This is a genomic window from Mycobacteroides salmoniphilum, assembly GCF_004924335.1.
GTDB classification, from domain to species: Bacteria; Actinomycetota; Actinomycetes; order Mycobacteriales; family Mycobacteriaceae; genus Mycobacterium; species Mycobacterium salmoniphilum.
In genome coordinates, this window is sequence record NZ_CP024633.1 from 394,879 (window position 1) to 508,857 (window position 113,979).

Genomic DNA, 113,979 nt, shown 5'->3' on the forward strand with positions numbered 1-113,979 from the left:
CGTCTTCAGGCGCGACGAGATGAGTGGCGACTCCGGCCTCTTCATGACACGCTCGCCGATATGTTTCCGGGGTTGTTCCCGCCCGTGGAATCGCGAATTCGATCCTCGGACTTAGTGTTCGAATGGACGACGCATGTCCAGGACGGTCTCACCCTGTTGGCGCAGAGTCGTCGGGTGCCGTTGACAGCCGACTTGCCACCACCAAAAGGCAGCGCAGAACGGACTCAGGATGTAGCGAATTGGCTTGTAGGTGAATCAGTTCCAGAATTCAGTTGCGAATGGCTGCGTCCGCCCGAAGGTGTGGGTGAAGGGCCATGGGTGTTCGCGATCGCCGACGCCTACCGGGACCGTCAGGAACGCTTGGCGGCGCCGGCTTCCTTGTCGGGTATGCCCTCGACTTTGCGTAGATGATCGACCATGTCGGCGATTGCTTGCCGACTGTTCTCGGAGAGCGCGTAGCTGCGCTGCGCGATCTCACGCACCTTCGAGTCACGCAGCTGCACAAGCCAATCCAGATCGCGATTGACCGACGCGGCGTAGTCGGCGTCATAGAAGTAGGCAGGGCTCACTTGGAAGAACTCCGCCAGCGCCGTGACAATATCCGGCGCAGGGTTTGATCGTTCGCCCTTGCGCAGCAGTGACAGATAGGGCGAGGACACCTCCACGCCGCGCTGACCCAGCGCGGCGACCACCTCGTTGAGGGAATAAGGTCCGCGCCCGGCCGGATGCACAGTAGCAAACAAATGACTCAAGCGCTGCGAAAAGTCCGGCACAGCACCCCCTCACATACTTTCACTTTGCAGCCCAACGATACACGCACATGCTGTGCTGCTCACCGCACGTCTGCGGGTGTCCGAGCGATATGCAACTTATCGGAAGGGTAAGTGATTGACAAGGACTATTTACTGACAGTAATGTCCGGAGTGTTCGTTCGGCTAACCCAGGTCGATCGCTCTCGGCTGGTCAGTCGCTGTGCTCATCGTGGGGTTGAGCACAGCGGGTGGTCAGCCGATTTTTGTATGAACCCTGCCGCTGCTCAGCGGAGCCCCAGCGCGCTGTGATGCACCAGCGCACTGACGATGAGGACGCCCCCCAAGCCCAGGAAAATCACTCGAATCGCGGTGGGCGCGTATCGCGTCACCGTCCGCACCAGCGCACGCTGCGCACGCCGCGCGCCGGGAGATCGTCGTGTCGACAGCACGAGAATCAGCAGACTCGGGAGAACGGCGACCAACCCATAGCCCACCAGCAGCAGCGGCCACATCGACGGCAGCGGGTGACGTGAGGCGAGCATCGCCAATGCGCTCAGGTACGGAACAGATGTGGGAGCCTCCGCATAACCCAGCGCAAGCCCCACGAGTGCGAGAAGCCACGGATGGCGGCGCGCAATAGTGCGAATCCACGGCGGCGTCACCGGCTCGGTGAACCAGGTCAACGCCGCAACGGCGATCAACAGAATGCCGATGACCAGTTGGGCCCAATACCGGGTAGACGGGGTGATGTCCGAACCACCGGCCACGTCGGTCAGTGAGCGCACCCCGAGCACGGTCGCCAGTCCAAAGGTAAATAGTGCGACAAACAATCCGGTGACGAAGCTGAGGCCGCCCGGAAACGCTGATCGGCGTTCCAGTCGGGTCACGTAGACGATGGTGGTGGCGATACCGATGTTGAGCACGTTGAGGGCGTCCAGACAGGCGAATCCCGCGAATGCCAGCAACAGGGTGAGCACGATTCCAGAACTTACGTGAGGGTGGATGGTGTTCCGGCTAACGCGGCGTTGTGGGCACTGCCACAGTCGGCCCCGCGCCGAGGTGCGGGACGGTAGCCACGACTGGATCACACTCTGACCTGGGCCAACGAGACCGCCGGTACTCTGGACCGGATGCCTACTCAGACCTCGGCTGCTGCTGAGCCCCTGCATGGATTGCGGGACGTGCGCACCTACATCGACATTGCCGTCGTGGTCGCTGTTCTCATCGCCACCAATCTGATCGCGCACTTCACCACGCCGTGGGCCAACATTGTTGTTGTCCCGGCGGCGGCGATCGGGCTACTGGCCCTGATCCGCTACCGCGGCCACTCCTGGGCTGAGCTGGGATTGGGCCGCCCCCATTGGCGTTCCGGTGCCAAGTACGCGGCCGTCGCGGTCGTCATCGTCGGCGCGGTGATCGGCATTGGCCTGCTGCTCCCGATGACCCGCCCGATGTTCCTCAACAGCAGTTATGCGACGACGGTTTCGGGCGCACTGCTGGCCTCTTTCGTCCTGATCCCGCTGCAGACCGTGATTCCCGAGGAGCTCGCCTTCCGCGGGGTTCTGCACGGGACGATGGCCCGAGCCTGGGGCTTCCGGGGAGTCGCGGCCGTCGGGTCTCTGCTGTTCGGCTTTTGGCATATCGCCACGTCGCTGGGTCTGACGACCGGCAACGTCGGTCTGACGAGGCTGCTCGGGGTGGGCCTGTGGGCGCAGATCGCCGGTGTCGCCGGGGCGGTGGTAGCCACCGCCATTGCCGGATTTGTCTTCACCTGGTTGCGTCGCCGCAGCGGTAGTCTCCTGGCGCCCATCGCGTTGCATTGGTCACTCAATGGGATGGGAGTGCTGGCCGCGGTCCTGGTCTGGCACCTGGTCTAGCCCCATACGACGAACGCGGTCGCCGCGAGAAACAGCAGCTGTTCGGCGGTGCGCCAACCCAGGGGAGTCGAAAGTGGGTTGGACCGCTGGCTCGCGGCATAGACATTGGCCGGAAACATCACCACCAGCAGCACTCCCAGGCAGGCGGCGGCCACCACCCTCGTCGAGGGAACCAGCACGCCGATCGCGCCGAGCAGTTCGAGCACGCCGGTCAGCGCCACCAGGAACCCGGCCGCCGGAATCCACGGCGGCACGATCGCGATCATCGCCTCGCGCATCTTCGGGACGAAATGCGCGACGCCGGTCAGCGTGAACATCACAGCGAGACCGACCGCTACCGCGGATGGCCACGAATTGACGGGTGTGAATCCCTGGGCGCCGACCAGGCGTGCCAGCAGGGTCCCGAGGACCAGGGCGACAAGTGGCGCCATAACGATCTCCAATCTTGACAGTGACTAGATAGACGATACCCGCGAACTAGTCACTGTCAAGATTTGAGTTATGCTGGTGCGATGTCGTATCACCATGGCGATCTGCGGGCGGCGATACTGGCCAGCGCGGCCGATATGGTGACCCGGCGCGGCGCCGGCGAGCTGTCACTGCGAGGACTGGCCCGCGAAGCGGGCGTCTCGCACGCCGCTCCCGCGCACCACTTCGGGGATCGTCGCGGTCTGTTCACCGCGTTGGCCGCCGACGGATTCACCAAACTCGCCGAGGCCCTCGATGGCGCGCGCCCTGACTTCCATGCCGCGGCCCTGGCCTATGTGGACTTCGCCCTGGCCCATCCGGGCCACTATTCGGTGATGTTCGAACCCGCGCTACTGGATTCCACCGACGCACGACTCATCGCGGCACGAGACCGTGCCGGCGCTGCCCTGGATGCCGGGATCGCGACACTGACGCTCCGGCAGACATCGGCCGACAAGGTCACCGCAGCCCGCGCGGCGTGGTCCTTGGTGCACGGGTTTGTCTCGCTGTGGTCCACTGGGGCGCTTGCTGATGCACGCGATGATGCCGATCCCAGGGCGATTGCCTCGCGGATCGCGTACGCACTGTTCCCGCCAACCGACTAGCCGAGCAGGACCTTGGCGCCCTTGGACTTGTAGTCGGTATGTAGGTCGATCTCCTTGGGTACGGTGCCAGGCGGGACGTCGTAGACGAGCACCGACCGCTTCTGCGTGCCGGGCCCGAGTTCTGCGCCGGGCTCGAGCTGTTCGGCGTTGCGCGCCAAGATATTTGCCATGCTATCGGGGGTGTATTCCGTACCCGTTGCGTCCTTGAGCTTTTGTTCGTCCCCGAGGAAGGAGTGCGTCGCCTGTCCGAGGTTCAGAACCTCGACGTGCACGACGACAAAGGTGCCGGTCGCCGTCGCCTGCAGGGCCGGATTCGCCTGGTCGCCGACGGTCCCGGCATCGTTTACCCGTGTGACAACAAAAGCGAGGTCACCATCGCGTACCTGCTGTCCGAGACTGCCGGGCTTGCCTTCCTCCGCCGTGACCACTTTGGTCTCGGGGCCGCCGCCGCTAGGCCCGACGTGGATGAGGGTTGGCCGACTTTCTGACGCTTGACCGCCCCCGCACGCGGTCAGAAGTACGCCGATAAACCCAAGGGCGCCTAGGTATTTCACGATCATGAAGTGCGCATCACCGGAAGCGTCACGGAAGAGGGGCGTTCCTCGTCGTGGTGGACCTCGAAGTGGATCGGGACGATGCGGCTGGCGGTTGCCAGCGGTTCACCGGAACCGGTGTTGCGGGCGTGGTTCGGAAACGCGCCGCCGCTAACCTGAATTCGCAGCCGGTGTCCCCGAGTGAAACGGTAGCCGGTGGGATGCATGGTCACGTCAACCGGCGAACCCGTCGCGCCGTTCAACCGTACGATGCCATCGGAAACGTTGCGGGATACTCCCTTTCGGTCGACATCGCAGAGTCGAACGAATAGGTCGCCCTGGCCGCTGTCGGTGGTCGCGTAGATGGACGCCGAGACGGGGCCGATGAGGTCCAGATCGCTCGTCAGCGGATCGCTGGTGTAAACCAGTACATCGGACCGCTTCTCGGTCGCGGAGTTGTCTCGCTGACCGGACGCTCGTGTGTCCAGTAGCGGTCCACCCGCCACCGGGGTGGGATCCGCCGGATCGTAGGTAAACGTGTCGGCGGCGTTATCGCCTTGTGGCGCCTGCCAATCCAGTACATGAGCGGACCGCAGATACAGCGGGGTGGGAGTTGACTTCTGGGGTGGCCAGTGGTCGAAGTCGAGCCATTGGCCGGCCTTCTGTAGGTAGATCCGAACCGGCGAGCGGTGCGTCGAGGAGACGTCACCCCGCAGATGCGCGGCCAGCCACGAGAAGCTGTCAGAGACCACCGGCTTGAGTGACTTCATATGGTCCCACGGGCCAATGGTGATTCGCCGTGGGCAGTCGGCCTTCTGTAACTCGTCGTAGTCGCGCAGCTGACCGACGAGCAGAAGATCCCACCATCCGGTCACCATGCTCACCGGTGTGCTGAGTTGCGCGAGACGTGGAGTGTGGTCGATTTCGTCCCAGTAGTCGTCGTCGGTGTGGTCGGTCACGGTGCGCCAGAACGGTTCTGGCTTGCCTATGGCGATATTGTCGGCGTTGCCCAGGGGCAGGTGATCCATGGCGCGCCGTACCTGCTTCTCGAGGGCGTGCATCCCGAGTAGACGCTTGATCTGGGACCTGCCGTGCGAGCCGATGGAGGCCGACCAGCTCAGCAAGTTGTGCAGATTGAACGCTCCGCCCGGGTAGAAGAGCTCGGTGAAATTGCTGGTGGTGATCGCCGGGCACATGGCCGCCAAGGGCGGCTCGACGTAGGGCGCCACCGCCCACTGGGTGTGCCCGAGATACGACGGCCCGGCAGTCGCCAGTGTGCCGTCGCACCACGGCTGCTCCCGGACCCAGGCTGCGGTGGCCAAACCGTCCGCACGTTCCTGCCGAAAGGCGTCGAACTTTCCCTCGGAACCGAACTGGCCACGAGTGTCCTGCAGGACTACCTGAAATCCTTGACGTGCCAACAGTGTTGCCCACATCTGGCTGATCGCGCCGTGCCTGCCGTATGGCGTGCGGAAGATGACGGCGGGTAGCGGGTCTTGCCCGGGCGGCCGGAAGTGGTCGGTGGCGAGCTTGACGCCGTCGGGCATCGCCACCTTGATGCCCCGACGTGCCTGCACCTCGGCGGTGACAGGTTCGGGCAGGTCGAGCAGCTTTTCAAGGAAAGGGGCAGAAAGTCGTCCCGTCCAGGTGAAAGCCAGTTCTCCGAGCATGGCGCCCAATCTACCGGGGCGCGAGCGCTCCCACCGGTCCGACGGCGACGCACAGCGACAACGACTGGGTAATCGGTTGCAGGGTAAGCGAATTCCCTGAACCTGGGAGTCTGATGAACACTCGGTTGAGCCCGGGGCGAACCGGAACCTTGACGCTGGGCCCGTTGGTGAACGATGCCCACACCGCGCCCTCGGTGTTGGCCAGGTAGTTCAGTTCGACGATCCAGTCCGCCGGAAGCAGCGGCCCGCTCAGTGGCATGGTCTGCATGGACTGCACCAGGTACCCGCATCCTGGGACCGGCCCCTCGGTCAGGGCGCGCACCCACGTCACCTGGGCGTCCAGCAGGTGGCCGTAGCGGTCGAGCATGCGTAACTGCGTTGTGGTGGAACCGATCTCTGGCCGGGGACGGACCAGGGCGAACATATGACTTAACAGGTTCTCCGGCCGCACCACATTCTGTAGTACCAGTGGGTCGACTTCCTGATCAAGAACCGCAGGCCCGTCCGCGACCGCCGCCAACGATTGCTTCACCGTGGCGATGTACGGCGAGGCCGGGTTGTTGCGCCAGCTGCGCAGATAGTTGGCCGTCGAGACGAGGCTGCTTCCCACGAACAATGCCAACGCGAACGCGACCACTGCGGTGCGTCGGGGTGAGCTGTCCAGGTAACCGCTGACCGGACGGTTCGGGGCGGTGAGCCCCACCGCGGCCAGTAGCGTCGCGACCACCACCAAATCCGGCAGATATCGCAAGGTCTGCGCGAGCAGCAGCGCCGTGAACGCCGATGAGCGCATGAGATAGATCGGTACCTCACTGGCGGCCAGGTACGCCAGCAGGGTCAGCCAGACGGGTGCGAGTCGCCGCTTACGAAAACACGTCAGCACGACCGTCGCGCCCAGCGCGAGCGCTCCCAACCAGATCACCAACGACGACGGCTCGGCCCACGGTGAGCTGGGTACCCAGCGATCCCAGCGCCATGGCCCGCCCACCAACCCGGGGAGCACCCCGTGTGTGAAGGAGCGCTGGAGCAGCGACCACGTCATCGACAGGTCCGTGCTCCACCGCTTTTGATCCACCACCACCAGGTACAGGGCGATCCATGCCGCGGTGAGTGCCCCGGCCGGAATCCAGAGCATCGCGCCGCGTCGCCATGTCCGTGTCAGCGCCGACCACCCGTCGCCGCGTAGCGAGGCCAGCAGTGCCACCACGGCGAACGCCACGAACGGAATGACCACCGACTTCTCGAAGAACAGCAGCCCGCCGAGGAAGGCGCCCATCGCCGTCGCTACGTACCTGCGGTTTCCGGTGCGATCCAGCAGCACCGCATCGGCCACGAACCAACACATTGCGGTCAGCATCGGCAGAGAATTCAGCGCGGCGGCCCACCAGGTGAAGCCGGGTATCGCCAGCGGCGTGAACAGCGCGAACGTGAGCGGAACAAGCAGCACCGGCCGCCAACCCAGAATCACCCACAGCGCCCGCAACAGTGCCAGGGACGCCAATGCCTGCAGAATCACCAGGCTCAGCGCGGGCCAGAACCAGCTCAACGGTGCGAGCTTGGTGAGGATGCCCGCCAGTAAGAAGGCCGCGGGCATGAGGTGCCCGTCGTGGTCGTCGAATAGATACGACGGGGAGAACAAGCCCTGTGTGCCCGCGCGACCGACCAGGATCAGGTCATCCCAATAGAAGTCGCCCCCGAACGCCAGCACGCCGCGAACCACGAGGTGCACCACGAGGAGAGCCGCTGCGGCCACGGCAACGCGGTTGGTTCTGGCGAAAGGCATCAGGGCCCGAGAGTAGCGATGAACGCTTGCGTGAAGAACATCAGGCACGGTCGGTAGGGTGGGGCCGAATGCCGTGAGCTATGCGAACAAAGAGGGAGTCCCCACGTGCGGGCAATGGTTACCGGAGCCGCAGGATTTATCGGATCGACTCTGGTCGATCGCCTGTTGGCGGACGGGCACGAGGTAACGGGTCTGGATAATCTGGCTACCGGCAAGGTGACGAATCTGGAGGCTGCCGAGACGCAGCCCGCCTTCACCTTCGTCAAGGACGACATCGTCGAGGCGGATCTGAACGCCGTCGTGGCCGAGTTCTCGCCCGAGGTGATCTTCCATCTGGCCGCGCAGATCGATGTGCGCCACTCGGTGGCCGACCCGCAGTTTGATTCGTCGGTCAACGTCGTCGGCACCGTCCGGCTGGCCGAGGCCGCGCGCAAGGCGGGCGTGCGCAAGATCGTGCACACCTCGTCGGGCGGATCGATCTACGGCACCCCGGAGCAGATACCCACCAGCGAGTCCGTCCCCACCGATCCGCATTCGCCGTATGCGGCGGGCAAGGTGGCCGGAGAGATCTACCTCAACACCTTCCGGCATCTGTACGGACTGGAGTGCTCGCATATCGCACCGGCCAATGTCTATGGGCCACGCCAGGATCCGCACGGCGAGGCGGGCGTCGTCGCCATTTTCGCCCAGGCACTGCTATCCGGCCGTTCCACCAAGGTGTTCGGTGACGGCGGCAACACCCGGGACTACGTATTCGTCGACGATGTGGTGGAGGCCTTCGTGCGCGCCTCCGGTCCCGCCGGCGGCGGACAGCGTTTCAATGTCGGCACCGGTGTGGAAACCAGTGACCGGCAGCTGCATTCGCTGGTGGCTGCGGCAGCCGGAGCGTCGGATGATCCGGAGTTCCACCCGCCGCGACTGGGCGACCTGCGTCAGTCCTGCCTGAACGTCGGCCTGGCCAAGAGTGTGCTGGGGTGGGAGCCTCAGGTGGCGCTAACGGACGGAATCTGCCGGACTGTCGATTTCTTCCGGCGGCTCGGCACCGCGTAGCGCGACGGCCCGCGCGAGCCGCGAGTAGCGCAGTTCCAGATCCTTGAAACGCAGGTAGGTACTGAGCGTCGTGAACGCGAACGCGATGATCAGCGCGTAGAGCATGAGGTCGGTGCCTCGGCCCAGGCCGAGCCAATGCGCCAGCGTGGTGGTGTCATTGGGCCGCAGGATGGCGTAGATACCCGCGACCACGAAGACGACGAACCCGAGTTTCACCCATGCCTTGGCCTGCGCGGTGCTGCGCGAACGCAGCAGATACACCAGCAACAGCAGGACCGCGACGATCAGCAGCGGCTGTATCCAGGTGATCACGGCAACCTCCGGCGGAACGCGGTGTCGAACATGATGTTGACTCCGTTGATCAGTGACTGGCCCTTGGCCATCGAGTACTCGGTGTACAGGATGTCGACGGGTTGCTCTGCTACCCGCCAATGGTTTTCGGCGATCATCGCGATGAACTCGCTGGCGTGGCCCATGCCGTTCATCGTGATGGTGAGACCGGTGGCGACAGTGCGATTGAACACGCGCAGCCCGTTGTGGGCGTCGGTCAGGTTGAGGCGGCGGGTGCGGGGGCTCAGCAGCACAACGGTTTTCAGGACGAAACGCTTGATCAGGGGAACATGGCTCGGCGCGGACCCCGCACCGAAACGGGTGCCGACGATGATGTCGAGCGGCTCGAGTCGCAGCCTGTCCACCATGGCCACCACATCCTTCACCTGATGCTGGCCGTCGGCGTCGAAGGTGACGAAGATCTGAGCACCGGGCTGCGCGCGGGCGTACTCGACACCGGTTTGTATCGCTGCGCCTTGCCCCAGATTGACGGGATGCCGGACTAGATGCGCCCCGGCGCCGTGCGCCAGCGCGGCGGTGCGGTCCCTGCTGCCATCGTCCACGCAGACGATGTTGGGGAACGTACCGAGCGCCGCGGCGATGACGTCGGCGATGACTGGCCCCTCGTTATAGGCGGGGATGACCAGCCAGACGTCGCCATTACCGGTGTTGCTCACTGGGATCAAGGTAGCACCGGCTACCCGCGAGCGGACGTCGGCTCTGCCCGGCCACGACAAGTCCTGCGATTCCGGCAGAAGGGAACGTTGGCGGCACTAATGTTTCGGCCATGCAGCGGCTGTCTGGGGTAGATGCGGCGTTCTGGCACGCCGAAACGGCGGGTTGGCATATGCACATCGGGGGACTGTCGATCTATGACCCCACCGATGCACCGGACTACAGCTTTGAGCGGGTTCGCAGCCTCATCGTGGAGAGGCTTCCGTCGATGCCGCAGCTGCGCTGGCGAGTCACCGACGTCCCACTGGGATTGGACCGGCCCTGGTTCGTCGAAGACGAGGAACTGGATCCCGACTTTCATATTCGCCGCATCGGCGTGCCCGCGCCCGGCGGCCGCAAGGAGCTGGAGGAGCTGGCGGGCCGGCTGATGTCCTACAAGCTCGACCGATCGCGCCCGTTATGGGAGCTGTGGGTCATCGAGGGTGTCGAGGGCGGACGTGTCGCCACGCTGACCAAGATGCATCACGCCATCGTCGACGGGGTTTCGGGCGCGGGCCTGGGCGAGATTCTGTTCGATATCGCACCCGAGCCGCGGCCGGCGCCGGACGACACCGTCGGGTCGCTGGTGGGCCTCGGGTTACCCAGCCGCGAGCGCATCTTGTTGAGCGCGTTGGTCAACCTGGGCGTCAAAACGCCCTATCGGGTCGTTCGGTTGGTGCAGCAGACGGTTCGCCAGCAGCTGGCGGTATTCGGCATGGAACGGAAATCACCCGGATACTTCGAGGCCCCGCACACCCGATTCAACGCGCCGGTGTCACCGCACCGTCGGATATCCGGCGCGCGTCTTGAACTGGCGCGGGTCAAGGCGCTCAAGGACGCGTTTGGCGTCAAGGTCAACGACGTGGTGCTGGCCATAGTGTCCGGGGCTGTCCGGGACTATCTGGCCAAGCGCGATGAGCTGCCGGAGAAACCGCTGATCGTGCAGATTCCGGTCTCGGTGCGCACCGAGGACACCGATGGTGAGGTGGGCAATCAGATCAGCTCGATGACAGTCTCGCTGGCGACGGATATCGAGGACCCGGCCGAGCGGATCAGGGCGATCTATGCGGGAACGCAGGGTGCCAAGGAAATGGCACGCGCGATGTCGGCGCATCAGATCATGGGGTTGACGGATACGACGCCGCCGGGGCTGCTGCAGTTGGCGGCGCGCGCCTACACCGCCAGCGGGTTGTCCCGGAATCTGGCGCCGATCAACCTGGTGTTGTCCAATGTCCCGGGTCCGTCCTTCCCGCTGTACATGGCCGGTGCCCAGCTGGAATCGATGATTCCGCTGGGGCCGCCCGTCTTGGACGTGGCACTGAACATCACGTGCTTTTCCTATATGGAGCACATGGACTTCGGTTTCGTGACGACCCCCGAGGTCGCCGCGGATATCGATGAGATGGCCGATGGTCTCGAGGCAGCGCTGGGGGAGCTGGAGCACGCGGCGGGGATCTGACCGTATTGGGCTGCCCGCCTCAGTCGATGATGCCTTCGGTGGTCTCCGGGTCGCGCCAGAAGGCGAGTGCGGCCACATGCACGACGATTCCGACGACGGGCCCGCCTATCAACGCGATTACCGTCCGCTCCTCCAGTCCGAGAGGCAAGAGCAGCAGCAGCGCCGAGACCACGGTAGCCCCAACCCATCCCGCCGAGTAGGCGAGGTGCCGGGCATGGGCCACGGTGGCCGCCCCGGTGAGCGTCAACAAGGCGATCATCACCGCACCGGCGGTCAACCAGCCCAGCAGTGGGCCGCCCGCCTGGTATGCCGGATCGAACACCGTCCGCAGCAACCAGGGGCCAACGGTCGTGGCGAGCGCGATGCCTACCGCTCCGACGCCGGTGATGATGGCGGCCGGGGTGATGAGCGCACTGAGGCGCCGATCCCGCTCATCGACGAAATGGGCTATCAGGTTGCCCTGCAGCGCTGTCAGCGGCACCAGGAGCGGCGCACGGGTTAATGTGACGGCCAGGATCACCACGCCGCCGGTGGTGCCCAGATCGCCCGTCGTTGACTGCAACAGCACCGGGAACCCCATCACCAGTACCGCGCTGGCCGCGGCCGCGGCGATCGAATGCCGGGCGCCGCGCAGGAATTCCATGGTGTCAACGAGTGCGGGTACCGTGAGCGCCTCGCGGGTAGGTTTGGAGACCACGGTGAGTAGTAACCAGGACATCGATCCGGCCACTGTTGCCCACAGATACCCGACGAGCCCGATGGTGGCCACGAAGGTGACAACCGCCACCACCAAACGGATTCCCGCATCGGTCACCATGAGAACGCCGTACTGAGTCCATCGGCTCGACCCGGCCAGGGCGCCCAGGGTGGTCGCGTGCATACAGAACCCGGCGAGCCCGCCGGCCAGCAATGCCACGCTGAGCCAACGAAACTCGGTGAACACATGCGATGCCCACAGCGGTGCGGTACCGACGATCCCGACGGCAGAGGCGATGGCGAAGGCGACGGCGATCCTGATCGGCAGAGTGGTGGACAGCGGAGACCGCTCACGCTGCGCCAGCGAGAGCCGCACTTCGCGAGTGGTCTCTTGTAGTAGCCCATTGGCCGCGCCGGTCACCAAACCGAATGCGCCCCAGAAGACTCCGAACACCGAGAACAAAGCAGGACCCAGTTCGCGGGCCGCCAAGTACAGCACGGTGTAACCACAGATCGCGCTGATGGCGGTGGCAACACCGATTCGTGCGAAGCTGGAGCGGGCCGATGAGCCGCTCGGATGGAGAGGCTCAAACTCGGTGGGGCCGGCGTCGGTCACTTCCGGTCCAGGGGCGGGAGCTGTTTCTCGTATAGCCACGCGGTCCACAGCGGCCGCAGCGATTCGTCGGAGTAGCCGGCCGCCAGGCCCGTGAAGTCGTCGGTGATGACGGTGCTGTGTCGGTACCGCGTGGTCCAATCCTGCAGCAGCGCGAAGAATTTCGTGTCGCCGAGCCGTAATCGCAAGGCGTGCAATGTCAATGCTCCGCGCTTGTACACGCGATCGTCGAACATCAGTTGTGGGCCAGGGTCGGCCAGGATCAGATCTTGGGGGAGGTCTTTGAGTTTTTGATGATAGTGGCGGGAGCGGGCATCTGCCGATGGTCCACCGGACTCCTCGGACCACAGCCATTCGGCGTAACAGGCAAACCCTTCGTGGAGCCAGATGTCGCGCCAGCGGCGCGCGGTGACGCTGTTACCGAACCACTGGTGCGCCAGCTCATGCGCCACCAGTCGCTCGGAATGCCGTTCCCCGTCGCAATGGTTCGCACCGAACACCGAAATGCCCTGTGCCTCCAGGGGAATATCGAGTTCGTCATCGGTGACCACCACGGTGTACCCGGCGGCGAATGGGTACGGGCCGAACTGTTTGATGAACAGCTTCATCATCTGCGGCTGCCTGCCGAAGTCGTGGGTGAACCGCTCATACAGCCGCGACGGGAGCGCGGCGTTCATCGAGATCGGGTTCTTGGCGAGCTTGACGGTCTGGTAGTCCCCGATCTGCAGCGTCGCCAGATAGGGCGCCATCGGCTCGGGCTGCTCATACGTCCAGGTCGTGTGCGCGGCCCGGACCCGCCGTGATACCAACTCCCCGTTGGAGACAACGCAGTACGGGCTGTCGCTGCTGATGACAAACCGATAGCTTGCCTTGGAACTGGGGTGATCGTCGCACGGGAACCAGGACGCCGCGCCGTTCGGCTGCCCGGCCACCAGCACGCCGTTGGATAGCTCCTCGAACCCGACGTCTCCCCACATGCTGTTGATGGGGCGGGGTGATCCGCCGTATCGGATGACGATGGTCATGGCGGCTCCGGCGGGGATGCCGGTGGCCAGCTTGATGGTGATCTTTCCGCCACGATGCCCGAAATGTGTTGGACGCCTGCCATTCACGGTCACCTTCGAGACGCCGAGAGCGTCGGCGAGGTCGAGGGTGAACTCCTTGAGGGTGGCGAGGGTGACGGCGGTGATCGTTGCGGTACCGGTCAGCCGGTTGATGGCCACCTTGTATTCCAGGTCCAGCTCGTAGCGTGACACCCGATACCCGTAATTGCCGTTTTGTGGCAGATAGGGATCGATGATCGGAGGCCGTGGGGGGAGCCTTTTGGCCGCCTTTTTGCCTGGTTTGGTCATGCGGCCTTAGGCCCCTTGCCGCCCTTGGGCTTCTTCGGTGCCATGGGATCCAGCTTGCCCCATGGAGAAATGGGGTTGCCCTGCCACCGGGTGGACGGCGGTACAACGTCACCGCGGACCACGAGCGAGGCGGGACCGACGGTGGCGCCGGCCCCCAGTTCGGCGGCGGGCAGCGCGACGCAATGCGGTCCGAGGGTGGCACCCTCGCCCAGGACCACGGTGTCCATCCGCATGATCCGGTCGTGGAACAGATGTGTCTGCACCACGCAGCCACGGTTCACGGTTGCGCCCCTGCCCAGGGTCACCAGATCGGCCTCGGGGAGCCAGTACGTTTCGCACCACACTCCGCGGCCGATCTTTGCGCCCAGGCCACGCAGCCACCAGTTCTGCATCACCGTTCCCGACGCTGCACGCGCAAACCACACGGCAGCAACGGTTTCCACGAAGGTGTCGGCAACCTCGTTACGCCAGACGAACGAGGACCAGAGGGGTTTCTCCACAGCTTTGGTGCGCCCGACCACCACCCACTTGGCGACTACGCTCACCACGCCAGCCACGGCGCCGGCGATCAGCAGCACCACGCCACTGAGTGCGCCTGCGGCCCAGAAATTGAACCGGATGGCGATGGTCTGCAAGGCCAGAAGTACCCCGACTCCGATCCCGAACGTCACGATGATCGGGATGATGCGGCACGTCTCCACGATCCCCCGCATGACCTTGAGCCGGAACGGCGGCTCGAATGTCAGCGCGGAATCTGCGCCGTCAGCCTTGCGGCGTAGTCGCTTTGGTGGGCTACCGATCCACGAAGAACCCGACTTGGCCTTGTGGGGAGTCGCAGAGAGGACGGCGACCAGCGCGTCGTTGGGTACCTTGCGGCCCGGCTGGGTAATCCCCGAGTTCCCCAGAAATGCGCGCTTGCCGATTCGGGCCTTGGCGATGTGGATCCAACCGCCGCCCAACTCATAGGACGCGACCATGGTGTCGTCGGCAAGGAACGCGCCGTCGTCGACCTCGGTGAACTTCGGTATCAGCAGGGCTGTCGAAATCTCGGTGTCCTTGCCGATTTTCGCGCCCAGGATGCGCAGCCACCATGGGGTCAGTTGGCTGGCGTAGATGGGGAACAAGTAGTTACGGGCTGCGTCCATCAGGCGTTCGGTGGCCCACAGTTGCCATCCCTGCCGACTGCGGACGGGGTGATAGCCCTCGTGCACGCCGATCGACATCAGTCGCACCAGTGCAACGGTGATGGCGGCGTACACGATCACGCTGACCAGCGCCGCGCCGGGCGTCCAGATGAGCGCGGGCACCACGGCTTCACAAATCGTCGCAGTGTTTCGGATGCCAAAGGCCACCACGCCCAGCCCGGCGGCCAGCGCGAGCAAGGGCAGTCCGCCCAGCAGGATCGATGTCACCCCGTAGATCGGTACCCATTGCCCGGCTCGGGGCGGACGATAATCCGGCCATGGATGGCGGGCCTTGCCCGACTTCACGGCCGGTGAGCCCTTCCAGTACTGGCCGTTCTTGACTCTGCCGACGACACCGGAACCCGGTGCGACATCGGCGTTCTTGCCGATGACCGCTCCCGGTAGCAAGGTGGTGCGGGCTCCGACGGTGGCATCCTCGCCGATGACGATGGGGCCGACATGAAACTTGTCCCCGTCAACCCAATGCCCGGACAAGTCAACTTCAGGTTCGATGGAACTGCGGTTGCCAAGCTCGAGCCAACCCGTCACGGGCGGAGATGAATGCAGGTCGACACCATTACCCACACGTGCACCCAACGCCCTGGCGTAATACACCATCCACGGTGCGCCGGAAAGGTTCTCGGCGCCGCTGGCGGTGGCCAGCCGGTCGGCGATCCACACCCGCAGATGCACACTTCCGCCGCGCTCGTATATCCCGGGCTTGACCCCTGACAGCAGCAGTCGCGCCCCGACCACGGTGATACTCATGCGGCCCAGGGGGGTGATGAAGAGGACGAAGGCCGCCAGCAGCACCCACCAGTTGACCGTTACCAGCCATGGCACATCGCTGAACATTGCGAATACGTTGTTGGCCAAAGCGAGCCAGGTCGCCCATTGCAGACCCGTGAGGGTGGTCAGCGGAAGCGTTGCTACCACCTGCGCCAGCTCGGTCAGCCGCGGTACCGGCTTCACGATGCGGGGTTCGACCTCGACGGAAGGTGCCAGCTCATCCAGATAGGTGGCCAGCGATCCGAGCCGCGGCTGGTCGTACAGGTTCGCGACGGTCACCTGCGGGTAGCGCTGCCGCAACGCCGCGACCAGCTGCGCCGCGGAGAGCGATCCGCCACCGAGAGCGAAGAAGTCGGCCTCGGGCCCGTCGATCGTGGCCGCCAGGATGTCGCGCCACAATCCGGCGAGCCAGCCCATGGTGCCGCCCAGTTCGGCGGCGGCGTCATCGGTATCGGCTCCCGGCGGCGGCCACGGCAGCGCGTTGCGATCGACCTTTCCCGATGTGCGGGTGGGCAGTTCGTCAAGCTTCACGAGCCGCGGTACCAGTGCGGCGGGAAGCGACTCGGCCAGGCTCGCACGTGCTGCCGCGATGTCGAAGTTGGGGTCGGCGCTGGCGATGTAGCCGACCAGCAGCGGGGTGCCGCTTGCGGTCTTGCGCACCGCGGCCGCGCCGCCACTCACGCCGGGCAGGTTGACCAGCGCCGCATCCACCTCGCCGAGCTCGATACGGCGGCCACCGACCTTCACCTGGTCATCGGCGCGACCCTGGAAGTACAACCCGTCGGCTTCCAGGCGTACCAGGTCACCACTGCGGTAGGCCCGGGACCATCCCAAAGTGTGTAACGCAGCGTACTTTTCGGCGTCCTTTTCGGGATCGAGGTACTTGGCCAGGCCGATCCCGCCGATGACCAGCTCGCCGACCTCGCCGTAGCCGACCTGGTTGCCCTGCGCATCCACCACTGCCAGATCCCAGCCCGGAAGCGGTAACCCGATACTGACGGGGCTGACCCCGTCGAGCTGCGCGGCGCACGCGACCACGGTCGCCTCGGTGGGGCCGTAGGTGTTCCACACCTCGCGGGCGGCACCGTCTTCACCGGTGGCCAACCGTTCAGCCAGATCCGGAGGGCAGGCCTCACCGCCGAAAATCAGCAGCCGCACCGCCTCCAGCGCTTCTGCCGGCCACAGTGCGGCAAGGGTGGGCACCGTCGACACCACGGTGACATCTCGGGACACCAGCCACGGACCCAAATCCATGCCGCTGCGCACCAGGGATCGCGGCGCGGGCACCAGGCAGGCGCCGTAGCGCCACGCGAGCCACATCTCCTCGCAGGAGGCGTCGAAGGCCACGGAGAGTCCGGCGAGCACTCGGTCGTCGGGGCCAATCGGGTTGTCCTGTAGGAACATCTGTGCTTCGGCGTCGACAAAGGCGGCTGCGTTGCGATGTGTCACCGCGACGCCTTTGGGGGTGCCGGTGGAACCCGAGGTGAAAATGATCCACGCGTCATCGCGCGGTGTCGGTTTGGTGGCGCGCCAGCCTCGCGACGAACCGGGTCCACGAACGAGGCCGTCGGGGGTGATCACGGCGGCCACCTGCGCCTCACCGAACACCAGCGCCGCGCGTTCCTCGGGATCGTCGGCGTCGACGGGAACGTACGCGGCTCCCGCGGCCAGGGTCGCCAGGATCGCCACATAGAGCGAGTAACTGCCCGAGGGCATCCGGATGCCGACGCGATCACCGCGCCCGATTCCCCGAGTGCCGAGCCATTCGACACTTGCCTCGACGTCGACGAGGAGCTCGGAGTACGTGAGCTGGATGGTGCCGTCATCGATGGCGGGCGCGTCGGGGTGCTCCGCCGCGGTCGAGTAGAGGATGTCGATCAGCGTCCGGGCCGGAGGGGCTGACCTGCCGAGCAGGTACTGCGGAGGCACCGGGTGGGCCGGGGTGTCATGGGCGACGGGCTCGGAGGCCTCTTCGTGCGCGCGGTTGGTGGGTGACTCGTCGGGGCCGGTCACGCTGCTCCTCGTTAGTTTCCGCGTCGGTTTCTGTGGGCCTGGAGGGGTACCGCAGCGAGCCTATCGGTCCGGCTGCGGCTGGGCTCGCCGCCGCGCGGAAGTGGTCCGCCGGGCACGCTGACCCCATGTCCGCCAAGTTTGCCACGACGGGCCACGGACGATCCCTTCGGCGTGGAGCCCTAGGCCTCTTTGGCGGTGCGCCTGGTCTTGTACAGGCTGGCGACGGTGGTGATGAGCAGTGTCACGATGATCACCGCAAGGCTTGCCAACGTGGGGATCTCGGGCACATGCACCGGTTCGCCGCCGTTGAGGAAGGGCAGTTCGTTCTCGTGCAGCGCATGCAGGATCAGCTTGACGCCGATGAAGAACAGAATGAAGGCCAGCCCCTGCGACAGGTACACCAGACGCTTGAGCATGTCGCCGAGCAGGAAATACAGCTGGCGCAGACCCATGAGGGCGAACACGTTGGCGGTGAACACCAGGTAGGGCTCTTTGGTGAGCCCGTAGATCGCGGGGATTGAGTCGAGTGCGAAGAGAAGGTCGGTGGTGCCCAGCGCGACGATCACCAGGAACATCGGCGTCATCAGTCGAGTGCCGTTTTCCCGGACCCACAGGCGCAGGCCGTCCCACGTGTCGGTGGTCCGCAGGTGCTTGCGGGCGAACTGCACCACGGCGTTGTCGGCGTCGTCGTCATGCTCGGTGTCGCGTGCCAAGTTGACGGCGGTGTACACCAGGAACGCACCGAACAGGTAGAAGATCCAGGAGAACTGGTTGATGGCCACCGCGCCGAGGGCGATGAAGATGCCGCGGAAGATCAGCGCCAGGATGATGCCGATCAACAGCGCCTCTTGCTGATAGATCCGGGGCACCTTGAAGCTGGCCATGATGATCAAAAAGATGAACAGGTTGTCCACCGAGAGGCTGTACTCGGTGAGCCAGCCCGCGAAGAACTCCAGCCCGAACTGGCTGCCGTGGAAGAACCACACCCACAGACCGAATGCCACCGCAAGCCCGATGTAGATGCTGAGGGCGGTGGCGGTCTCGCGGACGGAGGGTTCATGGGGCCGCCTGCCGATCACCACGACGTCGACGAGCAAGATCGCGACCGTGACGGCCAGGGTGATGATCCATTCGAGCTGCGATATCTGCATGAAGTAACCTCCGGTCGCCAAAACGCCGGAGGTCTCTTCCGCCGGCAGGTGACCGGCCTGCGGCACCGACCGGTCCGACAATGGCCGATGTGATGACGACACCGCAGCGAAGGAATACTCCCCTCCACTAGCCAGTCTGCCCTATGGCGCGGGGATCGGAAAGTCGGGGCCGGACGCACGAGCTGACACCGCGGATTTGAAATCACCCTGCGTAATGCGCTTGACGGCGGCTGCGGCTGGCGAGCAGGCTACGCACAGGTCATGAGTACCAGCGATAAGCCCTGGCTAGCTGGTCGGCAACCCTCCTCCATGCTGTTTGTCTTCGCGCAAGCGGCTCATCCACGGCGGGGTGCTCCAGGTGACGACCTGGCCGCGCTCAACCGGGCGTGGCAAGCGTGGACTCGCCGGGCGGGTCCGGTGAGATGGGATGTCACATGTCAGTGTTCACACAGTCTGGGTCCGAGCAACCGGCTGCACGTGTTGTCGGAGCCGATACCAAAGTTCCTCTGGCTCAAGGTGGCTGGATCAGATACGCCAATTTTGACTACGCTGCCAGTGCACCCGCACTCTGCGATGTCGCGGATCGCGTCACCGAGCTGCTGCCGTACTACGCCAGTGTGCATCGTGGCGCCGGATACGCCTCACGCGTGTGCACGACCCTCTACGAGGGTGCCCGTGAGAAGGTGGGACGCTTCGTCGGTGCCGCCGCCGACCACCATGTGATCTTCACCCGCAACACCACCGACTCGCTGAATCTGCTCGCCTCGGCGGTGCCGGGTGAGGTGGTGGTTCTCGACATCGAGCACCACGCAAACCTGTTGACCTGGCAGCGATATGAGGCCCGAGTGGTCGAGCATCGAGCCACCGTCGCGGACACCGTCACCGCGCTGGCCGACGAGCTCGCCCGGCGGCCTGCCGCACTGCTGGCCGTCACCGGCGCTTCGAATGTCACCGGCGAGGTGCTGCCGTTGGCCGAACTCGCGGCCGTCGCGCACCGGTACGGAGCGAGAATCGCCGTCGACGGGGCACAGTTGGTTCCGCACCGCCGAATCGACTTGGCGGCAACCGGAATCGACTATCTCGCGTTCTCCGGGCACAAGCTGTATGCACCGTTCGGTACCGGAGTTCTTGTGGGGCAAAGTGACTGGCTCGACGCCGCGAGGCCCTATCTTGCGGGTGGTGGGGCGGTTCGCAATGTTGGTATCGACGGGGCCGAGTGGCTCGCGGGACCCCAGCGGCATGAGGCGGGCACGCCCAATGTGGTCGGCGTTGCCGCCGTGGCGGCTGCGTGCGAGGCATTGGCCGCGCTGGGGGACATAGGCCACGTCGAGGATGTGCTCACCGCTCAACTTCGGGAAGGGCTCGCCGCGATTGAAGGTGTTGACACCCTGAGCATTTGGAACAGTGGCCGTGACGTGCTGGGCATTGTGTCCTTCACTGTCACCGGATACACACCGTCGGTCGCTGCGGCCTATCTGTCGGCCGAACACGGAATCGGGCTGCGCGACGGCAGATTCTGCGCGCACCCGCTGCTGGCCAGGCTGGGCACCCCAGGGGGTGCGCTGCGCGCGAGTATCGGGCTGGGAACCACCGCGAGTGACATCACGCGCCTCGTCGATGCGATCGGTGAGCTCGTCCGCCACGGACCGGCGCTGACCTATACCGAGCGCGACGGGCAAGTCGGGCCGGTTGACGACAAGAGACCGCTCCCGGATTTCCTGGTGGCGTAGACACCGACACAGTATTCGTAACTCGTAATACGTGATACTTTCAGTTCGACACATCACAGGGTCGGACTGACAAGGACGTCGAATGACTAGTACACGTGTGCGGGGTAGTGAAGTCAACGGTGGGGAACGGGCTGTTCCCGACCATGAGGTCGTGATCATCGGAGCGGGCTTCGGCGGCATCGGCGCGGGTGTCGAGCTGACCAAAAGGGGTGTCCACGACTTCGTCATCCTGGAGAAGTGGGGTGCCGCCGGAGGCACCTGGCATGCCAACAAGTACCCAGGTGTGGCCGTGGACATCCCCACCTTTATCTACAGCTTCTCTTACGACCAGAAGACCACCTGGTCCAAGTTCTTCACGCCCGGTGACGAGCTTGAGGGGTACGCCAACGAACTCGTGGACAAGCATGAACTGCGCCGCAAGATCCGATTCAACACACGCGTGGTGCGTCAGGAATTTGATGAGGCGCACAACATGTGGACTCTTACTCTGGACGACGACAGTGCGATCACTGCCCGGCACGTGATCGCCGCGACAGGTGGCCTCGAGCAACCCAAGCTGCCCGAGATAGAAGGTATCGACTCCTATCAGGGGGTACTGATGCACACCGCGTTGTGGGACAAGGATATTCAGCTGGCCGGAAAACGAGTGGCTGTCATCGGCACCGGCGCCACCTCGCTGCAGCTGGTTCCAGAGATTGCCCCGGAGGTCGGCCATCTCACCGTCTTTCAGCGCACCCCCATCTACGTGGGGCCCAAGCCCGATCTGAAGTACAACGCGTTCTGGCGGGCGCTGTTCGGGTTCCCCGGTGTTGCCAAGGGTATTCGGCACGCCATCAACCTCAGTACCGCATACATTCCGGACGCGGTCTTCAAGCTCGACTCCAAATACGTCGAATCCGCCTCGATGGCCCTGGCGAACCGGATGCGCGGCTGGATGCGTACGCAGGTCGACGACCCGGTTACCCGAGAGAAGCTGCTGCCGTACTACGGGTTTGGCTGTAAGCGTCCCTCGTTCTCCAATACCTACCTCAAGACGTTCAACCGCCCCAACGTCGCCTTGGTGACCGAACCCATTCAACGAATCACCGAGAAGGGCCTGCTGACCGCGGATGGGGTCGAGCACGAAGTGGATGTGTTGATCTGCGCCACCGGGTTCGCGATCTGGGATCACATGCCGGCCTTCCCGACCGCCGGTCGGCGCGGCAAGGATCTGAAGCAGTTCTTCCAGGAGAACCGTTATCAGGCATACCAGGGTGTTTCGGTCCCGGATTACCCCAACTTCTTCCTTGTCCTCGGACCCTACGGATACGTCTTCGGGCCCTATCACATGCTGATCGAGTCGACCACCGCGCACGCGGCCCGGGTGATTGCGGAGACGAAGAAGCGTGGTGCTACCACCGCCGAGGTCAAGCAGGATGTGCACCAGGCCTACTTCGACAAGATGCACGCGCGCAATGAGAATCACCTGTGGCTCTCGCCGGCATGCTCGACGGCCAATACGTACTACATCGACAACCATGGTGATTCCCCCTTCCGCCCAGGCGGTTTCGGTGAAATGTACTTTCACAACAAGTACTTCCGGCTGGACAACTATCGGTACGGCACCGAGACGGTGGCGCCGGTAGTGGAGGCGGCGTCGAGGCGCAAGCGCAACAAGGAGGTTGTGGGATGAGACTGTTGCCGGGGCGCAAACCAGAACTTGTCGTCGTAACCGGAGCAGGGAGCGGCATCGGGCGAGCCATCGCTATCCAATTCGCACGGGGCGGTGCGGAGGTGGTGGCCTCCGATGTGGATCTGACGACCGCCCAGGAAACGGCGGCGATCATCCACCGGAAGGGGCATCGGGCGGTGGCTTTTCAGCTCGATGTCACCGATCCGGCGGCCTGGGAGCGGTTCGCTGATCAGGTGCGGGCCGAATACGGTGTCCCCGATGTGCTGGTGAACAACGCGGGCATCATGGTCGGCGGGCGCTTCTTCGATCTTGAGCAGGAGCACTGGGAAAAGCAGTTCCGGGTCAACGTATTCGGTGTCGCCTATGGCGGACGGGTCTTTGGCAAGCAGATGGCCGAACGTGGCCGCGGCGGTCAGATCGTCAATATCGCCTCGGCGGGGGCCATCACCCCGACGCCGATCTTCCCCGCCTATTCGGCCTCCAAGGCGGCGGTGAAGATGCTGAGCGAGTGTATGCGGATGGAGTTGGGTCCCAAGGGAATTGGCGTATCCGCGGTGTGTCCTGGCTTCATCAACACCAACATCGGGGTAAACGCCACCGTCGCCGGTCTGGACCTTCGCGATGATGTGCGTGAGCGTGCGAACAGCGCCATGAGGGCGTTCCAGTCCTCTGCCCCGATGCGGGTGCTGGACCAGCTGATCGGTCCCCCGCAGGTTGCGCGTGCCACGGTCCGCGCTGCCCGCTACAACTTTGCGGTGGCTCCGGTGCGTCCCGAGGCGTGGCTGGGCTACTTCTTGAGCAGGCTCCTGCCCGGTCTCAATCGACATTTCATGTATCCGATCCCGTACTGGCTCGGATTGGATATCGACACGCTCATGCCCAAGGTGCAACGTGTCATCGACAACCTGACCGAACGCAGCCCGTCGGCGCCGCTCACCGAGCAGCCGGCGGTGTGATCGGGGCTTATCGGCTCACCCGGAATTCAACGATGGCCATGCCCGGACCTCGTCGGTACCGTGGCGGCTGTGGCGACACAACATCAGACGTTTCGGGTTTTCACCGACGATGCTGCCGGCTGGCGTGAACTGACCAATGGAACGGGTGTTACCGCACGCGTCAACGCCCCTGATCTCAAACAGGCACAGCGGGCCCGGCATTCTCTGCGCACCGCGCGCAAGGACGCACCCGCGGTCATCCTGGATGTCTACGTGCACATCGAGACGGACTCGCGATCGGCGCGTAAGCATTTCGCGAGTCTGCGAGTTCCGTCGGCGGTCTCGTATGCGGGTACCCCGGAAGGGCTGGCGGGTTTGATCGCCGATATCTACCTGGCCGGCGTGGCCGACGGGGTAACGCTGATTCCGGCGTCGCCCACCACGGACATCGGTTGTGCCGCACACCGCGTATTCGCGTTGCTGCCCCAGCGGATACCGCTGGCGGCGTAGCGCTCACCAGTTGTCGTAACCGCCCTCGGGGCCGAGCATGCGCTCCAGCCGGGTGCGGTTGATCTTCGCGAGCTCGTTGCGCGTCACCTTGCGCTCGGTATCTACGTCGTGGTGCATGCGGTCGGAGATCGCGCGCAGCACCGAGGAGCCGTCCTGTCCGCACAGGTGCATGACGAAGCGATGACCGAAGTGGTGCTCGTATCGATGCGCTGCGGCCCGCAACGCGGCCATCATCCCTGGAGTCTCGTCGCGGATCGCGCACTGCTCGGCATGAGATCGTGCACTTCCCGGCCGTTTTCCCAACGCCGGATAGGCGATCAGCACCTCGTCCAGCGACTCCTCGGAGAGCGCGAACAACTCGTTGTCGGCGAGTCGGAACAGGGCATCATGGTCGGCGAACGGCCGCGCCGCGGCGATCTTCCGTGCCCAGGTCACGCTGCCACCACACTCGTACAGCGCGTGGACGGCTTTGGTATCGGGCATCTGGTTGAACGTGTCGCGGCCGATGCCCTGATGCATCAACATAGGACCATGATTCGGCGGGTCGCCGCTGTTCGCTAGAGGGGGACCGTGCATTTTGCAGGAGCTTAACGCGACGTAACATTGCACCCAGTAGGAGTGGGGGACAGTGACGGATCCAGCCTGGCAGCAGTACCCGCAGGAGCCGTGGCCGCCCGGCGGGCCGATTCCCTATCCCGAGGATCCGAAGCCCCCGAAATGGCCATGGACAGTCGCCGGAGTAAGCGTTCTGGCGGTGCTGGCGATAGCTCTGACAGCGATCTTGGTCATTACCCGCCGAACTGAGGTGGCAGCCCCGACGACGGTCACCGTCACCCCGTCGACCACGTGGACGGGGCCCAACGATGTCCCGTTGCCGTCGACAACCACGACCGAGCCGCCTCCGCCCTCACCACCCCCGCCGAACCCCAGCGCCGGTGTCGAGACCACACCAACGACCACCGAAGCGCCTCCGGTGCCCACCACGACCGAGGCGCCCAAGCCGGTGCCCACGACGGGTCAAGGTCCCAGGGGTTCCGGGACCGGCGGCAAGAGCGTCACCTACAGCGTGGGTGGTCAGGGCAGCGGGGTCAATGTCGCCTATATGACGGACAACGACTATGTGCGTGTGTCGAATATTTCGCAGCCGTGGGCGGTCTCGGTGACGGTTACACCTCGGGACGTTCCGCTGACCATGAATGTCACCATGGTCGGCGAGGGCACCATCAGCTGTTCCATCACCGTCGACGGAGTGACCGTCGCCCAAAGCAGCACCGACGTGTTCGCCGTCGTATGCCAGGCGCCTAGGCCGGGCTAGTGCCCCTGGGTCTTGAGGCGCTCGAACGACGCGATGACCTCGGCCTCGGCCTCGGTGCGGCCCACCCAGTCGGCAGCCTTGACGAACTTACCGGGCTCCAGGTCCTTGTAGTGGACGAAGAAGTGCTTGATGGCGTCCAGCTCGAAGGTCGACACATCGCCGATTTCCTGGATGTGATCCCACCGCGGGTCGCCTGCGGGCACACACAGCACCTTGTCGTCACCGCCGCCGTCGTCGACCATCTTGAACATGCCGACGGGCCGAGCCTCGACGATCACACCGGGGAAGACGGATTCGGGTAGCAGTACCAGCGCGTCCAGCGGATCGCCGTCCTCGCCGAGGGTGTTCTCGATGAAGCCGTAGTCGGCGGGGTAGGCCATCGGGGTGTAGAGGTAACGGTCCAGGCGTACGCGTCCGGTCTCGTGATCGACCTCGTACTTGTTGCGCTGCCCCTTGGGGATCTCGATGGTGACGTCGAACTCCACACCCGCTCCTTGAATGTCGGTGGTACTCAGTCGGTCGGTCTTCGCGCAAGCGCTCATCCATGTCCGCAGGCCTTCGGGCAAGCGCTCGTCCAGCGCGCACCAGGATAGCGATACCCTGCAGAGCATGGTCACCGCCAGGGCACTTGATCCGCGTCGCTGGCGGCGCTCTACCCACGGCCTGCTCGCCGTCGCCGTCGTGTTGGCGATTGCCGCGCTCGTTCTCGTGGCGTCGCTGACCACGGGAGCCTCCACCTCCGGCCAGTCGCAGAACGCCGATCCCGAACCGACGCTTGTCACCCCGAAACCGGGTGTCATGCCGGTTTCGGATTCGGCTCCGGTTCCGACGGCAGATGGTTTGGCACAAGCACTGGACAAGGCGCTGGCCGATCCGGCGCTGGCCATGTTCACCGGCCGGGTAACCGATGCACTGTCCGGCCGCGAGCTGTGGCAGCAGGGCTCCACCGTGCCGATGGTGCCCGCATCCACCAACAAGGTGCTGACCGCTGCGGCGGCGCTACTCACTCTTGATCGGGCCGCGAAAGTCACCACCTCGGTCGTGGCGGATACCGCGGGACAGCGGGGACTGGTGACATTGGTCGGCGGCGGCGACCCGATTCTGAGCGCGGCGCCGGCGGACGCCGACACCTGGTACCGCGACGCCGCGCGCATCAGTGATCTGGCCGACCAGGTACGTAAGTCGGGAGTCACGGTCACGTCGATCACGGTCGACATCAGCCGGTTTGGTGGGCCATCCATGGCGCCCGGATGGGACCCGGCCGATATCGACGGCGGCGACGTTGCGCCCATCCAGGCTGTGATGCTCGACGCCGGACGTACGCAACCGACTGACTACGACTCGCGTCGTTCCACCACCCCGGCACTCGACGCAGGCCGTGCACTCGCCGCGGCGCTCGGCGTCGATCCGGACATGGTGCGGCTGGACTCGGCGCCGCCGTCGGCGAAATCCATTGCCTCCGTTCAGTCAGCACCGCTGATGGAGCGGCTGCGGGAGATGATGAATGCCTCCGACAACGTCATGGCGGAGACCATTGGCCGCGAGGTGGCGCTGGCCTCGGGCCGGCCGCAGACCTTCTCCGGAACCGTCGATGCGGTCACGAGCCAATTGCGCAGCACAGGAATCGATCTCACGGGCCTGACGCTGCGTGATTCCAGCGGGTTGTCGGTGGACGACAGGGTCACCGCGCGCACCCTCAACGAGGTCATCGGTGCTGCCGCCGGCCCTGAACAGCCGAAGCTGCGCCCGCTGCTGGATGTGCTGCCCATCGCCGGTGGCAGTGGCACGTTGTCCGAACGCTTTGTCATCCAAAACCAAGCCGCGGCGGGATGGTTACGTGCCAAGACGGGATCGCTCACGGGCGTGAACACCCTGGCCGGCGTGGTCACCGACGTCAGCGGGCGGGTGCTGACTTTCACGCTGATGCAGAACCAGGCGACCGCGCCGACCGCGCGCAACGCGGTGGATAACACCGCAGCGGTACTGCGGTCATGCGGATGTAGCTGATGGCTGTGCCGGATCGCGTCGCGAAGGGCGGAGCCGGAGCCGAGCGCCGTGAACTGACGGTTGGCCGCATGGTCAACTGGGAGTTCGCCGCGACAGTGGGCGCCAAGCTCGCGCGGCCTGCGCCGCCCACCACCGAATACACCCGTCAGCAGGCCATCGCCGAGCTGTCGAATGCGGCGCGGCGTGCGGAGGCCCCGGTGCGTGAGCTCACCGGCCTGGCGGACGGTCTGGCGGTACCGGAGGCGCGAATCATCGATCGCCCCCGTTGGATCGCGGCGGCAGCCGAGTCCATGCGCGTGATGGCCGGGGGTGACGGCGGCTCCCCGGGGTTCCTGTCGGGCCGTGTCACCGGGGCGCAAACCGGCGCGGTACTGGCATTCGTGTCGTCGGGCATTCTCGGGCAGTACGACCCGTTCACCGCGGACGGTGCGGGTGCGTTGCTGCTGGTGTATCCCAACGTCATCGCAGTGGAACGCCAACTTCGGGTGCTGCCAAGCGATTTCCGGATGTGGGTGTGTCTGCACGAGGTAACGCATCGCGTGCAGTTCTCGGCTAATCCGTGGCTGGCGGACTACATGTCGGGCACCTTGGCGACTCTCGCGTATGAGCAAGAGGAGGACGTGGCCGGCATGCTTGGCAGGCTGGCCGAGTTTGTCCGCTCGCCGAAGGACCAGGGCGAGAACGGGATCGTCGATCTGCTGCGCGCCATGCAATCCGAAAGTGGCAGGGATGCACTAGATCGCCTGCTGGTGTTGGGCACACTGCTCGAAGGACATGCCGACCACGTCATGGACGCGGTGGGTCCGGCTGTTGTCCCATCGGTGTCCAGCATCAGATCCCGCTTCGAAGCACGACGTTCACGTAAACAGCCACCGTTGCAGCGGATTATCCGCGCCCTCATCGGCATGGACGCCAAGATGCGTCAGTACACCCGTGGTAAGAAGTTCGTCGACCACGTGGTGGGAAAGGTCGGGATGGAGCGCTTCAACACCATCTGGCGAGACGCCGAGACATTGCCCAAGCCCTCCGAGATCGATAATCCGGACCAATGGATCACCCGAGTTCTCTAGCGCTGCGTCGGGCCGTCAGAGTATTTGGTACTCAGCATCTTCCGGATGTGAAGCGCGTGGCCGTAGCAGTTTCGGGCGGCGCGGATTCACTGGCGCTCGCGGCGGCCACCGTCGCGCAGGGCTGGGTGGTGACCGCACTCATTGTCGATCACGGGCTGCAGCCGGGCTCCGTCGAGGTTGCGGCGCAAGCGCGGAGACAGGCACTGGCTCTGGGATGTGATCACGCATCGGTCCTTTCGGTGACCGTCGACGGCGCGGGTGGTCTGGAAGCGGCGGCGCGCGATGCCCGGTACGCCGCGCTGCACGGGGCCAGGGAGGGCCTGCCGGTACTGCTTGCCCATACTCTTGACGATCAAGCCGAAACGGTGCTGCTGGGACTGGGGCGAGGTTCCGGCGGGCGTTCCATTGCGGGAATGCGCCCCTGGGATGATCCGTGGGGGCGTCCACTTCTGGACATCCGCCGAACCGAGACACGCGCCACCTGTGCCGAATTGGGTGTGACCCCTTGGGAAGACCCCCACAATGTCGACTCCCGCTTCGTCCGGGTGCGGCTGCGTCACGAAGTACTGCCGCTGCTGGAGCAGGTTCTTGGCGGTGGCGTCGCCGAGGCACTTGCCCGAACCGCGGCGTCATTGCGTGACGACGGCGATGCGCTCGACGAGCAGGCGCGGGCAACCTTCCCCGGTGCGGGGTCCCTGGCGATCTCGGGTCTGCGTGACGTGACTCCCGCAGTGCGCCGACGGGTGATCAGGCTCTGGCTACTAGCCGGCGGCGCACAGGATTTGAATGACAGCCAGATTCGTGCGGTGGACGCGCTCATCGTGCAGTGGCGTGGGCAAGGCGGGGTTGCGGTGGGCGCCGACCTGCCGTACCAGCGCCTGGTGGCGTCCAGATCAGGTGACCATCTGGCGCTGTCGATTCACGATGTCTAACGAACCGGTCTAGGTGATGGCGAAGTCCTCGCGGATCGGCGAGGTGAGTGTGCGGCGATAGTCCACGGGAGGCCAGGGCCATAGCTCGGGTACTCCGTCGGCCCCCAAATACCAGCTGTCGCATCCGGTGGACCACACGGTGTTGGGCATCGCCCGGCGCACTTCGGCATTGAAGGTCTCCGCGGCGTGCGACGTGGGCGCCACCGATTGGACTCGGCCGGAACGGATCTCGTCGATCCAATGCATCGCGAATTTCACCTGTGTTTCGGCGATCGAGATGAGCGAGTTGTTACCGATCGGGCTGTTCGGGCCGATCAAGAGGAAGAAGTTCGGAAATCCGGCGAGGCCCACGGCCCGGTATGCGCGCGGTCCGTCACGCCATGCCTCGCTGAGCTTGATCCCGTCGCGCCCAATCACCTCCATGGGGCGCAAGTACGAGTGCGCGTCAAAACCTGTGGCGCACACCAAGATGTCAAGTTCATGCAGAACCCCATCCCTGGTGATGACGCCCTGCGGCACAATGCGTTCAATCCCCTCGGTGAGTACCGAGACATTGCGGCGTTGCACCGCTTTGAAGAACGGCACCGACATCACCAATCGGCGGCACAACGGCTCGTAGTCGGGATGCAGCTTCTCCCGCAGCGCCGGGTCGCGGATGAGCAGCCGATGCGATGCCCGCACGAATCCCTGGATGAGCCGCCGCCGGATTCCGGGGTTGACCACCGATCCGCCCACGCCGCGTTCAAAATAAAAGCGCCACAGGCGATAGGAAAACCTGTTCAGAATTGGCACGCGGGACCATATCGACTTCGACATCGCCGAATAGGTGAAGTTGGGAACCGGTGCGACCCATTGGGCCGACCGCTGGAACACCGCGAGACTCTGCACCTCTTCGGCGAGAGCGCTGATGATCTGGACTCCGGAGGATCCGGTACCGATGAGTCCGACCCGTTTCCCCGCGTACGGCACCGAGTGATCCCACCGCGCCGAGTGAAAACACGGACCGGCGAAGGTTCGCAGCCCGTCGATATCGGGGAGGCGTGGGAGATGCAGCACCCCGGTGGCGCTCACCACGACGTCGGCGGTGTCGCGGCTCCCATCGGAAAGCTCCAGTTCCCAGTGGGAATGGCCGGGCTCATCAACCCATTCGGCTCGGCTCACGGCCGCCCCGAAGCGTATGTTCCGGCGCAAACTCTGCTCGTCGGCGAATCTGACGAAGTACTGGTGGATCTCCGGGCCAGGCGAGAAGCCTTTGCTCCAATCGGGATTGGGGGCGAAGGAGTACGAGTAGTAGCGCGACGGTACATCGCACTGCAGACCCGGGTAGGTGTTGTCGCGCCAGGTTCCGCCGACCTCGTCCGCCTTCTCGTAGACGGTGAAGTTGGTGATACCCCGGTGCCGGAGGGTGGAGGCCATGCACAGACCGGACATGCCGGCCCCGATCACGACCACCCGGATATCGCGGGACGGCAGCTTTTCGCTTGCCCCGTAAGCGCCATTGCTCACGTTTCCATAGTGGCCTATTTCGTAAACAAAGTCACTAGCCAGTGTCTCCGGCTTGGAGAGCTAACGCCCTCCATGGCACGCTGTCGGTCGTGACCTGCGAACAGGATCAGGCATGTGGCGAGCAATATTGCGGCGACGTGAAGTCGGTGCTCCTCACTGAGGAGCAGATTCGCGTCAAGACTCAGGAGCTTGGCGCCGCTATCGGCGAGAAGTATCGCGACATTGAGGGTGACCTGCTGCTGGTGACCGTGCTCAAGGGCGCCGTCATGTTCGTGTCGGATTTGGCCCGTGCCATCCCGATCCCGACCCAGATGGAGTTCATGGCCGTCAGCTCCTATGGTTCGGCAACCTCGTCCTCCGGCGTGGTGCGCATTCTGAAAGACCTGGACCGGGACATCCAGGACCTGGACGTCCTGATTGTTGAGGACATCATCGATTCGGGTCTCACCCTGAGCTGGCTGATGCGCAACCTCGCCTCACGCGGGCCGCGCTCGCTCAACGTGGTCTCGTTACTGCGTAAGCCGGAGGCCAAGAAGGTCGATGTCGACGTGGCCCTTGTCGGCTTCGAAATCCCCAACGAGTTCGTGGTGGGTTACGGGCTGGACTACGGCGAGCGCTATCGCGACCTGCCCTTCATCGGCACGCTGCACCCGCGCGTCTACACCGACTAACTGTCTCTGCCGGTCTTCGCGCGGGCGCTCATCGCCTGCCGGTCTTCGCGCGGGCGCTCATCCCAGCTCCCACGTGACGGTGATCTCGGCGCTGACGGTCTGCTGGCCCGCCTCTGCCGGTGGTCCACCCGCCGCCCGCAACATCGCGAACTCGGCACGCGGGGAAGGGCTCGAGTGGCCGCCGGTCTCGTCGATACGCAGGACCTTCCCGAGCGTGCCACCGGAGAGGGTGGCGTACTGCTCGGCCCGGGCCTTCGCATCGGCGAACGCCCGCTCGCGCGCCTGTGTGGACAGACCGCTGCTGTCCTGCAGATCGAAGCTGACCCCGGAGAGCTGTGCGGCTTCACCTCCCGCCGTGACCGCCTTGTCCAGAACGTCGGACACCTTCGACAGTTCGCGGACGGTGATCCGTACCGAGTTGTCGGCGGCGTACCCGGTGATCCGGTTGCCGTCGAACTGCGGGTGCACCGACATCCAGGCGGTCCGGACATCCTCGGCCGCCACCCCCGAGTCGAGCACCGCATCGATCACCGCACGGGCCTTCGCCTTCACCTCGGCCATCACCCCGGCGATGCGGCGCGAGCGCACCGAAACGCCGACGGTGGCCATGAACACGTCGGGACTCCCGCTGGCCTCTCCGTGGCCGACAACCGTGATGTCACCCATGGTCTAAGTCAGCTCCCAGATGACGCTTACCTCGAATGTCACCGTCTGCTGCCCGGGTTCCAGCGGTGGCGCGAACGAGGCGTCTGCCGGCATGGGGGCCCGCTTGCCCATCATCGGCGCCGGGGGAGGCACCGAACCATGGGACTCATCGATCCGCAGCACCTTGCCCAGCGTGGAGCCAGACAGCCCGGCGTACTGCTCGGCACGGGCCTTGGCGTCGTTGAAGGCGCGCTCCCGCGCACCCTTGACCAGGTCGGCGTCGTTGTCGAGATCGAAGCTGACCCCGGAGAGGCGTGCCGCGTCGCCACCGGCTTGCACGGCCTTATCCAGCACTTCAGAGGCCTTCTTGAGATCGCGGACGTTGATGCGTACGGAGTTGGTGGCGTTGTACCCGGTGATACGCGCGGGACCACCCTGCGGGTACGTCTGTTCCGGCTGGATGGACAGCTCGTTGGTCTGTACGTCCTCCCGGGCCACTCCGGTCCCGACCACGGCGTCGATGACGGCTTGGGCCTTCTCGCTGGCCTGAGACAGTGCACCGGATACGTCCTTGGCGGTCACCGATACGCCCACGTCGGCGCGCAGGACATCAGGTGCGCCCTTGACCTCGCCCTTCCCGACGACCGTGACGTTACGAGTGGACTCGGGGCTGCCGGTGGAATCGTCACCGCAGCCGGCGAGGAGCACGGCCATCGCCGCGGCGCCAGCCACCGCCGTTGTCCGGGTCAGTGCTTTCCGTCTTAGTACCCGCATGTCACTTCCTGCCTCCCCAACCTTTACGGCACCACCAAGATCTTGCAGTGGTGCCCCGGATTACCGAGATCGGCAAATGCCGACCCGACATCTTCCAGACCTACCTCACCCGTGACGAGGTGCGCAACATCGATCTCGCCGTGCGCGATTCGCCGCAGCGTTTCGGCGAACTCTGCCGGGTCGTAGGCGAGCACGAATTGGAGCGCAACTTCCTTGGCGATCCCGAAGTATGGCGTGATGGCATCGGGTTCCATACAGACGCCGACCACCACCACCCGCGAGCTGTGCGGTGCGTCCCGCAGCACGGCGTTGAGGATGCCCGGTACCCCGACGGCCTCGAAGATCACCGGTGCGCCCTTGCCGACCCGGGACCACGCCTCGAAGGTGGGCTCGGCGCTGGGGTCGACGACCTCATGTGCCCCCATGAGTCGGGCCAGATCGCGCCGGGCCGGGGAGAAGTCGGCGGCGACGATCGGCTCGATGCCCACGTTATGCAGGGCGGCTATCACCGCTATTCCGACCGGGCCGCATCCGATGACGATCGCTCCGGTGCCCGGCTGGATGCTCGATTTGTTGACGGCGTGCAGACCGACCGCCATCGGTTCAGTCAGCGCCGCGTGCCTGGGGTCAAGGCCGTTGGGTATGGGCAGCAGCAACGGCGCGCTCAGCAGCATCTGCTCGGCGTAGCCCCCGAGCGTGCTGTTGCTATAGACGATGGGTTCGATTCCCCTGGCGGACAGCAAAATCGGAATCGAAGTGACTGCGGTCCCGGGGGTGGGAGCTTGGGTCCCCGGTCCGGCCTCGATCACTTCCGCCGCGAACTCGTGCCCCATGAACACGTCGGCCGCAAGGTCGACGCCATCGGTCAGGCTGGGCATGCCCGCCATTTGCCCCGACAGTTCGATGGCCTGGGCCCCGTGTTTTGCGAAATGCAGATCGGATCCGCAGATTCCGCAAGCGGAGACCTTGACGAGCACCTGGCCTTCTCCGGGCACCGGGTCGGCCACGTCGTCCCGGTAGATCATCGCGCCGTTGCGCAGTACTGATGCGCGCATTAGATCGAATCCTTCACTGAGTCATCTGCTTTTCGCGCAGGCCGCCCATCGTTGACGTGCTCGCCGATGGCCTTGGCGACGGCCTCGCCGGCGCGCCCCAGCAGCTCGCCCCGCTTGGCCTGTGCCCAATCGTGCGAGACCCTGGCGGCGGCGAGTTGGCCGGTGAAATGTGGAATCACCTTGCGGGAAAACAGCTCATAGGATTTGAACGTTGCTTCCGGCGAGGCCCAGTCGTGGCCGAGCATCAGGAAGGTGCCGAATCCGCCCGATGTGTCGAGCAGGCCCTGGATGTAGTCGATGGCATCGTCGGGTGTCCCGATGCAGCAGTTTCCTTCTTCCACATAGGCCTTGACGAATTCATGTGGGTCCTGATGCGCACCGTCAACGTCGTTCGCGAGGGGCAGCACCCCCACCGCTCCGAAATAGTGCGCGTAGTCCGGCAGACCATAGGTGCAATCCTCGATGGCCTGCTCACGGGTTTCGGCCAGGTGCATGATGCCGAGCACCCGCCACGTCGAACGGTCCGGTTCGGGATGGCCGTGGGCCGCCGCCTGCTCGCGTACCACCTCCCACGCGTTTTCCAGCGCCGCGAATCCGCCTGGGATGGACGCCGACAACGACAGCAGCCCCGCGCCGAGTTTCCCGGCCAGTCGGGGACCCGACGGGGAAAACATCGCTGCAGTAAGGATTTCCGGGTAAGGGTGGGTGTAGGGCCGCAGTTGCAGCTGCGCGTCCCGCAGGGTGAACCAGGATGTTTGGCGGCTTATGCGTTCTTCCGGTGCCGCGCGCAGCAGCGCCATGATCGCTTCCAGCGACTCTTCCTGCATCTGTCGCTGATCCACCGGGTCGATGCCCATCATGTACGCGTCGGTCGGCAGCGCGCCCGGTCCGGTGCCGAAGATGACGCGGCCTCGAGTGATGTGGTCCAACAGAATCCAGCGATCCAGCACCATCAACGGATGGTGATAGGGCAGCGAAACCACTCCCGTGCCCAGTCTGATGTGCTTGGTGCGCTCGGCAGCGGTGGCGATGAAGACCTCGGGGCAGGAGATCAATTCGTAGCCGCCGGAGTGATGCTCACCGAACCATGCCTCGTCATAGCCCAGGCGGTCCAGAGCTACCACTCGGTCTAGGTCGTACTCCAGTGCGGTGGTGGGATTTTGGCCGACTGGGTGAAACGGTGTGATGAAGGCACCAAATCGCAGCGGGGGGCTCATCGGGCAACCTCGTGCAGGAATTCCAACAGTGCGGCATTGACCTCGTCCGGACGCTCCTGCTGAATCCAGTGTCCGGCGCCTTCGATCAGGATGTCACCCCGGTTGTCGATCCGGTGCTTTGCACTCCCCGCGTGGTCAGTGAAACCCAGGACCGGGTCGGCGGCACCTGCAATGAATAGCGACGGTACAACAACATTCGCACCGGCAAGCCGTTCAGTAAGCGCCCAGTTGCGGTCGAAGTTCCGGTACCAGTTGAGTCCGCCGGTGAAGCCGGTGCGGGTGAATTCTATGATGTAGTGGTCCAATTCGGCCTGACTCAGCCATTCGGGAAGCTGGCCGGGGTCGGTCATGCGCTCGATGAATCCGGCCGGACCGGGTGCGATCATCGTCGTACCGTCGATATGGGCCATTCCGGCCATCATGCGCTTCATGGTGGCCGATGGGTCGCGATCGAGTTCGGCATCGGCGACCCCCGGCTCCTGGAAGTACAGGATGTAGAAGAAGTTTTCGCCGAACAGCCTTTTCCATGCCTGCGTGGGAGTCACCTGGCTGCGTCGGGTGAAGGGGACGGAAAGACCGGCGACGCCCGCGACGCGCTCGGGCACGGCGAGCGCGGTATGCCACGTGACGACGGCGCCCCAATCGTGCCCGACGAATGTCGCCTTGCCGGCGCCTACTTCGTCGAGGATGCCGAGCAGGTCATCGGACAGTGCTTCGATGTTGTAGTCATCGATATGTGCGGGCCTGCTCGACCTGCCGTAACCCCGCTGATCGGGTGCGATGACGTGATATCCGGCGGCGGCGAGCGCCGGAATCTGGTGGCGCCAGGAATATGCCAGCTCGGGGAAGCCATGAGCCAGAAGGACTACCGGCTGGCCGGGTTCACCTGCCTCGACGATGCGCAGGTGCACGCCGTTTGTGGCGATGTCACGTTCCCGGATATCCACAGCGGCATCGGTCATGAGCGCATTCTCACCTTCTGAGGGCGGCCAACAGCGTTGTTGTCGCTTCTTCGCCGGAGAGGCTCATCAGCGTCGTGATTGCCACTAAACCACAATGCGCAATTGCCGACCAGGGATGCCGATTGTCGGCCGCACCGGATCGATGGCGTCTACCGCCACGCTCGACGGTGTCGCGTTCGTGAGTCTTCACATATTAGACATTTCGGCGATCTTGTCGTCGGCTGTGAATCGCTTTGGTCCACGCTGGTGATGGCTGGGAAAGTCTTGGGGCGGCGCTGGACGAGCCTCGAGGTGTTCCGACTGGTCAAGGCCGGATGATCGTCGCGGACGAATCATGTTGAGGTGGTTACATTTCAGGCTGCGATGGGGCCCGCGGCGAGGATGCGCTCGTAGTTCCACGGGGTTGGTGGCTTGATGGACGGCGGCGTCCATTCGGTGGTCCACCTACCTTGCGGATGTGCCACCTCGACCGGACTCACACCGAGGCTCGACTGGGCCTCGCGATAGGGCAATTCGAGCAGCTCCTCCCAGGGGGCGGCCATCAGCAGGTCGGCACGACGGCCGCGCTCCACCGCCTGGCGGTAGTAACGGAGTTTGAACGGCGCGGATGCGCCCGGCAGGGTGAGGGCACCGAGCATCCCCAGTTTCTCCAGCGGGCCTGCGGGTTCCATTTGGCCGCAATGGAACCCGATATTGGCCATTTCGCCGGCGATGTCGGGACCGTAGCCGCCGATGGTGTGGAACATGTCGTGGAGGGCGGTGCCCCTCATAATCATGTAGTAAAAATCCTCGTCCCAGTTGTTCTTCTCGGCGATCGGTCTGATGATGCTGGATTCACCGAAGACGCCCGCGTCGAGCTTGTTGGTGCTCAGGAACGACAGGTACGCGTGCCCCAGGCTGCCGAATGGCAGCGAGTTCAGATACTCCTCGTCGTTGAGTACGGCGAGCAGGTCTGGTTTGTGCTTGAACAGCTTTCGGCCGTTCGGATGGGAGCGCACCTGATGGTAGGCGCGCGCGAAGACGGGCGCCTCCATTCCGAGGAAGGCCTCGTAGATATCGCCGTGATATTTGGCGTTGATCAGCATGCGCCAAGCCTTCAGCCAGGGAGTCCACGTCGCGCGGTCTGGTACGACACCGCCGGGATTAGAGTATTTGGCCAGGTTGTTCAGCATGCAACCAATAATAGGCAGATCTTATGAAGTGTCAATATATTGTTGTGAGGAGGCGGCTAGGGGATGGCTCGCAAAAGTGAGGGCGAGAGCAAGGCTCCCCGCGGCCGCGGTAGACCGCCGGGGGGTGGAAATACCGCACAGCAGGCGCAGGCCCAGCTTCTTGATGCCGCGGAGCGGTTGTTTGTCGAGCGCGGGTATGCCGCGTCCACGATGGAGGCCATCGCGCGGGAAGCCGGATACAGCCGGGCTGTGGTGTATCGGCATTTCCGGAACAGAGACGACCTGATGGACGCTCTGGTGGTCCGCGCGACGATGAGCGAGATCGCCAAGATGATCGGCCGCCTCATCGTGCTGAAGGACCTTGCGGAGATCATTCCCGAGTCGATGGTGATCGTATCGGTGGAGGTGGGTGCCAATCCGCTACTGCGGGTGCTCGCCGACCGCGATGATCGCGGTACGGTCGCATCCTTAATTGTCAATGCCCCCAATCTTATTGACCTACTGACTTCCATGTATGCGGGTGTCTTCAGTACGCGGATGGCCGAGGTGCGCACGGGCGTTCGGCCTGAGGATGCGGCGCGGTATGTGCTGTCCGTCGCGTTGTCCCTGCTGCTCGGGCTGATTCCGGGAACCGACAATCCCGAGCAGGTTCGGCGCTATGTCCGGGTTTTCGTGCTGCCCGCACTGCTCGCCAACCCGCCGGAGCCGGAGGCTGTCTTCATTTAGCGTGCGGCGGTCCGGGCCCTGATGAGATCGGTGACGATATTGGGGATCTCGTCGGCACTACGCGCGACCCGGCTGGCTCCGCCCGGGGTGGCCTCCGAAATCTGTTTGAGGACATCGGCATCCGCGTCCTCGGTGATGCCTAGCGTGATGAGCACCACGGGGCGCGCCGGGTCTTGTTCCTTTTTCAAGGTGGCAAGCAGCCGATCCAGGGAAATGCCGTTCGGGTCCTCGTTCGCGCCGTCGGTGATGATCACCACGCTGTTGATGAAGTGGGGGTCGTATGTGGACTGAACCTTGTGGAACGCGGCGAGAGTGGTGTCGTACAAGCCTGTTCCACCTCCGACGAGGGCATCCAGTCCGCGGCCGTCCTCGAGGAGGAGTTGTCGCTGGGTCTTGTCGCCCACCTTCTCGCTGAGCGTACGAAGCGGCTGCAGCTCCCTCCAGTCCTGGCCCGGCCCGCCCTTGTCGATCGAGAACACCCACAAACCGATCTGAGCGTTCTCCGGGAAGAGGGGCAGCCCGTTGTCGATCGCCTGACTCAGCAGTGCCACGCGTGATACCGGCCCTGCGGGGGCCCGCATGGATCCCGAGACGTCGAGTACCGCGAGCATCCGGGAAGGCAAGGCCAGTACCGCATATCGGCGCATCGCGGTGTCGAATGCGGTCAGGTCGTTCACGGTGAGTGTCTCCACCGTCCCCACACCCTTGCCGTCCAGCGGCGCGAAGTCCGCCCCCCGGAATCCCGCGCTCTTCAAGGCGTCTGCACCACTGCTACCGGAAAGGCGCTCGGCGAGCGCTTCTCCGGACTGTTTGGCCTTGGCATGCCGATCGTTGGCGGCTTCGGTGACAGCTATCGGATAGTTCAGGGCCGGTGTGCCGGTGGCCGGGACAACGGCGGTGAGCGACGCGCCCGGGTGCTTGGAGTTGTAGTCGAGCAGCTGCTGTTCGGTGGACACGGCTAGGCCACCGGTCTTGGCCACCTCGCCGAGACGTTCCTCGGCGCTGCCCTGCCGGGTGTTCGTCAGCTGTGCCTGCGCGATCGGCACGAGCGCCGCGGTGATGGCGTTGGAATCGCTCTTTCCCTGTTCGGCTTCGGCAAGCGCCCCCAGCACCGGACCCGCCGCCACGGTGTCCTCCAGCGGATTGCCGATCCGCAGTCCGGGCTGTTTCAACACGCTCAACCACGAATCGAATGTCGGCGCCTCACCTTGTTTGGCGACCACCACCACGGGGGTCCTGGCCACGGACTGGCTTGCCGAATCCAATGGCGACCCGGTGGTGCGCATCTGCTTCACCAGCCAGATAGAGGAATCAGGGAGCCACAACGCGGGCGCGCCGCCGGGCTTGCCGATTGTCGCGGCCGTCGCCGCCGAGGCCTTCGCGTCCACGGTGATTTTTGTGCAACTGAGGTCCTTGGCGTTCACACCGTCGGCCACCTTCGATATGACCGGAGCGATGGCAGGGTCGGCGGCGACGGCGAAGGTATCAACATCTGCGCATCGGCCGGACAGCTTCGTGAAGGCGAACACCCCGAGCCCGCCGAGCAGGAGGGCGATGACCGCGAGCGCAATCCACTTGGCCAGACCTGAACCACCCGAACGCTGTCTTCTGCGATTGCGTTCACTGTGGCGACCAGGCATGACCGGACCTCTTCGTTCTCGGCCGCACGCAGACTTGGTGCCCGCGTTCGTGAGGCTCGGGCGATAGTACCGTGAACAAGATCACTGTCTGGAGGGCTGAGCAGGCAGTTGGCGGTCGTCAAAGGGGAATCATGCGGGCATGGGTGGGGCTGGTGTTGTGCGCGTTATTAGCTGGATGTTCGTTCGATTTCGGCCCGACAGGTGTCGAAGTACCCGTCGAGGAGGCAGAAGCCTTTGGCCGGATCGACATCCCTGCTGGATTGCAGGTGCTCAAGGTTCGGATGGATCACGGTATCGACACCCGCTATCGCGTCGCGTTACGTGTCGGTGAGCGCGATGTGGAGACGATTCTGCGGAAATCGAAGTTCACCGGACATTTTCTACCCGTGAAAGACCCGTCGTCGATGACGGTCATCGCGGGTCCTCCGTTGTCCAGCGCCACCAACGTCACGACGGCTCAAGACCACGTGGAAATGCCCTGGGTGTATCGCGACGTCGTCCAAGACATCAGGTCACCCGACGAGGTCTACCTGCACATCAGCCTGTTCAACACCTAGCGCCGCGACGTGCCCGGGCGCTACCTCCGTTTTCTCCCTCGGCGTAGTGCGCGCCACGGATGCGAACATGCAGGTGAGGTAGCCTGACAGTTCTTAATCGATACCTATATGGATTCCTCTAGCCTGCCCCATGACGACGGAAGGACCGGGCCGCTGACCGCGGCCGACGCTGTATGAACCGGACAAACGTGTTTCGCACCCTGGGCGTCATCGTGGTGGTGCTGCTGCTGGGGTGGTCGTTCTTCTACTTCGGCGACGACACCCGCGGTTACAAACCCGTGGACACCACGGTCGCGATCAAGCAGATTGACACCGACAACGTCAAGAGCGCCCGCATCGACGACCGCGAGCAGCAGCTGCGGCTGGACCTCAAGTCCGGGAACGGCGATACCGAAGGCAAAGACAAGGTCATCACCAAGTACCCGACCGGGTACGGAGTGCCGCTGCTGGAAAAGCTGAACGGTAAGGGTGCGACGGTCAGCACGACGGTGAACCAGGGCAGCATCCTGGGATCGCTGCTGCTGTACCTGCTGCCGGTGATCCTGCTCGTGGTGCTGTTCTTTGCCTTCAGTCGCATGCAGTCCGGCGGCCGCGGCATGGGCTTCGGTTTCGGTAAATCACGCGCCAAGCAGCTGTCCAAGGACACGCCGAAAACCACCTTTGCCGACGTGGCCGGGGTCGACGAGGCCGTCGAAGAGCTCTACGAGATCAAGGATTTCCTGCAGAACCCGTCGCGTTACCAGGCACTCGGCGCCAAAATCCCGCGCGGTGTGCTGCTCTACGGCCCTCCCGGTACCGGTAAGACGCTGCTTGCCCGCGCGGTCGCCGGCGAGGCCGGCGTGCCGTTCTTCACCATCTCCGGTTCGGATTTCGTGGAAATGTTTGTGGGCGTTGGCGCTTCGCGTGTGCGTGATTTGTTCGAACAGGCTAAACAGAACAGCCCCTGCATCATCTTCGTCGACGAGATCGATGCTGTCGGACGTCAGCGTGGTGCCGGCCTGGGCGGTGGGCACGACGAGCGCGAGCAGACCCTCAACCAGCTGCTGGTCGAGATGGATGGCTTCGGCGAGCGGCAGGGCGTCATTCTCATCGCGGCCACCAACCGCCCCGACATCCTCGACCCTGCGCTACTGCGCCCCGGTCGTTTCGACCGGCAGATCCCGGTATCGAGCCCCGATCTGGCCGGCCGAAAGGCCGTGCTCAGGGTCCATTCGGCCGGGAAACCCTTCGGTCCCGACGTCGACTTCGACGGACTGGCCAAGCGCACCGTCGGCATGTCCGGTGCCGACCTGGCGAATGTCATCAACGAGTCGGCGTTGCTCACCGCGCGGGAGAACGGCACCGTGATTACCGCTGCCGCCCTTGAGGAATCGGTAGACCGGGCGGTCGGTGGACCGCGCCGCAAGGGCCGCATCATCAGCGAGCACGAGAAGAAGATCACCGCCTATCACGAGGCCGGGCACACCCTGGCGGCGTGGGCGATGCCCGATATCGAACGCGTCTACAAGGTCACCATCTTGGCCCGGGGCCGCACCGGCGGGCATGCCATCGCGGTTCCGGAGGAAGACAAGGGATTACGCACGCGCTCGGAGATGATCGCGCAGCTGGTCTTCGCGATGGGTGGCCGCGCCGCCGAGGAGCTGGTGTTCCGCGAGCCGACCACAGGGGCGTCATCCGATATCGAGCAGGCCACCAAGATCGCTCGGGCCATGGTCACCGAGTACGGCATGAGCGCAAAGCTCGGAGCGGTGCGCTACGGCACCGAACATGGGGATCCTTTCCTGGGCCGCACCATGGGAACCCAGGCGGATTACTCGCACGAGGTCGCGCGCGATATCGATGACGAGGTCCGCAAGCTCATTGAGGCAGCCCACACCGAAGCGTGGGCCATTCTCACCGAGTACCGGGACGTGCTGGACACGTTGGCCGGTGAGCTGCTGGAGAAGGAGACGGTGGTCCGCAAGGAGCTCGAGGAGATCTTCAAGGATGTTCAGCGGCGTCCCCGGCTGACCCTCTTCGACGACTTCGGAGGCCGGATTCCGTCCGACAAGCCCCCTATCAAAACCCCGGGTGAGCTCGCCATCGAACGTGGCGAACCCTGGCCGCCGCCGGTCCCGGAGCCCGCGTTCAAGAAGGCCATCGCCGAGCAGGCGGCCGTGCCCGCAAACGGCGCACCGGCCGTACCGAATGATCCCGTGCCGAATGGTCAAGGTGGCCAACCTGTTCCGGCAGGAACCCATCCTGGTCAGGCTCCGGGTACCAACTACGGTGCTCCTGCCGGGTGGTACGCGCCCGGCTGGCCGCCACAGGGGCAGGCCCCGTACCCACCGCCGGGGTATCCGCCGCAGGGTCACGCCCAATACCCGCCGTATGTCCCGCAGCCCTACCCGTATCCGGTGCCTGCTCCGCATCAGCAGCCGGCACCGGCCCCGGATGAGGGCAGCGAGAGCAAGAGCTGACATGAACTCGCCCGAGACGGCCGAGTACAACGGCCAGCCGACCGGTCACGTCTTCGATCAGGCACGTGCCGAGGCCGCAGTCCGTGAACTGCTCTATGCCGTTGGTGAAGACCCGGACCGAAATGGGTTGGTGGATACCCCGGCCCGCGTGGCGCGCGCCTACCGGGAGATATTCGCCGGTCTGTACACCGATCCAGACACGGTGCTGAACACCACCTTCGACGAACAGCATGACGAGCTGGTGCTGGTGAAATCGATACCGATGTACTCGACGTGTGAACATCACCTGGTGTCTTTTCACGGCGTTGCACATGTCGGATACATCCCCGGCGAGCACGGCCGGGTGACTGGATTGTCGAAAATCGCTCGTCTGGTTGACCTTTACGCGAAACGGCCCCAGGTGCAGGAGCGGCTGACGGCGCAGATCGCCGACGCGTTGGTGCGCAAGCTGGAGCCGCGCGCCGTGATCGTTGTGGTCGAGGCCGAGCATTTGTGTATGGCCATGCGCGGCGTGCGCAAGCCCGGGGCGACGACCACCACCTCCGCCGTGCGCGGCCAGTTCAAACGTGACGCTGCCTCGCGGGCCGAGGTTCTCGACCTGATGATGAGGGCATGACCGGGACGTGACGGATACTCCCGCACTGACTCATATCCTGGGAGTCGTTAATGTAACCGACGACTCCTTCTCTGACGGTGGGCAATTCATCAGGCAGTCGGACGCGGTGGCGCACGGATTGGCGCTTGCCTCCGCCGGTGCGGACATCATCGATGTCGGTGGGCAGTCGACTCGGCCAGGCGCAACGCCAATCAGGCAGAAGATTGAAATGCAACGGGTCATCCCGGTGATCAAAGAGCTTGCCAGCCACGGGATCAACGTGAGTGTTGACACTATGCGTGCGGAGGTCGCGGCCGCCGCGGTCGAGGCGGGCGCCTACATGGTCAACGATGTCTCGGGCGGCCGGGCAGATCCCGAGATGGCCCCCCTGATGGCGGAACTGGGCCTACCCTGGATCCTGATGCATTGGCGCTCAAAGAATTTCATACACGCGCCGGCCGCTAAGAACTACGGTGACGTGGTCGCTGACGTCTCGCGTGAGCTCATGGAGTCGGTGGAGGTCGCGCTCAAGGCCGGGGTTTCGCAGGACAAACTCATCCTTGATCCGGGTCTCGGTTTCGCCAAGACTGCGCGCCACAATTGGCTTCTGCTGCAATCGATCCCGGATCTGCAGGAGCTGGGTTACCCGATTCTCATCGGCGCCTCCCGAAAGCGATTCCTGGGAGCGTTGCTTACCGACCTCAAGGGTGTGGAACGGCCGGCCGACGGACGCGAAACGGCAACCGCCGTTATCACCGCACTCGGTGCGCTGCATGAGGTATGGGGGGTGCGCGTCCATGACGTGACGGCGTCCATGGATGCGCTGAAGGTGGTGCGCGCCTGGGAGACCGGCGGTATCGAGAGCATCGAAGAGGGCGAGGAAGAGAGCCACGAGCAGTCGCAGGACCAGCAGCCCGAGTCCGTGCCCGCCATCGACATCCCTCAGGACGAGGTGACCACGGAGGTGACAGTACGGACCGTGCGACCCAAGCCCAGCAAGACCGCGGGTGGCAGTTGGCGGCGCGAGGTTGCGCAGCGCGAGACCAAGGGTGGCAAGAAATGACCGACCGCATCGAGCTGCGGGGCCTGAAAGTCTTTGGCTATCACGGAGTTTTCGAGCATGAGCGTCGTGACGGCCAGGAGTTCTCGGTGGATGTCACCGTCTGGCTGGACCTCGATACCGCGGCAGCCACGGATCAGCTGACCGACACGCTCGACTATGGAGAGCTGGCTCAGCGCGCTGCCGCGATCGTGTCCGGCCCGCCACGCAACCTCATCGAATCGGTCGCGGGTGCGATCGCCGATGACGTGATGACCGATTCCAGGGTCCATGCCGTCGAGGCAGCGGTTCACAAGCCCGACGCACCGATTCCGTTGACGTTCAGCGATGTCGCGGTGGTGGCCCGCCGTTCCCGGAGATCTAGGGCCGGGGGATCGTCGCAGTGACCCGCGCGGTGCTGTCCATTGGATCCAATCTTGGTGACAGGCTCACGCACCTGCAATCGGTCGTCGACGCGCTGGGCCCGGACGTGGTGGGGATATCACCGGTGTATCGGACCGCGCCGTGGGGACCAGTTCCGCAGTCCGACTTCTTCAACGCCATCGTCATCGCGCAGGGGCGTGAGCCCCGGGAGTGGCTCACGGTGGTGCGTCGCCTGGAGCAGTCCGCGCAGCGAGTGCGCGGCGAACGTTGGGGGCCGCGGACTCTCGATGTCGACGTGATCAGCTGCCGGCGCGGCATCGACGGCGACGCAACCACCACCGAGGTTCTCTCCGATGACGCTGAACTCACACTGCCGCATCCGCGTGCGCACCAGCGCGCCTTTGTGCTGGTGCCGTGGCTGGCGCTCGAACCGGAAGCGGTACTGACCGTCGAGGGACGGCCGCGCCCGGTGGCAGACCTGCTTGCCGGTCTCACCCCGGCCGAACGCGACGGTGTCCAACGGGTGGCTGACACCCTGACCGGCCCGGTGACGTAGTGGGGCCTACCCGGATCCGCGATCTGCTGATCGCGGGCGCTGTCACCGCGATCCTCGGCTTTTTCTTTGTCTCGGCGTCCTACGGGTCCCTACCGCCGATCCCTTTGCTCGCCGGTATCTCACTGCTGGTTCTCGCAATCGCAGAGGGCGGCTGGGCGTTCTACATCCGTAACAAGGTCACCGACGGTGAGATCGGGGTCGGCACGGGGCATTTGCCGGCGCTTCTGGTGGCGCGTTCGGTAGTGGTCGCGAAGGCCTCGGCATGGCTTGGCACACTCATGACCGGATGGTGGCTGGCGATGCTCGTCTACATCCTGCCGCGGCGCGCACAGTTGGCCGCGGCCGTGGCGGACACACTCGGCGTGATGATCGCGACCGGTTGCGCGTTGGCACTCGTGGTCGCCGGGCTATGGCTTCAGCATTGCTGTAAGTCGCCGCCCGAGCCGCCCGCGACTCCCGCCCGGTAGCACCCGCGCATGTCGAATCGCCGATTCGAGGTCGGCCAGCACACTGCACTGTCCGGGTACAGTCACCCCCATGACGATTCCGACCCGAGCGGCGAAGCCTCGGCGTGGCAGCCGACGCCCCGGGTGGGCGTTGCTGACCGCGTTGCTGGTGCTGGCGATCGGCTCTGGGATTGCCCTGGTTTTCACCGATAAGGCCATCTATTTGCGCGTCGGTTTGTTGCTGGCGCTATGGGCCGCCGTCATCGCGTCTTTCGCCGCGCTGACCTACCGTCGGCAGAGCGATACCGATCAAGCCAAGGTGCACGACCAGAAACTCGTCTACGACCTGCAGCTGGAGCGGGAGATTTCAGCGCGGCGCGAGTACGAACTGACGGTCGAGAGCAGATTGCGTCAGCAGCTGGCGGGGGAGATCGAGGCGCAGGCCGCCGACGAGATCGCAACGCTGCGCGCAGAGCTCGCGGCGCTGCGCACCAATCTGGAGATCCTTTTCAACACCGAGCTGAGTGACCGGCCCGCGATCGAACACGACCCGATTCGCGCGTTGGGGCCCTGGCCTGGAGCCGAGCCGGTGCCCGCACCGAATACAGGTGCGGGCGTGGGCTCACCCGGGGCCGCGTTCGCCCATTCCGTGCGCGAGCCGCAACCCGCGCCTGCCGCGGAGTATCAGGACGTCACCGCGTATCAGGACGTCACCGCGGTCGAGGAGGACAATCGGACATCGGAATACCCGATCATCGATGTCGCCGAGGATCCGCACCACGTCGATGAGGACCAGGCATCTCCCACACCGCAGTATCCGGCACCTCCGTACTACGGGGCCGCTCAACCCCACGAGCCCGAGCCGTATCAGCAGCCGGTGTCCTCCGGGACGCATTGGCGTCCGCAGCCCGAATCGCATGTGGCCGAGCCCCCGATGCCGGAGCGTGAACCCGCGGTACCAGTGGCCCCGGCGGCCGCAGAATCCGCACAGCCACCGTATTGGGCTGCCAGACAAGAGGATTGGGACGCCGCGGCTGACGGCGAGGACTGGGATCCAACGCCTCAGCAGATGGCCCCGCCGGAGCAGCCTGCCCCCCAACCTGCGTGGAACTCGCCCGCTCCGGACTGGAACGCTCCGCCGCCGCCACCGCCGAGTGCCTGGGCTCCGGCACCTGCCGAAGGTCAATGGCTACCTCCCGGAACCTCCGGAAGCAATTGGGCCTCCAATGAACCGGCACCGTCGCCAACCCCGTACCAGGCGGAGCCAACCCCAGGTCGGCACTCCGGATCTCCGTCACGGCACCAGGCGCCGGCCGCGCCTGAGACCGCCGGCGGCGGACATTGGGCACCCCAGCCGTCGTATCCGCCGCCTCCGCCGGCGCCTGAACAGCCGAGCTATCCCGAGAGCGCTGGCGGCCACCGTGCGCCAGAACCCGAGGAGAAGCGCGGACGGCGTCGGGCCCCGGAACCCGAGGAATCCGACGAGACCCGCGGTCGGCGTCGTGTCGAGGAGACCGGCGGCTTCTCGGTCGCCGACCTGATGGGGCGCCTGCAAAGCGATCCCTCCGAGTCATCTGAGTCCGGTGGCGGCCGTCGCCGACGCCGCGAGGACTGACCGCCGCCGATTTCGTCATCATGCGCGAAAGTGAGCAATCTAACGGCCCAGGCCTCTGCCGATAGCGCTGCGCTGGGACTACTCTGCTGATGACCGTCCGGTACCTGCCTGGCAGGACTGGAACGTATCTAGTCTGCGAGGTGTCTCGTTCAGCATGTCTGAGGCTTTCAATGCCGATAGCCACGTGGATAGCCAAGCCGATGGGCCATTCGACGGCTTGCGACCCGCGCGTCTGGCCATCGGCATCATCTCCGCCGGCAGAGTCGGCACGGCCATGGGTGTCGCGCTCGAGGCGGCGGGTCACTTCGTCGTCGCATGCAGCGCGGTCTCCGATGCCTCGAGGCGGCGGGCCGAAGAACATCTTCCGGAAAGTCAGGTACTGCCTGCCCAGGAGGTGGCCCCACGCGCCGAACTGTTGATCCTCGCAGTGCCGGATCTCGAGCTGGCGCCGCTGGTCTCGGGCCTTGCCGCCACCGGTTCGGTACGGCCCGGAACCATCGTCGTACACACTTCGGGCGCCAACGGCATCGCGATCCTGGAGCCGTTGACTGCCCTCGGCTGTATTCCACTGGCCATCCATCCTGCAATGACCTTCGTCGGCGGCTACGAAGATCTTGAACGACTTCCCAACTGCTGCTTTGGAATTACCGCCGCCGATGAGACTGGATATGCCATCGGTACGGCGCTGGTGCTGGAGATTGGGGGCGAACCGGTGCGCGTGCGCGAGGATGCCCGTACCCTCTATCACGCGGCTCTGGCGCATGGCAGCAACCATGTGGTGACGCTGGTGCTGGACGCGGTTGAGGCACTGCGCTCGGCACTATGGGGACAGGAGCTGTTGGGGCAGGAGACAATTGGTTACGGTCCGGGCGGTCTGCCCGAACGGGTACTGGCGCCTTTGGTGCTGGCCGCCGTTACCAACGCGCTGGACCGTGGACAGGCCGCTCTGACGGGCCCGGTGGCGAGGGGAGACGGCGCCGCGGTGGGGCGTCATCTCGATGCTCTCGCCGAGACTGATCCTGCGCTGGCCGAGGCGTATCGCGCCGATGCTCGCCGTACCGCCCAGCGTGCACATGCGCCCCAATCGGTTTTCACCGCACTGGAACCCCGGACTAGGTAAGGCTGCTTGATGACGAGTTTGTATGGGCCAAAGGGGCCGAAGGGCTACCTCAGTGGAGAGCTCACCGTTCACCACGATCCCGACACGATGTACGACGTGTCGAAGGCATTGCGGCATACCGGCCGCCGGATCATGTTGGTACCGACCATGGGTGCGTTGCACGAGGGTCATCTGACACTGGTGCGGCACGCCCGGAAGGTGCCGGGCGCCGTGGTCGTGGTGTCGATCTTCGTCAATCCCTTGCAGTTTGGCGCCGGCGAGGACCTCGATGCCTACCCGCGCACACTGGAATCGGATGTTGAGAAGTTGCGCGGCGAGGGTGTCGAGCTGGTATTCGCGCCGAGTGCGGAGGCGATGTATCCCCATGGTCAGCGCACTACCGTCCAGCCCGGACCGCTTGGTGCCGATCTTGAGGGTGCCTCGCGTCCAACGCATTTCGCGGGGATGCTGACGGTGGTGCTCAAGCTGCTGCAGATTGTGTCTCCGGACCAGGCGTACTTCGGTGAGAAGGATTACCAGCAGTTGGTGCTCATCAGGCAGATGGTCACCGACCTCAACGTCAAGACTCGCATCGTTCCGATACCGATTGTGCGGGAGGCGGACGGGCTGGCGATGTCTTCACGGAACGCCTACCTCAGCCACGAGCACCGCGAGCAGGCGGGCGCATTGTCTGCGGCTCTACTTGCCGGAATCTATTCGGCTTCGGCCGGTTCGGAATCGGCTCTGGACGCGGCCCGTGCGGTACTCGACGAGGTGCCCGCCATCGAGGTGGACTACCTGGAGGTGCGCGGTGTCGACCTCGGGCCGGCCCCCACGCAAGGGCCCGGCCGCATGCTGGTCGCGGCCCGGCTGGGCACCACCCGGCTTTTGGACAATGTTCCCTTGGAATTGGGCGGCGGAATCGGCTCCTCTGGACCCGCAGACCCCGATCACGCACTACCTTGGCGAAACTGACTGGAGGACATGATGTTCCGGACAATGATGAAATCAAAGATCCATCGCGCCACCGTGACGCATGCTGATCTGCACTACGTCGGCTCGGTCACCATCGACCCCGATCTCATGGAGGCCGCAGACCTGCTGGAGGGCGAGCAGGTCACTATCGTCGACATCAACAACGGTGCCCGGCTGGAGACCTATGCGATCACTGGCACGCGTGGTAGTGGGGTAATCGGGATCAACGGTGCCGCAGCGCACCTGGTGCACCCGGGAGATCTGGTGATCATCATCGCCTACGGTGTGATGAGCGATGAGGAAGCTCGTGTCTTCACACCGCGTGTGGTCTTCGTCGACTCGGGCAACAAACAGGTTGATCTGGGCGAGCACTCCGACGACCCGGCCTACGTGCCCGAGAACTTCGGCCTGGTGTCCCCACGCGGTCTGGTGTAGCCATGCTGCTCGCCATCGACGTACGTAACACCCACACCGTTCTCGGTCTGGTCTCGGGCACCGGCGAGCACGCCAAAGTTGTTCAGCACTGGCGGATTCGCACGGAAACCGAGATCACCGCAGATGAGCTGGCACTCACCATCGACGGACTGATCGGCGACGACAGCGAGACGCTGACCGGGGTTGCGGCCCTGTCCACCGTGCCCTCTGTGCTGCATGAAATGCGGGGCATGTTCGACCAGTACTGGTCGGCGGTTCCGCAGGTCCTCATCGAGCCTGGCGTGCGCACCGGCCTCCCGCTGCTCGTCGACAATCCGAAAGAGGTCGGTGCCGACCGAATCGTGAATTGTCTTGCCGCGCATCACAGATTTGGCTCCGCGTGCATCGTGGTGGATTTCGGGTCTTCGATATGTGTGGATGTGGTGTCCGCCAAGGGTGAGTTCCTGGGGGGCGCCATAGCCCCGGGCGTGCAGGTATCCTCCGATGCCGCCGCTGCCCGCAGCGCCGCTCTGCGGCGGGTGGAGCTCACCCGGCCGCGCTCCGTCGTGGGCAAGAACACGGTCGAGTGCATGCAATCGGGAGCGGTTTTCGGATTCGCGGGGTTGGTGGACGGGCTGGTGGAGCGGGTGCGTCGCGATATCGACGGCTTCAGTGGCGCCGGTGCCACGGTGGTGGCCACGGGCCACACCGCCCCGCTGATCCTCCCCGAGACCCATACCGTCGACCGCTACGAGGAACATCTCACGCTCGACGGCCTGCGGCTGGTGTACGAGCGCAACCGGGCTGACCAGCGCGGCAAGGCCCGCACGGCCAAATAGGCGGAAACAAATCAGAGTCGTCCCGGCGAAGCACTACCGCTAAGCTGCCGAGACGTGACTGATCCTGACGCGCAGACCAGCTTGCCGGAACAATTTCGCATCCGGCAGGCCAAGCGCGAGAAGCTACTCGCCGAGGGCATCCAGCCGTATCCGGTAGAGGTGCCGCGCACCCACAGCCTCAAGCAGATTCGCGATGCCTACGTGGATTTGGAGACGGACACCAGCACCGGTGACCAGGTGGGTGTTTCGGGCCGTGTCATCTTCTCCCGTAACACCGGCAAGCTCTGCTTCGCGACGCTGCAGGAGGGGGACGGCACCTCGTTGCAGGTAATGATCAGCCTCGCCGGCGTCGGGGAACAGGCACTCGCCGACTGGAAGACCGATGTTGACCTCGGTGACATCGTGTTCGTACAGGGCGAGGTCATCAGCTCGCGCCGTGGCGAACTGAGTGTCCTGGCGGACGGCTGGCAGATGGCCTCCAAGTCCCTGCGCCCACTGCCCGTTGCTCACAAGGAGATGTCGGAAGAGACCAGAGTGCGCCAGCGATACGTGGATCTCATCGTGCGGCCGGAGGCGCGCCAGATCGCGCGGCAGCGGGTCGCGGTGATGCGCGCTATTCGTGATGCTTTGCACCGTCGCGGATTCCTGGAGTTGGAGACGCCGATCTTGCAGACCCTCGCCGGAGGTGCTGCGGCCCGCCCGTTCATTACGCATTCCAACGCGCTCGATATCGACCTGTATCTGCGTATTGCGCCGGAACTTTTCCTGAAAAGGGCTCTTGTCGGGGGCTTCGACAAGATTTTCGAGCTCAACCGAGTTTTCCGAAATGAAGGGTCAGATTCGACGCATTCTCCCGAATTCGTGATGTTGGAAACATATGAGACGTACGGCACATACGATACCGCCGCCACAATGATCCGTGAGCTCATCCAGGAGGTAGCGGACGATGCAATGGGCACCAGGCAGGTGACGTTGCCCGACGGATCGACCTACGACTTGGACGGCGAGTGGACGACGATGGAAATGTATCCGTCGTTGTCGGATGCTCTTGGCGATGAGATCACCCCCGATACTCCGATTGCCACGCTATGGAAGATCGCCGATCGGGTGGGCGCCGAGATTCCCACCGACCGCGGTTACGGTCACGGAAAACTCATCGAAGAACTGTGGGAACACCAGGTCGGCGATAAAATGGACGCACCGACGTTTGTGAGGGATTTCCCAGTTGAGACATCGCCGCTGACTCGTCAGCACCGGAGCATCGCGGGTGTCACCGAGAAGTGGGATTTGTATGTTCGCGGCTTTGAATTGGCGACCGGGTACTCGGAGTTGATCGACCCGGTGATCCAGCGTGAAAGATTCGCTGACCAGGCACGATTGGCCGCCGCCGGCGATGATGAGGCGATGAGCCTTGATGAGGACTTCCTCGGCGCGATGGAGCATGCGATGCCGCCCGCGGCCGGAACCGGGATGGGTATCGATCGCCTGTTGATGGCGCTTACCGGACTGGGAATTCGCGAGACGATCTTGTTTCCGATTGTCCGACCTACGCTTTGATCTACGCGTTCGAATTTTGTCTCGCTTTTCAACTATGAGTGTAGTGAATCGCTTGCCTTGAGCGGAACACGCGCAGCCTTGCGGGTATGTTGAACTTTGCGGCAATCCGTGGCATGTTTGAGGTGGACCAACGGGGGTTCTGCTTTTGGAAGGATAAAAGGAATGGCTAAGAAGGTCACGGTCACGCTTGTCGATGACGTCGATGGTGAAGCACCTGCCGACGAGACCGTTGAATTCGGTATTGACGGCGTGACTTACGAGATCGACCTTTCTTCCAAGAATGCAGAGAAGCTGCGCAATCAGCTCTCTACATGGGTCGAGCATGCTCGTCGTGTCAGTGGCCGTCGTCGCGGGCGGGGGAGCTCAGGGACGGGTCGCGGGCGTGCGAGCATCGATCGTGAGCAGAGCGCGGCGATCCGTGAGTGGGCGCGTAAGAACGGTCACAATGTGTCGTCACGTGGTCGCATTCCCGCCGAAGTTGTCGACGCGTTCAACGCGGCCAACTAAGACTGCTGACTGGCCCGTCCCCCCAGAATTTCGCTTACGGCGAAGCCGGGTCAAAATCGGAAACGTTTTCACCGCATCTGGCGTTGTTCGGTTGCCTAACAAGCACCGCCGGGTGCGGTGATTCGTATATTTGGGGACGGTTCCTCCGGGTTCCGTAGGTTCCTCTGAGTACTCTCAGGGGCCATCTCCTGGTATGCGAGCACCGCACCGACTACGGCTGACCACTAGAGTGGCGATTAGGTCCTAGTGCCAGCGGAGATGAGCCGTTTGGGGGGAGCCCCGAGCGGCAGGATGAACCGCTTGCGCAAAGGCCGGACGAGGAAGCGAGGGAGACCGATGTTCGAGAGATTCACTGACCGCGCTCGGCGGGTGGTTGTGCTGGCCCAAGAAGAGGCCCGCATGCTCAACCACAATTACATCGGCACCGAGCACATCCTGCTGGGTCTGATTCACGAGGGCGAGGGCGTTGCCGCCAAGTCGCTGGAGTCGCTGGGCATTTCCCTGGAAGGGGTGCGCAGCCAGGTCGAGGAGATCATCGGCCAGGGACAGCAGGCACCGTCCGGGCACATTCCTTTCACTCCTCGCGCCAAGAAGGTGCTGGAGCTGAGCCTGCGCGAGGCGCTGCAGCTCGGCCACAACTACATCGGCACCGAGCACATCCTGTTGGGCCTCATCCGTGAGGGTGAAGGCGTCGCGGCTCAGGTGCTCGTCAAGCTGGGTGCGGAGTTGACCCGGGTGCGCCAGCAGGTCATTCAGCTTCTGAGCGGCTACCAGGGCAAGGAGACCACGGAATCCGGTACCGGAGGCCGTGGTGGCGAGGCCGGGACCCCGTCGACCTCGCTGGTTCTCGACCAGTTCGGACGCAATCTGACTGCTGCCGCCATGGAAGGCAAGCTCGACCCGGTCATCGGTCGTGAGAAGGAAATCGAGCGCGTCATGCAGGTGCTGAGCCGCCGCACCAAGAACAACCCGGTGCTGATCGGCGAGCCCGGCGTCGGCAAGACCGCCGTCGTTGAGGGCCTGGCGCAGGCCATCGTGCACGGCGAGGTGCCTGAGACGCTGAAGAACAAGCAGCTGTACACCCTGGACCTCGGGTCCCTGGTGGCCGGCAGCCGCTACCGCGGTGACTTCGAAGAACGCCTCAAGAAGGTGCTCAAGGAGATCAACACCCGCGGCGACATCATCCTGTTCATCGACGAGCTGCACACGCTGGTTGGTGCGGGCGCGGCCGAGGGCGCGATCGACGCGGCCTCCATCCTCAAGCCCAAGCTGGCCCGTGGCGAGCTGCAGACGATCGGTGCGACCACCCTCGACGAGTACCGCAAGTACATCGAGAAGGATGCCGCCCTGGAGCGTCGTTTCCAGCCGGTGCAGGTGGGTGAGCCGACCGTCGAGCACACCATCGAGATCCTCAAGGGTCTGCGCGATCGCTACGAGGCGCACCACCGGGTGTCCATCACCGATGGCGCGCTGGTGGCGGCGGCCACCCTGGCCGACCGGTACATCAACGACCGGTTCTTGCCGGACAAGGCGATCGACTTGATCGACGAGGCAGGTGCGCGCATGCGTATCCGCCGGATGACCGCTCCGCCAGACCTGCGCGAGTTCGACGAGAAGATCGCCGATGCGCGCAGGGAGAAGGAATCGGCTATCGACGCTCAGGACTTCGAGAAGGCGGCGCGCCTGCGCGACTCCGAGAAGCAGCTCGTCGCTCAGCGCACCGAGCGTGAAAAGCAGTGGCGCTCAGGTGACTTGGACGTCGTGGCGGAAGTCGACGATGAGCAGATCGCCGAGGTGTTGGGCAACTGGACCGGTATCCCTGTGTTCAAGCTGACCGAGGAGGAGACCACTCGGCTGCTGCGTATGGAGGATGAGGTGCACAAGCGGATCATCGGCCAGGAGGAAGCCGTCAAGGCTGTCTCCAAGGCCATCCGCCGCACCCGTGCCGGCCTGAAAGACCCACGGCGGCCATCGGGTTCGTTCATCTTCGCCGGCCCGTCGGGAGTCGGTAAGACCGAGCTGTCCAAGGCGCTGGCCAACTTCCTGTTCGGCGACGACGACGCGCTGATCCAGATCGACATGGGTGAGTTCCACGACCGCTTTACCGCCTCAAGGCTTTTCGGCGCTCCTCCGGGATACGTCGGCTACGAGGAGGGCGGCCAGCTCACCGAGAAGGTGCGTCGCAAGCCGTTCAGTGTTGTGCTGTTCGACGAGATCGAGAAGGCCCACCAGGAGATCTACAACACCCTGTTGCAGGTCCTGGAGGACGGGCGTCTCACCGACGGCCAGGGTCGCACAGTCGACTTCAAGAACACGGTGCTGATCTTCACTTCGAATCTGGGCACCTCGGATATCTCCAAGGCCGTGGGCCTCGGGTTCTCCGAGGGCGGCGGCGGCTCGAATTATGAGCGGATGAAGCAGAAGGTTCACGACGAACTCAAGAAGCACTTCCGTCCGGAGTTCCTGAACCGCATCGACGACATCATCGTCTTCGAGCAGCTGACCAAGGACCAGATCATCCAGATGGTCGATCTGATGATCGCCCGGGTGAGCAGACAGCTGAAGACGAAGGACATGGAGATGGAGCTGACCGACAACGCCAAGGCGCTGTTGGCCAAGCGCGGGTTCGACCCGGTGCTCGGCGCCCGGCCGCTGCGTCGGACCATCCAGCGTGAGATCGAGGACACCCTCTCGGAGAAGATTCTCTTCAACGAGATCGGCGCCGGCGAGCTGATCACGGTCGATGTCGAGGGCTGGGACGGCGAGGGCGCCGGCGAGGACGCGAAGTTCACGTTCGTCGGCCGTCCGAAGCCCGTGCTGGTCACCGGTGAGGAGCCGGCGGCCGACCTGGCGGCCTCCGCCTCGGAGTAAAAACAACCCAAAAAGCGCCGAGTGTGAGCATCACAGCTCACACTCGGCGCTTTTTGCGCGCTGGGGGGTTCGGCGTTTCCGGGTGCGGAACGCATTGCGGCAGTAGTGTCGCCCGCGTGGACACCATCAGCGGGTTGCCTGCACACGTGCTGTTGGTGCATTTCGTTGTCGTGCTTGCGCCGTTGACGGCGATTCTGGAGATTCTGTGTGGGATTTCCGTCGCTATTCGGTCGCGGCTGGTGTGGCTGGTTGCCGGGCTGGCGGCGGTGACGCTGGTACTCACCCCGCTGACCACTTCGGCAGGCGAATGGCTGCTCGATCGTGAGAAGAGCCCTAGTGCTGCCCTGTTGACGCACGCCGAGCGTGGCGACTGGATGCTGGTGTTCTCCAGCGCGTTGGTGCTGGGCGCGCTCGTGCTGGCGGTCGCCCATCGGCTCGGCCTGTCACCGGCCCGGCTTGGGCCGCACCTGACCGTTGCAGTGTTGGTGCTGATTCTCGGGGGCGTGTCCATCGTCGGCGTCATCCGGATCGGGGATTCCGGTGCGAGGGCGGTCTGGGGCACGGAACTGACCGGTGATGGCGGCTAGGATCAGAATCTCTTGTCGTGCCAATGGTTTGCGAGCGAGCTCACGGTTGCAGCAGCGGTCTTACGTCCTGGCCCAGGCTGTGGATGTATCCGATGAGATCGGGTTCGTTTCCGGTCGGTGATGCGATGAAATCCGTGACACCGAGATCTCGTAGCGCGTGGAGCTGCGCGGCGACCTCGGCGGCCCCTCCGCCGATGCTCGCCGAAGCGTCAAAGGAGATCCCGGGATAGTGGCCGGGATCGTTTGCGATGAGTTGGGCGGCGCCGGGGCCAACACTGATGGTGCGACTCAGGAAGATCCGGTGACCGGGGCCGGGGTCTATCAGCGCGCAGTGCGCAGCAACGGTGTCGGCCGGAACCATACTGGTCAGCAATGTGCCATCGCCCAGGCTGCCGGCCAGTCGTAGCGAGCGGGGCCCGTTCGCGCCGATCATAATGGGCAGCGGTTCCGCGGGCGGCCAGTCCAGCCGGACCCCATTCAGCCGCACATATCGCCCGTCGGCACTGACCTCCTTGCCCGCCAACAGATCCCGCAGTGCCGTCACGTACTCGTGGAGCAGGGTCAGGGGCGAGCCGACCTTGGCGCCAATTTGTTCCATGTGAGGCTGCCAGCCGTGCCCGATCCCCGGCAGCACCCTGCCGGGAAAATTGCGCTCCAGGATGCTGTAATCCATTGCCGCCGCCACGACATTGCGTACCGGTGCCGAGAGGAAACCAGTTCCGACACTGATCCGTTCGGTGGACGCAAGGGCCAGCGAGGCGTACGCGATCGATGTGGTGGCGAAACAGTCCTCGCAGACCCACAGGTGATCGAGCCCGGCGGCTTCGGCCGCGTGCGCAATCTCGAGCAGCCGTTCTGGTGGAAGAGAGGGCGGCACCATGAGGCCGAGGGTGGTGGGCAAGCTCATGTCGTCACCCTAGCTCCAGAGGCCGACAGCGTTCAGAATCCCTTGTCGCGCAGATAGTTCGCCAGGGTGACGATGGCGTCTGGATTGCGCGGTCCTTCGACCAGGGCGGCGTAGGGCAGCACGATGAAGTTCCGGTCGCGGACCGCCTGGGTGTGCTTCATTAGTGGCTGTGCCTTGAGCAGGTTGATCTTTGCGTCGGCGGTGTTGTTAGGGCCTACCCCGTAATCGCAGATGATGATCACCTGGGGGTCGCGCTGGGCGGCCGTCTCCCAGGCACTCGTGGTCCAGCTGTCGTCAAGATCTGAGAAGACGTTGCGGCCCCCGGCCTTCTCGATGATCTGCTGTGGTGCGGCGTTCTTACCGGAGGTGAACGGCTGGGCCTCACCGCTGTCGTACAGGAAGACACGAACGGGCGGCCGGTCCTGCGGCAGACGCGACTGCACGGTGTCGACGGTCTTGCGGTACGTGGCGATCAACTCAGTTGCGCGTTCCTGAACTCCGAAGATCGCCCCCAGGTTGGCCAGGTCCTCGTAGAGAGCGTCGAGGGGAGGCTTGATACCGCGCCGGACCGTTCCGGGCTGACGGCACGCCTCGGTCAGCTGGTAGGGCACCGCCCCAATGGACCGCACCCAATCCGGGGTCATCCCGGAGGTCTCGTTGAATCCGTAGCTCCACCCCGCGAACACGAGATCGGGACGCGCGGCTTGCACTGCTTCACGGGTGAATCCCTGACCCAGGTTGGTGGTGGACTCGAACTGCGCCTTCCACGGCGAGGTCTCGATGTCGCGATCCTGTCCGGCGTCGATGAAGTAGCCGGCCATCCGGTCCTGCAGACCGAGTGCGAACATCAGCTCGGTGACCCCGGTGTCATTGCTGACGGCTCGGGTGACCGGTACCGGAACATCAAGCGGTGCAGCGCAATTGTCGACGGAAACCCGCTCAGTTCCGGGGCTCTGTGCCTCGATGGTCGCGCAGCCCGCTGATAGCAGCGACACCATCACCGTCACACCGATGAGTGCCTTCATTCCTTCTCCTGTCTTTCGGGCTGAGGATCGAAGATGATCTGCGGAACACCGCTTCGTGGGTGTGCGATGACATGACATCCGATGCCGAACCACCGGCCGATGGATTCGGCGGTGATGACCTCGTGTGGTGGGCCTGAGAGCACGATGCGTCCCTCGGCCATGACGTGGATGGTGTCGCAGTACTGTGCCGCGAGGTTGAGGTCGTGCAGAGCAGCGATGACGGTGATGCCCAGTATCTGTGCCGAGCTGAGTATCGAATACTGATGGCGCACATCCAGATGATTGGTGGGCTCGTCCAGCACCAAGACGCGCGGTTGCTGTGCGAGGGCGCGGGCGATGAGAACCCGCTGGCGCTCCCCGCCCGAGAGAGAACTGAACGTACGGTCGGCAAGCGCCGTCACGTCCGCCGTCTCGGTCGCCTCCGCGCAGATGCGCCGGTCCTGTTCGGAGGTGCTGCGCAGGGATGTGCCGTGCGGCAGCCGGCCGGTGGCGACTACTTCCGCGGCCGTGAAATCAAAATCCAAGGACATGTCCTGAGTCAGCGCCGCCACCTGACGGGCGTTCTCCCGCATGCTGATGGCCCGCACCGACACGCCACTGACTGCTACGTCGCCGGTGGTAGGAGTAAGCGCGCGGTACAGGCAGCGCAGGGTTGTCGACTTGCCGCTGCCGTTGGGGCCGACGATTCCCACGAATCCCCCAGCCGCGACCTGCATGTCGATACTCGAGACGATGCGGCTACCTGCGATATCGACCGACACGCTCTGATAGGTGACGTCCATCAACCGACGGCCCCCGCAGACATCGCGCGCCGGCGCATCAATCCGACGAAGACCGGTACTCCGACGGCTGCGGTGATCGCGCCCAGCGGAAGCTCCTGCGGCGGAATCATGGTCCTTGCCACGAGATCGGCAGCGACGAGGAAGCACGCGCCCAGTACCGGAGCCACGATCAAGACCCGGCGGTGATCCGCACCGACCAGCAGCCGTGCCGCATGCGGAATGACCAGTCCCACGAATCCGATGGCTCCGCAGATGGATACAAAACATCCGGTCATGGCGGCTGACAGCACGAACAGTGCCACCCGGAACCGCCCGGCGTGCAGTCCCAGCGAGGCGCTCACCTCGTCGCCCATGGATAGGGCGTTGAGTTGGCGGGCGAGCCCCGCGACGCAGATGATCCCGACCAAGGTCGCCGCGAGCGCCACCGGAACCTTGTCCCAGGACGACGCCCCCAGGCTGCCGAGTAGCCAGAACATGACGCTGCGCGCCGCTTCGCCGTTCGGCGCCAAGAACACCAGCACGGTGGTCACCGCGGACAGCCCATAGCCCACCGCGGTGCCTACCAGAACCAGCCGCAGCGGTACCAGACCTTGTGGAGTACGGGCGATTTGGTACACGAGTGCGGTCGCGGCGAGGGCGCCGATCGATGCGGACAGCGACAGCGCATACACGCCGAAGGTGCCGAGCACGCCGTAGACCACCACTGCGGTGGCACCCACCGAGGCTCCCGACGAGATGCCGAGAACGTACGGATCCGCCAGGGCGTTGCGGACCATCGCCTGTACGAGCACGCCCACCACGGCCAGCCCCGCGCCGACGAGGATGGCGAGAATCACCCGCGGCAGCCTGGACTCGATGACGATCCGGTAGTTCGCCGCATCGGCGGCCCGAACGGAGCCGCCCGTGGCGCCCACCCAGAGGAAATGCAGACAGTCGCGCCAGGGCACATCAGCAGTGCCGAACACGAGCGCGCCGACCGACAGCAGCACGAGCGCCACCAGGCCACCGCCCGCCGCGAGGACCACCGGTCGCTCGTGTTGCGCTGCGGGCATCGATCTTCCTGCGTCGTCGGGTCGCAGACACCGGGGCATGACGGATATGCCGAGTAGGCGCTACCCACCAGGCGATCCCTCGGCACTGGCGAATGACTGCACCGGATGGTGCGGCCGCGTTGGCAGGTCTTCGGACTCGTGAACACGAGGCTTCTGTGAGCCTCACCTACTGGCGGCTGCTTCCCGGGCCTTAACCCAGTGCTTTAGGTGCCGCTGTCGTTTCCACATACCGCTGCGGGGCAGCTCCGGATTCACACCGGATTCCCTCTTGCGATCCCCGGGTGCACTTTCCTGGTGCTCTCGGGGAAACCAATGCGAGGCCAAAACTATCACTCGAACGCACAGCCCAGCCGTGTCGACTAAGCTCAGTTCGTCCTTCGACAGGACGGGAACCTGGTGTAATCCCAGGACGGTCGCGCCACTGTGAGAGTCAGACCCCGCCGTCGAGAAGAACAGATCGGGACGCGGTATTCCGAAAAGGAGCAACATGGCACACACAACGTCCGCCAGCCATCCGGTTGCGGTGTCGATTCCTCAGGCAGCGCTGTGGTTGAGCGTGACCACCCTCCTGGGGCTGCTCGCCTACTACTTCATCGGCATCGACCAGGGTGCGGTGTCGATCTTCGGCAGCGATATGCACGTGCACGAGTTCGTGCATGACGCCCGCCACCTGCTCGGCTTTCCCTGCCACTAGCGGCGGGCCGAATACATGGAAAAGTCAATAATTCTGCGCGGCTTAGGTTTCGGCGCACTGGGTGGCTTGCTGTCCTTCATCTTCGGATGGATCTTTGTGGAACCCGTCATCAACAGGGCCATTGCTTATGAAGAGGGCAGAGGCGAGGCGCAGGGCGTGCTGGATGAGGCCGCCGGTATCCACGCCCATCACGAGGGCGCGGAGCTGTTCAGTCGTTTCGCGCAGGCCAATGCGGGCCTGGCGCTCGGTGTCATCGGATTCGGAATCGCGATGGGCGCGCTGTTCGCGGTGGCGTACGTGGTGGCGATCGGCCGGGTCGGCAATCTCAGTCCGCGCGCGCAGGCTCTCGCCGTCGCGGGCGGACTGTTTCTGGTGTTGTATGTGGTGCCGTTCCTGAAGTTCCCGGCCAACCCTCCGGCGGCGAGCGCTGAGGGCACCATCAAGGAGCGCACCGGGTACTTCGTGCTGATGATCCTCGTCGCGGCGATCGCGTTGGCGGTGGCACTGTGGGTGGGTCGAAAGCTCTCCGAGCGCGTCGATACCTGGACAGCCACGCTTGTTGCCGCCGCGGTGTTCATCGTGCTGGTCGGACTCGTCATGGCGGTGACTCCAGGATTTGTCGAGGCGCCGCAACCACTGCTCGATGCCGACGGGAAGATCGTCTATCCGGGTTTCCCGGCGCATGATCTGTATCTGTTCCGGCTGTACTCGTTCACAACGCAGGCGATTATGTGGGCGACGATCGGTCTCGGGTTCGCGACGGTTATCGGGCGTAAGCCCGTCAATGCCGAGACGTCCGTTACCGGCTAGCTAGCCACCGAGTCTGAGTCTCACGACGCTTTCTGCCCCGGAACCGTCGTGAGATTCAGACTCGTCAGGAACCAGAGCCGGGCGCTCATCGGGGTTTGATGGTCTTCGCGCGGGCGCTCATCCCAGCTTCTTGAAGACGCCCTTGGCCAGGCCGATGACCCATCCGGCCGCGCCGGGGCCGAACGCACGATCCCAATTCAGCTGGAAGCTCACCACATACGGCTGACGGTTGCGATCCTCGGCGTACCAGCTGAACGTCAGGTCGCCGGGCAGGTTGCCACCCTTGGCGCCGATGTAGCGCCAGTTCTCGCTGTGCAGATCGATACCGGGTTCTGCGGACAGGATGCCGCGAATCGGAGACGCCGGGCCGACGGCGACCTTCTGCAGGGCTGCATGGACTCTGCAGATGTCCTCGGCGCTGCCGTACCACTCGATGCCGAATTTCGATGCGGGCGTGGTGGTCCGGTCCGGATCCAGTGTGTAGTCGTGGGTGTCGGCGTCGGCGAGCATCTGCCCGCGCTGGCCGGGTGTGGTGGCGTCCTTCCATTGCTGGCGGACGTCGGGTATTCCCCACCCGATGTTGAATAGCTCATGCATGGTGGGGAAGGGGGTCATCGATGCCGGGTCATGGTGCCCGCCGTCGGCAAGGGCCTTCTCGATCGCCTGCCGACCGAGGCGGTTGATCAGCATGTCGGTGCCCATATTGTCGCTCACCGAGATCATCTTCTGGGCGGCGGTGCGCACCGACACCGTGGAGCCTGTCGGGAGCTTGTCCATCGAGCTTCCGAGCGCCTTGCCGCGATCGGTGACGGTGAGTTGGTCATCCCAGGTGAGGGTGCCCGCATTGATGGCGGTGCCGGTGGCCAAGAGCACGTAGAGCTTGAAAACCGAAGCCAGCGGCATGGATTCGGAGGTGTTGGTTCCGGCAACCTGCTCGCATTGGCCGTTGATGATCTTGGAGGCCCGGTACGAGTATCGGCCGCCAGATGCCGACAGTGCGGTGTCGACATCGGACCAGTCGGCAATGGTCGGGGGCTGCTGATACGGAACCAGTCTGTCGACATCGCCCTTGGTGTTGGTGCGCAGCCCGATGTCCACATTGGCGCCATACGGCGCGATCAGGTGGACGGTGGAGCTGTTGGCTGCCAGATCCACGGAGCTCACTTTGTAGGGACGATCGACCCACAGCTTGGTCATGATCTCGGTGTAGTCGTCGACCTTGTTGGCGGCGGCGAGCGTTGCCACACCTTGCTTTCCGATCGGCCAGTTGGAGTTCAACATGTCGATCAGCTGTTGTGAGCGCAGGCCCGGAGGCGTGCTGGTATCCACGTCACCGTGCGGCACCTGCCGCAGCTTGATGCCGCACCCCGCGATGCTGCCCACCGAGAAGGCCACCACTACCACCGTGCACACCGAAACGGCGCGCGTCATGCGCGCGCGCAGCAAACTGCTATTCACGCCTTGGTGGCGGCCCCGGTCACGTCGAGCACAACCTCGAACTCCAGCAGATGAGCACCCTTGGCCACGGGCTTGGCCTGCTGGCCAGAATGTGCTTCGACCGCCGGACCGGTGGCCCAGGCCTGGAAGGCCTCCTCGGACTCCCACTGGGTGACCACGAAGTAGCGGTCCTCTCCCTTGACGGGGCGCAGCAGCTGAAAGCCCAGGAATCCTGGCTGGTTCTCTACTGCTCCGGCGCGGTGAGCGAACCGCTTTTCCAGCTCCGGACCTGCACCCTCGGGGATCTCGATTGCGTTGATCTTCACCACGGACATGGGTTCAGGCTACCGTGCGGGCTCCCGCATGATTCGGGGCGATGATTGGGGCGATGATGACAGACATGAACCCTGACCGCCTGTTCGACCAAGGCGGTCTGCCGGAAGACTCGGGGGCGCCATCCATCGTCCTTGTGCACGGTCTGATGGGGCGCGGGAGCACCTGGTCGCGGCAGTTGCCCTGGCTGCGTGAGCTGGGCCGGGTCTACACCTATGATGCGCCGTGGCACCGGGGGCGTGATGTCATTGATTCCCAACCGATTTCGACAGAGCGCTATGTCGAAGCCCTCGCGAAGGCGGTGGGTGCGCTTGGCGGTCCAGCCGTCCTCATTGGTCACTCCATGGGTGGACTGCATTCGTGGTGCCTGGCGGCGGAGCATCCGGAGCTGGTGTCGGCCCTGGTGGTGGAAGACATGGCCCCCGATTTCGTCGGCGGAACCACCGGCCCCTGGGAACCCTGGCTGTACTCCTGGCCCGAAGTCTTCACGTCCGCTGCGGATGTCACCAGTAGGTTTGGACCCGTTGCGGGACAGTACTTTCTGGAGGCGTTTGACCAGGTACCCGAGGGCTGGCGATTGCATGGACCGATCGACAAATGGATTGCCACTGCTGCGGAATGGGGTGTCCGTGAATTCTGGGAGCAGTGGTTGGGGGTGCGTTGCCCGTCGCTCCTACTGGAGGCGTCAGTCACGGTGGCGCCGGCCGGACAGATGCGCGAGATGGCTGAGACAGGTTGGAAGACAAACTATTTGAAGATAGAAGGGTCGGGTCACCTGATTCACGACGACGCTCCCCAGCGGTACCGGTCCGCCGTCACGGACTTCATTGCCGGGCACGAAGGGCGGTAGTCCGCTAGCGCCGAGAGTGGATTACTTCCATTTCATGCAGCTGCCGTTGCAGGTCGCGGTCGTCGGCGAAGGTGCCGCCGAGGGGCGCCGCGACCCGGAACTGATCGAGGTGGATTCGGAAGGTCTTGTTCCGGCGGGCGATCCAGCTCAGCGCGACCGCCAGGGCGAACGGGGATATGAGGACGAGAATGGCGGCGAAGATGGTCATGGCACTAATTGTGTTCTGATAAATATCATGCCAACAGTGGCGGAATTGACGTTCTTCGATAATATTCAGCCATGTTGCGTTCGGTGGCGGCCCTGGTCCTCGATCGGGTTGCCGTTTTCGAATTTGGGGTCATCTGCGAGGTCTTCGGCATCGACCGCAGCGCCGACGGCGTTCCCAACTTCGACTTCCGGGTCTGCGGACCCGAGGCCGGCATACCACTGCGTACCTCGGTCGGCGCCTCACTGATCCCGGAGCGTGGACTCGATGGGCTGGCCGACGCCGACCTGGTCGCAATTCCGGCGCGGCCGTTTACCCGGGGCTACCCGCAGGAGGCACTCGATGCTGTGCGCGCCGCATCGGAGCGGGGGGCGACCGTACTCACCGTCTGCTCGGGAGTGTTTATCGCGGGTGCCGCCGGCCTGCTCGACGGGCGCCGCTGCACCACGCACTGGATGCACACCGATGAGTTGGCCCGCCGGCATCCGACAGCGACCGTCGATCGCGACGTGCTGTTCGTCGACGACGGCAATCTCATCACCAGTGCCGGGACCGCGGCGGGTATCGATGCCTGTCTGCATCTGGTGCGCCGCGAGCTGGGCAGCGAGATCACCAACAAGATCGCGCGACGCATGGTGGTACCGCCGCAGCGTGCGGGTGGGCAGCGTCAATTCATCCCGCAGCCAGTGCCCGATGTGGAAACCAACGGCTTTGGCGGACTTTTCGATTGGTTGATCGAGAACATCGATCAGACGCACACGGTGGACGATCTTGCTGCGCGTGTGCACATGTCGACCCGCACATTCGCCCGTAAGTTCGCCGATCAGACCGGTGTGACGCCGATGCGCTGGATCATCGACCAGCGAGTGCTGCTGGCCCGGCGCTTGTTAGAACAGACGGATCTGGATATCGATACCGTCGCGGCGCGCAGCGGTTTCGGCACCGCGATCCTGTTGCGCCATCACTTCCGCCGTGGCGTCGGCGTCACACCCACCGATTACCGCAGGACCTTCGCGACGGCCGTTGGCTAGCCGCCCTCACCATGGCGGGTCCGGACCCCAGATTGGCCACGCCCATCCGGCGGGGTCGCCAAGCTCGAAGGACGTGAGACCAGGTCCGGTGTCAGTGAGCTCACCGACGAGCAGCTCGGTGAGAGTCCCAGGCATTCGTCCGTCGCCGCCGTCGACGATGAGCGGCCAGGCGTCTGGATCGTCGTTGGCTGTGTCCCAGACCAACATGGATCGGCCCTCGGTGGTGGCGCACAACAACATTCCGCCGGGCGCCATTGGCTTCCTCCATTCGAATGCATCATCCAGGACTGATGCGTGCATATCGTGAAGATGCCACACCTCATCGGGTGCGGAGACGAAGATTCCGTTGAGGTGCATACGGCCGTACGCGTCGTGGAGGCGCTTGTAGTCGGTGGGCAATCCAAACCCGAGCTCGCTCTCGATCTCATGCCAATTGTGAGTGCGCGGCTGCCGTGGACCGATCAACGACTCCAGCTGTGCCAAGGGATCTCGATCGCCGATTTCGATGACTGCAGGCATGGCGACCTTCTCGCAGGCAGGGGTCATGCTCCATCCGCGGCGTATCGGAGGGAAGGACAGCACGGGTAGGTCTAACTCTCCGTTGTTCCACCTAAGCAAGAATTCAATCGGGCTCACGTTCAACTGTTGCTGCCCGTTGCCGACGATCACCACGAACCATCTGCGGCGTTCGCGAATGGGAAACCACCAGCATGTTTCGCCAGAGTCGAATATCCCCCACAGTGTTGCGTCGGGATGTGGCCGCGGATGCCGTTTTGCCTCCGTCGCCATGTCGAATCCTGGTGGACCGTTGGGTGCCAGCAGTCTCAAAACCCCCGCGAGCGTTCCTGGACCGTATTTGCGAAGTAGTTTCTGGTAGTCGTCTGGCATGTTCGGATGGCGTTGCAGCTTCATGGCGTGTTGTGTCCAGTCACAGTGATCCACCCTCACCGGCCAGCGCGAAGCGCCCATCCGTGGTCTGCTCCACCAATCCATCGACCAACAGTGAATCCAATGCGCGGTCGCGTTGGGTGATATCGGAGAGCCACACCACATCGAGCTGCGCCCTCGTTACGGGAATGCTGCTGCCGCGCAATACATCCAACAGTCGCCCGCGTACCTGGCGATCGGTACCGGCATACTTCTGCACCGGCCGCACCGGTGTGTCCAATTCGGGGTGGCCCGCCTCGTGCCACGCACAGGAACTAAGTGGACACAGCGGGCACTGCGGTGCGCGCGCGGTACAGACCAGGGCGCCTAACTCCATGAGCGCCGCCGAGAACCGTGCCCCGTTGTCGGCGGGCAGCAGTGCCTCGGCGTCCCGCAGATCCCGCGCCGAGGGAGTCGAGTCTGCGACGCCGTGTACGACCCGTGCGATTACTCGGCGAACGTTGGTGTCCACCACGGGAACTCGCTGCCCGTACCCGAAGCAGGCAATGGCGCGTGCCGTGTACGCACCCACGCCCGGAAGCGTCAGCAGTATCTCGACCTCGTCGGGTACTTGATCGTCATAGTCGCGGGCCAGCACCGTCGCGCACTCATGCAACCGCATGGCGCGGCGCGGATAGCCGAGCTTGCCCCATGCACGTAACACCTCTGCCACAGACGTTTTCGCCATCGCGGACGGTGCCGGCCATCGTGCTACCCATTCCCGCCACACCGGTTCCACGCGGGACACCGGGGTCTGCTGGAGCATCACCTCGCTGATGAGGATGTGCCACGGTGTCGCCTCGGGATGACGCCACGGCAGATCCCGCTCGGCGACATCGAACCAATCCAAAAGTTCGTCAGGGCACAATGACGGGTATGACAGCTGATCCGAGGTCCGCCTGGAAGGCACTCAAAGAGGGTAACCAGCGTTTTGTCGGCGGTTATCCACAGCACCCGAGCCAGAGCGTGACGCGTCGCGCCGAGCTGGCTAACGGTCAGAACCCCCACGTGCTGCTGTTCGGCTGCTCGGATAGCCGGGTGGCCGCGGAGATCATTTTTGATCAGGGCCTGGGCGACATGTTCATCGTGCGCACCGCGGGGCAGGTGATCGACTCGGCGGTGCTGGGTTCGATCGAGTACGCGGTGGCGGTGTTGGGCGTGCCGCTGATCGCGATCCTGGGGCATGACTCCTGTGGCGCGGTGGGCGCCACAGTGCAGGCCCTGGACACCGGTGAGGTGCCGGGCGGGTACATCCGGGATCTGGTGGTGCGGGTGATGCCCTCGATCCTGGGTGGCCGCAAGGACGGGCTGACCCGCATTGATGAGTTCGAGGCCCGCCATGTCGAGGAGACCGGCATCAAGCTGCTGCAGCGCTCGCAGGTGGTGGCCGATGCGGTCAAGGCCAAAAAGCTCGCGCTGGTGTATCTGACCTACAAACTCGCCGACGGACGCGTCGTTTTGCACGGCCACGTCGGCGACATTGACGAGTAACAACCTCAACCCCCCAGGTCAAAGCCCATTCGGCAAACGTCACATGGCATCTTGCTGTCTGTGATGGGAGAATTAGGACGAATGCAGATTTCTCTGGGGGAGGGATGGGTAGTTCGGTGTGTACGTTGCTGCCGCATCGGGGTAGTGACCGATGAGCCGCGACAGTGGTCGCAGCCGACCGAAGCACGCACTACCTAAGTCGAATAACCGCTGGTCGGTAAGCAAAACTGCGGCCGGTCGGGTCATTTTCGCACTGCTGGCCTGCGGCAGCCTGGTGGTAACCGGCGCCGGTTGGCAGGTGTTCTACAAGGCATTCAGCCACGTCCCCACTTCGGGGGCGGAGGCCGAAGGCGGAAAGTCGAGCGACGGCTCGATGAACATGCTGCTGATCGGCCTTGACTCGCGGAAGGATCAGGACGGCAACGACCTGCCGAAGGCGGTCCTGAACCAGCTGCACGCCGGTGATTCGGATGCGGGCGGCTACAACACCAACACCCTGATCCTCGTGCACGTGGGCGCCGACAACAAGGTCACCGCATTCTCGATCCCCCGCGACGACTGGGTCCCGGCCGACGGCATACCCGGCTACAAGCACATCAAGATCAAGGAAGCCTATGGCCTGACCAAGGCCAATGAGGCGGACAAGCTCGTCAACGAAGGCATCACCGATCAGGCGTCGCTGGAGCAGCAGAGCCGCGAGGCCGGCCGCCGTGCCACGCTCAATGCCGTCCACCGTCTGACCGGTCAGCCCATCGACTACTTCGCCGAGGTCAATCTGGTCGGCTTCTACGACTTAGCCTCCGAGCTCGGTGGGGTCAACGTCTGCCTGAATAACGCCGTCTACGACAGCTACTCGGGTGCCAACTTCCAGGCGGGAGAACAAACTCTCAACGCCTCACAGGCATTGGCGTTCGTGCGTCAGCGCCACGGGCTGGAAAACGGCGACCTCGATCGCACCCACCGCCAGCAGGCCTTCCTGATCTCGGTGATGCAGCAGCTGCGCAATGCCGGCACCCTCACCGACATCACCAAACTCAATGGTCTGATGAACGTCGTCCACAAGGATGTCGTGCTGTCAAAAGGCTGGACCGAGAAGCAATTCCAGCGCATCGGGCAGATCGCGGACGGCAATGTGAACTTCCAGACTCTGCCCGTGGTGCGGTACGACACCATCAACGGTGCGGACGTCAACATCGTTGACCCGGTCGCGATCCGGGCCAAGGTGGCCGCTGCTTTCACCGGTGGAGATTCGGCGCCCGCGTCCACCCCGGCGACGCCCACCAGCACCGTCGATGTCGTGAACGCCACCTCGACCTCCGGTCTGGCGACAACGATTTCGTCGGCGTTGGTTAGCCGCGGCTACGCCAAGGGCGACGTGCGAGATCCGTTAAGTGGCGAATCGACCAGTACCACCATCGATTACGGCGCAGGCGCCGATGTCGATGCCAAGGCGATGTCCACCATGTTGGGTATCGACGCGAAGCCCAGCGTGGATCCGACGTTGGCGCCCGGACGAATTCGAGTCATGTTGGGCGACGGGTACTCCGCGCCATCTGATGTCTTGAGCGCAGAAGACAGCGGTACCGCGAGCTCGATGTCCGGCTCGTCGAGCTCGGAGTCCTCTGGTGACTACGCGCCGCCGGACTCGGGTAAGCCGGTGGTCGGCAGCAGCAGTGGCGTTCCCTGCGTGAACTGACGGGGATGGCTGTAGATAGCCCCCAAGCGGTCCCCCAAATAGCACTGTGAAGTCTGTGTAGCTCGCCGACACGCCGAGCGAGGTCGGCCATCCCGTAGTGACCTGCGCTTACCGTTGAATCGTGATTGACATGCACCCCTCAGGCCCGCTGTCTTCAGAGATCTACTGGCGGCGCCGCGCCCTCGCGATCGGCGTGGCGGTGGTCGTGGTTGCCATCGTCGCCGCGGTGATCTTTGCGCTGGTAGGTGGCAGTGCAGGAGCCGATAGCCAGGCCGCGGATCAGCCCGCCGAAGCGGCGTCCCCCGCCGGTCAGCCGGTCATCCTGCCGCCCAACGAGATCAAAAAGTCGACCGATAAGCCTGCGGACGCTCCGGTCCATGACGGACCGCCCATTGCCAAGCCCGAGTTGGTGCCGCCGGTGGCCCTGAACCCCGGTGACGACTGCCCGGACGCGACGCTTGCGGTGAAGGCTTCCACCGATAAGCCCAGTTATCTTGCCGGTGAGCAGCCCAAGTTCACCATGGTGGTCACCAACATCGGCCTGGTGCAATGCAAGCGCGATGTGGGTGCCGCCGTGCTGGCCGCTTCGGTGTTCAGCATCGACAACAAGCGGATCTGGGCCAACCTGGACTGCGCTCCGTCGCAGGAGAACTCCATCAAGACCTTCAACCCGGGGGAGCAGGTGACCACCGAGGTCACCTGGACCGGAATGGGTTCCGCGCCGAACTGCCCGCTGCCCCGCCCGGCCATCGGCCCGGGAACCTACTCGCTGGTGGTACAGCTCGGAGATCTGCGCAGTGCGCCGGTGCCTTTCATCATCGGTGAGAAGCCCGCTGACGCACCTCCGCCAGCGGCTCCGCCGGCCTAGCCGGTCTGCTCGGTAAGAGTCGACTCGGCGAGCCGGGACAGCCCCTCCCGGATGTGTCGGGCCCACATGGCCCCGATGCCTTCCACCGACTGCAAGTCGGTCGCGCTGGCGGCCAGGAGCCCCTGCAGAGATCCGAAGGCTCTGACCAGCCTGTCGATATGCGCGAACTGCAATCGGGGGATGTGTGTCATCACCCGGTAGCCGCGAGAACTCATCGCGGTGTCTTGGGCTTCGACGGTGGACGGGTATCCGAATGTCCGCGACAGCACCGTCAGATCCAGCAGATCGGTGTCCGAGAGGGCGTCCAGATCCTCAAGAGTTGACGCGATCTGCGCTTGCGATGGTGGCTCGGGGTTGGCGTGATAGTCCCGGACCAGCAGCTCGCGTTCGGTGTCGTTGTCGCCAACCAGCTCGCCGATCTGCAGTTTGAGCTGCCGGCCGTCGGTGCCCAGCTCGATGACGTCGAGTTCGATGTCTTGACTGATCCGGCGCACCAGCTCCAGGCGCTGCGCCACCGTCATGACGTCGCGCAGGGTGACGAAGTCCTCGATCTCGGCGGTAGACAGCGACGAGGTCACCTCGTCCAGCCGTGTTTTGTAGCGCTCCAGGGTGGATACCGCTTGGTTGACCCGCGACATGACCGTGGCCGAATCCATGACCACGTGCCGGATACCGGCGGTGTACACGCTCACGATGTTCATCGAATGGCTCACCGACACAACGGGGTAATCCGTCTGAATGGCGGTGCGCTCCGCGGAGCGGTGCCGGGTGCCGGACTCGTCGGTCGGAATGGACGGGTCGGGCACCAGTTGCACATTGGCGCGTACGATGCGCGATCCGTCCGTGTCCAGCACCACGGCGCCATCCATCTTGGACAGTTCGCGAAGTCGGGTGGGGGCGAAGGCGACGTCAAGGGAGAAGCCGCCGTCGCAGATGCTCTCGACCTTGTCGTCGTAGCCGAGAACAATCAGCGCTCCGGTGCGACCACGAAGAATGCGTTCCAGCCCGTCGCGCAGGGGTGTGCCCGGCGCCAACCGAGCCAGGGTCTCCCGCATCCTTGCGTTGGCTTCCGCGTTGTCCATCGCGCCCCTCCCTCTCCAGGCTCGGTTCGCCGCAGTTAGATTACGTGGTCATGTCGACGTGGACGTTGCCCGAGGGGCTAGAGGCGGTTAGTCGCGGCCCAGAAGCTCCGGCCGCGGGCGCCGAGCTCATCGCGGGTTGGCCGCGCCGGTTCGCCTCACCGCATGCTGACGAGGACCTCTGGGGAGTCCGGTTCTACGCCAGTGACGGGGTTGGTGTGACGGGCCGATTCGTCGTGCGGCCCGCTCTTGAGGGCGGGCCAGGGGTAATCCACGGCGGCGTGATGGCGGCGATTTTCGATGAATTGCAGGGCTTTTCGGGAATGATCACCCAATTAGTAGCGGTGACAGCACATTTGGAGGTTGATTACCGTAAGCCGATTCCGTTGGGGGCGACCGTGAATCTCGACAGCACGGTGCACGGCAGGGCCGGGCGCAAGCTCTACACCAGTGCGAACGCGTGGATCGACGGCAATATGGTGGCCAGCTCACAGGGTATTTTCGTGATCATCGACCCAGATCGACATTATGGTGACGGCGCATCGCGTCGGCTCGGCATCAGCCCGTAAAGCGCTGTGCCCCTTTCTGTCAGTACGATCGCGGTAGCCCGAGACTGTGTTGTGCGACGTAGTTGAGGATCAGTTCGCGGGTAATGGGCACCGTCTTGAACAACCTCACGAATTCGTACATGTTCGCCAACGCCACCTCGCGGGTAAACCCGCTGCCACCGTGCACCTCGATGGCCTGATCAGTGCACCGGATTCCCGCCTCGGCGGCCAGGAATTTCGCCATCGTACTTGCCTCCGCTGCATCTGATCCGCCGTCATAGAGCGCGGCCGCCTCGCGGGCCATCAGTCGTGCGGATTCCAGCGCGATCTTCGCTTCGGCCAACGGATGTGCGATGCCTTGATGCGCGCCGATCGGGATATTCCATACCTGCCGCTGGCGCGCGTAGGCGACGGCCTTGTCCATGGCATAGCGGGCGACGCCATTGCAGATGGCAGCGATGATCACCCGTTCGGGATTGATCCCGTCCCAGGCCACCGTAAGTCCGCCGCCCTCAGTCCCGATGAGCCGATCCGGCGTGACCTCCACATTGTCGAAGAACACCGTGAACGATTTGTCGGTGATCTCGAAGGTCATCGGAATGCGGGTCATCGAGATACCGGGCGACTCGCGGTCCACGACGAATGTCGACAGCCGGCCCCGTCCGTTCGGATCGGTGCCAGTACGGGCGACGACCAATATCGCATCGGCTTGGTCGACGGCGGTGATGAAGGTCTTCTGCCCGCTGATGTAGTACTTATCCCCCTCTCGTCGTGCGGTTGTGGCTACGTTATGAGTGTTGGAGCCGGCATCGGGTTCGGTGATCGCGAAGGCAAACTTGGCTGCACCCTCAGTCATCGGGACGAGCCAGCGCTGCTTCTGTTCGTGCGTGGCGTGGCGGGAAAGCATGCTGCCGACGATCCCCGGCGAGATCATCAACATGATCTGTGGGCAGCCGGCCGCGGCGCACTCCTCGGCAACGATGTTGAGTGCGCTGAGGCCCATACCGCCGCCGCCGTACTCTTCGGGAAGGTTCACATTGGTAAAACCGGCCTCCGATAGGGCGTCCCAGAGTTCTGTCGGGTGTGTGAGTGTCTCGCTGCAATGGGTGAAGTATGCGTTGCCGAACTTTGAGACAATTCCGTAGACAGACTCGCGCAGGGCCGTCTCTTCGGTCGCGCTGAGGCTAGCGGTTGCTGGTGCGCTCATCGGAAGTCCTTCCAGTGGCCGTGTGGAGTGAATCCGAGCAGGAACGGAATCTCGATTCGGCAGACGGGGCCGACGGTGATGTCGTGGGTGTCGAAAATGACGTATTCACCAAGATTTTCGGTCCACCTGGACACCGGCACCATGAGGTATCCATCGCCTTCGGGGGCGTCCGGAGTGCGGGGGACAAATGTCGGTTCCATGACGAGCGCCGGGCGTTCGTGCCGTAGTCGGTACTCCTGTTCGGCACCGCTTCCGATATCCCGGACGATCAGGCTGTGCATTCGCATGCCGTTACCCCTGGCGTCTCCGCCGATGAGATACCCCCATTGATGGCCCCGGCCGTAGAACCGCTCGTCCACCTTGGGAAGCTCGCACGGACGATCATCGAGGATTTCGGAAGTCACCGCACCGGATTGCAAGTCAACGGTCCACCGGCCCATCGTGCTTCGAGCCAAGTTGAAAAACAACGAGACGTCATCACCCTTGAAGCCGTCGATATCGAGGGGGAACGGTGGGCGTTCGAAGATGGGCGCGTCCAGCGTGATGGTGTTACCGCTGACGTTGGCGGCGAGGGTGTGCATGATGTATTGGGATTCGATTTCCGCTGTTATCCAGCGTATTTCGCCGTGTTGGATGTCGCTGCGAGGAATGAGTGCCAGCATTGTTGGCAGTCCTGGATCCCAGGACTGCACGGATAGTCCCTTGCTTACCCTGTCCGGGTCGAAGGTGAAGCCCTGAAACGGCAGCACGATCCACTCCGGTGTCAGCCACATGTCATGAACTTCGGAACTATATGGGGCGTCATGTAATTCGCGGGATATCACTGTGTGGTCGGGTAAAACAACGTGCACCGTCGCGTAGGGCGGGCGATTGGAATAGGACCATCCGTACAGGGTGCCGGTGGCCTGGTCCCATTTCGGGTGCGCGGTGAATGCCGCATCGCCGAACCCGGCTTGATCGAAGATGCCGCGCGCCAGCTGCGGCGACCAGGGAACGACTCCGCGGGTTTCCAGGGTGATCGGATCCAGGGCCACCGGTGGGCTGCCCTGTTCGCCGGAGGCCAGGATTTCGTCCCCGAACGGGAAGCAGTTGATGTTATTGGTGCCCTGCGGGATTCCGCGGGTGGCCGCGTCGCGAACCACGGGCCCGTATCCGATATTGCGCCAATCGCTCCATTCACCGTCGGCCCATTGGAACATCCCCCGCTGATGTTTCTCCTCGAAGAGATATTTGGGCGTTCGGACCCACCGGTTTCGGAAGTCGGCGCGCCCGTTGTCGAGCACTAGCCCCTGCACCATGCCGTCCATGGCCAGAAGTCCGGTGATGCTGCTTCTTCCGGGCCGTTTGAAGGTTGGGCCGACGCGGTAGAAGCCACCCGCCAGGTCCTTGGGTATCTCGCCGTACGTGGTCACGCAATCTTCGACAGTGGCTTCGAAGCGCATGGGGCGGAACGCTCCGGTGAGGACCGACGACGGGGGAATATTCACCATGGCTACTTAGTATACTAAGTAGCGGAGCGTTAAGCTATGCCCCGTGACCAGGCCGATGGCGGCGAAGGCGCCCGACGTGATCGCCGGAATGCTGCGCCGCCGGATTCTCAGCGGCGATCTGATGCCCGGAGATTCCTTACCTCCCGAGGCTGAGCTGGTCAGCCAGCTCGGAGTGAGCCGTGAGACGGTCCGAGTGGCACTGCGACTCCTGGAGGCCGAGGGGCTGACCGAGACGAGGCAGGGGCGTACCGGGGTTCGCATCTGCCACCCGGAGCCCGAGCAGGTTGCGCGTTCCTTGGTCCAGTTGCTCACGCTCACCGGAGCTACGTGGGGGGACCTGCTGGCGTTCCGGAAGATGCTCGAACCCTCGGCGACTGGGCATGTGGCGGAATTCGCGTCAGACGAAGTGCGCGCCGAGATTCTCGCCGCGGCGCAGCGCGGTATCGCACCGGACGGTACCGGATATCACGAGTTCCATGAGCTCGTCGTAAGGGCTAGTGGAAACGCCATTCTGACAACGGTTCTCGCTGCGATCGAGCAGGCTGTGCGCTGGGCCGCGGCGGAGCAGCGCATCAGTCAGTTCGATCGTGACGAAGCCGCTCGGTCGCACCGCGAGATCGCCAAGGCGATCATCGCCGGTGACAGGAAGCTGGCCGAACGCAGGATGAGTCAGCACCTGGATGCGGCGCAGCGGCATGTGGGGACGTCTGGGATTTCCGGTGAACCGATGATCCCCCCGGCGCGCTGGAGCGGTGAGGACGCCAGCGTCCCCTGGCGGTAGTCAGTCAGTAAATCGTTGCGCCAGCCGCAGGCTCGGGCGCTTCTCCGGTTCGATTCGGCGGGCTTCCGAGAGCACCTCGAGGGCCCTGCCCACGGTCGGACACCGCAGCAGGTGCATTCCGGCGGGGTGTAGGTCGTCGCCTTCGGGGGGAATCACCGCGTGCGTGTATCCGAGGCGTGCCGCCTCGGCGATGCGTCTGCCCACGGCGGCGGTGCGCCGGATATCGCCCGCCAGTCCGACCTCGCCGATGAACACCATGTTGGCCGGTAGCGCGATATCGGTGTACGCGGAGGCCACCGCCATCAGGACGGCCAAATCGGCGGCCGGGTCGGTCATGCGCATCCCGCCCACCGTGGCCATGTATATATCGTTATTGCCCAAGGGAATTCGTCCATGACGCTCGAGTACGGCGGTGACCATCGCCGAGCGAGCGTGATCGAGCCCGCTGACCGCGCGCCGGGGCGAGGGGTTGGTCGATGTGGTGACGAGGGACTGCACCTCGCCGAGTAGCGGGCGCTTGCCATCGAGGGTGACCGTCACCGCGGTGCCCGCCGCGGCGTTCTCGCGATGCTCCAGGAACAACCCGGACGGGTCGGTGACACACTCGATTCCCTTGTCGCGCAACTCAAAACATCCGACCTCGTCGGCAGCGCCGAATCGGTTCTTGATCCCGCGCACCATGCGCAACGCCGAGTGCTTATCGCCTTCGAAATGCAACACCACATCGACCAGGTGTTCCAGGGACCGCGGGCCCGCGATGGCGCCGTCCTTGGTGACGTGACCAACCAGCACCATCGCCACACCGGACGACTTTGCGGCCATGGTCAGTGCCGTGGTCACCGCGCGCACCTGCGTGACACCACCGGTCACCCCGTCGGCATCGGTGGTCGACATGGTCTGCACCGAATCAATCACTGCCAGAGTGGGTTTGACGGCATCGATGTGACCCAACACGCTGTGCAGATCGGATTCGGCCGCCAGGTACACCTCGTCGTGCACGCAGCCGGTGCGCTCGGCCCGCAGGCGGACCTGCGCCGCCGACTCCTCGCCGCTGATGTACAGGGCTCGTCCGCCCGAGACCGCCCACTGGTGCACAACCTTCAGCAGTAGCGTCGATTTCCCGACTCCGGGCTCGCCGGCCAGCAGGTTCACCGAGCCGGTGATGACACCGCCGCCGAGCACTCTGTCGAGTTCGGAGACGCCGGTGGGCCGATGCTGGGTGTCATCGGTCGCAATGCTGGTGATCGGTACCGCTGCCGTGGCCGGGGCCACCGCGCGTACGGCGCCCAGCCCGCCGATCGAGGACAGCACGGCGGTTTCACTGACGCTGCCCCAGGTTCCGCAGTCGGGGCAGCGGCCCACCCATTTGGCGGTGGTGTGCTGGCATTCCGAACAGCGATACTGCGCGCGGGGTTTGGCCACACCGCGACGTTAGCGGCCGGGTATGACAACCGGGCCCAACACGGCCCAGGTGTTGCTCACGGTCTTACCTGCCGGAATCGGGCTCGGTAGATGTCTGTGCAATCCCGTATCACTCACAGCAGGCCCGTGTCACTCACGCTCCGGGCTCCGGGCCGGTTGAGCATTCGTGCTGGGCATGGTTCCTGCTGTCGCTGCGATTGGTATGCAACTGTGCACTTTTTATGAGAACTCTGAGTGAATTGGTCGCAGAGACGCATCGCCCGTACAGCGCAGTGAAGAACTTTATAAATATATGCTGTGAACTGGGATAATATCTCGACGTTGTGAGGATCACGGCGACATGACTTGCGACCGAAGACGTCCTGTCATACTGTTATTGGTGTACAACTGTTAACCGAAATGGAGCCAAGCATGTCTCTCAATATTCAGGCTTTGACTTCTTCTCGGCTTGCGCGTCGGGTGCTGACCTCCTCGTTCGTCAAGGCGGCCACCACTCCGCACGGAGTTGACCGCTACTTCGAGATGTTTGACCCTTTGTGGTCCATGACTGAAACCCGCGCCGAGGTGACCGACGTCGTCCGGAAGACCAAGGACAGCGTCACTTTGACGCTGCGTCCCAATGCCAACTGGAAGGGCTTCCGGGCCGGACAGTATGTCAAGCTCTCGGTGGAGATCGACGGCATCCGCCGCACCCGTTGCTACTCGCCGGCGAATTCGCAGTTCCGCCATGACGGCCAGATCGAGCTCACGATCAAAGTAGACCCGAACGGACTTGTTTCGCCCTGGGTGCTGGCTAACGCCGAGCCCGGCTTGGTCGTACAGATCTCGGCTGCGCAAGGCGAGTTCTACTTGCCGCTACCGCATCCGCGAAGCATCCTGCTGATCAGTGGTGGTTCGGGAATCACGCCGGTGATGTCGATGCTGCGCACACTCACCGACAAGGCGTATATCGGAAAGATCACCTTCCTGCACTACGCGTTCACCAAGGACGACGTGATCTACCAGGCTGAAATCGATGAGATCAAGGCCAAGTACGACGGCGTCAGGATCTTCCGTGCATATACCGAAGCGGCAGACGGAGACCTCGAGGGCTACTTCAGCAAGGAGCACCTGCTCGCCGCTGATCGCCACTACGCAGAAGCCGAGACATATCTGTGCGGACCGATGCCGCTCATGAACGCAGTCCGTGAGATCTTCGATGCCGAGGGTCTCGCGCACAAGCTCCACCTCGAGCAGTTCGCCGCTCCGATTCGGACCGTCGGCACCGACGATGCCGAAGGTGACCTCACCTTCTCCGAGTCGAACCTGGCTATCGCCAACAACGGCCAGACGATCCTCGAGCAAGCTGAGGCCGCGGGCTTGACCCCGGAGTACGGCTGCCGCATCGGCATCTGCTTCACGTGTGTTCGCAAGAAGGACAGCGGAACAACACAGAACGTTCTCAACGGCGACCTCTGCAGCGACCCTGACACCAACGTCAAGCTCTGCATCAACAAACCCGTTGGCGATGTCGTCATCGCCCTCTGATCAACGCCGAGTCAGCCTCTATCAACGCCCTGAAGGAGACCCGAAAATGACTACTTTCGCACCTGCCAGCAAGCAGAAGAACCAGAAGAAGCCGACCACGTACGCACCCCCGGCCAGGCCGAACGACCTCAAGAAACTGCCTTCCGAGCAGATCGAAGAGTTCGGCAAGGAGATGGACGCCCTGCGTGCCCGCATCGTCGCCGACCTCGGTGAAAAGGATGCCAACTACATCCGCGACATCGTGAGCAAGCAGAAGAAGCTCGAACTCGCCGGCCGCGCGCTGTTGTGGGCTGGCTGGTTCCCCCCGGCCTGGCTCGCCGGCGTTGCCGCTCTGTCGTTGTCGAAGATCATCGACAACATGGAGATCGGGCACAACGTCATGCATGGCCAGTACGACTGGATGCAGGACCCGGTTCTTACGTCGAAGAACTTCGACTGGGACAACACCATCCACGCCGACAGCTGGCTGTACACGCACAACTACGTGCACCACACCTTCACCAACGTCGTCGGCAAAGACCACGACGCCGAGGGTTACGGCGTTATGCGCATGACCGAGGAGCAGCCGTGGCACCCGATCTGGCTACTCAACCCCGTCTTCTGTGCCACCCTGCAGATCTTCTTCCAGTGGGGGACCGCGCTTCAGGAGCTCGAGTCGGAGAAGTTCTTCAAGGGTGAGAAGTCGTGGTCCGACATGAAGGACGGGCTTGCCAGGTTCCGCGCGAAGGCCGGCAAGCAGGCGCTCAAGGATTACGTCATCTTCCCGCTGCTCTCGGGTCCGGGCGCGCCGTTTACCTTCCTCGGAAACATGGCGGCCAACCTGGTCCGCAACCTGTGGGCATCGTCGGTGATCTGGTGCGGTCACTTCCCCGAAGAGGTTCAGACGTTCTCGATCGAAGAGACCGAGGACGAGAGCCATGCTGCTTGGTACTACCGCCAGATCCTCGGCTCGGCCAACTTCACCGGTTGGAAGGGCATCGACATCCTGTCGGGCAACCTGAGCTATCAGATCGAGCACCATCTGTTCCCCGACCTCCCCGCGTACCGCTATGCAGAAATTGCGGTCGAGGTCCGCGCGATGTGCGACAAGTACGGCATCGCTTACCACGAGGCTTCGATGGCGAAGCAGCTGGGAAGCGTCTACAAAAAGGTGTTCAAGCTTTCGTTCCCGGACAACTTCTTTGAGAAGTCGCCGATCGCAACGATCGCAGACGTCATCGCGTTTCCAGTGCGGATGGTGAGGCGCCGGTTCCGGGCCGCTGTCTGAGCTTTATCTGAACCTAATCAGGGGGCAGCGGAACGATTCGGTCCTGACAGTTGACAGTCTTCTCACCGTCGTTGGATAGGACGGTCTGACCGTCCACCAGAATCCGGCAATGGATGTGGCCCGTGCCCCAGATTGCCGTCACCTGTTTGACGGTGTCTTTATACGGCCAGGTCACCGTGACCGACCATGGCAACTTGACATCGTTGACGGCCTGTGGCAGTCCGGAATAGTCGCCGTAGCTGATGGTGCCGGCCTCCGGTGTCTTGCCGGCAGCCCACACCAGATAGGTCACCTTGGGGGGCGCGGCCTGCGCTGTCCCGGGGAGGACCAGACCAACGACCGCCGTCGCTGCAGTTGCCGCCGCCAACGTTCGCTTCACGGTGTCCTCCCGGTTCTGGCTTTGGGCCGGAAGCTACCACGGCTACGGCGACCCAATGGGCCGAATCGTCACACCGCTGGCGTCACTGAGCGCGACTGCACGGGTCACCATCCACCTTGGTGAAGATGCCGACAATGGAACCGGAATTGCCGCGCATGCAGTGCTCGCGGGGTAGGCCGTCGGTGGCGTAGCTGCAGGTGGCTAGCTCCACTCGGTCGTCCTCATCGACCACCTGGCCGTCGATGAGGATCTGACAGAAGATCCGGGGGCCGTCGCCGGTGTTGTATCCAGTGACATTGATGAGGGGATGCTTGGTGTCATCGGTCCACGTGACGTCCTTCCCCCACGGCAGCTGCGGATTCATCGCGCCGTGCCGGGACCCATCGGCCTCGTTGTAGCCGATGGTTGCCGCGACGAGCGGGCCGTACTCCGCCCACACCCTGTAGGTGACCGTTTTGGGTGCCGCGTGCGCGGCAGGCGCGGTCAGGACCGCGCCGATCATGGTCACTACCGCCGTGCAGGTGACAAGCCGTTTCATGGGCGCAAGCTAGCACGAAAAAAGCGAGGGCCCGAGACGGCAGATCGCCGTTCCGGGCCCTCGCTATGCGTCTGTGTTAGTGTCCGCTGCCCTCATGGCCGCCCTCATTGGCGGTGTGCTGGCGAGGAGCACTGGGGCCGGCGTCGATGGGCACCGCGACGGTGACCTCTCCGGCCTTCTCGAAGGTGAAGGTGAAGCGGTACGTCAGGCCGTCGGCCAGATCCTTCGTCAGCTGCAGCTGCGCTTTGCCGTGTTTGATCGTCGGATCAGACGAGGCCTGCGGCTTGGGCTCTGGCGCCTTGACCTCCGTGGTGGTGGTTCCGGGCTCGACGGAGGGGGCGGCGCCATGCTCACCGTTACTTGCTTCTGGGCCCGCAATTTCGGCGGCGGACTCCTGGCCCTCGGCGGCTCCGACGAACAGGCGGCCGGTGGCCGGAATGTCGCTGTCTCCGCTCAGTGTCACCTTGCCGATGTCGTCAGGAGAGGTCACCGCGGTGAGCTTGTCGTTGACGTCAGCGGATTCATTCGTGATGACCAGAACCAGCTCGGCCTTCTGCCCCGCACGCTGCTTCACCGGGTCCGGGCTCCCGACGAGGTGGATGTTGCGCAGGGCGAGCTTGCCGAGGTTGGCACTGCCGCCGTTGATCGCCGATGACTGGTTCGCTGTCTGCGAGATCTGCCCGGCACCGCAGCCGGCGAGGGCGGTCGCGAGGACCGCGGCGCCGAGAAGTGTCGTCACGCGAGCGGTGCTGCGCTGGGACCGAGTGCGAAACACAGGCATCTCCCTGATTCGATAGCGGCTCCGGACAGTCCGAAATCCACCTGCGGCCGGTATGTCCTATAGACAGTAGTAGGTGCCTCGCGGGGACGAAAACAGTGGGGCACTCGGGATGCGCAGCGTGTGCGAAGACGGTCCAGATCCGGCCGCACCCGGTGTCTCGGCCCGGCGCCAGGGAACCGATGTGACCTGGATTACCGCTTGTGGGGGCTGGTTTATGGGCTGGCCAGCGGGGTCGCCAAAGGGTGCTGGATGCACGAAAAGGTCACCCTGTCAACCCCGAGGGTTCATCTGCAATGCCCCTGACCTGCACCGTTGGTGGGCACGCCGAGATACGCCGTGGTAGAATTGGGTATCGAAAGGGGCACGAAACAAGATGATATTTAAGGTCGGAGACACCGTTGTCTATCCACATCACGGTGCAGCACTGATCGAAGCGATCGAGACCCGGACGATTAAGGGCGAGCAGAAAGAGTATCTCGTCCTCAAGGTTTCCCAGGGTGATCTGACGGTCCGCGTGCCCGCCGACAATGCCGAATACGTCGGTGTCCGTGACGTGGTGGGACGCGAGGGTCTGGACACGGTCTTCCAGGTGCTGCGTGCACCGCATACCGAAGAGCCGACCAACTGGTCCCGTCGATTCAAGGCCAACCAGGAGAAGCTGGCTTCCGGTGACGTGAAGAAGGTCGCCGAGGTTGTTCGCGACTTGTGGCGTCGTGAGCAGGAGCGCGGCCTGTCCGCAGGCGAGAAGCGGATGCTGGCCAAGGCCCGCCAGATTCTTGTCGGCGAGCTTGCGCTGGCGGAGAACACCAACGCCGCCAAGGCCGACACCATCCTCGACGAGGTGCTCGCAGCTGCCTCGTAGGACAGCGGCGATAGTCCCGGCCGCCGGTCTCGGTGTGCGGCTGGGTGCGGATGTTCCGAAAGCCTTCGTTACCGTCGGTGGCCGGACAATGCTCGAACGCTCTGTTGATGGCCTGTTGTCTTCAGGTGCCATTGACGAGGTAATAGTCGTAGTCGGCGCCGATCAGCTCGATAAAGCCGTGGCGCTGGTAGGCCAGGTGGCCAGTGTTGTGCAGGGCGGCGCCGAGCGTACCGATTCGGTACGCGCCGGGTTGGCCGCTGTGGCTGAGGCCGACTGGATTCTTGTGCACGATGCGGCACGTCCGTTGACCCCTCCGGACATGATCGCCCGCATCGTGGCGGAACTACGTGTTGGCCGCCGCGCGGTCATCCCGGCGATAGCAGTCGCGGACACCATCAAATCGATCGATTCGGCCGGCGATGTCAGCGGCACACCCGATCGGGCCAGTTTGCGTGCCGTGCAAACCCCGCAGGGGTTTGCGGCCAGCGTGCTCAGACGCGCGTATGCGTCCGCCGGCGATATCGCCACCGATGACGCCGCGCTCGTCGAGCAGATCGGTGAGCGCGTGCGTGTGGTGGAGGGTGACCGGCTGGCCTTCAAGATCACCACAGCGCTGGACATGACGCTGGCCGAGGCAATCCTGAGTAGAGAGGTAGCCCAATGACCGCATTGCCCCGGGTGGGCATCGGCACCGATGTGCACCCGATAGAGGAGGGCAAGCAATGCTGGCTACTCGGGCTGCTCTTCCTGGATGCCGATGGTTGTGAGGGGCATTCGGACGGTGACGTTGCCGCACACGCCCTGTGCGATGCACTGCTGTCGGCGGCCGGGCTCGGGGATGTGGGCGCGGTGTTCGGCACCGGTCAGCCCGAATGGTCGGGTGTCAGCGGCGCGAAGATGCTGACACATGTGCGGGAGCTGCTGCACGACAGCGGTTTCCGGATCGGTAATGCCGCGGTTCAGGTGATCGGGAATCGTCCCAAGATCGGACCGCGCCGGGTGGAGGCCCAGGAGCTACTGTCCGGCCTTCTCGGTGCGCCGGTTTCGGTGTCGGCGACCACAACCGATGGGTTGGGTCTGACTGGACGCGGCGAAGGCTTGGCCGCGGTGGCAACGGCGCTCGTCACAGCGCGGTAAGCTCGCTGGTCGTGACCGGTCACGCTCCGCTTCGGCTGTACGACACCCGCGCGGGTGCCGTGCGCGACTTCGTGCCTCTGCGGCCGGGATCGGTCTCTATCTACCTGTGCGGCGCAACGGTGCAGGGTCTGCCCCATATCGGGCATGTACGCAGCGGTGTCGCCTTCGATGTGCTCCGCCGCTGGCTCGCCGCCCGCGCCTATGACGTCCTGTTCGTCCGCAATGTCACCGATATCGACGACAAGATCCTCAACAAGGCGGCCGATGCAGGGCGTCCGTGGTGGGAGTGGGCAGCGACATATGAGCGCGCCTTCGACCAGGCGTACGACGCCCTCGGAGTGCTGCCGCCCTCGGTATCGCCGCGCGCCACGGGGCACATCACCCAGATGATCGAACTGATCGAGCGGCTCATTGATACCGGGCATGCCTATGCCAGCGGTGGCGACGTCTACTTCGATGTGCTGAGCTACCCGGAGTACGGGCAACTGTCCGGGCACAAGATCGACGATGTGCACCAGGGCGAGGGTGTTGCGACGGGAAAACGCGATCCACGCGACTTCACTCTGTGGAAGGGCGCCAAGCTCGGTGAGCCGTCGTGGCCGACCCCATGGGGGCCAGGCCGCCCGGGATGGCATACCGAGTGTGTGGCGATGTGCGAGTCATATCTGGGCGCGGAGTTCGACATTCACGCGGGCGGGATGGATCTGATATTCCCGCATCACGAGAACGAGATCGCGCAGAGCCGTGCCGCCGGTGACGGATTCGCCCGATACTGGCTGCACAACGGCTGGGTCACCATGGGCGGCGAAAAAATGAGCAAGTCGCTGGGTAATGTGTTATCCATTCCCGCTGTGCTGCAACGTGTTCGAGCTGTCGAGTTGCGCTACTACCTGGGAAGCGCGCACTACCGCTCCATGCTGGAGTACTCCGAGACCGCGCTTGCCGACGCGGTAAAGGCCTACTGTGGTATCGAAGATTTCCTGCATCGAGTGCGGGTCCGGGTCGGCGAGGTGCCAGTGGGTACTTGGACCCCTGCGTTCGCGGCCGCCCTGGACGACGACCTGTCGGTGCCGATCGCGCTTGCCGAGGTGCATTCCACGCGCGCCGACGGGAACCGGGCATTGGATGCCGGCGACCACGAGGGCGCGCTATCGGCGGCGGCGAGTGTCCGCGCCATGATGTCGATCCTTGGCTGCGACCCACTCGATGAGCGCTGGGAGACGCGCGACGAGACATCCGCCGCACTGAACGCCGTCGACGTGCTGGTAACCGCCGAGCTGGAGCGGCGGGGAACGGCTCGGGCAGAGAAGGATTGGGCGCTCGCAGACGAGATCCGAGACCGGCTCAAGCGTGCAGGCCTGGAGATAACCGACACCGCAGACGGCCCACAGTGGTCCCTTACGAGTAGCGACGAAGAGTAACAATGGCAGGAAATTCTCAGCGCCGCGGCGCAGTGCGTAAGCCCGGTACCAAGAAGGGGCCCACCGTCGGTTCTGGCGGTGTGCGCCGGAGCGGACTGGAGGGCAGGGGCGCAACGCCGCCGGCCGAACAACGGACGAAGCATCCAGCCGCCAAACGTGCCGCTGTCCAGCGGAAGGTCAGCGATGCCAAGCAGCGTCGGCTCAAGCAGGGCGACGAGTCCGAGATGGTGCTGGGCCGTAATCCGGTGCTTGAATGCCTGCGCACGGGTGTGCCGGCAACCGCGTTGTACGTCGCCGTCGGCGCCGATAACGACGAGCGGTTGACCGAATCGGTATCGCTGGCCGCCGACGCCGGGATCGCGATTCTGGAGGTGCCGCGACCCGATCTGGATCGCATGAGCACCAACGGATTGCACCAGGGACTCGCGCTGCAGGTGCCGCCGTACCGCTACGCGCACCCCGATGACCTGTTGGCCCGCGCCCGCGCTGAGGCGCAGCCGGCGTTGTTGGTGGCGCTTGACAACATCTCGGACCCGCGCAATCTCGGCGCCATCGTGCGCTCGGTGGCTGCCTTCGGCGGGCACGGCGTCGTCATTCCGCAGCGGCGCAGCGCATCGGTGACTGCCGTCGCCTGGCGAACCAGTGCGGGTGCGGCGGCACGCCTGCCGGTCGCACGTGCCACGAATCTGACACGCACCCTGAAGGATTGGCAAGACAAGGGCCTCACCATTGTCGGGCTTGATGCCGGTGGCGATACCGAGCTTGACGACCTCGACGGCGCTAGCGACATCGCTGTCGTCGTCGGGTCGGAGGGCAAGGGGCTGTCTCAGCTGGTCCGCAAGACCTGCGACGCCGTGGTGTCGATCCCCATGGCGGGGCCCGTCGAATCGTTGAACGCCTCGGTGGCCGCGGGTGTGGTACTCGCGGAGATCGCGCGTCAGCGCCGCTGATTCTTTGGTGCCGACACGCCAACTGTGTACGGAAGATGGCCGTTTGGTGTACGTCAGTGCCTTCCCGGTGAGAGTGGCATAACGTCTTCGCCATGAAGCGCTTGGCCGCCATTCTCGCTGTCACCCTGGCATTGGCATCCTGCGGCGAAAAGGACAAGGCGTCTTTCGGCCTGCAGGCGCACCGGGGTGGACGCGGCGAAACTACCGAGGAATCATTGCGCGCCTTCACCAAAGCCCTTGAGCTCGGGGTGAGCACCCTTGAACTCGATATCGTCATCTCCAGGGACCGCAAACCCATGGTCTGGCACGATCCGGTGATCGATTCCGCGAAGTGCTCCGATACCGCCCCGGTGACGCTCGGCGACCCGCAGTACCCGTACGTGGGAAAGCTGGTAAAGGACCTGACCTCCGAGCAGTTGCGCACTCTGGACTGCGGCAAGCTGCTCAAGGATTTTCCGCAGGCAGAGGTGGTCAAGAACGACAGGATTGCCTTGCTGCCAGAGGTTTTCGCCCTCGCGGATTCCTACCACGCCAATGTGCGGTACAACATAGAGACCAAGGTGGAAGCCGCTGAACCGCAGAAATCTGCGGAGCCGCAGGTGTTTGTCGACGTCATCCTCGACACGATCCGCGCGGCGGGCAAGGTCGACAACGTGGAGATTCAGAGCTTCGATTGGCGCACGCTGCCGATGACTAAGGGGGCCGAACCGGGCATCCCACTCGTTGCACTCTGGGACGAAACCACGTGGTACCCGGGCTCACCCTGGCTCGGCGGGGTGGACCCCACCGTCGTCAAGGATCCGATTGACGGGGCCAAGCAGATTGGTGCCACCATCCTGTCGCCCGGGTACACCGTGCCCTATGGAGGCAAGGTAGGTGACCCCGGTTTCACGCTGGTCGCCGACAAGAAGTTTGTCGAGAAAGCACACGGCTTGGGACTCAAGGTCATTCCCTGGACCATCAATGATGCCGAGACCATGAAGGCACAGATTGACGCCGGCGCGGACGGGATCATCAGTGACTACCCGACGACGTTACGGAAGGTCATGGCAGAGAAGGACCTTCCACTGCCACCGGCCTATCACCGCTAGGCGCATCGCCGACCGCTCTAGACGAACGGAGCTAGCTCGATTCCATTGGCCGTCAGAGCCCTGCGGACGGCCCGCGCGATCGTCACCGCGTTCGGTGAATCACCGTGCACGCATATCGATTCCGCTGTCTGGCTGAGGGCGGGAATCCGCGCCGCAACCGCGACGGGATCGTGTAACACCGCTCCCGGCTCGCTGCGTGATACCAGGGTGCCGTCGTCGTGGTAGGCCCGGTCGGCGAAGGCTTCCGTTACCACCCGCAGCCCCAATTCGCGTGCACGGTCGCCGAATACGCCATGCGGCAGTGTCAGCACGGGGAAGTCGGCGTTGACGTCGCGCACCGCACGCGCGACCGCATCCGCCTGTACGTCGTGGTGGATGATCGCGTTGTACAAGGCGCCATGTGGTTTCACATAAGTCACCGATGATCCGACGGTGCGGGCCAACGCGTCGAGGGCGCCGATCTGATACACGATGTCGGCATACAGGTCGTCGGCAGAGATATCGATGAACCGGCGACCGAATCCCGCGAGATCGCGGTAGCCCACCTGTGCGCCCATCCGGATACCGCGTGCGGCAGCGGCGCGACACGTGCGAAGCAATGTCGCGGGATCGCCCGCGTGGAATCCACAGGCGAGGTTGGCGCTCGTGACCACGTCCAGCATGGCCTCGTCATCGCCGAGGCGCCAGGCACCGAAACCCTCACCCAGGTCGGCATTCAGGTCGATGCGCGTCATCGTGCGAGCCTAGCTCGCTCAGGCGTGCCGATACCGCCCGATAAGACGGCAGAGCAGGTAGATCGACACGGCGATCATGGTGACAAAGACCGAGATCGGTACCCCCGGTGCCAAAGACAGCACGATTCCGCCGATGGCAGCGATCTCCGCGAAGACAATCGACAACCCGATGGCGCGTGCCGGGGATGAGGTGATGCGAGCGGCAGCCGCCGCGGGGGTGATGAGCAGTGACATCACCAGTAGCGCGCCGACGATTTGCACACCCTGCGCCGCGGTGAGGCCGACGAGGGCGGCGAACACAATCCCCAAGGCACGCACGGGTACCCCACGCGCCTCGGCGACGTCGGGGTCGACGGTGGCGAACAGCATTGGTCGGTAGGTGACCGCCAGTACCGCGCCCACCACGATGCTCACCACGACGAGCATCAGCAGCCCGCTGTATCCGACGCCGACGATCTGCCCGGTCAGGAGCGCGAAATTGGTGCCGGTGCGCCCCGGATACAGGTGAATGAACAGCACCGCCAGCCCCAGCCCGAAGGCCATGACGACACCGATCGCCGAGTCGCGATCCTTGGTGCGTTGCCCGAGGATGCCGAAAAGTATTGCCGCGACCACGCTTCCGAGTAGCGCGCCGGTGCCGACATTGGCGCCGGCCAAGAGCGCGGCGGCGGCGCCCGTCAGCGACAGCTCACTGGAACCGTGCACCGCGAAGGACATCTGGCGCATCACCACAAACGGGCCGATGAGACCGGCGAGCAGCCCCAGCAGCGCGGCCGCCAGGATCGCCTGCTGCACGAAGTCGCGTCCGAGGAGGTCGGCGGTGAGGGAAAGGTCGAAGAAGTTACTCATGCGCATGCTCCGCACATTCCTCGGTGACCTGCCGGTTTTCGCCCACGACCACGTACTGTCCGCGCACCTTCACCACGTCGATCTGGGCGCGATACAGCTCCGATAGCGTCTCGGTCGTCATCACCTCGTCGACGGTGCCTATCCGAAAGCGCCCGTCCACCAGGTAAAGGATCCGGTCCGCGTACGGCAGGATCGGGTTGATCTCGTGGGTCACGAACAGCACGGCCGTCCGTGCGCTACGCCGCCTTTTGTCGAGCAGGGCGCAAATCTGTTGTGCGCTTGCCGGATCCAGATTCAGCAGGGGCTCGTCGCAGAGCAGGAGTGCGGGGTCGCCCGCCAGCGCCTGCGCGATGCGCACCCGTTGGAGCTCGCCGCCGGATAGCGACGAGACGGCCTTGGTGGCCAGATGACTGGCATCCACTTGATCCAGCGCAAGGTCGATCGTTGTGCGACGGCGTGCCCGGCTGGCTGGATTCAGTGCCGCCAAACCCCAACGGTGCCCGTCGATCCCGAGGCCCACCAGGTCCTCGGCGCGAAGGATCAGCGCGTTGTCGGCGAGTCGATGTTGAGGGACGTAACCGAGCTCGCCGGCAACGGTCATCGCGCCGCGAGTCAGCGGGACCTCACCCAACAGCAGCCGCAGCAGCGATGTCTTTCCGGAACCGTTGGGGCCCAATACCGCGATGAACTCACTCGGTTCGACCGTGAGGTCGAGATCCTCCCATAGCGTGCGTCCACCGCGATTCAGCGAGGCATTGCGCAGTGTGGCGACACTCATGCGGCCATTATCCGGTCTTCGCGCAAGCGGCTCATCCCAAAGCCGTGGCGAGCTGCTCGGTGGTGCGTCGCTGCCAGGTGAGGTAGTCGGTGCCGTCCGGCAGGGTTTCGGTCACCGTCACCACCGGGACGCCATGGGATTCGGCGGCTTGCTTGAGCTGGTTGGTCACCGGCCCGGCAGTTTGGGAGTTGAAAAGCAGTGCCGCAATCTGTTTGGTGTTGATCAGGTCCAACGCGGTGGCGACATCCGCGGGGGAGGGGTCCTGGCCTTGCTCGGCAGCTTCGGCGAAGTCGTGGGGCGTGCGGTCGACCAGTTCGCAGTGGGAGACCAGATGACTGGCCACCGGTTCGGTCGCCAGGATCGCCTTGCCGCGGTCCTTCACGGCGATGCCGTGCTGCCGATCTGAGATCGAGTCAAGCTGCTGCCCAAATATTTTGGCATTCGCGCGGTAGGTATCGGCGTCGTCAGGGTCGGCCTTGGCGAGCTCGTCTGCGACGTGATCGGCTACCTTTTTGGCGGTGCTCAGACTGTAGAACACATGCTCATTCTTATCGGCGGAGTCTGCGGGTAGAAGCTGGTAGGCGTTGACCCGGGGCTGGCCGTCCTTGAGTAGCTTGTCGATGAACGGGTCGTAGCCGTCACCGTTGTACACCACGAGGGTGGCGTCCTGGACCTGCGCGGCCGCGGCGGGCGTCACCTCGAATGAATGCGGGTCGGTGTTGGCGCCGCTGACCAATGCGCTCACCGTGGCATGGTCGCCGGCAACGGCCTTGGCCACCGAAGCCCAGGCGTCGGTGGATGCCACCACCGCGGGTTCATCGGACCTTTCCGCGGCGTGGCCGCAACCGGAGAGCGCGAGCGTTCCGACGGTCGTGATTGTCACAGCCAACCCAGCTACGCGAGCGTGCACAGCGCACCTCCAACCCTTCCAGTAATGAAAACGGTTTTCATTATGGGGGATGGAGGAGAAGAGTGCAAAACGTGTCAGCGCGCGCTGAGCTTTGTGGCGACGCGCAGCGCCGGTAGCAGCAGTGATCGTGGCGTGTACCGCCCGGCCACGGTCATCGCTTGCGGCACCGCTCCGGGAATCACGCTGCGCGATCCCTGCTGCATGCCCTTGATCGCCGCGGCGGCGACCTGCTTCGGAGAGACCTGTACACCCGGCACGCTGAATCGCTCCGCGCTCGCGATCTCCGCCCACTCGGTCGGCACCGGTCCCGGGCACAGCACCGTGCATGACACGCCGGTGCCCCGCAGCTCCTCATGGACGGCCTCGGAGAAGGACTGCACATAGGCCTTGGTCGCCGCGTAGGTAGCCATAAACGGAATCGGCTGGAATGCGGCGACCGAAGCGATGTTCAGGACGGCCCCCTTGCCCCGATCCACCATGCCGGTCACCGCGGCGTGGGTCAGTTCGACCAGCGTGATGACGTTAACCTCGATCTCTTCGCGTTCGCGATCCAGCGGCAACTCATGGAAGACCCCACTGGTTCCGAATCCGGCGGAATTGCACAGTCCCGCAATGCGGTGGGCGGCAATCCATTCGCATAGCTCGGTGCGACCCGGCCCAGTGCCCAGGTCAAGCGCCTGCACGTCGACTTCGATGCGGTGGCGTGCACTGAGGATGTCGGCGAGCCTATCCATCCTGTCCTTGCGGCGGGCGACCAAGACCAACGAGTGTCCGCGCTTGGCCAGTCCATACGCGAGCTCGGTGCCGATCCCCGAGGATGCTCCGGTGATGACGACGGGCCCGGCGGTACCCGGCTTCGGCAGACTCACCAGTGCACCCCGGGTGTGGCGTCGATGAAGATCTGCTGCCCGCCGTCCACTTCCTCGGGCTTGAGGTTTTTGACACCTTTGGCGGCATCGGAATCCGGGAACATCTTGTATCCCTGATTGCGCACCGCGTCCATGATCTCCGGTGTCAGCGAGTCTGCGAACGAGGCGATGCGTCCGAACGCCGAGGCCACTCGCCGTGGCCGTTCGATGATCGCCTTCGCGATGACCTCACCCGCCTCGTCCGGAGTCAGCGCTGGGAACTTTTGATACAGCGTCGTCGGCGCGATCATCGGGGTGCGCACCAGCGGCATATGAATGGTGGTGAAGCGCAGTCCCTCATCGGAGGTCTCGGCCTGGAATGCATCAGAGACCGTGTCCAAGGCAGCCTTCGATGCGATGTAGGCGCCGAATCGTGGCACCTTTGTCTGCACCCCGATGGACGAGATGTTGATGATGTGGCCGAACTTGCGCTCGCGCATACCCGGCATGAACCCCAGGATGAGATGCAGGGGCGCAAAGTAATTCAGCTGCATGGTGCGCTCGAAATCGTGCGGTCGGTCGTAGGACAGCGCCAGTGAGCGTCGGATCGATCGACCGGCATTGTTGATCAGGATGTCCACCCGGCCGTGATCGGCCAGCACGTCCTTGACCATGCGATCGATCGCGTCCATATCGGACAGATCGCAGGGGAACACATGGGCGGTGCCGCCAACATCACCGACCTGTGCGGCGGTCTCCTGCAGCTTGTCCTCGGAGCGGGCTACCAGCAGCACCGTGCCGCCTGCCTCGCCGATCTGGAGGGCGGCGGCCTGGCCGATGCCCGACGAGCCGCCGGTGATCATGACGATCTTGTTCCGGACGGACGAGCGCAGACTTCGGCTCGGTGTCACGAGCTTGGCAATGGCGTGTGGGGTGAGTTGTCCGGTCGGCATCGTCAGGGCCTTGTTGACCTTGCCAAACTGGTGCGACGCCAAGGAGCTGAGACGTTGCATGGGGTTCATGGCTGAACGCTATGCCCGCGCCGCCGGTAGCGCGGCGAAATGGACCGTTAGGAAAGCAGCGCAGCGCAGCGCAGCAGTCCGATATGGCTGTACGCCTGCGGGTGGTTGCCCAACGAGCGTTCGGCCACCGGGTCGTACTCCTCGGACAGCAGGCCGGTGGGGCCGGTGGCCTTGACCAGTTGGTCGAACAGCAGCTCGGCCTGTGATCGCGCACCGATGAGCAGATACGCCTCGACGAGCCAGGCGGCGCACAGGTGGAAGCCGCCCTCCCCGCCGGGCAGTCCATCGTCTCGGTGGTATCGATAAACCGTTGCACCACTGCGTAATTCTGCCTCGGTGGCGATCACTGTCGCGGTGAATCGAGGATCGGTGGGCTCGATCAGTCCGGATAGTCCGATGTACAGGGTGGCGGCGTCCAGGTCGGTGCCGTCGTAGGCGGCGGTGAAGGACTTGACCGACTCGTTCCAGCCCTTTTCCACGACCTCGGCGGCGATCTCGTCGCGCAATGCGGCCCAGGATGGCGGGGACTCACGCTGGAATTCCTTGGCGAGCTTCACCGCGCGGTCCACCGTCACCCAGCACATGACCTTGGAGTAGACGTGGTGCCTCGGATTCCCCCGGATCTCCCAGATTCCGTGATCTGGTTCGTACCAGCGGCGCTCGACGGCAAGAACCATGTCGGAAACCAGGTTCCAATCGGCATCGGTCAACGGGTCGGCGTGGCCGAGGCGCTGGCGCGCATGAGCGAGGTCATGGATCAGTTCCACCACGGGCCCGAAGACGTCCAGCTGCACTTGCGAATTGGCGGCGTTACCGACGCGGACCGGGCGTGAGCCCGCATACCCTGGCAACGAGTCGATCACCGCTTCGGGTGGCAGCACCGTTCCGGCCAAGGTGTACAGCGGGTGTAGGCGATCGGGGCCGGGCAGGTGCTCCAGCACCCGGTGCAGCCAGCCCAGCAGACCCTCGGCCTCGCTCAGCGATCCCAACGCCACCAGTGCCGATGCGGTCATCGAGGCGTCGCGTAACCAGCAGTACCGGTAATCCCAGTTACGAATACCGCCAATGTCTTCCGGCAACGACGTGGTGGCGGCGGCCAGGATCGCGCCCGACTCGGAGTGCACCAGCCCACGCAACGTCAGCGCTGAGCGCTTCATCAGTCCGGGCTTGCGCTCGGGAAGAGTCAGGGTTTGGGCCCAGTCGCGCCAATAGGATTCGGCTCGTTCCCGTAGCTCGGGCTCCGAAACCGAACCCTTCCCGAGATCCTCGGTGCCGCAGCGTAACTCGAGGATAACCGGGCCGTTTGCCGGGCTGATGGTCGCGGTGGCGGTCTGATCGTCGGCTCCGATTGTCCAGGTGACGCCGGGGGCACGCAGCACGATGGGATCATTGGTGCCGAGTACGCGTACGCCGTTGGCGGCGGCGACCAATTGCACGGGCGCCTGGCCGAACTCGGGACGCGGGGCGAAGGTGACCACCGCATCGGCCTCGCCGGTGACAACCCGAATCAGATCGGTGCGTCCGGGGATCTCGTCGTGCGCCAGGTAGTCGGTGACTTGTAGGCTGGCCCAACGTGTTTCGACAGTCATGGTGCTGTCGATGTACTTCTGGCCGAGTGGCAGGGCGGACCGTGCGGGGCCGATGGTGAAGTGTCCGGCCTCATCGCCGCCGAGGAGATGGGCGAAGACGGCGGCCGAGTCGGGTTCGGGGTGACACATCCAGGTGACGCCACCGGTGGGGGTCACCAGCGCGATCGTGCGCGAATTGGCGAGCATGGTGAGTCGCTCGATGGGGGTGGCGTGTCCGCCGAGCAGCCAGGTGCGACGCTCCTCGAGCAGGAAAGCCAGTGCTGTGCCCACCGATTCGGTATCTGGAATGCGGTATCCCGCCAGGGTCTCGCCGTCGCCCACCTTGATGCCCAGGTCGGGGCCGTGTAGCCGCGTGAACACCTTTTCGTCGGTGACATCATCGCCGAAGAACACCGCGGCTGTCGCGCCCTCCTGATGGCGCAGGATGTCGAGTGCCTGCCCCTTATCGGTGGGTATGACGGCGAATTCGAGAACCTTCTTGCCCTCAGTGACCTGCGCACCCCAACCGTTGGCCACGGTAAGTGCTTGGGCCAGCGCGGCATCGCCGTCCTCTGCCGAGGCGTTGCGGACGTGCAGCGCGACGCTCGCCGGTTTCAGCTCGATGGCGACTCCGGCGTACTCGGCGGCGATGGCCGACAGCTTGTTGGCAATGGTCTTCAACAGCGCCTTGGCGTCTCCGTCGATGGCGTGCACGAATCCCGCGTCGAACTCCGAACCGTGACTTCCGACCAGATGCACCTCGGAGGGTAGTCGCGACAGGGTCGCCAGATCGCGCAGTGCCCGTCCGGAGATCAGCGCCGAGGTTGTTGACGGCAGTCCCGCCAAAGCCCGCAGCGCCGTAGTCGATTCGGGGTGCGGGCGTGCGTCATCGGGGTTGTTGACCAGCGGGGCTATCGTCCCGTCGTAGTCGGAGGCCACCAGCAGCCGGGGCGTACGGGCCACCTCGGAAAGGGCGCGGCGCAGTTCGACGGGCAGATCTTGGGCACTCACCACGGGTCCCGAGTCTACGTCCGCTACCTGCGCGGGGTTGGTTAGGCCAAGCGTGGCTGGTCAGGTAATTCCGAGCAGCAATCTGACGGTGCGATCGAGCCGGTGGCTCACATCGGTTGCTGATGCTCGCCGCGTCAACCAGGCAATCATGTTGGAGGTCCAGACATCCGAGATGACGCGGGCGATGTGGAACTGCCCGTCGGAGGGGGCGTCGTCCCCGGCCATCGCGCGGGCGAAGATGCCGTCCATCAGCCGGCCCACGTGATCAACCTCACCGGCGGCGGAAGCGTCGGCGAAGACCAGGGCGCGGGTCATCGCCTCGGTGAGTAGGGGGTTGCGCTGCATGTTGCGGTTCAGCCGGGTGATCGCCGTGTGCAGGCGTTCATACGCGGTGCCGCCGCTGACCGCACCGCGATCCGTTCTCGCGTCGATCTGCTCGAACTCGCGTTCCAGCGCGGACACCAACAGATGCACCTTGGAGGGGAAGTATCGGTACAGGGTGCCGACGGCGACGTCCGCACGTTCGGCGACGGTGCGCATCTGCACCGCTTCGTAGCCTCCCTTGGAGGCGATGGCCAGGGTGGCGTCCAGGATGCGCTTGCGGCGCTCGCGCTGCGCGGTCGAACCGAGATCGTCGTCGGACAGTGCTGAGACGGCAGCAGGCTGATTCGCCGCGTCGGTATCACCGCTAGCTGACTGCGCGGCTTCCGATGCGCTAGATGTCCGAGGCGTTGCCATGGCGTCTCTACTCCCTGCGTTCACGTTCTGGTTCAGCGCACGACTATACGGATCACCGTCGGCCGTTTCAGGCCTCCCTGGCCCGCCGGTAGTGCTCTGTACAGCCTGAATGCGTTCCTACTACACTGAACCCAATCACGATATTAGAACACGTTCTAGTCTCATGCACCCGAATCAAGCCGAGGAGAATCTGTGTCGTCCGACGTGCAGGAAGCCGCCCGGGACGCGGTCCGTCAGTGGGCCAAGAGCGCGGCTGTCATCGAGTCGGTCCGGAAGATGGAGACCGAGCCCCACGGATGGGTCCCCGCCTATGCCGGGCTCGCTGAGCTGGGCATTTTCGGTGTCGCGGTACCGGAGGCCGCCGGTGGTTCGGGAGCCGGATTCGACGACATGATCGCCATGGTCGACGAATCCGCGGCGTCCCTGGTGCCGGGGCCGGTTGCCACCAGCGCGCTGGTCGCGGTGGTGCTCGCGACCGACGGGCCCGCCGAATTGGTCGCGGCGCTGGCTGCCGGAGATCGCACGGCGGGGCTGGCCCTCACCGGGAACCTGACCATTGCCGACGGGCTGGCTTCGGGCGTGTTGCCCGCGGTGCTGGGCGGTACGGCCGACGGAGTGCTGTTGGCCCCGGGGCCCGACGGTTGGGTTCTGATCGACAGCCTGGGTGCCGGCATCACCGTGGATATCAAGAAGGCGACCGACTTCTCGCGCCCGTGGGCTGCGGTCACCCTGAACGGCGCCGCGACGCGTTCGGTGAGCCTGCCGACCGGCGTGGTCGCCGATCTAGCGGTGGTGACCCTCGCGGCCGAGGCGGTGGGCGTGGCGCGCTGGGCGCTGCAGACCGCCGTCGAGTACGCGAAGGTGCGCGAGCAATTCGGCAAGCAGATCGGCAGCTTTCAGGCCATTAAGCACATGTGTGCGGAAATGCTGTGCCGTGTCGAGCAGGCCGATGTCGCTGTGTGGGACGCCGCCGGGTGCGCGCGGGATGCGCTCGCCAATGATGGTGATTCTCAGCATCTTTCGCTTGCCACTGCCGTTGCGGCGGCGGTTGCCGTCGATGCCGCACTGGCCAACACCAAGGATTGCATCCAGATTCTTGGTGGTATCGGATTCACCTGGGAGCATGACGCTCACCTGTACCTGCGGCGCGCATATGCACTCCAATCCTTCCTGGGCAAGCCCGCGACATGGCGGCGCACGGCCGCCGCGCTGACGCTCGGGGGAACTCGCCGCTCCCTGACCGTTGACCTCGGTGAGGTGGAGGACCAGCGTGCACAGGTCGCGGCCACTGCGGCGGAAATCGCCTCGGCACCAAAGGATGAGCATCAGGTTCGGCTTGCCGAGACGGGCTTCCTGGCCCCGCACTGGCCCGTGCCGTACGGGCTGGGCGCAGGGGCGGCGCAGCAGCTGCTCATCGACCAGGAGCTGCATACCGCGGGCGTCGCGCGCCCTGATCTTGTCATCGGATGGTGGGCGGCCCCCACCATTCTTGAGCACGGAACTCCGGAACAGATAGCGCAGTTCGTGGCGCCTACGCTGCGTGGTGAGATTGAATGGTGCCAGCTGTTCTCCGAGCCCGGTGCCGGTAGCGACCTTGCGGCGTTGCGCACCAAGGCAACCCGGGTCGACGGTGGGTGGAAGCTCGACGGCCAGAAGGTGTGGAACTCCAAGGCTCAGATCGCAGACTGGGCGATCTGCCTCGCGCGCACCAACTCCGATGTTCCCAAGCACAAGGGCATTACGTATTTCTTGCTCGACATGAAGACCCCCGGGATCACCGTGCGACCGCTGCGTGAAATCACCGGCGAGGAGATGTTCAACGAGGTCTTCCTGGACGGTGTGATCGTTCCGGACGAGTACGTGGTCGGTTCGGTTGACGACGGGTGGCGCCTGGCCCGCACCACACTGGCCAACGAGCGGGTCGCGATGGCGGGTGGCGGCACCCTCGATGAGGCCATGGAGTCGCTGCTCGCGCTGATCGGGGACACCGAACTGGATGCGGCTCAACTCGATACGCTCGGCGTTTTCGTGTGTTCGGCACAGACGGGCGCGCTGCTTGATCTGCGCACCGCACTACGCGCCATCGGTGGACAGGATCCGGGTGCGGCCTCAAGTGTCCGCAAGCTCGTCGGTGTGCGCCACCGTCAGGGGCTTTCGGAGCACATCCTCGACTACGTGGACACCCATGGCGCGGTGGAGTCCCACGAGATGTGGCTATTCATGCGGGACCGGTGTCTGTCGATCGCCGGAGGTACCACCCAGATCCTGCTCAGTGTGGCGGGGGAGCGGCTACTCGGTCTGCCGCGCTGACAGCCAGCAGCTAGCTCGGGTGCGCATGCGGTGTTGCGTGCTGCGCGGGACCGCTCCCGGACTGTAGAGGCCGCGGCCGCGGCGACGAACTCGGTCGAGCTTGACGTCGGTGCGCAGTGCATCCGAGATCGTCTTTGGCGGGCGACCATCTACGTCAAAACCGATGTCCGTCAGCATGATGGCCATCTCGGACACGGTGGTGAGCCCGTGGCGATGGATATGAAGGACAAGCAGGTAGCGCAAATCGGTGCGCAGCGAGCGGGTCCGAGCGTTCATATTCAGCACCCTGCCACGGGGCGCCGACATGGTCGGACCGACGCCTCAGACGACACACATCTGGCAGCACACAGACATGTTCTGCGCGGGTGCCCGGATTCCGCGCTAGTTAGGCTGAGGCCGTTGTCGCCTCGCTGGAAGCCATTCCGTCAACCTGGTGACGGCTAGCTGAAGCGGGCCTGCGCGCACGCGTCGGGCGAGATTACGCTGCGGCCACCGATACTGGCCTCGACATGAGTGCACACGATGTAGTCGGCGTCGAGCTTGGGTTGCCCTGTCGCCCAATCGGTTGGCTGGGTGGTGCCGGTGATCCGGAAGCGGTCGACATCGCCTCCGCCGAAGTAGACCGTGGTGAGCAGCCAGGTGCTACCACCGTTGTGCTCCACGGTGTTCGGATTGTCGGCCCACTGCACCCAGAGGTAGTTCATCCGGTCCGAGGTACGCAGCTCGGTGGTTTGCTTGGCCCACAGGTCGCCCCCGAATCCCTCAATCCCGTTGGGGGTCCGAAGATTGAAGCTCGCGGTGTAATAGCACTGACGTTCGGCCTTGCGGCAGTCGGCGGTGGCGTGCACCTCGAGCTGGCGCCCCTCGTCGACGGGGGTGCTGACGTCGGTGGTTTTGACCTCGGCGGTGGCGTTACCTGGGAAAACCAGGGAAGTGACCACCAGTGATGCGGCGGCCAGCGCCGATTTCAGGGACTTCATGATGTCGGAATCGTATCGGCCCGGTCGGGCAGTGGCGCCGGGATCTTCTTTCTGTACCCGGTGTTCACTCATCGAAGGTGACGTTGACATCGTCGGTCTCGGGTACAGCCTGGCACGCCAGGATGTACCCGTCATCGATGTCGTTCTGGGACAGCGCGTCGTTGACGAGCATGCGGACCTTACCGTCCTTCAAGATGCAGGCGCATGTCATGCAGTGCCCCTCGCGGCAGGAAAACGGTGCGTCCAGCCCCTTGGCGAGCAAGACGTCGAGCAGGACGGTGCTGCGTGGCCAGTTGACCGTGTGGGTCTCGCCGTCGAGTTCGACGGTGGCCGTGGCCGGCGGTTCGTCATCGTCGGAGGGCTCGGCCAGCACTACCTCGGCGAACGGGTCGCTCTCCAGGGAGCGGAAAACCTCGACATGCACGCGGTCCTCGGGCATGCCATTGCCCTTGAGCGCGGCCTCGGAGGCGTCCATGAACGGCCCGGGACCACAGATGAATGCCTCGTGACCGGCGGAGAATGGGGCGGCCAGGGTGGCCAGGGATTGTTGCGAGGGCAGCCCCTGCACCGATTCGAGCCAGTGGATGACGGTCAACCGATCCGGATACTGCGCCGCCAGCCCGCGAAGCGCCGCACCGAAGATCACTGACCGCTCGTCGCGGTTGGCATAGATGAGCACCACCTTGCCGCTGCCCTGCGAGAGCGCGGACTTGCAGATCGCCATCATCGGGGTGATGCCGCTACCGGCGGCTAGCAGCAGGAAGTCGCGATCGAGCTCTTTGGGGACGAATACTCCAGAGGGTGCCAATACATGCATGTGCATACCGGCATGCGCGTTATCGCAGATCCAGTTGGACCCGTAGCCATCGACGGTGCGCTTGATCGTGACCGTCAACCGGTCGTCGATATGCGGGGAGCTGGACAGCGAGTAGCAGCGCGCCACCGATCCGGTGCGGTCGGAGGGAATGCGCAGCGTGAGGTACTGGCCGGGTGTGTACGCGAACTTGTCGGCCGCATCCTCGGGAATATCGAAGACCAGGGATCTGGAGTCGGCGGTCTCGTCGATCACCTCGGCGATGCGCACCTCGAGGACGTGCTTTCCCAGCGGAACGTCCGTCACGTGATTTCCTCCGTCGTTGACTTCGTCTGGCCAAGCCCAACTAGAACCGAACTAGAACAGGTTACAGAATTGACCTTTGGCCCTACAACACCGTCGTTGCTTCGTTCCAGATGAGCCCGCCTTCCCGGGGTGGGCGAGGCGGTGTCGACACAGATCGAAACGTGTTCTAGTCTCAGCAGGGAACACGCGCTACCACCGTGGGTGTACAGCGAGTGTCGCGAACTACTAGCCCTAGTTTGTGCCGACTGATGCTAACTACAGCAGTGGAGGAAATGCAGTGACGACGACCGAACAGCGGGACGAGATTCAGGCGGTTCTCGCAGGAATTGACGACCTGCTGCCGATCCTGCGCAAGCGTGCGCAGGAGACCGAGGACCTGCGGCGTCTGCCCGACGCCACGGTCGCCGAATTGCAGGAGATCGGCTTCTTCAAGCTGTTGCAGCCCTCGCAGTGGGGTGGATACGAGACCGCCCCCACGACCTTCTACGAGGCGGTGCGCCGGCTGGGCAGCGCCTGCGGCTCAACCGGTTGGGTCTCCTCGATCATCGGTGTGCACAACTGGCACCTGGCCCTGTTCGACCAGAAGGCCCAGGAAGAGGTCTGGGGCGACGACACCAACGTGCGGGTGTCCTCCTCATACGCGCCCATGGGTGCCGGCGTCGTCGTCGATGGCGGGTACCTGGTGAACGGCGCGTGGAACTGGTCCTCGGGCTGTGACCACGCCACCTGGGCATTCCTCGGTGGCCCCGTCATCAAGGACGGCCGGCCGGTCGACTTCGGCAGCTTCCTGATCCCGCGTACCGAGTACCGCATCGACGACGTGTGGAACGTCGTCGGCCTGCGCGGCACCGGTAGTAACACCGTCGTGGTCAAGGACGTGTTCGTGCCGTCGCACCGTTTCTTGTCGTACAAGAAGATGAACGACCAGAGCGCCGGTGGCTACGAGACCAACACTGCATCGGTGTACAAGATGCCTTGGGGCACCATGCATCCCACCACCATCACCGCGCCCATCATGGGCATGGCGTACGGCGCTTACGACGCGCACGTCGAGGCTCAGGGCAAGCGGGTGCGCGCGGCATACGCCGGTGAGAAGGCCAAGGATGACCCGTTCACCAAGGTGCGGGTGGCAGAGGCTGCCAGCGACATCGACGCCGGGTGGCGTCAGTTGATTGGGAATGTGGGCGACGAGTACGCCCTTATCTCGGCGGGCCAGGAGGTTCCGTTCGAGCTGCGTGCCGCCGCACGCCGCGATCAGGTGCGTGCCACCGGCCGGGCGATCGCCTCGATCGATCTGCTGTTTGAGAACTCCGGCGCCACCGCACTCTCGAATGACGCACCGGTACAGCGCTTCTGGCGTGATGCGCACGCCGGACGTGTGCACGCGGCCAATGACGCTGAGCGGGCTTACCAGATCTGGGGCAACCACGCCTTCGAGCTGCCCGCCACCGACACGATGGTTTAGGAGAGCGTCAGCAAGATGAGCATTATCAAGGCACTCGGGTACATGCGGATCGAGGCCACCGATGTAGCTGCTTGGCGTGAATTCGGAACCAAGGTGCTCGGCATGATGGAAGGCACCGGTGACAACCCCGCCGCGCTCTATCTCCGGATGGACGATGTCGCGGCTCGTCTGGTGATCGTGCCGGGCGAGAACGACCGGCTGCTGGCCTCGGGCTGGGAGGTCGCGGACGCGCCGGCGTTGCAGGCAATTCGGGACCGCCTGGACAACGCGGGTGTCGAGTACGCCGAGGGCACCAAGGTCGAGGCTTCCGACCGTAAGGTCGAGGGGCTGATCAGGTTCCAGGATCCGTCGGGAAACGTGCTGGAGGTGTTCCACGGAGCCCAGTACCTGGGTCGCCGATTCGTGAGCCCTTACGGCCACAAGTTCGTCACGGCCGAGCAGGGTCTGGGGCACGTGGTGCTCACCTGTACCGATGACGCTGCGGCGCAGGCGTTTTACGAGGGTGTGCTCGGCTTCCGGCTGCGCGACTCGATGCGGCTGCCGCCGCAGCTTGTCGGCCGTCCGGCCGATGGTGACCCGGTGTGGCTGCGTTTTTACGGGTGCAACCCGCGCCACCACGCGCTGGCGTTCATGCCGATGCCCAATCCGACCGGAATCGTGCACCTGATGGTCGAAGTGGAGAATTCCGACGATGTCGGCCTCTGCCTGGACCGGGCAAACCGGAGAAAGGTCAAGATGTCGGCCACTCTGGGTCGGCATATCAACGACAAGATGCTGTCCTTCTACATGAAGACTCCCGGTGGGTTCGATATGGAATTCGGTTGCGAGGGTTCTGAAGTCGATGACGAGAGCTGGATCGCACGCGAGAGCGTCGGTATCAGCCTGTGGGGCCACGATTTCAGCGTTGGGTTCAAGTAGAGATGCCGATATCGCAGATCGATCCCAGGGCATTTCGGAATGTGCTGGGGCAGTTCTGTACCGGCGTCACCATCATCACCACGACGCATGAGGACGCACCGGTGGGCTTCGCCTGCCAGTCATTCGCGGCGCTGTCGCTGGAGCCGCCGCTGGTGCTGTTCTGTCCGACCAAGCAATCCCGGTCCTGGGCGGCGATCGAGGCCTCGGGCAAGTTCTGTGTGAATGTTCTGGCGGAGGACCAGCGCGAGGTATCGGCACGATTCGGTTCGCGGGAGCCCGATAAGTTCGGCGGAATCGATTGGCACCCATCGGGTCTCGGATCACCGATCATCGATGGTTCGCTTGCGCACATTGACTGCGAGGTCGAAGGAGTTCACGACGGCGGGGATCACTGGGTGGTGTTCGGATCGGTCAAGGAGCTGAGTGAAGCTCCAGCGATTCCCACCGCTTCCCGGCCGCTGCTCTTCTATCGCGGGCAGTACACCGGCATCGAACCAGACAAGACCACGCCCGCCGATTGGCGCAACGACCTGGAAGCATTCCTCACTGCCACCACCGAGGACACCTGGCTGTAACCGACTCCCGTTCGTTTCCTCTGCGGGCCTGGCCAATCCGGCGTAACGTCACATATCCAGGTGCTACCTCGGTGAGGGCGGGTCATGGCGTTGTACGCGTATCGGTGCACGAACTGCGGCGATACCTCGCGTAAATTTCCGATGGCCGCGGCCCCCGATACGGTGCCGTGCCCCGGTTGCCCCGCATCGGCACGACGGCTTTTCGGTATCGCCGGAATGAGTCGCGGTTCCTCGTCGCGCATGCGCTTGCTCGATGCCGCCCATCGCAGTGCCAGTGAGCCGCCTGTCGTTTCCGCGCCGCCTCCCTTGCGCCGATCGGCGCCAGTGACATCAAATCCGTTGCATCGCAAGTTGCCCCGCCCCTGACCGGAAGGACTGCCATGCCCGAAGTGTTGTTCCCGCTGGATTCGAGCAAGAAATTCACCGAGCAACAGATCGTCGGGCACAACCGGTGGCACCCGGACATTCCGCCGGCGGCGGTCGTAAAGCCCGGTACTTCGTTCCGTGTGCATTGCCGTGAATGGTTCGACGGCGCGATTCACAATGACGACTCCGCCGACGACATCCGTGATGCCCCACTGACCACGGTGCACGCATTGTCGGGACCGTTCTCGGTGGAGGGGGCGCAGCCGGGAGACCTGCTGATCGTCGACATTCTCGATGTGGGTCCCATCCCGCAGGAAGACTCTGGGCCGCTGGCTGGTCAGGGGTGGGGCTACACCGGCATCTTTCCGACCGTCAACGGCGGCGGCTTCCTCACTGAGCAGTTCCCGGATGCGTACAAGGCGATTTGGGATTTCTCGGGGCAGACCGCCACCTCCCGCCACGTCCCTGGGGTCAGCTTCACCGGGATTGTGCATCCGGGGCTGATGGGGACGGCGCCATCGGCAGAACTGCTGGCGAGGTGGAACGCCCGTGAGGGTGCGCTAATCGCCACTGACCCTCACCGTGTTCCCGCACTGGCACTTCCGCCGGAGCCCCGGGATGCGGTGCTCGGTGCGCTGACCGGGGAAACCTTCGAGCGGGCAGCGGCTGAGGCGGCACGGACCGCGCCGCCCCGGGAGAACGGCGGCAATCAGGACATCAAGAACCTGACCAAGGGCAGCAGGGTCTTTTACCCGGTGTTCGTGCCGGGCGGAAAATTGTCGGTCGGCGACTTGCACTTCTCGCAGGGGGACGGAGAGATCACCTTTTGTGGTGCCATTGAGATGGGTGGCTTCATCGACTTACATGTCGACGTCCTTAAGGGCGGTATGGACACCTATGGGGTCTCGGAGAATGCGATCTTCATGCCGGGCAACACCGATCCGCAGTACTCGCAGTGGTTGGCGTTCTCGGGGACCTCGGTCACTCTCGATGACGAACAGCGTTACCTGGATTCGCATTTGGCGTACCAACGCGCCTGCCTGCACGCCATCGATTACTTGACCAAGTTCGGCTACAGCCCGGAACAGGCCTATCTCCTACTGGGCGCTGCACCCATCGAGGGCCGACTGTCCGGGGTGGTCGACATCCCGAATTCCTGTGCCACTGTATATATTCCGACGGCGATCTTCGACTTCCCGGTGACACCCTCGGCGGCGGGCCCGGTGCAGATCGACGCCGGTCCGGGGGCGCCGCGATCGGTTGCGCGCTGAGTCAGCGCTATCGGGGTTCCTGCTGTGTGGCGCAGTGAATGCCGCCACCGCCGGCGGCAATACCGTCGATATTGAGCTGAACGATTCGACGGCCGGGAAACACACGTTCCAGGGCGGATTTGGCTTCCGCATCGGCACGGGGGTCGCCAAACTCGGGTGCGATGACACCGCCGTTGCAGACGTAGAAGTTGATGTAACCGGCGGCGAAGTCTTCTGATTCGAAGTCATCGCGCCCCTGCTCGGGTGCTTCGAGCACTTCCACACGCAGGGGGCGTCCGGCGGCGTCCGTTGCCTTTTCGAGGATCGCGAGATGCTCACGTGTCACGTCGTAGTCGAATGAGTCGGGGTCGTTGTCCAGTCCGGCGACGATCACACCCGGCCCGGCGAACCGCGCGTAGAAATCGGTGTGCCCATCGGTGATATCCATGCCCGCGATGCCCGGTAGCCAAATGATCTCCCGTAGACCAAGTAGTCGCTGTAGCTCTGCCTCGATGTCCTTTTTGGAGCGCCCTCGGTTTCGGTTGTTGTTGAGAACGCAGCTTTCGGTGATGATCGCGGTGCCCTCCCCATCAACTTCGATCCCGCCGCCCTCCAGGACAAGATCGGTGTGCAGGGCGCGAACTCCGGCGAGCTTGGCGACCTCAATGGCGACCTTGGCGTCCGAGCCGTGCTGCTGTTTGTTGCCCCAGCCGTTGAAGTTGAAATCAACAGCAGCTCTGCCGGTGTCGTTGCGAACGAACACCGGGCCGCTGTCGCGGATCCACAGATCGTCCAAGGGCACGGGAATCAGCTCCACGTTGGGCCCTGCCCACTGGCGGGCCAGCTCGGTCTCCTGTGGACGCACCAGCATCGACACCGGCTCGAACTGTGCGATGGCCTGGGCTATCGCTCCGAGGTTCTGCTGAACCTGTCGAGTCAGCCGTCGGCCCCAGATCCCGTCACTGGCACCGAAAGCCATCCATGTTCGCAGGTGTGGTTCGCCCTCATCGGGCATGCGCCAGGTGCTGCCGTCGCTCACCTCGCCATTATCGTCGCGTTCATTGGGTGTATCGGCACACGCGGTCAGCACGATGCCGCCCGCAGTCGCCGCACCGAGCTTGAAGAGCTGTCGCCTCTGCACACCCCCAGTGTCGACTAATTTGAGCTATTGGGCGAGACTAGATTTCGTGACGCAACCGTTTCTGATATATGGCTGTGTGGTTGGGTCCAGCATTGGTAGTAATCAAGATCACTCGAGTTCTTCCGAACGAAGGGATCTGATGGTGACCAAGACGAGTACCAAATTGCTAGCCGAGTTTTTCGGTACGTTCTGGCTGGTCTTAGGCGGTTGCGGCAGTGCGATCTTCGCAGCCAAGAATGTCGCGGATGCAGGAGAAGGCAATGCGGGCGCGATCCAGTTGGGCATCGGATTCCTCGGTGTGGCACTGGCTTTCGGGTTGACGGTCGTGACTATGGCCTACGCGGTGGGCCATATCTCGGGCGGGCATTTCAACCCTGCGGTCACGCTGGGGGCGGTGGCCAGTGGGCGTCTGCCAGCCAAAGAGCTTCCTGGGTACTGGGTGGCGCAGGTGCTCGGTGGGCTGCTTGCCGGCACCGCGTTGTGGTACATCGCGCGGGGTAAGCCGGGTTTCGAGGCGACCGGGAACATGGCCGCCAACGGCTATGGTGAGCACTCGCCGGACCACTACTCTCTGACTGCTGTGCTGGTCACCGAGATCGTTCTCACCGCGGTGTTCATCATGGTGATCCTGGGCGCCACCGACGATGGCGCAGCCAAGGGATTCGGTCCACTGGCAATCGGCTTGTGTCTCACGCTGATTCACCTGATCTCGATTCCGATCAGCAATACGTCGGTGAACCCGGCGCGGTCGACCGCCGTCGCCTTCTTCAACGGGGGTGCGGCCCCGGGGCAACTGTGGCTGTTCTGGGTGGCGCCATTGGCTGGTGGTCTGATCGGTGGAGTGCTCTACCCGTTCGTGTTCGACAACAGCAGGTTGGCACTGGAAACTGCGCAGGACTGAGCCTGCGGCCGAACACGCTAGTCGTACCAGCGCCTAGCGTGTTCGGCGTGCGTCGACAGGTAGGCGCCGGGGCCGAAATGTGTGTCGTAGAAGTCCAGGTCGATGTTCTGCGCCTGCAGATACATCAGGGTGTGCACGGTGGGGACGGTGCCGGGAATCTTTCCGAAGGTGTCGTAGACGTAGGAGGCCTCGGTGGTGACAATCTCCTGGATCGCCTCGGCGGGTAGCGCGGCCGACCGCACCTTTTGTGAATTGGCCCATGCGCCCGGAGTATCGGGGTGGAAGGGGCCACCGGGGCCGTACTTGCGCTCGATGTACTTCTGAACCCCATCGGCCACTGTCGGCACGTGTGGGGGACTGAGGGTTTCGAAGAACCCGGGGAGGCCGGTGACATTCGGGAATGCCCACCGATCGTCGTTGTCCGAACGGAACCCGATACCGGGAGCGCGTGGGTCACCGGATCCGCCGAGCACCGATAGCCGGTCGAGACCGTCGAACATCCAGCCACCCAGCCCGAGTGCTTGGAGCAGGAGTACTCCATTGTGGGTCGCGGTGGCTAGCTCGGCACTGGCCTCGGTGAGTGTGTACTGCTCCACGAAGGACAGCGGAATGGGATCGTCGTAATTCCTTAAGCTGCTGAATTTTTCGGTTCCGGGGATACTCTGGTGGTTGATGTCGTCGTAGACCAGGTATCCGTTCGCGGCGAAGAAGGACAGGTTGGCGATCAGGTGCTCGGCCAGATCGGCCACCGGGAAGGCCAGCAGGCTGCCCGGGTGATTGCCGATCCAGATGTTGTGGCCCTCCATGTAGGGCTCTTCCCGGGGCAGTTCCAAACGTTGGTCCGAGATCCGCACATAGGAGTCGGCGGTGTGGGTGATCCAGTCTTCGATGGAGGCGAACTCCCGAGGGGGTTCATCGCGTGTCGGCAGCAGGTAGATGCCGGTGTCATCGGTGAAGAAGAGCTGGCTGGTGTGAAAACCCGCCGCGGACGGGAAGGTGCGTCCCGTCGCGCTACCGGAATAGTTCGGGAAGGCTGGAGAGTATCCGGGGTGGTAGGTGATGCCGTAGTGCCACCCGGTGACGCCCCCGACCACCGAAAGGATCAGTGCCCGTTCGACTTCTGATATCGGCCTGACAGGATGACCGCTGGTGTACGCGAGCGGACCGTCGGGGATGCGTCCGCCGAGGGGGAAACGCCGTGACCTGCGCCCGGTGATCGCTGCCAGCAGCGGAAAGGTGGTGACCTGCGCCAGGGCTTCGCGTTCGCGGTCGGATATCTGCAGCGTCATGGATCAAGCCGACCACCGAGCGGTTGCGGGGTCAACCTTTTGGCTTGTCTCCTTTCAAAATATGGCACGAAGGGGGGCTTGCGGCAAGGCCCCCAACGTGGCGCACAATCCTGCGACCACGAATGTCGACTGATGGGGAGCTGGTATGACGATGCCGAACTTTTTCGAGGCGCACGAGTCGGGGGCGTACTTCCATGGCACCAAGGCCAACCTCCAGGTGGGTGATCTGCTGACACCCGGGCATCTGTCGAACTACGAGGAGGGCCGCATCATGAACCACGTCTACGTGACGAAGACACTGATTGGTGCGGGGTTAGCGGCCATGATGGCTAAAGGCGAGGGCAGGGGCCATGTCTACATCGTGGAGCCGGAGGGCTCCCTGGAAGACGACCCGAACGTGACCGACAAGAAGTTCCCCGGGAATCCGACCCACTCGTACCGCACCCGGGAACCCGTGCGCATCGTTGGTGAGGTCGTGGACTGGGTAGGACCCCCGCCCGAATTCATGGAAACCTTCCGGGCGGGGCTGGTCGATCTCCAGCGCAAAGGAAACGCGATCATCTATGACTAGGCACGACTAAACATGACTAGACGCGGCTATGCGGTGCGCCGCACCTTGAGTGCCTCGGTGATCATCGGGATCTGCAATGGCAGCCGGGCGATCGCGCCTAGCTTCAGTGGTAGCGGCTTGTTCCACCACAGTCGCACCATGTTGATATTGGCAGGGAAGACGGCGATGAATAGCAGCGCCGCGATCGTGCCACCGAGCTTGCGGGTCTTCGGAGCGAGCAGAAGCGCGCCGGTTCCGAGCTCGGCAACACCCGAGGCATACGTGTAGAAACGGGCCTCACCAGGCAGTTCAGCCGGGACGATGGCGTCGAAGGGTTTGGGCGCGACGAAATGCACGACGCCGACACCGAGGAGCACGGCGGCGAGCCGGTAGGCGGGAAGTCGTGACGGATCGGTGGTGGTGAGGCTGTTGCTCATGGGTCCGATCGTATGACCTATGTGCAGATGGCGGTACGAACGTACCTCCCCAGGCGATACGGTCGAGCCGCTGACTGACGTCTACAGTCCGGCAGCACTCTCCAGGCCGGGGAGCAGCTGACGCGGTGTGCCCAGGAGCAGTGCACTGCCGTGGGCGCGCTTGAAGTACAGGTGGGCGTCGTGTTCCCACGTGATGGCGATCCCCCCGTGCAACTGGATCGATTCGCCGGACACGATCGAAAGTGCCTCGCTGGCTTTGATTCTCGCCACGGTCGCGGCCTCGGTAGTGAGATCTCCGATGGCCTGGTAAACGGTCGCGCGCGCCGACTCCACCAGCACGTATAGGTCGGCCATCCGGTGTTTGAGAGCCTGGAAGCTGCCGATCGCGCGCCCGAACTGAACTCGCGTCTTGGTGTACTCGACGGTGAGTTCCAGGGCGCGCGCCGCTGCGCCCACCTGCTCGGCCGCCAGCAGCAGCCCGGCCTTGTCGATCAATCCCGGGGCACTGCCGATCGGTTCGCTTCCGCTGATCGCGACCGCCGCCAGTCGGCGGGTGGGATCCATGGTGGACAACGGCGTGGCGGTGACGTTCTCCGCTCGGCGTACTTCGTCGCCCTCCAGGGTGAGTACCACGTCCGCGTGAGCTCCATTGACGACGTATCCGGGGTCGAAGGCCACCGCGCCGATCGATTCACCGGAGGCCAACGATTCCAGCAGCGCACCTTCGTACCCGGCGTCCAGGAGGGCGAGCTGCGCCCACAGGGTGCCCATCAGTGGGCTCGGCACCAGCCCACGGCCGAGCTCCTCCACCACCACGGCCGCGTCCGCGAGCTCGCCACCGGCACCGCCCAATTCCTCCGGAACCAACAATGCGGCGGCACCTACCTGTTCGCACAGAACGGTCCACAGTTTCTCGTCGTAGCCGCGTTCGGATTCCATCGCGGCGCGGACGGCTGCGGAATCAGCCCGTTTGGTGACCAGAGAACGGACGGTGTCGCGCAGCAGCTGCCGTTCAGCGTTGGCGGAACGGCTCACAGTGCCTCCAAAACTCGTGCGCGGTGCCACTCGGACGTGCCCCATGCCGAGGTCAGGGCCCGTACCTTGAGGATCCACAGTGACAGGTCGTATTCGGCGGTGAAGCCGATGGCGCCGTGAGTCTGCAGCGAGGATCGCGCGGCGAGGTAAGCGGCCTTGCCAGCAGCGACCTTCGCGGCACTCACATCACGTGCGGCAGTGGGAGAGTCCTCGGCCAGGGATAGTGCCGCGCCGTATACGAGCGGGCGGGCCAGCTCCAGCGCGATGTGGACATCGGCCAGCTTGTGCTTGACGGCCTGATAGGAGCCGATGGGCCGCCCGAACTGGGACCGCTGCTTGGCGTACTCCACCGCGCGGTCCAGGAGTGCCTGCCCAAGACCGACAAGCTGTGCCGAAATCGCAAGCACTCCAAAGTTAATGGCGCGGCTGGTGTCGAGGGAGACGCCGCCTCCCGTCGGTGCTACATCGAACACCCGGCGAGCGGCGTCGATCGATTCGTGCTGTGTGCCGGCCTGTGCCTCGCGGAACCCGATGTCGTCGGCGATGAGCACCAGCCCGGCGACATCCGCGTCGAGTGCACGTGGCGTGATGGGAGGCGCGGCCACGGTGACGATGAGTTCTCCGGAGGCCAGTTGTGAGGAACGCGCATCCTCGGCGAGCAGGGCCGGTGCCACCGCGAGGGACTCGACGACCGGTCCGGGCACCGCCCACTTGCCTAAACCTTCCAGTGCGACAACAAGATCGACGGGATGCGCCCCGATGCCGTCGTACTTTTCGGAGACCGCGAGGGCGGTGACACCGAGATCGGACAATGTCGACCACACCGCGAGCCCGGGTTCATGGTTGCCGGTTGCCCACGCGCGAGCCGCAGCGGGAACATCGGCGGCCCCCAGGGCCGCGTCGATGCTCGCCGCGAAATCTCGCTGCTGCGTGTCCAGATCGAACCTCACTTGGCACCTCCCGTGCGAGCACTCTCTTTCGGCAGGCCAAGAATGCGCTCGGCGATGATGTTCCGCTGAATCTCGTTGGTACCTGCGTAGATCGGGCCGCCGAGGGAGAACAGGTACCCATCTGTCCATGGCCCGGTGAGCTCGCCGTCGGCGCCGCGCAGGTCGATCGCCGTCTCGTGCAGGGCCACGTCCAGCTCGGACCAGAACACCTTGGTGATCGAGGATTCGGCACCGAGCTCGCCGCCGCCGGACAGTCGGGTGACGGTGCCGAAAGTATGCAACCGGTACGCCTGTGCGGCGATCCAGGCGTCGGCGACACGCTCGGATGCGAACCTGTTCTCCGGAACGGATTTCCACAGATCTACCAACCGATCTGCGGTGGCCAGGAAGCGGCCGGGGCTGCGCAGCGACATGCCGCGCTCATTGCTCGACGTGCTCATGGCCACCCGCCAGCCGTCATGTACCGCACCGATGACGTCCTCGTCGGGGACGAATACGTCGTCCAGAAAGATCTCGGCGAAACCGGGGTCCCCGTCGAGCTGGGGGATGGGGCGGACAGTGATGCCCTCGGCCTTGAGATCCAACATGAAGTACGTCAACCCCTGGTGGCGCTGCGATTCCGGGTCGGAGCGCCAGAGCCCGAATGCCCTGTCCGCGAATGGCGCTCGCGAGCTCCAGATCTTCTGCCCGGACAAGCGCCAGCCCCCGTCCACCTTGCGGGCGGGGGAGCGCAGCGATGCCAGATCGCTTCCCGACTCCGGCTCCGACCAGGCTTGCGCCCAGATCTCCTCGCCGTTGGCCATTTTCGGGAGAATGCGATCCAGCTGGTCCTTGCTGCCATGTGCGAACAGCGTGGGCCCCAGCAGGAACATGCCGTTCTGGCTGATGCGCGCGGGGGCTCCCGCCTTGAAGTACTCCTCTTCGAAGATCACCCACTGCAGCAGGGTGACGTCGCGGCCGCCGTACTCCTGGGGCCAGGACACCGCGGAGAACCCCGCGTCGTACAGGGTCCGCTCCCACTGTCGGTGCAGCACAGCGCCTTCGGGCGAGTCGTAGGAGGGTAACGGTGGATTCGGGGTGTTGGCGGCGAGGAACTCGCGCACCTCCGCCCGGAAGGCCTCGGTCTCGTCGTCGAGAAGTAGGTCCACTAGCTGCTCTCCTGTTGGTGCATGGCGCGCAGCGTGGGTTTGACCACCTTGCCGCCCAGATTGCGGGGAAGTTCGTCGAGAAACCCGACGAACCGCGGTTTCTTGAAGTTCGCCACATGCATCGCGCTGTAGTCGATGACGGCCTGAGCGTCGAGGGATGCGCCGGGCTTGCGCACGATGTATGCCTTGCCGACCTCGCCGAGCCGCGCGTCGGGCACCCCGATCACGGCCACGTCAGCTACACCATCGAGCCGCATCAGTACCTGTTCGATCTCTGCCGGGTAGACGTTGAACCCACCGCAGATGTACATGTCCTTGAGTCGGTCGGTGATGGTGAGATTGCCGTGCTCGTCGAGCTTTCCGATATCGCCGGTGTGCAACCAGCCATCCGAGTCGATGGTCTCGGCGGTGGCCTGCGGATTATCGAGATAGCCCTTCATGACGTTGGCGCTGCGCAGCAGCACTTCGCCCTCGTCGCCCGGTTTCTGGGCGCCGTCGATCCGCAGCTCGTAGCCGATCATCGGACGTCCGCAGGTGGTCGCGACGGTGACCGCGTCGTCATCGGAGCGGCAGATCGTGGCGAAGCCTTGAGTCTCGGTGAGGCCGTACGCGGTAAGTACCAGATCGAAATCCAGCTCGGATTGCATGCGCTCGATGAGCACCACCGGGACCACGGCCGCACCCGTCACGGAGTACCGCAGTGAGGTCAGGTCATAGTTCTTGCGGGCGGGATGGTCGAGCAGCATCTGGAAGATGGTGGGTGCGCCGGGTAACACGGTGATCTTGTGTTCCTGGACTGCGGCCATTGCTTTTTCGGGGTCGAAGGTCAGCTGTGGCATAAGCGCCGCGCCGGTCTGCAAGCAGGCCAGGATGCCGGCCTTGTATCCGAAGTTATGGAAGAACGGGTTCACGCACAGATACCGGTCGTTCTCGGTGAACTCTCCGTAGGTTGCCCACGCCAGGGAGGCCGCCAGCGGTTGGCGGTGCATGCACAGCACGCCCTTGCTGCGTCCGGTAGTGCCGGAGGTGAAAAGGATGTCGCTGATGTCTTCGGAACTCACCGTCGACTTGCGCTCATCGATGTCCTGGTCGCTCACGTCATCTCCGTGCGCGACGAATTCCTCCCAATTGGCGTGATCGCCGGCTTCCACCGCGATCCGCACGATATGGGCGAGATCGGGAAGGGCCGCAGTGTCCAGTTGGGTGATGCGATCCGACCCGAGGAAGACTCCGGCCGACACCAGCACGCGAGCCTCGCTGCGCTGCAGGATGTCCGTCGCCTCGTCGACCGTGTAGCGGGTGTTCATCGGGACGACGGCAGCTCCGGCGTACTGCGCGCCCAGGCAGGCGATGGGCCAGTGCCACGAGTTGGGAGACCAGATGGCCACCCGGTCCCCGTGCTTGATGTCGAGTGCGATCAGTGCCGCGGCGAAGCGCCGGGCGCGGGCGCGAAGTTCCGAAAAGGACAGCCATAATCCGTCCGCATAGAGTGCATCGCGATCACCAAAACGGGCTGCTGCCTGGTCCAACGCGGCCGGAATGGTGAGTTCGGGTGTCTGCTGCGCCGACTCCATACGCGTCCGACCCACCTTCCAATAACAAGCAAGTGCTTGGTAGGTTAGCCTACAGGTGTGGGTGAGTTCCAAGCGGCTTCCGAGCGTCCGTTATCGGAGATCTCCGATGATGGGGATGAGTCGCTCGCGCGAAGACCAGACGATGAAGTGCGTGCCGAGATCCGGGAATGGCTGGCCGAGAACCTGGTCGGTGAGTTCGCAGAACTGAAGGGCCTTGGTGGCCCCGGCAGCGAGCATGAGGCCTTCGAAGAGCGCCTTGCCTGGAACCGCCACCTGGCTGCCGCAGGCTGGACCTGCCTGGGCTGGCCCGTCGAGCATGGGGGACGCGGAGCCACCGTGAGTCAGCGCGTCATCTTCTACGAGGAGTACGCGCGCGCCGAGGCGCCGCACAAGGTGAACCACCTGGGCGAGGAGCTGCTTGGTCCTACGCTCATCGCCTACGGCACCCCCGAACAGCAGCAGCGCTTCCTTCCGGCCATCCGCGATGTCACGGAGCTGTGGTGTCAGGGCTATTCGGAACCTGGCGCGGGATCGGACCTGGCGAATGTATCTACCACCGCGGTGCTCGATGGTGACGAGTGGGTGATCAACGGGCAGAAGGTGTGGACCTCGCTGGCCCTGCAGTCGCAGTGGTGCTTCGTGATCGCGCGTACCGAACCCGGATCGGCGCGTCATCATGGCCTGTCGTATCTGCTTGTACCCCTTGATCAGCCGGGGGTCGAGATTCGGCCGATCATCCAGCTGACCAGCACCTCGGAGTTCAATGAGGTGTTCTTTGACAATGCGCGTACTGGCGCCGATCTGGTGGTGGGAGAGCCCGGCGATGGTTGGCGGGTGGCCATGGGC

113 protein-coding genes and 2 riboswitches (2 of these 115 cut by a window edge) are annotated in these 113,979 nt (G+C 64.2%); of the genes, 57 read left to right on the plus strand and 56 right to left on the minus strand.

Features of this window, described 5'->3' with window-relative positions; translation table 11 throughout:
- On the plus strand, positions 1-411 hold the final stretch of the coding sequence (locus DSM43276_RS02000; RefSeq protein ID WP_109556186.1) for a hypothetical protein. The gene continues 744 nt to the left of window position 1, outside the view; the window shows 411 of its 1,155 coding nt (coding positions 745-1,155); its start codon lies off the left edge, out of view; the stop codon is at positions 409-411.
- Here the strand turns inward: DSM43276_RS02000 and DSM43276_RS02005 are convergent.
- Entirely contained in the window at positions 351-773 is a 423-nt protein-coding gene (locus DSM43276_RS02005) for a helix-turn-helix transcriptional regulator (RefSeq protein ID WP_078330445.1), read from the minus strand. The genes DSM43276_RS02000 and DSM43276_RS02005 overlap by 61 nt on opposite strands.
- Before the next feature lie 263 nt (positions 774-1,036).
- Positions 1,037-1,729 (minus strand): GAP family protein, encoded by a 693-nt coding sequence (locus DSM43276_RS02010; protein WP_078330444.1) that lies wholly within the window; start codon positions 1,727-1,729, stop codon positions 1,037-1,039.
- Positions 1,730-1,933: 204 nt separating this feature from the next.
- On the opposite strand from DSM43276_RS02010, the gene DSM43276_RS02015 reads away from it, so the two are divergent.
- A complete protein-coding gene (locus DSM43276_RS02015; RefSeq protein ID WP_078330443.1) occupies positions 1,934-2,629 on the plus strand; it encodes a CPBP family intramembrane glutamic endopeptidase in 696 nt (231 codons plus the stop codon).
- Here DSM43276_RS02015 and DSM43276_RS02020 read toward each other — a convergent pair.
- Positions 2,626-3,060 carry a DoxX family protein gene (locus tag DSM43276_RS02020; protein WP_078330442.1) on the minus strand — a complete coding sequence of 145 codons (435 nt, stop codon included), beginning with the start codon at positions 3,058-3,060 and terminating at the stop codon, positions 2,626-2,628. The genes DSM43276_RS02015 and DSM43276_RS02020 overlap by 4 nt on opposite strands.
- 81 nt (positions 3,061-3,141) lie before the next feature.
- Between DSM43276_RS02020 and DSM43276_RS02025 the strand changes: the two genes are divergently transcribed.
- Positions 3,142-3,702: a TetR/AcrR family transcriptional regulator gene (locus DSM43276_RS02025; RefSeq protein ID WP_078330441.1), complete on the plus strand. Its 561-nt coding sequence runs from the start codon at positions 3,142-3,144 to the stop codon at positions 3,700-3,702.
- Here DSM43276_RS02025 and DSM43276_RS02030 read toward each other — a convergent pair.
- From DSM43276_RS02030 to DSM43276_RS02040, 3 genes are read right to left on the minus strand one after another with little or no spacing between them, the layout of a single operon-like run.
- Positions 3,699-4,262 (minus strand): DUF4352 domain-containing protein, encoded by a 564-nt coding sequence (locus DSM43276_RS02030; RefSeq protein WP_078330440.1) that lies wholly within the window; start codon positions 4,260-4,262, stop codon positions 3,699-3,701. The genes DSM43276_RS02025 and DSM43276_RS02030 overlap by 4 nt on opposite strands.
- Positions 4,259-5,905, minus strand: coding sequence for a CocE/NonD family hydrolase (locus tag DSM43276_RS02035; protein WP_078330439.1), 1,647 nt, complete (start codon positions 5,903-5,905; stop codon positions 4,259-4,261). Before DSM43276_RS02035 ends, DSM43276_RS02030 begins: the two co-directional genes overlap by 4 nt.
- Positions 5,906-5,915: 10 nt before the next feature.
- Positions 5,916-7,688, minus strand: coding sequence for a hypothetical protein (locus DSM43276_RS02040; RefSeq protein WP_078330438.1), 1,773 nt, complete (start codon positions 7,686-7,688; stop codon positions 5,916-5,918).
- Between the two features lie 105 nt (positions 7,689-7,793).
- Here DSM43276_RS02040 and DSM43276_RS02045 point away from each other — a divergent pair, with 105 nt between their 5' ends.
- The gene (locus tag DSM43276_RS02045) at positions 7,794-8,738 is read left to right on the plus strand and encodes an NAD-dependent epimerase/dehydratase family protein (protein ID WP_078330437.1); all 945 of its coding nucleotides are present in this window, start codon (positions 7,794-7,796) and stop codon (positions 8,736-8,738) included.
- Here DSM43276_RS02045 and DSM43276_RS02050 read toward each other — a convergent pair.
- Both DSM43276_RS02050 and DSM43276_RS02055 read right to left on the minus strand, forming a co-directional pair.
- Positions 8,682-9,050: a DUF2304 domain-containing protein gene (locus DSM43276_RS02050; protein WP_078324509.1), complete on the minus strand. Its 369-nt coding sequence runs from the start codon at positions 9,048-9,050 to the stop codon at positions 8,682-8,684. The two genes, DSM43276_RS02045 and DSM43276_RS02050, sit on opposite strands and share 57 nt — an antisense overlap.
- Entirely contained in the window at positions 9,047-9,745 is a 699-nt protein-coding gene (locus DSM43276_RS02055; protein WP_078330436.1) for a glycosyltransferase family 2 protein, read from the minus strand. Before DSM43276_RS02055 ends, DSM43276_RS02050 begins: the two co-directional genes overlap by 4 nt.
- 110 nt (positions 9,746-9,855) lie before the next feature.
- Between DSM43276_RS02055 and DSM43276_RS02060 the strand changes: the two genes are divergently transcribed.
- On the plus strand, positions 9,856-11,241 hold the full coding sequence (locus DSM43276_RS02060; protein WP_078330435.1) for a WS/DGAT/MGAT family O-acyltransferase: 1,386 nt from the start codon (positions 9,856-9,858) through the stop codon (positions 11,239-11,241).
- Between the two features lie 19 nt (positions 11,242-11,260).
- Here DSM43276_RS02060 and DSM43276_RS02065 read toward each other — a convergent pair whose 3' ends face one another.
- The 4 genes from DSM43276_RS02065 to DSM43276_RS02080 all read right to left on the minus strand — a co-directional run bounded on the left by DSM43276_RS02065 (position 11,261) and on the right by DSM43276_RS02080 (position 19,039).
- Positions 11,261-12,553 carry a polysaccharide biosynthesis protein gene (locus DSM43276_RS02065; RefSeq protein ID WP_078330434.1) on the minus strand — a complete coding sequence of 431 codons (1,293 nt, stop codon included), beginning with the start codon at positions 12,551-12,553 and terminating at the stop codon, positions 11,261-11,263.
- Positions 12,550-13,902, minus strand: a complete 1,353-nt coding sequence (locus tag DSM43276_RS02070) for a M1 family metallopeptidase (RefSeq protein WP_078330433.1) — start codon at positions 13,900-13,902, stop codon at positions 12,550-12,552. Before DSM43276_RS02070 ends, DSM43276_RS02065 begins: the two co-directional genes overlap by 4 nt.
- Positions 13,899-17,888 (minus strand): Pls/PosA family non-ribosomal peptide synthetase, encoded by a 3,990-nt coding sequence (locus DSM43276_RS02075; protein WP_078330432.1) that lies wholly within the window; start codon positions 17,886-17,888, stop codon positions 13,899-13,901. The genes DSM43276_RS02070 and DSM43276_RS02075 overlap by 4 nt, the downstream gene beginning before the upstream one ends.
- A gap of 179 nt (positions 17,889-18,067) precedes the next feature.
- The gene (locus DSM43276_RS02080; RefSeq protein WP_078330457.1) at positions 18,068-19,039 is read right to left on the minus strand and encodes a TerC family protein; all 972 of its coding nucleotides are present in this window, start codon (positions 19,037-19,039) and stop codon (positions 18,068-18,070) included.
- 257 nt (positions 19,040-19,296) lie between these two features.
- Positions 19,297-19,441: riboswitch (SAM riboswitch) on the plus strand.
- A 32-nt stretch (positions 19,442-19,473) separates the two neighbouring features.
- On the opposite strand from DSM43276_RS02080, the gene DSM43276_RS02085 reads away from it, so the two are divergent.
- The 4 genes from DSM43276_RS02085 to DSM43276_RS02100 all read left to right on the plus strand — a co-directional run bounded on the left by DSM43276_RS02085 (position 19,474) and on the right by DSM43276_RS02100 (position 23,886).
- On the plus strand, positions 19,474-20,769 hold the full coding sequence (locus DSM43276_RS02085) for an aminotransferase class V-fold PLP-dependent enzyme (RefSeq protein WP_078330456.1): 1,296 nt from the start codon (positions 19,474-19,476) through the stop codon (positions 20,767-20,769).
- A gap of 82 nt (positions 20,770-20,851) precedes the next feature.
- Positions 20,852-22,441 carry a flavin-containing monooxygenase gene (locus tag DSM43276_RS02090; RefSeq protein WP_078330431.1) on the plus strand — a complete coding sequence of 530 codons (1,590 nt, stop codon included), beginning with the start codon at positions 20,852-20,854 and terminating at the stop codon, positions 22,439-22,441.
- Positions 22,438-23,397, plus strand: a complete 960-nt coding sequence (locus tag DSM43276_RS02095; protein WP_078330430.1) for an SDR family NAD(P)-dependent oxidoreductase — start codon at positions 22,438-22,440, stop codon at positions 23,395-23,397. Before DSM43276_RS02090 ends, DSM43276_RS02095 begins: the two co-directional genes overlap by 4 nt.
- Before the next feature lie 69 nt (positions 23,398-23,466).
- Entirely contained in the window at positions 23,467-23,886 is a 420-nt protein-coding gene (locus DSM43276_RS02100; RefSeq protein WP_078330455.1) for a hypothetical protein, read from the plus strand.
- Positions 23,887-23,889: 3 nt separating this feature from the next.
- Here DSM43276_RS02100 and DSM43276_RS02105 read toward each other — a convergent pair whose 3' ends face one another.
- Positions 23,890-24,411 (minus strand): 2-oxo-4-hydroxy-4-carboxy-5-ureidoimidazoline decarboxylase, encoded by a 522-nt coding sequence (locus tag DSM43276_RS02105; RefSeq protein WP_078324591.1) that lies wholly within the window; start codon positions 24,409-24,411, stop codon positions 23,890-23,892.
- Between the two features lie 103 nt (positions 24,412-24,514).
- Between DSM43276_RS02105 and DSM43276_RS02110 the strand changes: the two genes are divergently transcribed.
- Entirely contained in the window at positions 24,515-25,201 is a 687-nt protein-coding gene (locus tag DSM43276_RS02110; protein WP_078330429.1) for an MmpS family transport accessory protein, read from the plus strand.
- Here DSM43276_RS02110 and DSM43276_RS02115 read toward each other — a convergent pair.
- On the minus strand, positions 25,198-25,686 hold the full coding sequence (locus DSM43276_RS02115; protein ID WP_078324593.1) for an inorganic diphosphatase: 489 nt from the start codon (positions 25,684-25,686) through the stop codon (positions 25,198-25,200). The genes DSM43276_RS02110 and DSM43276_RS02115 overlap by 4 nt on opposite strands.
- A gap of 124 nt (positions 25,687-25,810) precedes the next feature.
- Between DSM43276_RS02115 and dacB the strand changes: the two genes are divergently transcribed.
- The 3 genes from dacB to tilS all read left to right on the plus strand — a co-directional run bounded on the left by dacB (position 25,811) and on the right by tilS (position 29,210).
- On the plus strand, positions 25,811-27,208 hold the full coding sequence (dacB, locus tag DSM43276_RS02120; RefSeq protein ID WP_078330454.1) for a D-alanyl-D-alanine carboxypeptidase/D-alanyl-D-alanine endopeptidase: 1,398 nt from the start codon (positions 25,811-25,813) through the stop codon (positions 27,206-27,208).
- A 68-nt stretch (positions 27,209-27,276) separates the two neighbouring features.
- Positions 27,277-28,278, plus strand: a complete 1,002-nt coding sequence (locus DSM43276_RS02125) for a zinc-dependent metalloprotease (protein ID WP_169053084.1) — start codon at positions 27,277-27,279, stop codon at positions 28,276-28,278.
- 56 nt (positions 28,279-28,334) lie between these two features.
- Positions 28,335-29,210 carry a tRNA lysidine(34) synthetase TilS gene (tilS, locus tag DSM43276_RS02130; protein WP_169053025.1) on the plus strand — a complete coding sequence of 292 codons (876 nt, stop codon included), beginning with the start codon at positions 28,335-28,337 and terminating at the stop codon, positions 29,208-29,210.
- Positions 29,211-29,219: 9 nt separating this feature from the next.
- On the opposite strand, the gene DSM43276_RS02135 is transcribed toward tilS, so the two are convergent.
- On the minus strand, positions 29,220-30,716 hold the full coding sequence (locus DSM43276_RS02135; RefSeq protein ID WP_078330425.1) for a flavin-containing monooxygenase: 1,497 nt from the start codon (positions 30,714-30,716) through the stop codon (positions 29,220-29,222).
- Between the two features lie 89 nt (positions 30,717-30,805).
- On the opposite strand from DSM43276_RS02135, the gene hpt reads away from it, so the two are divergent.
- On the plus strand, positions 30,806-31,387 hold the full coding sequence (hpt, locus tag DSM43276_RS02140) for a hypoxanthine phosphoribosyltransferase (protein WP_078324597.1): 582 nt from the start codon (positions 30,806-30,808) through the stop codon (positions 31,385-31,387).
- A 57-nt stretch (positions 31,388-31,444) separates the two neighbouring features.
- On the opposite strand, the gene DSM43276_RS02145 is transcribed toward hpt, so the two are convergent.
- The 6 genes from DSM43276_RS02145 to DSM43276_RS02170 form a co-directional block, all read right to left on the minus strand.
- Complete coding sequence (locus DSM43276_RS02145) at positions 31,445-32,053, minus strand: SIMPL domain-containing protein (protein ID WP_078330423.1); 609 nt, start codon at positions 32,051-32,053, stop codon at positions 31,445-31,447.
- A 3-nt stretch (positions 32,054-32,056) separates the two neighbouring features.
- Entirely contained in the window at positions 32,057-32,806 is a 750-nt protein-coding gene (locus tag DSM43276_RS02150; protein WP_078330422.1) for an SIMPL domain-containing protein, read from the minus strand.
- Between the two features lie 23 nt (positions 32,807-32,829).
- A complete protein-coding gene (locus DSM43276_RS02155; RefSeq protein ID WP_078330421.1) occupies positions 32,830-33,861 on the minus strand; it encodes a zinc-binding dehydrogenase in 1,032 nt (343 codons plus the stop codon).
- Positions 33,861-35,078, minus strand: coding sequence for an LLM class flavin-dependent oxidoreductase (locus DSM43276_RS02160; protein ID WP_078330420.1), 1,218 nt, complete (start codon positions 35,076-35,078; stop codon positions 33,861-33,863). Before DSM43276_RS02160 ends, DSM43276_RS02155 begins: the two co-directional genes overlap by 1 nt.
- Positions 35,075-36,040, minus strand: a complete 966-nt coding sequence (locus DSM43276_RS02165; RefSeq protein WP_078330419.1) for an alpha/beta fold hydrolase — start codon at positions 36,038-36,040, stop codon at positions 35,075-35,077. The genes DSM43276_RS02160 and DSM43276_RS02165 overlap by 4 nt, the downstream gene beginning before the upstream one ends.
- A 353-nt stretch (positions 36,041-36,393) precedes the next feature.
- Positions 36,394-37,212, minus strand: coding sequence for a Coq4 family protein (locus DSM43276_RS02170; protein ID WP_078330418.1), 819 nt, complete (start codon positions 37,210-37,212; stop codon positions 36,394-36,396).
- 63 nt (positions 37,213-37,275) lie between these two features.
- On the opposite strand from DSM43276_RS02170, the gene DSM43276_RS02175 reads away from it, so the two are divergent.
- Complete coding sequence (locus DSM43276_RS02175) at positions 37,276-37,938, plus strand: helix-turn-helix domain-containing protein (protein WP_078330416.1); 663 nt, start codon at positions 37,276-37,278, stop codon at positions 37,936-37,938.
- Here the strand turns inward: DSM43276_RS02175 and DSM43276_RS02180 are convergent.
- Positions 37,935-39,578, minus strand: coding sequence for a substrate-binding domain-containing protein (locus DSM43276_RS02180; RefSeq protein WP_078330415.1), 1,644 nt, complete (start codon positions 39,576-39,578; stop codon positions 37,935-37,937). The two genes, DSM43276_RS02175 and DSM43276_RS02180, sit on opposite strands and share 4 nt — an antisense overlap.
- Before the next feature lie 131 nt (positions 39,579-39,709).
- On the opposite strand from DSM43276_RS02180, the gene DSM43276_RS02185 reads away from it, so the two are divergent.
- The 16 genes from DSM43276_RS02185 (at position 39,710) to DSM43276_RS02260 (ending at position 56,078) form a co-directional block, all read left to right on the plus strand.
- Positions 39,710-40,135 (plus strand): hypothetical protein, encoded by a 426-nt coding sequence (locus DSM43276_RS02185; protein ID WP_078330414.1) that lies wholly within the window; start codon positions 39,710-39,712, stop codon positions 40,133-40,135.
- 173 nt (positions 40,136-40,308) lie between these two features.
- A complete protein-coding gene (gene ftsH, locus DSM43276_RS02190; protein WP_078330413.1) occupies positions 40,309-42,594 on the plus strand; it encodes an ATP-dependent zinc metalloprotease FtsH in 2,286 nt (761 codons plus the stop codon).
- A gap of 1 nt (position 42,595) precedes the next feature.
- Positions 42,596-43,210 (plus strand): GTP cyclohydrolase I FolE, encoded by a 615-nt coding sequence (folE, locus tag DSM43276_RS02195; protein WP_078324607.1) that lies wholly within the window; start codon positions 42,596-42,598, stop codon positions 43,208-43,210.
- A 7-nt stretch (positions 43,211-43,217) separates the two neighbouring features.
- Complete coding sequence (gene folP, locus DSM43276_RS02200) at positions 43,218-44,252, plus strand: dihydropteroate synthase (RefSeq protein ID WP_078330412.1); 1,035 nt, start codon at positions 43,218-43,220, stop codon at positions 44,250-44,252.
- Positions 44,249-44,635 carry a dihydroneopterin aldolase gene (gene folB / locus DSM43276_RS02205; protein WP_078330411.1) on the plus strand — a complete coding sequence of 129 codons (387 nt, stop codon included), beginning with the start codon at positions 44,249-44,251 and terminating at the stop codon, positions 44,633-44,635. The genes folP and folB overlap by 4 nt, the downstream gene beginning before the upstream one ends.
- A complete protein-coding gene (gene folK / locus DSM43276_RS02210) occupies positions 44,632-45,168 on the plus strand; it encodes a 2-amino-4-hydroxy-6-hydroxymethyldihydropteridine diphosphokinase (RefSeq protein WP_078330410.1) in 537 nt (178 codons plus the stop codon). The genes folB and folK overlap by 4 nt, the downstream gene beginning before the upstream one ends.
- Complete coding sequence (locus DSM43276_RS02215; protein WP_078330409.1) at positions 45,168-45,635, plus strand: DUF3180 domain-containing protein; 468 nt, start codon at positions 45,168-45,170, stop codon at positions 45,633-45,635. Before folK ends, DSM43276_RS02215 begins: the two co-directional genes overlap by 1 nt.
- Positions 45,636-45,705: 70 nt before the next feature.
- A complete protein-coding gene (locus tag DSM43276_RS02220; protein WP_109556183.1) occupies positions 45,706-47,229 on the plus strand; it encodes a DUF6779 domain-containing protein in 1,524 nt (507 codons plus the stop codon).
- 154 nt (positions 47,230-47,383) lie between these two features.
- Positions 47,384-48,349 carry a Rossmann-like and DUF2520 domain-containing protein gene (locus DSM43276_RS02225; RefSeq protein ID WP_078330407.1) on the plus strand — a complete coding sequence of 322 codons (966 nt, stop codon included), beginning with the start codon at positions 47,384-47,386 and terminating at the stop codon, positions 48,347-48,349.
- A gap of 9 nt (positions 48,350-48,358) precedes the next feature.
- The gene (gene panC / locus DSM43276_RS02230; protein WP_078330406.1) at positions 48,359-49,303 is read left to right on the plus strand and encodes a pantoate--beta-alanine ligase; all 945 of its coding nucleotides are present in this window, start codon (positions 48,359-48,361) and stop codon (positions 49,301-49,303) included.
- 12 nt (positions 49,304-49,315) lie between these two features.
- Positions 49,316-49,738, plus strand: coding sequence for an aspartate 1-decarboxylase (panD, locus tag DSM43276_RS02235; RefSeq protein ID WP_078324910.1), 423 nt, complete (start codon positions 49,316-49,318; stop codon positions 49,736-49,738).
- Between the two features lie 2 nt (positions 49,739-49,740).
- On the plus strand, positions 49,741-50,556 hold the full coding sequence (locus DSM43276_RS02240; protein WP_078330405.1) for a type III pantothenate kinase: 816 nt from the start codon (positions 49,741-49,743) through the stop codon (positions 50,554-50,556).
- Positions 50,557-50,610: 54 nt separating this feature from the next.
- On the plus strand, positions 50,611-52,113 hold the full coding sequence (gene lysS, locus DSM43276_RS02245; RefSeq protein WP_078330404.1) for a lysine--tRNA ligase: 1,503 nt from the start codon (positions 50,611-50,613) through the stop codon (positions 52,111-52,113).
- A gap of 162 nt (positions 52,114-52,275) precedes the next feature.
- Complete coding sequence (gene lsr2 / locus DSM43276_RS02250; RefSeq protein ID WP_078300490.1) at positions 52,276-52,620, plus strand: histone-like nucleoid-structuring protein Lsr2; 345 nt, start codon at positions 52,276-52,278, stop codon at positions 52,618-52,620.
- Positions 52,621-52,956: 336 nt separating this feature from the next.
- Entirely contained in the window at positions 52,957-55,491 is a 2,535-nt protein-coding gene (locus DSM43276_RS02255) for an ATP-dependent Clp protease ATP-binding subunit (RefSeq protein ID WP_078330403.1), read from the plus strand.
- Between the two features lie 116 nt (positions 55,492-55,607).
- Entirely contained in the window at positions 55,608-56,078 is a 471-nt protein-coding gene (locus DSM43276_RS02260; RefSeq protein ID WP_078330402.1) for a DUF2231 domain-containing protein, read from the plus strand.
- Positions 56,079-56,118: 40 nt separating this feature from the next.
- On the opposite strand, the gene DSM43276_RS02265 is transcribed toward DSM43276_RS02260, so the two are convergent.
- Genes DSM43276_RS02265 through DSM43276_RS02280 form a run of 4 tightly spaced genes read right to left on the minus strand, consistent with a single transcriptional unit; the run spans position 56,119 to position 59,844 of the window.
- Positions 56,119-56,985 (minus strand): LLM class flavin-dependent oxidoreductase, encoded by an 867-nt coding sequence (locus tag DSM43276_RS02265; protein ID WP_078330401.1) that lies wholly within the window; start codon positions 56,983-56,985, stop codon positions 56,119-56,121.
- Between the two features lie 32 nt (positions 56,986-57,017).
- Positions 57,018-58,010 carry an ABC transporter substrate-binding protein gene (locus DSM43276_RS02270; RefSeq protein WP_078330400.1) on the minus strand — a complete coding sequence of 331 codons (993 nt, stop codon included), beginning with the start codon at positions 58,008-58,010 and terminating at the stop codon, positions 57,018-57,020.
- On the minus strand, positions 58,007-58,792 hold the full coding sequence (locus DSM43276_RS02275; protein ID WP_078330399.1) for an ABC transporter ATP-binding protein: 786 nt from the start codon (positions 58,790-58,792) through the stop codon (positions 58,007-58,009). Before DSM43276_RS02275 ends, DSM43276_RS02270 begins: the two co-directional genes overlap by 4 nt.
- On the minus strand, positions 58,792-59,844 hold the full coding sequence (locus DSM43276_RS02280; RefSeq protein ID WP_078330398.1) for a FecCD family ABC transporter permease: 1,053 nt from the start codon (positions 59,842-59,844) through the stop codon (positions 58,792-58,794). Before DSM43276_RS02280 ends, DSM43276_RS02275 begins: the two co-directional genes overlap by 1 nt.
- 104 nt (positions 59,845-59,948) lie before the next feature.
- Positions 59,949-60,173: riboswitch (cobalamin riboswitch) on the minus strand.
- A gap of 158 nt (positions 60,174-60,331) precedes the next feature.
- Between DSM43276_RS02280 and DSM43276_RS02285 the strand changes: the two genes are divergently transcribed.
- Entirely contained in the window at positions 60,332-60,538 is a 207-nt protein-coding gene (locus DSM43276_RS02285) for a CbtB domain-containing protein (RefSeq protein ID WP_078292593.1), read from the plus strand.
- Positions 60,539-60,553: 15 nt separating this feature from the next.
- Complete coding sequence (locus DSM43276_RS02290) at positions 60,554-61,348, plus strand: CbtA family protein (RefSeq protein ID WP_078330397.1); 795 nt, start codon at positions 60,554-60,556, stop codon at positions 61,346-61,348.
- Between the two features lie 117 nt (positions 61,349-61,465).
- Here DSM43276_RS02290 and DSM43276_RS02295 read toward each other — a convergent pair whose 3' ends face one another.
- On the minus strand, positions 61,466-62,779 hold the full coding sequence (locus DSM43276_RS02295) for a serine hydrolase (RefSeq protein ID WP_078330452.1): 1,314 nt from the start codon (positions 62,777-62,779) through the stop codon (positions 61,466-61,468).
- Between the two features lie 23 nt (positions 62,780-62,802).
- A complete protein-coding gene (locus tag DSM43276_RS02300) occupies positions 62,803-63,120 on the minus strand; it encodes an antibiotic biosynthesis monooxygenase family protein (RefSeq protein ID WP_078300472.1) in 318 nt (105 codons plus the stop codon).
- 65 nt (positions 63,121-63,185) lie between these two features.
- Between DSM43276_RS02300 and DSM43276_RS02305 the strand changes: the two genes are divergently transcribed.
- A complete protein-coding gene (locus DSM43276_RS02305) occupies positions 63,186-63,968 on the plus strand; it encodes an alpha/beta fold hydrolase (RefSeq protein WP_078330451.1) in 783 nt (260 codons plus the stop codon).
- A gap of 4 nt (positions 63,969-63,972) precedes the next feature.
- On the opposite strand, the gene DSM43276_RS02310 is transcribed toward DSM43276_RS02305, so the two are convergent.
- A complete protein-coding gene (locus DSM43276_RS02310) occupies positions 63,973-64,176 on the minus strand; it encodes a hypothetical protein (RefSeq protein WP_078292596.1) in 204 nt (67 codons plus the stop codon).
- A 71-nt stretch (positions 64,177-64,247) separates the two neighbouring features.
- Between DSM43276_RS02310 and DSM43276_RS02315 the strand changes: the two genes are divergently transcribed.
- Positions 64,248-65,204 (plus strand): helix-turn-helix domain-containing protein, encoded by a 957-nt coding sequence (locus DSM43276_RS02315; RefSeq protein WP_078330396.1) that lies wholly within the window; start codon positions 64,248-64,250, stop codon positions 65,202-65,204.
- Positions 65,205-65,210: 6 nt separating this feature from the next.
- On the opposite strand, the gene DSM43276_RS02320 is transcribed toward DSM43276_RS02315, so the two are convergent.
- Positions 65,211-65,723 carry a hypothetical protein gene (locus DSM43276_RS02320; protein ID WP_211196703.1) on the minus strand — a complete coding sequence of 171 codons (513 nt, stop codon included), beginning with the start codon at positions 65,721-65,723 and terminating at the stop codon, positions 65,211-65,213.
- Positions 65,724-66,132: 409 nt separating this feature from the next.
- Entirely contained in the window at positions 66,133-66,981 is an 849-nt protein-coding gene (locus DSM43276_RS02325; RefSeq protein WP_109556181.1) for an HhH-GPD family protein, read from the minus strand.
- Positions 66,982-67,007: 26 nt separating this feature from the next.
- Between DSM43276_RS02325 and DSM43276_RS02330 the strand changes: the two genes are divergently transcribed.
- From DSM43276_RS02330 to DSM43276_RS02340, 3 genes are all read left to right on the plus strand, one after another.
- A complete protein-coding gene (locus DSM43276_RS02330) occupies positions 67,008-67,622 on the plus strand; it encodes a carbonic anhydrase (RefSeq protein ID WP_136628971.1) in 615 nt (204 codons plus the stop codon).
- Between the two features lie 151 nt (positions 67,623-67,773).
- Positions 67,774-69,318 carry an LCP family protein gene (locus DSM43276_RS02335; protein WP_078331303.1) on the plus strand — a complete coding sequence of 515 codons (1,545 nt, stop codon included), beginning with the start codon at positions 67,774-67,776 and terminating at the stop codon, positions 69,316-69,318.
- A 124-nt stretch (positions 69,319-69,442) separates the two neighbouring features.
- Positions 69,443-70,186, plus strand: coding sequence for a hypothetical protein (locus DSM43276_RS02340; RefSeq protein ID WP_078331319.1), 744 nt, complete (start codon positions 69,443-69,445; stop codon positions 70,184-70,186).
- Here the strand turns inward: DSM43276_RS02340 and disA are convergent.
- Entirely contained in the window at positions 70,183-71,268 is a 1,086-nt protein-coding gene (gene disA / locus DSM43276_RS02345; RefSeq protein WP_078331302.1) for a DNA integrity scanning diadenylate cyclase DisA, read from the minus strand. The two genes, DSM43276_RS02340 and disA, sit on opposite strands and share 4 nt — an antisense overlap.
- Positions 71,269-71,318: 50 nt before the next feature.
- Here disA and DSM43276_RS02350 point away from each other — a divergent pair, with 50 nt between their 5' ends.
- Positions 71,319-71,834, plus strand: a complete 516-nt coding sequence (locus DSM43276_RS02350) for a PaaI family thioesterase (RefSeq protein ID WP_327084873.1) — start codon at positions 71,319-71,321, stop codon at positions 71,832-71,834.
- Between the two features lie 19 nt (positions 71,835-71,853).
- On the opposite strand, the gene DSM43276_RS02355 is transcribed toward DSM43276_RS02350, so the two are convergent.
- Both DSM43276_RS02355 and DSM43276_RS02360 read right to left on the minus strand, forming a co-directional pair.
- Positions 71,854-73,020 carry an acyl-CoA dehydrogenase family protein gene (locus DSM43276_RS02355; protein WP_078331301.1) on the minus strand — a complete coding sequence of 389 codons (1,167 nt, stop codon included), beginning with the start codon at positions 73,018-73,020 and terminating at the stop codon, positions 71,854-71,856.
- Positions 73,017-74,510, minus strand: a complete 1,494-nt coding sequence (locus DSM43276_RS02360) for a carotenoid oxygenase family protein (protein ID WP_211196704.1) — start codon at positions 74,508-74,510, stop codon at positions 73,017-73,019. The genes DSM43276_RS02355 and DSM43276_RS02360 overlap by 4 nt, the downstream gene beginning before the upstream one ends.
- 43 nt (positions 74,511-74,553) lie before the next feature.
- On the opposite strand from DSM43276_RS02360, the gene DSM43276_RS02365 reads away from it, so the two are divergent.
- Positions 74,554-75,291 (plus strand): FadR/GntR family transcriptional regulator, encoded by a 738-nt coding sequence (locus DSM43276_RS02365; RefSeq protein WP_136628972.1) that lies wholly within the window; start codon positions 74,554-74,556, stop codon positions 75,289-75,291.
- Here DSM43276_RS02365 and radA read toward each other — a convergent pair whose 3' ends face one another.
- Positions 75,292-76,713, minus strand: coding sequence for a DNA repair protein RadA (gene radA, locus DSM43276_RS02370; protein WP_078331299.1), 1,422 nt, complete (start codon positions 76,711-76,713; stop codon positions 75,292-75,294).
- Between the two features lie 411 nt (positions 76,714-77,124).
- Between radA and DSM43276_RS02375 the strand changes: the two genes are divergently transcribed.
- On the plus strand, positions 77,125-78,240 hold the full coding sequence (locus DSM43276_RS02375; protein WP_078331298.1) for a ferredoxin reductase: 1,116 nt from the start codon (positions 77,125-77,127) through the stop codon (positions 78,238-78,240).
- A gap of 172 nt (positions 78,241-78,412) precedes the next feature.
- Positions 78,413-79,507 carry a fatty acid desaturase family protein gene (locus tag DSM43276_RS02380; protein WP_234803116.1) on the plus strand — a complete coding sequence of 365 codons (1,095 nt, stop codon included), beginning with the start codon at positions 78,413-78,415 and terminating at the stop codon, positions 79,505-79,507.
- Positions 79,508-79,520: 13 nt separating this feature from the next.
- Here DSM43276_RS02380 and DSM43276_RS02385 read toward each other — a convergent pair whose 3' ends face one another.
- The 3 genes from DSM43276_RS02385 to DSM43276_RS02395 all read right to left on the minus strand — a co-directional run bounded on the left by DSM43276_RS02385 (position 79,521) and on the right by DSM43276_RS02395 (position 81,199).
- On the minus strand, positions 79,521-79,886 hold the full coding sequence (locus tag DSM43276_RS02385; protein ID WP_078331296.1) for an MmpS family transport accessory protein: 366 nt from the start codon (positions 79,884-79,886) through the stop codon (positions 79,521-79,523).
- An 82-nt stretch (positions 79,887-79,968) separates the two neighbouring features.
- Complete coding sequence (locus tag DSM43276_RS02390; RefSeq protein ID WP_078324634.1) at positions 79,969-80,424, minus strand: MmpS family transport accessory protein; 456 nt, start codon at positions 80,422-80,424, stop codon at positions 79,969-79,971.
- 76 nt (positions 80,425-80,500) lie between these two features.
- Positions 80,501-81,199: a copper chaperone PCu(A)C domain-containing protein gene (locus tag DSM43276_RS02395; protein ID WP_078331317.1), complete on the minus strand. Its 699-nt coding sequence runs from the start codon at positions 81,197-81,199 to the stop codon at positions 80,501-80,503.
- Between the two features lie 379 nt (positions 81,200-81,578).
- Between DSM43276_RS02395 and DSM43276_RS02400 the strand changes: the two genes are divergently transcribed.
- From DSM43276_RS02400 to DSM43276_RS02425, 6 genes are all read left to right on the plus strand, one after another.
- Positions 81,579-82,067 (plus strand): CarD family transcriptional regulator, encoded by a 489-nt coding sequence (locus DSM43276_RS02400; RefSeq protein WP_078292605.1) that lies wholly within the window; start codon positions 81,579-81,581, stop codon positions 82,065-82,067.
- Positions 82,057-82,731, plus strand: a complete 675-nt coding sequence (gene ispD / locus DSM43276_RS02405; RefSeq protein WP_169053086.1) for a 2-C-methyl-D-erythritol 4-phosphate cytidylyltransferase — start codon at positions 82,057-82,059, stop codon at positions 82,729-82,731. The genes DSM43276_RS02400 and ispD overlap by 11 nt, the downstream gene beginning before the upstream one ends.
- The gene (ispF, locus tag DSM43276_RS02410) at positions 82,728-83,204 is read left to right on the plus strand and encodes a 2-C-methyl-D-erythritol 2,4-cyclodiphosphate synthase (protein ID WP_078331295.1); all 477 of its coding nucleotides are present in this window, start codon (positions 82,728-82,730) and stop codon (positions 83,202-83,204) included. Before ispD ends, ispF begins: the two co-directional genes overlap by 4 nt.
- An 11-nt stretch (positions 83,205-83,215) precedes the next feature.
- Entirely contained in the window at positions 83,216-84,625 is a 1,410-nt protein-coding gene (gene cysS, locus DSM43276_RS02415) for a cysteine--tRNA ligase (protein ID WP_078331294.1), read from the plus strand.
- A gap of 2 nt (positions 84,626-84,627) precedes the next feature.
- Positions 84,628-85,575 carry a 23S rRNA (guanosine(2251)-2'-O)-methyltransferase RlmB gene (rlmB, locus tag DSM43276_RS02420; protein ID WP_078331293.1) on the plus strand — a complete coding sequence of 316 codons (948 nt, stop codon included), beginning with the start codon at positions 84,628-84,630 and terminating at the stop codon, positions 85,573-85,575.
- A 92-nt stretch (positions 85,576-85,667) separates the two neighbouring features.
- Positions 85,668-86,666: a glycerophosphodiester phosphodiesterase family protein gene (locus DSM43276_RS02425; RefSeq protein WP_078331292.1), complete on the plus strand. Its 999-nt coding sequence runs from the start codon at positions 85,668-85,670 to the stop codon at positions 86,664-86,666.
- Positions 86,667-86,683: 17 nt separating this feature from the next.
- On the opposite strand, the gene DSM43276_RS02430 is transcribed toward DSM43276_RS02425, so the two are convergent.
- The 8 genes from DSM43276_RS02430 to kstR all read right to left on the minus strand — a co-directional run bounded on the left by DSM43276_RS02430 (position 86,684) and on the right by kstR (position 95,124).
- Positions 86,684-87,400, minus strand: a complete 717-nt coding sequence (locus tag DSM43276_RS02430; protein ID WP_078331291.1) for a LamB/YcsF family protein — start codon at positions 87,398-87,400, stop codon at positions 86,684-86,686.
- 18 nt (positions 87,401-87,418) lie between these two features.
- Positions 87,419-88,249, minus strand: coding sequence for a metal ABC transporter permease (locus tag DSM43276_RS02435; RefSeq protein ID WP_078331315.1), 831 nt, complete (start codon positions 88,247-88,249; stop codon positions 87,419-87,421).
- Positions 88,242-89,027 (minus strand): metal ABC transporter ATP-binding protein, encoded by a 786-nt coding sequence (locus DSM43276_RS02440; protein ID WP_078331290.1) that lies wholly within the window; start codon positions 89,025-89,027, stop codon positions 88,242-88,244. The genes DSM43276_RS02435 and DSM43276_RS02440 overlap by 8 nt, the downstream gene beginning before the upstream one ends.
- Before the next feature lie 31 nt (positions 89,028-89,058).
- A complete protein-coding gene (locus DSM43276_RS02445) occupies positions 89,059-89,937 on the minus strand; it encodes a metal ABC transporter solute-binding protein, Zn/Mn family (protein ID WP_078331289.1) in 879 nt (292 codons plus the stop codon).
- Positions 89,938-90,011: 74 nt separating this feature from the next.
- On the minus strand, positions 90,012-90,806 hold the full coding sequence (locus DSM43276_RS02450) for an SDR family NAD(P)-dependent oxidoreductase (protein WP_078331288.1): 795 nt from the start codon (positions 90,804-90,806) through the stop codon (positions 90,012-90,014).
- Entirely contained in the window at positions 90,803-91,807 is a 1,005-nt protein-coding gene (locus DSM43276_RS02455) for an SDR family NAD(P)-dependent oxidoreductase (protein WP_078324645.1), read from the minus strand. Before DSM43276_RS02455 ends, DSM43276_RS02450 begins: the two co-directional genes overlap by 4 nt.
- Before the next feature lie 47 nt (positions 91,808-91,854).
- A complete protein-coding gene (gene otsB, locus DSM43276_RS02460; RefSeq protein WP_078331314.1) occupies positions 91,855-94,386 on the minus strand; it encodes a trehalose-phosphatase in 2,532 nt (843 codons plus the stop codon).
- 60 nt (positions 94,387-94,446) lie between these two features.
- Positions 94,447-95,124, minus strand: a complete 678-nt coding sequence (gene kstR / locus DSM43276_RS02465; RefSeq protein WP_078324646.1) for a cholesterol catabolism transcriptional regulator KstR — start codon at positions 95,122-95,124, stop codon at positions 94,447-94,449.
- A gap of 192 nt (positions 95,125-95,316) precedes the next feature.
- On the opposite strand from kstR, the gene DSM43276_RS02470 reads away from it, so the two are divergent.
- Positions 95,317-97,434, plus strand: a complete 2,118-nt coding sequence (locus tag DSM43276_RS02470) for an acyl-CoA dehydrogenase family protein (RefSeq protein WP_078331287.1) — start codon at positions 95,317-95,319, stop codon at positions 97,432-97,434.
- Here the strand turns inward: DSM43276_RS02470 and DSM43276_RS02475 are convergent.
- The 3 genes from DSM43276_RS02475 to DSM43276_RS02485 form a co-directional block, all read right to left on the minus strand.
- Positions 97,414-97,710, minus strand: coding sequence for a hypothetical protein (locus DSM43276_RS02475; protein ID WP_078331286.1), 297 nt, complete (start codon positions 97,708-97,710; stop codon positions 97,414-97,416). The two genes, DSM43276_RS02470 and DSM43276_RS02475, sit on opposite strands and share 21 nt — an antisense overlap.
- Before the next feature lie 164 nt (positions 97,711-97,874).
- Positions 97,875-98,414 carry a hypothetical protein gene (locus tag DSM43276_RS02480; RefSeq protein ID WP_078331313.1) on the minus strand — a complete coding sequence of 180 codons (540 nt, stop codon included), beginning with the start codon at positions 98,412-98,414 and terminating at the stop codon, positions 97,875-97,877.
- Between the two features lie 64 nt (positions 98,415-98,478).
- Positions 98,479-99,534, minus strand: coding sequence for a ferredoxin--NADP reductase (locus tag DSM43276_RS02485; RefSeq protein WP_078331285.1), 1,056 nt, complete (start codon positions 99,532-99,534; stop codon positions 98,479-98,481).
- Between the two features lie 277 nt (positions 99,535-99,811).
- Here DSM43276_RS02485 and hsaA point away from each other — a divergent pair, with 277 nt between their 5' ends.
- The 5 genes from hsaA to fmdA all read left to right on the plus strand — a co-directional run bounded on the left by hsaA (position 99,812) and on the right by fmdA (position 104,129).
- On the plus strand, positions 99,812-100,999 hold the full coding sequence (hsaA, locus tag DSM43276_RS02490; RefSeq protein WP_078331284.1) for a 3-hydroxy-9,10-secoandrosta-1,3,5(10)-triene-9,17-dione monooxygenase oxygenase subunit: 1,188 nt from the start codon (positions 99,812-99,814) through the stop codon (positions 100,997-100,999).
- Positions 101,000-101,014: 15 nt separating this feature from the next.
- On the plus strand, positions 101,015-101,917 hold the full coding sequence (gene hsaC, locus DSM43276_RS02495) for an iron-dependent extradiol dioxygenase HsaC (RefSeq protein WP_078331283.1): 903 nt from the start codon (positions 101,015-101,017) through the stop codon (positions 101,915-101,917).
- Positions 101,918-101,919: 2 nt separating this feature from the next.
- The gene (gene hsaB, locus DSM43276_RS02500) at positions 101,920-102,492 is read left to right on the plus strand and encodes a 3-hydroxy-9,10-secoandrosta-1,3,5(10)-triene-9,17-dione monooxygenase reductase subunit (RefSeq protein ID WP_078331282.1); all 573 of its coding nucleotides are present in this window, start codon (positions 101,920-101,922) and stop codon (positions 102,490-102,492) included.
- A gap of 141 nt (positions 102,493-102,633) precedes the next feature.
- On the plus strand, positions 102,634-102,858 hold the full coding sequence (locus DSM43276_RS02505; RefSeq protein WP_234803115.1) for a hypothetical protein: 225 nt from the start codon (positions 102,634-102,636) through the stop codon (positions 102,856-102,858).
- Positions 102,859-102,872: 14 nt separating this feature from the next.
- The gene (gene fmdA, locus DSM43276_RS02510; RefSeq protein WP_078331280.1) at positions 102,873-104,129 is read left to right on the plus strand and encodes a formamidase; all 1,257 of its coding nucleotides are present in this window, start codon (positions 102,873-102,875) and stop codon (positions 104,127-104,129) included.
- A gap of 7 nt (positions 104,130-104,136) precedes the next feature.
- Here fmdA and DSM43276_RS02515 read toward each other — a convergent pair whose 3' ends face one another.
- The gene (locus DSM43276_RS02515; RefSeq protein WP_078331279.1) at positions 104,137-105,249 is read right to left on the minus strand and encodes an agmatine deiminase family protein; all 1,113 of its coding nucleotides are present in this window, start codon (positions 105,247-105,249) and stop codon (positions 104,137-104,139) included.
- 142 nt (positions 105,250-105,391) lie between these two features.
- On the opposite strand from DSM43276_RS02515, the gene aqpZ reads away from it, so the two are divergent.
- The gene (gene aqpZ / locus DSM43276_RS02520; protein ID WP_078331312.1) at positions 105,392-106,150 is read left to right on the plus strand and encodes an aquaporin Z; all 759 of its coding nucleotides are present in this window, start codon (positions 105,392-105,394) and stop codon (positions 106,148-106,150) included.
- A 17-nt stretch (positions 106,151-106,167) separates the two neighbouring features.
- Here aqpZ and DSM43276_RS02525 read toward each other — a convergent pair whose 3' ends face one another.
- Positions 106,168-107,439 carry a hypothetical protein gene (locus DSM43276_RS02525; RefSeq protein WP_078331278.1) on the minus strand — a complete coding sequence of 424 codons (1,272 nt, stop codon included), beginning with the start codon at positions 107,437-107,439 and terminating at the stop codon, positions 106,168-106,170.
- Positions 107,440-107,584: 145 nt separating this feature from the next.
- Here DSM43276_RS02525 and arr point away from each other — a divergent pair, with 145 nt between their 5' ends.
- Positions 107,585-108,010: an NAD(+)--rifampin ADP-ribosyltransferase gene (gene arr / locus DSM43276_RS02530; RefSeq protein ID WP_078331277.1), complete on the plus strand. Its 426-nt coding sequence runs from the start codon at positions 107,585-107,587 to the stop codon at positions 108,008-108,010.
- A 26-nt stretch (positions 108,011-108,036) separates the two neighbouring features.
- On the opposite strand, the gene DSM43276_RS02535 is transcribed toward arr, so the two are convergent.
- The 5 genes from DSM43276_RS02535 to DSM43276_RS02555 all read right to left on the minus strand — a co-directional run bounded on the left by DSM43276_RS02535 (position 108,037) and on the right by DSM43276_RS02555 (position 113,133).
- Positions 108,037-108,426 carry a DoxX family protein gene (locus DSM43276_RS02535; RefSeq protein WP_078331276.1) on the minus strand — a complete coding sequence of 130 codons (390 nt, stop codon included), beginning with the start codon at positions 108,424-108,426 and terminating at the stop codon, positions 108,037-108,039.
- Positions 108,427-108,507: 81 nt separating this feature from the next.
- The gene (ipdE2, locus tag DSM43276_RS02540) at positions 108,508-109,461 is read right to left on the minus strand and encodes an acyl-CoA dehydrogenase IpdE2 (protein ID WP_078331275.1); all 954 of its coding nucleotides are present in this window, start codon (positions 109,459-109,461) and stop codon (positions 108,508-108,510) included.
- Positions 109,458-110,411 (minus strand): acyl-CoA dehydrogenase family protein, encoded by a 954-nt coding sequence (locus DSM43276_RS02545; protein WP_078331274.1) that lies wholly within the window; start codon positions 110,409-110,411, stop codon positions 109,458-109,460. Before DSM43276_RS02545 ends, ipdE2 begins: the two co-directional genes overlap by 4 nt.
- On the minus strand, positions 110,408-111,559 hold the full coding sequence (locus DSM43276_RS02550) for an acyl-CoA dehydrogenase family protein (protein WP_078331273.1): 1,152 nt from the start codon (positions 111,557-111,559) through the stop codon (positions 110,408-110,410). Before DSM43276_RS02550 ends, DSM43276_RS02545 begins: the two co-directional genes overlap by 4 nt.
- Positions 111,559-113,133 carry a FadD3 family acyl-CoA ligase gene (locus tag DSM43276_RS02555; protein WP_078331272.1) on the minus strand — a complete coding sequence of 525 codons (1,575 nt, stop codon included), beginning with the start codon at positions 113,131-113,133 and terminating at the stop codon, positions 111,559-111,561. The genes DSM43276_RS02550 and DSM43276_RS02555 overlap by 1 nt, the downstream gene beginning before the upstream one ends.
- A gap of 99 nt (positions 113,134-113,232) precedes the next feature.
- Here DSM43276_RS02555 and ipdE1 point away from each other — a divergent pair, with 99 nt between their 5' ends.
- Positions 113,233-113,979, plus strand: the 5' portion of a protein-coding gene (gene ipdE1 / locus DSM43276_RS02560; protein ID WP_078331311.1) for an acyl-CoA dehydrogenase IpdE1. Its footprint extends 429 nt past the window's final position; only the first 747 of its 1,176 coding nucleotides appear in the window; the start codon lies at positions 113,233-113,235; its stop codon lies off the right edge, out of view.

Bases quoted from the DNA above. Each gene is read 5' to 3' on its own strand.
- DSM43276_RS02020 (WP_078330442.1), bottom strand. From the start codon at position 3,060: ATGGCGCCACTTGTCGCCCTGGTCCTCGGGACCCTGCTGGCACGCCTG.
- DSM43276_RS02025 (WP_078330441.1), top strand. From the start codon at position 3,142: ATGTCGTATCACCATGGCGATCTGCGGGCGGCGATACTGGCCAGCGCG.
- DSM43276_RS02030 (WP_078330440.1), bottom strand. From the start codon at position 4,262: ATGATCGTGAAATACCTAGGCGCCCTTGGGTTTATCGGCGTACTTCTG.
- DSM43276_RS02035 (WP_078330439.1), bottom strand. From the start codon at position 5,905: ATGCTCGGAGAACTGGCTTTCACCTGGACGGGACGACTTTCTGCCCCT.
- DSM43276_RS02040 (WP_078330438.1), bottom strand. From the start codon at position 7,688: ATGCCTTTCGCCAGAACCAACCGCGTTGCCGTGGCCGCAGCGGCTCTC.
- DSM43276_RS02060 (WP_078330435.1), top strand. From the start codon at position 9,856: ATGCAGCGGCTGTCTGGGGTAGATGCGGCGTTCTGGCACGCCGAAACG.
- DSM43276_RS02070 (WP_078330433.1), bottom strand. From the start codon at position 13,902: ATGACCAAACCAGGCAAAAAGGCGGCCAAAAGGCTCCCCCCACGGCCT.
- DSM43276_RS02080 (WP_078330457.1), bottom strand. From the start codon at position 19,039: ATGCAGATATCGCAGCTCGAATGGATCATCACCCTGGCCGTCACGGTC.
- DSM43276_RS02085 (WP_078330456.1), top strand. From the start codon at position 19,474: ATGTCAGTGTTCACACAGTCTGGGTCCGAGCAACCGGCTGCACGTGTT.
- DSM43276_RS02090 (WP_078330431.1), top strand. From the start codon at position 20,852: ATGACTAGTACACGTGTGCGGGGTAGTGAAGTCAACGGTGGGGAACGG.
- DSM43276_RS02095 (WP_078330430.1), top strand. From the start codon at position 22,438: ATGAGACTGTTGCCGGGGCGCAAACCAGAACTTGTCGTCGTAACCGGA.
- DSM43276_RS02105 (WP_078324591.1), bottom strand. From the start codon at position 24,411: ATGTTGATGCATCAGGGCATCGGCCGCGACACGTTCAACCAGATGCCC.
- dacB (WP_078330454.1), top strand. From the start codon at position 25,811: ATGGTCACCGCCAGGGCACTTGATCCGCGTCGCTGGCGGCGCTCTACC.
- DSM43276_RS02125 (WP_169053084.1), top strand. From the start codon at position 27,277: ATGGTCAACTGGGAGTTCGCCGCGACAGTGGGCGCCAAGCTCGCGCGG.
- DSM43276_RS02145 (WP_078330423.1), bottom strand. From the start codon at position 32,053: ATGGGTGACATCACGGTTGTCGGCCACGGAGAGGCCAGCGGGAGTCCC.
- DSM43276_RS02150 (WP_078330422.1), bottom strand. From the start codon at position 32,806: ATGCGGGTACTAAGACGGAAAGCACTGACCCGGACAACGGCGGTGGCT.
- DSM43276_RS02155 (WP_078330421.1), bottom strand. From the start codon at position 33,861: ATGCGCGCATCAGTACTGCGCAACGGCGCGATGATCTACCGGGACGAC.
- DSM43276_RS02160 (WP_078330420.1), bottom strand. From the start codon at position 35,078: ATGAGCCCCCCGCTGCGATTTGGTGCCTTCATCACACCGTTTCACCCA.
- DSM43276_RS02165 (WP_078330419.1), bottom strand. From the start codon at position 36,040: ATGACCGATGCCGCTGTGGATATCCGGGAACGTGACATCGCCACAAAC.
- DSM43276_RS02170 (WP_078330418.1), bottom strand. From the start codon at position 37,212: ATGCTGAACAACCTGGCCAAATACTCTAATCCCGGCGGTGTCGTACCA.
- DSM43276_RS02175 (WP_078330416.1), top strand. From the start codon at position 37,276: ATGGCTCGCAAAAGTGAGGGCGAGAGCAAGGCTCCCCGCGGCCGCGGT.
- DSM43276_RS02180 (WP_078330415.1), bottom strand. From the start codon at position 39,578: ATGCCTGGTCGCCACAGTGAACGCAATCGCAGAAGACAGCGTTCGGGT.
- DSM43276_RS02185 (WP_078330414.1), top strand. From the start codon at position 39,710: ATGCGGGCATGGGTGGGGCTGGTGTTGTGCGCGTTATTAGCTGGATGT.
- ftsH (WP_078330413.1), top strand. From the start codon at position 40,309: ATGAACCGGACAAACGTGTTTCGCACCCTGGGCGTCATCGTGGTGGTG.
- folE (WP_078324607.1), top strand. From the start codon at position 42,596: ATGAACTCGCCCGAGACGGCCGAGTACAACGGCCAGCCGACCGGTCAC.
- folB (WP_078330411.1), top strand. From the start codon at position 44,249: ATGACCGACCGCATCGAGCTGCGGGGCCTGAAAGTCTTTGGCTATCAC.
- DSM43276_RS02220 (WP_109556183.1), top strand. From the start codon at position 45,706: ATGACGATTCCGACCCGAGCGGCGAAGCCTCGGCGTGGCAGCCGACGC.
- DSM43276_RS02225 (WP_078330407.1), top strand. From the start codon at position 47,384: ATGTCTGAGGCTTTCAATGCCGATAGCCACGTGGATAGCCAAGCCGAT.
- panC (WP_078330406.1), top strand. From the start codon at position 48,359: ATGACGAGTTTGTATGGGCCAAAGGGGCCGAAGGGCTACCTCAGTGGA.
- panD (WP_078324910.1), top strand. From the start codon at position 49,316: ATGTTCCGGACAATGATGAAATCAAAGATCCATCGCGCCACCGTGACG.
- DSM43276_RS02240 (WP_078330405.1), top strand. From the start codon at position 49,741: ATGCTGCTCGCCATCGACGTACGTAACACCCACACCGTTCTCGGTCTG.
- lsr2 (WP_078300490.1), top strand. From the start codon at position 52,276: ATGGCTAAGAAGGTCACGGTCACGCTTGTCGATGACGTCGATGGTGAA.
- DSM43276_RS02255 (WP_078330403.1), top strand. From the start codon at position 52,957: ATGTTCGAGAGATTCACTGACCGCGCTCGGCGGGTGGTTGTGCTGGCC.
- DSM43276_RS02265 (WP_078330401.1), bottom strand. From the start codon at position 56,985: ATGAGCTTGCCCACCACCCTCGGCCTCATGGTGCCGCCCTCTCTTCCA.
- DSM43276_RS02270 (WP_078330400.1), bottom strand. From the start codon at position 58,010: ATGAAGGCACTCATCGGTGTGACGGTGATGGTGTCGCTGCTATCAGCG.
- DSM43276_RS02275 (WP_078330399.1), bottom strand. From the start codon at position 58,792: ATGGACGTCACCTATCAGAGCGTGTCGGTCGATATCGCAGGTAGCCGC.
- DSM43276_RS02280 (WP_078330398.1), bottom strand. From the start codon at position 59,844: ATGCCCGCAGCGCAACACGAGCGACCGGTGGTCCTCGCGGCGGGCGGT.
- DSM43276_RS02285 (WP_078292593.1), top strand. From the start codon at position 60,332: ATGGCACACACAACGTCCGCCAGCCATCCGGTTGCGGTGTCGATTCCT.
- DSM43276_RS02290 (WP_078330397.1), top strand. From the start codon at position 60,554: ATGGAAAAGTCAATAATTCTGCGCGGCTTAGGTTTCGGCGCACTGGGT.
- DSM43276_RS02295 (WP_078330452.1), bottom strand. From the start codon at position 62,779: ATGACGCGCGCCGTTTCGGTGTGCACGGTGGTAGTGGTGGCCTTCTCG.
- DSM43276_RS02300 (WP_078300472.1), bottom strand. From the start codon at position 63,120: ATGTCCGTGGTGAAGATCAACGCAATCGAGATCCCCGAGGGTGCAGGT.
- DSM43276_RS02305 (WP_078330451.1), top strand. From the start codon at position 63,186: ATGAACCCTGACCGCCTGTTCGACCAAGGCGGTCTGCCGGAAGACTCG.
- DSM43276_RS02310 (WP_078292596.1), bottom strand. From the start codon at position 64,176: ATGACCATCTTCGCCGCCATTCTCGTCCTCATATCCCCGTTCGCCCTG.
- DSM43276_RS02315 (WP_078330396.1), top strand. From the start codon at position 64,248: ATGTTGCGTTCGGTGGCGGCCCTGGTCCTCGATCGGGTTGCCGTTTTC.
- DSM43276_RS02320 (WP_211196703.1), bottom strand. From the start codon at position 65,723: ATGCCTGCAGTCATCGAAATCGGCGATCGAGATCCCTTGGCACAGCTG.
- DSM43276_RS02330 (WP_136628971.1), top strand. From the start codon at position 67,008: ATGACAGCTGATCCGAGGTCCGCCTGGAAGGCACTCAAAGAGGGTAAC.
- DSM43276_RS02335 (WP_078331303.1), top strand. From the start codon at position 67,774: ATGAGCCGCGACAGTGGTCGCAGCCGACCGAAGCACGCACTACCTAAG.
- disA (WP_078331302.1), bottom strand. From the start codon at position 71,268: ATGGACAACGCGGAAGCCAACGCAAGGATGCGGGAGACCCTGGCTCGG.
- DSM43276_RS02350 (WP_327084873.1), top strand. From the start codon at position 71,319: ATGTCGACGTGGACGTTGCCCGAGGGGCTAGAGGCGGTTAGTCGCGGC.
- DSM43276_RS02355 (WP_078331301.1), bottom strand. From the start codon at position 73,020: ATGAGCGCACCAGCAACCGCTAGCCTCAGCGCGACCGAAGAGACGGCC.
- DSM43276_RS02360 (WP_211196704.1), bottom strand. From the start codon at position 74,510: ATGGTGAATATTCCCCCGTCGTCGGTCCTCACCGGAGCGTTCCGCCCC.
- DSM43276_RS02375 (WP_078331298.1), top strand. From the start codon at position 77,125: ATGTCTCTCAATATTCAGGCTTTGACTTCTTCTCGGCTTGCGCGTCGG.
- DSM43276_RS02380 (WP_234803116.1), top strand. From the start codon at position 78,413: ATGGACGCCCTGCGTGCCCGCATCGTCGCCGACCTCGGTGAAAAGGAT.
- DSM43276_RS02390 (WP_078324634.1), bottom strand. From the start codon at position 80,424: ATGAAACGGCTTGTCACCTGCACGGCGGTAGTGACCATGATCGGCGCG.
- DSM43276_RS02400 (WP_078292605.1), top strand. From the start codon at position 81,579: ATGATATTTAAGGTCGGAGACACCGTTGTCTATCCACATCACGGTGCA.
- ispF (WP_078331295.1), top strand. From the start codon at position 82,728: ATGACCGCATTGCCCCGGGTGGGCATCGGCACCGATGTGCACCCGATA.
- rlmB (WP_078331293.1), top strand. From the start codon at position 84,628: ATGGCAGGAAATTCTCAGCGCCGCGGCGCAGTGCGTAAGCCCGGTACC.
- DSM43276_RS02425 (WP_078331292.1), top strand. From the start codon at position 85,668: ATGAAGCGCTTGGCCGCCATTCTCGCTGTCACCCTGGCATTGGCATCC.
- DSM43276_RS02430 (WP_078331291.1), bottom strand. From the start codon at position 87,400: ATGACGCGCATCGACCTGAATGCCGACCTGGGTGAGGGTTTCGGTGCC.
- DSM43276_RS02435 (WP_078331315.1), bottom strand. From the start codon at position 88,249: ATGAGTAACTTCTTCGACCTTTCCCTCACCGCCGACCTCCTCGGACGC.
- DSM43276_RS02440 (WP_078331290.1), bottom strand. From the start codon at position 89,027: ATGAGTGTCGCCACACTGCGCAATGCCTCGCTGAATCGCGGTGGACGC.
- DSM43276_RS02455 (WP_078324645.1), bottom strand. From the start codon at position 91,807: ATGAACCCCATGCAACGTCTCAGCTCCTTGGCGTCGCACCAGTTTGGC.
- kstR (WP_078324646.1), bottom strand. From the start codon at position 95,124: ATGGCAACGCCTCGGACATCTAGCGCATCGGAAGCCGCGCAGTCAGCT.
- DSM43276_RS02475 (WP_078331286.1), bottom strand. From the start codon at position 97,710: ATGAACGCTCGGACCCGCTCGCTGCGCACCGATTTGCGCTACCTGCTT.
- DSM43276_RS02480 (WP_078331313.1), bottom strand. From the start codon at position 98,414: ATGAAGTCCCTGAAATCGGCGCTGGCCGCCGCATCACTGGTGGTCACT.
- hsaC (WP_078331283.1), top strand. From the start codon at position 101,015: ATGAGCATTATCAAGGCACTCGGGTACATGCGGATCGAGGCCACCGAT.
- hsaB (WP_078331282.1), top strand. From the start codon at position 101,920: ATGCCGATATCGCAGATCGATCCCAGGGCATTTCGGAATGTGCTGGGG.
- DSM43276_RS02505 (WP_234803115.1), top strand. From the start codon at position 102,634: ATGGCCGCGGCCCCCGATACGGTGCCGTGCCCCGGTTGCCCCGCATCG.
- fmdA (WP_078331280.1), top strand. From the start codon at position 102,873: ATGCCCGAAGTGTTGTTCCCGCTGGATTCGAGCAAGAAATTCACCGAG.
- DSM43276_RS02525 (WP_078331278.1), bottom strand. From the start codon at position 107,439: ATGACGCTGCAGATATCCGACCGCGAACGCGAAGCCCTGGCGCAGGTC.
- arr (WP_078331277.1), top strand. From the start codon at position 107,585: ATGACGATGCCGAACTTTTTCGAGGCGCACGAGTCGGGGGCGTACTTC.
- DSM43276_RS02535 (WP_078331276.1), bottom strand. From the start codon at position 108,426: ATGAGCAACAGCCTCACCACCACCGATCCGTCACGACTTCCCGCCTAC.
- DSM43276_RS02555 (WP_078331272.1), bottom strand. From the start codon at position 113,133: ATGGAGTCGGCGCAGCAGACACCCGAACTCACCATTCCGGCCGCGTTG.